Genomic DNA, 113,078 nt, shown 5'->3' with positions numbered 1-113,078 from the left:
CATCCGCATCGCCTGCTTCTTCCGCCTCGCCGTCCGCCTCGCCGTCGCCTTCGGCTACGCCGGCTCCGGCGACAGCCGCGGCCGGGCCGCAGCTGCGCGGCATCCAGCTTGGCGACAGCGAAGCGTCGCTGCTGCAAGCGCTCGGAGCTCCGGACCGCAAGGCCCCCGCGCTCGAAGGCTTCACCTGGTACGTCTACAACAAGGACTACAGCCGCTACATGCAGGCTGGCGTGGCCGGCGGCAAGGTCGTCGCCCTCTATTCCGGCTCCCCGGCGTCCTACGAGGACGGCGGCGTCCTACGAGGACGGCGGCGGCCTGTGGAAGACGCTTCGTCCGGGCATGAGCGCCGCCGCGCTCCAGCAGGCTTCCGGTCAGAAGATCGAAGGATCCGCCAAGACGCATAGCTTTGCTTCCGGAGGCATCCGCACGACGTTTTATCTCGATACGCTCGACGAAGGCAAGCTCGACGCCGTGCTCGTCGTTGCCGGCGCCCCTTCCGGTCCCGAGCCGGCCGCCGAGGCGCTCGCTTCCGGTTATGAGCGGCAGGTGTTCGATCTGACCAACGCCTTGCGCGCCAAGCGCGGCCTCCATGCCTTGGCCTGGGACGACACGGCGGCCCTTGCGGCCCGCAAGCATAGCGCCGACATGGCCAAGCGCGATTATTTCAGCCATACCGATCCGGACGGGATCAGCCCGTTCGACCGGATGAAGGCCGAAGGCATCCGCTACGTCGCGGCCGCCGAGAACATCGCCTACGGCTACCGTTCCGCCATCGAGGCGCATAACGGCTGGCTCAATTCCTCTGGCCACCGCAAAGCGATGCTAGCGGAAAGCTACACGAATCTCGGCGTAGGCGTCTACGACTATCGCTATACGCAGAATTTCTACAAGCCGTAAGCCTTCCCGGCCCTGCCACAGACCTTTGCCTCACGCCTTGCCGCAAGCCCTCCCAGGCATTCCGAAGACCCGCCGCCCCGATGGGCCGCGGGTCTTTCCGCTTTCTCCGCTCCTTCGTCCCTCCTTTTTCACTCCTTTTTCCCTCCTTTTTCACTCCTTCATCCCTCCTTCATCCCTCCCTCGTCCCTCCTTCATCCCTCCGTGTTCCCAGCAACGCGCTTCCGCCCGCTCCTCCCCTCCGTCCCGCAAGTCCGCCTCCTCATCCTCCTGCGCCCCGTCCGCCGCTGGCCTCCCCTCCCCCCGGCGAGGTACAATGAAGCATCGGCGGCGAAGCGCCCCGAACGACATACGCAAAGGAACCGCCTTCTATGAATCCGACCGAATCCCGTCCCGGCAAAGGCTCTGCGCCCATCGCCGGCGACTTTCTCTACGTCTATGCCTGCCACGAATCCGAGGCCGAGCTGTGCGCGCTCGAGCTCGCCTGCCTGTTCCCCGGCTTCCTCATGACGCCGGACAGCCGCGCCTTCCGCCATGCCCGCCGCCTCGATCCGAGCCGCAGCCCGTTCCTCAAGCAGCGCCTGGACATCCGCGCCGACGCCGCCTCCGAGCCGGAGCTGCTGGAGTTGGCCGGAGCCGTCCTTTCGCCGGGAGAGCGATTGTTTCGAGCCCGCTATGTGAAAACGGGGGCGCCGGACCAGCATCCCGACCGCCGCCGCCTTGAGCTGGAACGAGCCCTCGGCCTCGCCGTCACCGGCGAGCCGGAGCTCAAGCGGCCGGATGTCGTCTACGGACTCACCCGGCACGAAGGCCGCTGGCTGGCCGGCGAGCTGGCCGAGGCGGAGCCGCTCTGGCTGCGGCATCAGGACAAGCCGCGCCAATATTCCACCGCGCTGCCGACGCGCGCCGCGCGCGCCGCCGTCAACATCGCCGCTCCCGGCGAGCCGGCCGGCAGCTCGCTCGTCGATCCGTGCTGCGGCATCGGCACCGTGCTGCTGGAGGCGCTCTCGCTCGGCTTCTCCTGCCGCGGCAACGACCTCAACCCGCTCGCCGCCGTCGGAGCGCGGGAGAACCTGCGGCATTTCGGCCATGCCGAGGAGCTCGTCTCCATCGGCGACATGCGCGCGCTCGGCGGGGCCTTCGACGCCGCCGTGCTCGACCTGCCGTACAATCTCTGCTCCGTCTCCCCGCCGGAGGAGCAGCTCGGCATGCTGCGCGCGCTGCGCCGGCTGTCCGGTCGCGCCGTCGTCGTCACGACCGAGCCGATCGAGGCGATCGTCCGAGAGGCCGGCTTCCGCATCGAGGCGACCGCGAGGCTGACCAAAGGGCATTTCGTCCGGCTGTTCCATCTTTGCCTCGAAGACGGTTGACAGCCTCCGCCGGCCTTGGTATAGTGATTTCACGAACATACGTACGCTCCAAGCATGCGGAAGCACCGCAGCATTGGGCTCGACTCGAGCCTTTTTGCTGCGGTGCTTTTTGCGTTGACAGACAGGCTCAGCCGCTTGCCGAGCTTGTCTTTCTCGCCAGCGAAGCTGCATCGCCGTCAGAGGACGGCGAATGCCGATTCGCCTTGCAAGGGGCGATTCCAGAGGAGGTTCTTGCCCATGCCGTTGTTTTCTGCCGTCCGTCCGAGACGCGTCCCCGCCCGTCCGAAGCGCGTCCGCCGTCCCGTCCCGATTGCGCCCGAGCCGTCTCCGCTTCCGCTCCATGGCCCGCTTTTCTCTGCGCTTGCCGCCGGCTCTCCGCCGTCCTCTGTCGCCGCCTCGCCCGCTTCTCTTGCCGATGTCCCGGCGTCCCCGTCCGCCAAGCGCGACCCGGCCCGTACGGGCCGTCTTCGCCCGCTCCTTTCCGTTCCGCTCCTGCTGCTTCTGCTGCTCGTGCTCCCTGCCGCGCCGGCAGCCGCCTCCTCGATCGAGATCAGCCCAAGCGCGCAGGCCGCCTTCGAAAAGACCGCCGCCAAGGCTTCGCCGGAAGCGGCCAAGCGGATGAACGACCGCAGGCGGCAGTACGCCGCCCAGCTGCAGGAGCTTGACGCCGCTCGCAAGCAGGCGCAGGACGCGCATGCGGCTGCGGCCAAGCTGGCGACGGCGGTGCGCCAAGCCGCGACCGCCATCGACGACGAGGCGATCCGCGTCCAGCAGGCGCGCATCGCCAAGGCCAAGAGCGTCTATGAGCCGCTCTACGCCGGCTATACGGCGCTCGGCCAGCGCAGCCGCAGCGCCGGCAGCAAAGAGATGGCCAAGGCGCTGCGGCTGCAGGCCGATCTGATGAAAAGCGGCGTGCAGCTCGCCCGCCAGGCCGTGCGCCTGCAGGAGGATCAGCTCAAGGAGCTGCGCCGCGCCCGCTCGGCCAAAATCGCCGACGTCCGCAAGACGCTTGCCGGCCTGGAGCCGTTGAACGATACGCTGCGCGTCCGCAAGGCTTCCGCCCGCATTCCCGAGGCGGCGCTCCGGGACGCGATCAAGGACTTCTCCGCCGCCGCCCGCAAAGGCGACGCCGCGCTCGTCGAACGCGCGCTCGGCTCGATGCTCGGCAGCGGCTCGCAGCTGCTCGCTCAGTGGCGGGCGATTGTCGAGCTCGAGCGGCAGTATTCCGCCATCGCCGAGCAGGCCCGCCGCCAGCTGGCCGGCTACGGCGTCAAGGCCGGGTGAGCGGCTCGGCGGCCGCTCCGTTTGCCGCGTCCCTATCCGGCAGCCGCTTCGGCCTCGGCGGCGGCCTCCGCAGCGTCCGCTTCCCGGGCGGCAGCATCAATCCGATGCCGGAACAGCGCCGTTAGAATCGCGGTCGTCAGGTAGAACAGGCCGGCCATCGCATAGACGGCTCCGACTCCCCAGCGATCCGCCATCCAGGACAGCAGCACGACCGACAGGCCGAACAATGAATAGACAAGCGTGTTCTCGGCGCTCATGACCTTGGGCAGCTGCTCCGGCGGACAGACCTTTTGGAATACGGTCCGTCTCGTCACCTCGCGCAGCTGCTGCGGAGGCCCCATCAGCACGACGAGCGCCAGCGCCAGCAGCGGAGCCGTCGTCCAGGCGAAAGCAAGCGTGAACAGTCCCATCAAGCCCGCGCCCGCCGCGATCGACAGCGCCGGCTGGCGGGACAGCCGCCGCGTGAAGGCGACGACGAGCAGTCCGCCCGCGATGCAGCCGGCGAAGTAGCCGGCGTTGATGAAGCCGTACCATTGCGTGCCGGAGCCGAGCTGCTCCGTCGCATACACGAGCAGCAGCGCTCCGATCCACGTCGCGCTAACCGTGCCTTCGATCGTCTCGATGAAAAAGATGAGCCGCAGCACCGGATTGCGCCAGATGTTCCGCCAGCCCTCTTGGATCGAGGCCCATGCGCCGTTCTCCAGCTTCGTCCCAGAGCCGCCGCGGCGCTGAGCCTGCGCGCTCTCGCTCCATTCGGCTCCAGCATCGCTCCTCGCGTCTGCTTCCTTGCGAACGCCTGCGTCCGCTTTCGTGCCGCTAGCCGCCGCTCCGTCCACATCTGCTTTCATTCCGCTAGCCGCTGCTACGCCCGCTTCCGCTTTTGCGCCGCTAGCCACAGCTCCGTCCACGTCTGCTTTCGCGCCATTAGCCGCCGCTCCGTCCACGTCCGCTTTCGTGCCGCTAGCCGCCGCTACGCCTCCGTCCGCTTTCGCGCCCTCTCCCGTTCCTGCGCCTTCCGGTTCGCGCAGGCGCAGCGTCATGAACAGCGCGGCAGCATAGATGCCGAGCGTCGCGTTCAGGACCGGCGAGGCTCCGAGCCAAGCGACGATGATTCCCCCGGCCGCCCAGCCGGCCATCATGACGATCTGGTCGGTCGTCGACATGAGGCCGTTCGCGCGCAGCAGCTGCTTCTTGCCGGCATACCGGGGCACGAGCGCATTGCGCACCGGCGTCGTGATTCCGTCGGTGAAGCTCAGCAGCCCGATCAGGACGAGCACGTAGCCGATGCCGTCCTCGGTCAGCCCCCGCACGGCGAGCAGCAGCATGAGGAACAGCAGCACCTGCAGCAGCTGAGAGAGCTTGATGAGCCTCGTCAGCGGCCAGCGGTCCATCACGATCGGCGCGGCTGCGCCGCAGGCCAGCTGGCCTGCCACTCGCGCGAGCGGCACGAGCGAGGAGAACAGCGCCGAGCCGGTCAGCTTGTAGACGATCGTCACGATCGCCAGCAGGTAGAGCGCGTCGCCCAGATTGGAGATGCTCTGGCCCGCCCAAAGCCAGCGGAATTGTCGCGGTTGATTCATAGGTGACCTGCTCCTTTTCGGCTGAACCGACTGCTTGATCCACGCCTTAACTTTATAAATATTTTTCTTTATAAAGTCATCATACGGAAGGCAGGCTTTGCGTGTCAATGCCGTTTTGATTCGACACGCATGATCCCGAGCTTCTTCTTCCCGTGGATTCATGCCATCCGAGAACAAAAAAGCGCGCCCCGCGGGGGCGCGCCATGCGGCCATGCTCAATTCTTCGTCGACCGCGTTCGCATTCTCGGCACGGGCCGCCGCCTTTTCGTCTTCCTTCGCCGGCCCTTCCGCTCAAGCCTCCAGCCAGACGGTTCCGGTCCGGCTCACGTCGCAGCCCGTAATGGCGCCCAGCTCCTTGCGAAAAGCCGGCAGCTCCAGGACGCGGCGCAGCTCCGCGAGCAGCCGTTCGTTCGCTTTCGTCCGGAGGACGACGAGATCGTACCGCTCCTGGATGAGCGGCAGAAAATCAAGTCCGCCGACAAGCTCCGCCGCCTTCGCCATGCCGACTCCGGCATCCGCTTCCCCGGAAGCGACGGCCGCCGCAATCTCCAGATGGCTGTTCACGCATCGGTCATACCCGGCAATGCCGTCGGCCGCCAGGCCGTGCAGCCGCAGCTGCTCGTCCAGCAGCACCCGCGCTCCGGCGCCGCGCTCCCGATTGACGATGCGCAAGCCCTTCCGGCCGAGATCGCCCCAGCCCGTCAGGCCGAGCGGATTGCCTTGGGCGACGTACAGCCCGGCCGGCCGGACGAGCAGATTGACGACGATCAATGGCGCTCCGACAAGCAGCCTGCGGATATAAGGCAGATTGTACGTATCCGTATCTCCGTCCCACAGATGGGTGCTGACGACGTCGGAGGCTCCCTGGTACAGGTCGATCAGGCTGTCGAGGCTTCCCTTATGGGAACGGAGCGGCCGAAAGCCCGCCCGGGACAAATAAGCGGCAAGCAAGTCCATGCCGGGATCCTGTCCGGTCAGGACGACCGTATGCGCAGGCTCGAATGCCGCCAGCGGACGTGCGGCCTCGAAGCTGCCGATTTCTCCCCGGGGCGTCCCGATCGACGCGGCCGGATTTGTCGGGTCCAACGACGTGCCCAGCCCTGTCCGGTCCGGGTACGCCAATCCGGGCCTGTCCGAGTGCACGCCCGGACCTGTCCGGTCCGAGTAAACTCCCTGCCCGATCCTGTCCGAGTGCATGTCCAGCCCTGTCCGGTCCGGGTACGCCAATCCGGCCCTGTCCGAGTGCACGCCCGTCCCTGTCCGGTCCCGCTGCGCGCCTGGCCCAGGCTTGTCCGAACGCGCGCCATACGCCGATGCGCCGGCTTCCCGTTCCTTGGCTTTTTGCTTGTAGGCTTCCAGGTCGGAAGCGTCCACTCGCATCTGCTTGCCGACCCGGTAGGCGGACAGCGCCCCCTTTTTGATGAGATCATAGACGGTCAGCTTCGATATTTTCAGCAGGCGGGCGATGTCTTCGGTCGTATAGGATTCATCCGGCATGGCGGTATCTCCCCGGCTTTCAGCGATAGTGTCGATCTCCAGTTTACCATAGATCGAATCGGCTCATTTACAACGGCTCTCCCCCTCTATATAATCATACTAATTATATCTAGATATAACAAAACCATATGGATTAGAGGGAGTAAGAGAGATGAACCGATACCGCCGTTTTGCCTTCCCGTTCCAAAGCGCCTTCTTCCTGGCGCTCGCATTCGCGCTGCTGCTCGCCGGCTGCGGACAAGCCTCCGACTCGAACCGCACGGACAGCGGGGCTGCCGCCACCGCCTCCCCGGCTCCGTCCGCCGCCGCCAGCACGGAGCCGTCGCCGCAGGCTTCTCCGGCGGACGCCGAACCCGTCCAGCTGACCGTCTCCGCCGCCGCCAGCCTGACCGGGGCGCTCGGCCAGATCGAGACCGCGTTCGAAGCCGCGAACCCGAACATCGAGCTGAATTTCAATTTCGGCGCTTCCGGCACGCTGCAGAAGCAGATCGAGCAAGGCGCTCCCGCCGATCTTTTCCTGTCCGCCTCCACCAAGAACATGAAGGCTCTCTCCGACGCCGGGCTCGTGGACGCCGCCCATTCGGCCGATCTGCTGGCCAACAAGCTTGTGCTTGCCGTCTCCAAGGACAGCACGCTGGCGCCGAGCGGCCTGGATGCTCTCCAGGACGCGGCATACTCCCGCATCGCCGTCGGCATCCCGGAGAGCGTCCCGGCCGGCCAATACGCCAAGCAGGCGCTTGACAGCGCCGGACTGTGGGATGCCCTCAAGGACAAGCTCGTGCAGGCCAAGGACGTCAAGGCCGTGCTGCAGATGGTCGAGACGGGCAACGCCGATGCCGGCTTCGTTTATGAGACCGATGCGCTCGGCTCGGACAAGGCGAAAATCGCCCTTGAGGTCGATCCCGCCGCGTACTCGCCGATCCTGTACCCGGCGGCCGTGCTCGCCGAGAGCGAGCATCCCGAGCAAGCCGCGGCCTTCTTCGACTATCTCCGCTCTGCGGAGGCGCTGGACGTGTTCCGCAGCTTCGGCTTCTCCGAAGCGCCATGAGTTTATCTGCCATCGACTGGGAGGCCTTCTGGCCTCCCGTTCTGCTTTCGCTGCGAGTCGCGCTGCTCGCCTCGATCGCCGCCCTCTTCGCCGGCACGGCTGCCGCGCGCTGGATGTCCCGGACGCGGCTGCGCGGCAAGCTGCTCGTCGAGACGGCGTTCCTGCTGCCGCTCGTGCTGCCGCCGACCGTCGTCGGCTTCGTGCTGCTCGTCGGACTCGGCCGCCGTAGCTGGGCGGGGCGGCTGATCGAGGCCGTCTTCTCGTCGCCGCTCGTCTTCACCTGGTGGGCCGCGGTCATCGCCTCGGTCGTCGTATCGTTTCCGCTCGTCTACCAGACGATGAAAACCGGCTTCGCCTCCATCGATGCCGACCTGGAGCAGGCTGCCCGGTCCGCCGGGGCCAGCGAGCTCCAGGTGCTGCGCTACGTCGCCCTACCGCTCGCATACCGCTCGCTGCTCGCCGCCTTCGTGCTCGGCTTCGCCCGCAGCCTCGGGGAGTTCGGAGCGACGCTCATGATCGCCGGCAACATCCCGGGCGTGACGCAGACGGTGCCGACGGCCATCTATGTCGCCGTCGACAGCGGACAGACCGGCATGGCCTGGGCGTGGACTGCCGCCATCGTGGCCTTCTCCTTCGTCCTGCTGCTCTGCACAGGAGGCATCCGCCCCGGCTCGCCGTCCGACCGCCGCTCCCGCTGATCGGCGTCTCTGCCGACATGCCTTCCTCCGCAAGAAGCCAAAAAAGACGGGCCATGCAGAGAGCTTTCCGCTCTGCATGGCCCGTCCTATTGATCTTGGCTTCGCTTTACTTGCCGGTCGGCTGAGCCAGCTCAGCCTGTTTCTGCTTGTATACTTCCTGCCATTCTTCCTGGTAGCGGCGGTAAAACGCCGGGTAGCGGAAGCGCAGCTGCAGGATGCCGTGCATGAGCTTTTCCGGATCGGCATCCAGGCGGCTCAGCACTTCGGCCGGCAGCTGGGCGCGAAGGCCGGCGGCGGCTTCCTCGTTGAACTCGCCATAGTACCATTCCATGTTGCGGATGACGATGGCCGGGTGGACGGCCGTGTCCTTCTGAAGCTTTTCGAGCTCCTTGCTGAGCGCGTGCATCTCTTGCATCTGCTTGCGCAGCTCGCGGATCTCCTCGCTCTTGCTGTCCATGCCGTAGACGAGCTCTGCGAACAGCTCGGCCTCGCGGAAGCGTCCCGCCTGCATGTAGGACTGGCACTCGAGCAGCAGCACGATGCGGGCGCGGACGAGATCGTCGCCCTGCTCCAGCGACTTCAGGAAGCGGCGGACGCGCGGCTGGATTTTGGACCAGCGGTCCCATTTTTTAAGGTCGATGACGCGGTTGATCTGAGCGACGAGCAGCGGCAGATGCTCCGGCTTTTCCTCGCCCTCGGCCGGCAGCGCTTCTTCGACGACGCTCCAGGCATCCGCTTCGCGGCCCGTCCGGATGTACGCTGCGGACAGCAGGGCGGCAAAGCCCGACTTGCGCTCTGGATGCTCGGCGACGAGCGCCTCGAGGCGCTCCACGACGCGGCCGTAATGGCCGAGCTCTCCGAGCAGGTTGGCGACCATCGCCTGGATGTCCGCCTGCTCGTCGGCGTTGGAGGCCGTCTGCAGCAGCGCCTTCTCCCGCTCCTCGAACGCCTCCCACTTCTCTTGGGCAATGAGCGCGTACAGCACGGCCGCTTGGGCCGCGCCCAGCTCGGGCTCGCGCTCGACGATGCCGCCCAGATGCGTCTCGGCGGCGGCGTAGTCTTCGCCGGCGATCGCTTGGCGAGCTTCCTCGAGCAGGCCGTTCAGGGCATCGCCCTGTTCGCCGGCAAGCTCCGTCCGCTTCTCGATCTCGCCGGATATGATGGAGAATAAGTTCTCGATTCCTGGTTTCAATGTCCCTGCTTCTTGCGGGGAAGTTTGATTTTGCATGTCGAATTCCTTCCTCTCTGCTTCCCCAGTCGCAGCGCTCCATGCTGGCGCAAGCCAGGCTTCCGGGCCGCTGCCGGGACAATATCCCGTCTATTATACCATAGCCGGGGATGAATGCGGATACTGGGAGATTCCACTAAGTAGACGTACGGAAAATACCGTTTGTTGCAGCCGGCTCCGGCCCTCCGCCCCAGCAGCTGTTCCAGCCGCGTTTTGCGGAGCGAACGGCAAAAAGCCGGACCCGGATGATCCGGTCCGGCCGCAGCCGATGCAACGTTCCGCCGGCCTATGGCGGCGGCCGTCCGTTGCCATCCGCTCGCCTTCAGGCGAGCAGGTCGGCGTAGTCCTTGCGCCGCTTGAACTGAGCGGCCGCATACGAGCAGGCCGGCTCGATCTTGACGCCTTCGCGGCGCGCCTCGTCCACGACGGCCTGCAGCAGGCTCGCCGCCAGGCTCCGTCCCCGATGCGAGGGCGATACGTACGTGTGGTCGACGATCCATACTTTGCCGCTTGCAGCAGGGGCGTAGGTGATCTCTCCGATCGGCTCTCCGCCCTCGCGGATGACGTAGCCGTTGCCCGATTTTTCCGGCGCTGGTTCAGCCATGGACGATTCCTCCTTTGGGCGGCGCCGGTGCGGCTCCCGCCTTCCCTTATGTCATACCCCGAGAAGGCCGGTCTTAGTCAGGATCGCTCAGCCGAACCGATGGCCCGCCGCTTCCGGCAGCAGGTAGCGCTCGGCAAGCGCGCTGCGGGCAAGCATGCCCGCCGGGCGCTTTCCCGCCCGCCGCAGCTCCTTCGTGTATTCGCCGATCGTCATGCCGTAGCTTTCCTTGAAAAGGCGCATCAGGTGGCGGGGACTGATGCGGGACATCTCCGCCAGCCGTTTCACGGTAACTTCCTTTTCGTAATGCTGCTCGATGTAGGTCCGGACCGTCTCCAGCGCCGCGTCGAGCTGCTGCTCCGACCCGCTCAGCGCTTCCTTGAACAGCCGATGCAGCAGATCCTCGAAGACGGTCTGCCCGCGGAACCGCTCCAGCGGATCCAGGCTGCTCCTGCATGCGCAGACGGTCTTGCACAGCGACACGAGCGCCGTCGCCGGGTACGGAAGAGGCTCGCCCGACAGCGGAATCTCCGGAGCATGGCGCGGCAGCGGCACGGCTCCGCTGTCCGTCTCGTCCGGCGTCAGCGCCTGGAACCGGAACACGTACATCTCCAGCCGATAGGCGGAAGCGACATCCGCGCGGAGGTTCTCTCCGGGCGGACTGATGTAGACGACGCCGCTCCGCAGCGGCACGGCACGGTCTCCGGCCGCCAGCATGCCTTGGCCGCCCGTCACGGCGACGAGCCGAAAGTCCGACTGCCATTCCGGCCGTACCGGAGTCAGCCCCGCGGCCCCGAACGGCGCCGCATCCCGCAGCTTGAACCAGATCTCGTCCAGCCCTCGCGGCATCGGCAACTCCTGCGGTCCGGCCTGTTTCTCTCCTGCGCCCATTCGCATCCACCGTCCTTGTCTGAAGAATGTCCTGCATCGCGCGATCGACAACCTGTTGTTTCTCCATCTTAGTGAAAATGATTCTCATTGTCAATTAAAGGCGTTTTGCCGGCAGCATCCATCTCCCTCCCCGTCTCCTCCTTCGGCGCCGCCTCTCGCGATCCGGCAGGAATGGAAAAAGCCGCTGCTCCAAAGACGAGCAGCGGCACGAAAAAGCTTTGGACCGTCAGACTGCGGGACGGGAGCTGCGGGCAAGAGCGGGTCCGTAACACGGAACCTCGCCGTCCCTTTTGGACTCGCGCACGAGCCCCATCCGCTCGAAGACGCGGAGCTGGCTGTAGACGGCAGTCGCTCCCGCTCCGCGGCCATGCCCGGAGACATGGAGCTCGCGGACGAGCTGCTCGACGGTGGAAAGGCGGTCGGCGGTGTAGATATATTCAAGCAGCGCATAGCGCTGGGGATTGAGGCGGATGCCTCTCGCCTCGATCTGATCGACGGCATCCTGCAAGCGGCAGGCAGAGGACGGAGCGGCAGGAGACAAGGGCGACGGGGCAGCATTGCGTCCATTCGGCGCGATCGCCATAGCGAACCTACTCCCTTCACGAATTAATTCTATTTGATAATAATTATAATTAACTCAAGGGAGCTTTGCAACGTCTGTCTTCGGCGCTCCGCTCCATTTCAATCCGCCAGCGTCTCCTTCCCCTGCTCGGATCCTGCCGCTACTGGCTCACGCCTTCCCCGTAGGGACTGCGGATGACGGCCGATGCCGGGATGCCCTCCCAGGGCTTGATCATGGCATTGTAGTCCAAGACGGCCTTCTCGATGGAGGCGCGCAGCACCTCGGAGCCCGGTCGGATGCCGAGACGCTGCGCCTGCTCCTGCGCATACTTCATCGCCATGGCCAGCTTCTGCGGCCCGCCGCCGTTCGGATAGGCGGACTCGGCGAGCGCCGCGGCCTCTTCGGCGATGCGGTGCAGCAGCACCCGCTGCTGCTCGCCGACTCTCGCCGTCAAGTACGCGACGCCGCGCCGGCACAGAATCGGCACCATGACAATGACGGCAAGCGCCAGCAGCGCCGTCAGCACATCCTCCGCAAAAGACGCCCAGAGGGGCCAATCTTCGTTTTCCATCATGAACCGTTCTCCTTTGTTCCTCAAGGTGTCTGCCCACAGCAGGGCTCGCTTCTGCCTCTCCGGCTTTGGCCGGGTCGCGGCATCGCCTCCTCTCATCCGTCCGCGGCGCAGGGTAGATACCCTTGACATAACCGCGATCGGCATGTTCGGAAGCAGCCGCCTGCGGCTCGCCAGCCGCCAATCGTCTCGCGGACTCGTACCTAGAATTAGGCTTTCGCCTCGCGTTTCCCTTCTTTGTTCGCCATTTTAAAAGAGCGCTTCCCCTATTGCGATAAAACGGGACAAAAGGGAACAAATGTTCTTACCCCTACCATAAAGGATTCTTCCATCTGCCGTCAATCCTCGCCGCCGGAAGCGGTTCCGTCCGGTTTTGAAAAAAATTTTTTCCATGCGGAATCCGCTTTATTTCCGCTGCCGTGCTCCCGGCATGGAACGCTGTTCTCTCCGGTCTTCCGCAGCCCGTTGAAGGCGGTTTCGGCAAAGGCAATCCGGCAGCGCTTCCATTGCCGCAGCGGCCGGCATTCCATGCCGTTCGGCGGCTCGTCCCGGCCGGGACTGCGGGCTGCGGTCCGGCCGCTCCGATTCCGCCGTCCGCAGCAGCTCCCGGACAGCGCTTACACCCTGCGGGCGGACGCCATTCCTGGGCCGATGCCTCCCTTTACAATCTTTTTCAAGCCAGGTACGATTGTTCTGTGCTTAGTTCCCGGCAGCCATTTTCCGGGAAGCGGGGAAACCACTTTTCAGGGGCGAATCGTCCGCCGCGGCCACCGGGCCGCAGCGAGCGTAGGGTACCATCCACCCGAGTCCGTCAGCTAACCTCGTCAGCCTGAGATGGGTCACTCATCAGCGTATGCTTCCATGGCCCGCTTGCCTTGCAACGGGTCTGTTTGCGTTATCCTCATCTCCGGGCAGAGCTCCTTCCGAGCTTTGTTCCTGGCCCCCGCTTCTGCCGGACTGCCGCCCCCATCCTACCGACGAAAGGGAGCAGATCCATTTGAACCAAACGACTAAAGCCGTCATTTTCGATTTCGACGGGACGATCATCGACACCGAGACCGCTTGGTATACCGCTTTCCGCGACGCCTACAAGGAGCATGGAGTCGACCTGTCGCTCGACATGTACTCCGGCTGCATCGGCACGAGCCTCCACCGCTTCAATCCGTACGAATATCTCATGACCGATCTCGGCCTGCCAATCGACAAAGCCGAATTCCGCGACGCGGTCCATCTCCGCCACGCCCGCCTCATGGAGCGGGAGGCGATCCGCCCGGGCGTCCAGTCCTACCTCGACGAAGCGCGCCGCCAAGGCATGCGCATCGGACTCGCTTCGAGCTCCAAGCGCGAATGGGTCGTCAAGTTTCTCGCTCAGCTCGGCCTGCTGGATTATTTCGAGGTCATCCGCACCGCCGACGATGTGGAGCAGGTGAAGCCCCATCCCGCCTTGTACCTGCAGACGATGGAGGCGCTCGGCGTACAGCCGGAGGAGACGGTCGCGATCGAGGATTCGCCCAACGGCGCCAAAGCCGCCCATGCGGCCGGCATCCGCTGCGTCGTCGCGCCGAATGCGATTACGCGCGGCCTGGAGTTCGGCCCCTGCACCCATCTGGCCGACTCGCTGGAGCAGATCGACTTCAACCGCCATGTGCTGATTTGACCGAATATTCCGTAAAATCGACAGAGAGAAGCATCGACGATTCGAAAGGGGAGAGTCTATCTTGAGTGCAGCCATACCGAATCCGGCCATCCGGGAGACGGCAGCCGGACGGATCGGCGCCGAGCCGGCGGGCTTGTCGGCTTCGCGCCGCGAGGAAGCGGCCGCGCGGCCCAAGGCGGTCCATTTTGGAGCCGGCAACATCGGGCGCGGCTTCATCGGCGTGACGCTGGCGAAGTCCGGCTACGAGGTCGTATTCGTCGCCCGCAATCCGGAGCAGATCCGGCTGCTGCGGGAGCAGAAGGAATACGCCGTCGAGTACGCCAGCGAAAGCGGCGAGCGGGAGACGGTCGGCCCGGTGGACGCCGTGCCGATCGGCAGCGACAAGGAGCTGGCCCGCCAAATCGGCGAGGCCGAGCTGATCACGACCGCCGTCGGCCTCTCCGCCCTGCCCTCCATCGCCAAGGCGCTGGCCAAGGCGCTGGAGAAGCGGCTGGACAAAAGCGGCGGGCGGCCGCTGCCGATCATCGCCTGCGAGAACGGCATTCGCGCGAGCAGCCAGCTGAGACGGCTCGTCTTCCGGCATCTTCCGGAGGCGCTGCATGAGCAGGCCCAGCGGCAGCTGACGTTCCCCGACGCGATGATCGACCGCATCGTGCCGGCGCAAAAAAACCGCGATCCGCTGTTGATCCGCGTCGAGCCGTTCCACGAGTGGGTCGTGGAGACGGGCGGAGCCGAGCCGATGCAGCGCATCCGCGGCGTCAAGTACGTGCGCGATCTCGGCCCGTGGACGGAGCGCAAGCTGTTCACCGTCAACACCGGCCACTGCGCCGCCGCCTACTTCGGCTACCTGGCCGGCTTCCGCACCGTCCAGGAGGCGCTCGCCAGCGAGCCGGTGCGGGCCAAGGCGCGCGCCGTCCTTGAGGAGACGGGCGCGCTGCTGCTCGCCCGCCACGGCTTCGACGCGGCCGAGCATGATGCCTACGTCGACAAGACGCTGGAGCGCTTCGCCAATCCGGCGCTCTCCGACAAGATCAGCCGGATCGCCCGCTCGCCGCGCCGCAAGCTGGACCGCAGCGACCGGCTCGTCCGCCCCCTGCTGCTCGGCCACGAGCTCGGCCTGGAGATGCCGACGCTGCAGGAAGCGATCGCGGCCGCGCTCGCCTACCGCAATCCGCTCGACGAGGAGTCGGTCGAGCTGGAGCGCATCCTCCGCCGTGAAGGGCTGGACGGAGCGCTCAGCCGCAAGCTCGGCCTGCCGCGCTCGCATCGCCTCGTGCGGTCGGTCGCGGACGCCTACGACCGGCTCGGGCGGTGACCGCGCCAAGGCGACGTGAGCCGCCGCTATGCAAAGCTAATAATGGAATTTATAAATTCTGATGTTATTCCCACGATTACTCGATTTCTCGTCATTTTCGAATATCGTCCCGATCAATGTGCTTAGCCCGACATAAACTCTCTTTAGGTAATGGTTAAACCATTCAATAAGCAATTACGCGCTCGTTAAATTCGAGCCAGTTCCTTAGTACCGAAGGGCTACTCTAAGGAGCGGCCTTTTTTAAATTTATCAAAGAAATTTCAACATAAACGTATACAAAACCCTTGTCTTGTGTAAAATGAAGGTATGGGTGTTTACATTAGTAACACCCATTAAACCGGCCTCTTAAAGAACATACGTTCTATTGAGAGGTAGGAACTGGAGGATCTTCTCTATGAATACTACAGGGGCTCTTTTTGAAGTTGATACCGTCGCAAATTACCTTTATGGCAAAAAGCCTGATATTTCACCTTTAAAGCTTCAAAAAAGTCTATATTTCTTATTTGCTTATCATGGTGCGTATTATACTGAAGAAGCTGAGGAAGGCGTTTTAGAAGGCTCTATAGCTAGCCAAAATAAATATCTTTTTAATGCAGAGTTTCAGGCATGGAAATTTGGTCCAGTTATTCGTGAGGTTTATTTCCGGGATCGAGACGGTCTGTACGGATCACCAGAAGAAATTGCCGAGGCAAATATCGTTATTGGGCAAAACCCCGAAGCCAAAAAGTTTATTGATGAGCTTTTTGAACAAATAGATGCAGTCAGTGATTTTACTCTTGTTGATCGGAGTCACGAGGATTGGGTATGGAAAAAGGCATTCGCAAAGAATCAATCCACTCCAATGAATAGTGATGAGATTATAAAGGAATACTCCGACAGATATGTCACCCTCTAGAAGAAAGTCAAAGAATCTCTTTAGTAGCTCAATCAAGCCCAAAGAGAATATTAGCTTTCTCAAAAAAATGGGTGTAGATAAACTAAAAAGTAGCGGATTTACTGAATCTACTGCACATATACTTCATGTTTTTGAATTGCACAACGAAAACGTTAAACATTCTAAGCGAATTGATGAATTACAGTTTACAAATTACCTTAGCAATACAACAGAATCTGCAAAGCGCGATAAAATTGCCGAATTAGGATATGATTTAAGCTATATCGACAATGATAAAGGCGATCAAGTACGATTAAATGATCGTATAAAGAGTTGTCTCGCTCTCTATATTGACCAAATTGAAATTGACGAGAATATTTTTAAAATCGACCTATCCTCATTTTATAGTGGTCAAACTGGAGTCCGTATATTCGTTAAGTGTGAAGTAAGCAGAAATGACGAAGGACAATTCAAAGCAGCTTACAAGATAATTATGATTGATCCTTTTCATCTAGTCATTCCGAGCCAATTTAACGGCTTCACTAAAGAATATGTGATGAATAAAACTTTTCGAGAAAACATTGGTAATAATTTATGCATTAGCACTTATTTTGACAAATAGAAGTAAGACGTTTACTCGACTCTTAGTTTATTTCATTTACATCTACGATTTCCGAAATGGAGTTACCGTAGCAACAAATAATCATAAAAAAGCTTCTCCATGCAGCCTGAGCGGGCTGCATGGAGAAGCTTTTTGGCATGGGCCCTATTGCCCCCGGCTGCCCCGCGCTCACGGCGTAATGCGGTACACGCAGCGGCGGCCTCCGCTCAGCATATGCTCGGTCCGCTCCACCCCGACGCCGTCGCCAAGCACGCCGCGGATCATGCCGGTCTCATACCGGCACAGGCTCGCGCAGGCTTGCGCGGCGTCGCAGATCGGGCAATGCTTCTCGGTGAAGACATACGTGCCGTCCGGCTCGCGCTCGTACTCGGCCATATAGCCCTCCGCCGTGCGGAACTCCGCGAGCCGCCGCAGCTTCTCCTCCAGCAGCGAGCCGCCGTCCCGCGCCTGCTCCGCCTCGCCCTCCGACAAGGAATAGTGGGCGATCTGCTTGCCGTTGCGGACGGAGAGCAGCTTCTCCAGCCCCTCCTCGCCGAACGTCTCGCGCACCGAGTCCATGAGGCCGATCGTCAGCTCCGCATAGCCGGCCGGGAACAGCCGGTTGGCCTCGGACGTCAGTCCCCACAGCTTGGCCGGACGGCCCATCGCGCGCGGCTCCTCGCGGTGGTCGATCATCCCTTCCTTTTCGAGTCCGTACAGATGCTGCCGCACCGCCATGCCGGAGACGCCGAGGCGTCCGGCCAGCGCGGCGGCGTCGAGCGGGCCGTGCTGCTTCAGGAGATCCACGATCTGCCTGCGGGTCCGGGTCGCGCTGGCGCTGTCCGGCTGCTTGTCTTTCGTCGACATCCGTATCCTCCCCCTCGCTCTTCGCCGCCTGCGCGGCTCCTTTCCTAGATTGTAAAGATAAGCGTTGACAAAGTCAAAGGAAACCGGATACGATGCTCCTTGACTGTTCTCTTATCGATAAAGGATTCCGTAAAGGAAGTGCCCGAATGAAGCTCCGCCACTGGGATGCCAACCTCAAGCTGCGCCTCGGCGGGGAGTTTGTCACGAACGTCATCTTCTGGACATTCTTTCCTTTCCTCGCCATTTACTTCGCGCGCGCCTTCGGCAAAGGCACGGCAGGGCTGCTGCTCGTGCTGTCGCAGCTCGCCGCCGTATTCGTCAATCTGATCGGAGGCTACTTCACCGACCGCTACGGCCGCAAGCGCATCATGGTGCTCGCCGCCTGCGGCCAGTCGCTCGGCTACGGCCTGCTGGCGGCAGGCGGGTTGGCGGGCCTGCCGGCGCTCTCGTTCGCCGGCTTCGCGCTCGCGAGCGGCTCCATCAGCCTGTACCAGCCGGCCAGCCAGGCGATGGTCGCCGACGTCGTGCCGGTCAAGGACCGCGCCTCCGTCTTCGCCGTGTTCTACACGTCGGTGAACATCGCGGTCGTCGTCGGACCGCTGCTCGGCTCGCTGCTGTATGCCGCCCAGAGCACGATCCTGCCGGCGGCGGGCGCGATCGCTTGCGGCCTGCTGGCCGCGCTGCTCTCGCGGCGGCTGCGCGAGACGATGCCTGCCGCCGGCCCGCCCGCAGGCGGGCCGGCCTCCCTTCAGCCGGCATCCTGGAAGGAAGCGCTGGCCGCGCAGATCCGGGGCTACCGCATCATCGGCTCGGACCGGGTGTTCCTGCTGTTCATCCTGGCCGGCGTGCTGCTGTCGCAGACGTTCATGCAGCTCGACCTGCTGCTGCCGGTCTATTTGGAGGAGGCCTACCCGTCGACGCCGCTCTGGAGCGGCTCGGCCGTCGAGCTTGCCGGCGCGCAGACGTTCGGCCTGCTCGTCGCCGAAAACGGGCTGCTCGTCGCGCTGTTCACCGTCGCCGTAACCCGCTGGGCCTCGCGCAAGAAGGACCGCTGGATCTTCATCGGCGGCGCGGTCTGCTATGCGGCAGCGATGGCTCTGTTCAGCCAGCCGCTCGGCTTCGCGGGACTCGTCGCGATCGTCGCCTTGTTCTCGTTCGGCGAGCTGCTGTGCGCAGGTCCCCAGCAGCAGTTCGTCAGCCGGCTCGCGCCGGAGCGCATGCGCGGGCAATACTTCGCCGCCTCGAGCCTGCGCTTCACGATCGGGCGCGCCGTCGCGCCGCTGTCCATTCCGCTGAGCGGATGGATCGGCTTCCCCTGGACGTTCGGCGCGCTCGCCCTGCTGGCTCTGGCGGCCGCGGTCATCTACAAGATCATGTTCGATCTGCACGAGCATGACGGCCCCTCGCCTGCCCGGACGCTGCAGGAGGGCGAGGCGCTCTGAGCGGGTTCGCGCGCGGCGCCCGGACGGGCAGACAGGAGCCGCCGGCTGCCGCTTCGCTCTCGGCATGCGCCCCTCCCCTTCCCATTGCAAAGAGCCTTTCGATTCGACTCGAAAGGCTCTTTTTGCCGCTCCCGCCAGACTCGCCGGTCAGGCGGCTCCGTCCGTTCCGCCTTCGCCGCCGCCCGCTACCGCCTGTCCGGCGTCGACGCGGCCACAGCTCCAGCACAGTCCGCCGTCTCCGGACCGGTCGGCCGTCTCCAGCAGCCGGGCGCGGATCTGCTCGCCGGTGAGGCCGAGGCTCGCCAGCAGCGCGGCCGTGCCGGCCACATGCGGAGCGGCCATCGAGGTGCCGCTGAAGTACGTGTACCGGCCGCCGGCATACGTGGACGCGATCCGTTCGCCGGGCGCCGCAAGCTCCACCCAGGGCCCGTACGCGGAAAACGCCGACGGCAGATCCTGCGGATCGACCGAGCCGACGGCGATCACCTCGTCGTAGGCGCCGGGATAGACCGGATCGGACGAGCCCGTGTTGCCCGCCGCGGCGACGACGACGGCGCCCTTGGCGACCGCGTAGCGGATCGCCGCCCGCAGCGCCGACGATCTCGCCGGACCGCCGAGGCTCAGGTTGATGACATGCGCGCCTTGATCCGCGGCATAGCGGATGCCGGCGGCGATGCGCCGCAGCGTCCCGTTGCCGGCGGCGTCCAGCACGCGCACCGGCAGCAGCGAGACGCCCGGCGCGATGCCGGCGATGCCGATGCCGTTGTCCGCCTCCGCCGCGGCGATGCCGGCCACATGCGTGCCGTGGCCGTTGCCGTCCTCGCCCGTACCGGCCGGATCGACGAAGTCCTTTCCCGGCAGCACTTTATCCGCCAGATCCGGATGCGACGAGTCGATGCCGGTGTCGAGCACGGCGATGATGATCCTGCGGTCGCCCCGCGTCTTCTCCCAGGCCCGCTCCGCGCCGATCTGCTTCGGCCCGTGCTGCAGGCTGTAGTAGGGATCGCCAGGCACGAGGCATGTCCGGTACACGTAGTTCGGCTCCGCGAACTCCACGCCGGGATGCCGCTCGTACAGCGCCTTGAGCTTGCGCGCGCTCGCTCGGCCGCGGACGGAGCGGACGACATGCAAGCCTGTCCGTCCAAGCTCCTCGACCGCCTCGCAGCCGCAGCGGCGGTGGATGCGGTGCCTGCCCTCCGCAGCAAGCCCTTCGGCGAACTTCACCAGCATCTCGCCCGGCTCATGCTCCGGCATGCTCCGCTCCGCCAGCCAAGCCCCGGCCTGTCCGGCCATCCACCAGACGCCGGCCGCGGCAGGCAGCAGCAGCACGGCGGGCAGCCATTGCCAATCCATCATGCGAACCGCCCCCTTGTCGCTCGCAGCTTGTCGCTGCTCTACTACTCTATGGGGGGGTCTCGCAGATGGCTTGGACGGGCGAGGCGGACGATCGGAAAAGGGCGCCTTTTCTTACAGAGATAATATTTTTTCTATGCAGCCGTCGCAGATTTGAATTGATTTCGGCTTCTTCGCAACCACCTCAATGTATCCTTCTTGAACGAGGTAATCCACCGCCTGATTCACTTTATGCCTGGACTTGCCGGTGTAGCCCATCAACTCTTTCAACGATAAAACGGTGTTTTCGGCGATAAAGACATTGATCGTCAGCATGGAAGACAAAATCTGTCTTGCATCTCCGGCTTTTGACCATTTTTCTTTTTTCATATATTCATTGATTCTTTCGAGCTTGATCAGGCTAAGCTCCAAGTCTTCGATGATGCTTTTTTGACCCGTCGACAGCAGCTCCAGCATGTCGATCAGATAGAAGGTCAGGTCGCCTTGATTCAAAGGGAATGCGATTTCCTCCAGCGCTCGATAATACTTGGCTTTATTCTTGTTGATCGCATAGGAGAATGTAATCGCGGAGTACTTCTCCAGATAGCGCGACAAGTAACTGCCTACAAGCAGACGTCCCGTACGCCCGTTGCCGTCATAAAAGGGGTGGATATACTCGTAATAATAATGGGCCACCATATAACGATATAAGGGAGGATGGGCGTCATCCTTTAAATAATGAATTAGCGCCCCGAGCGACGCGATAATGTTTTTTTCCGTGCTCACGCCTATGTGAGTTGTGACCTGGCCATCGTTGACCTCGACATGGCCTTGCCGGAACAGATCGCCATCCGGTCTGTCCTCGGCTTTAATTTCATCGGCTACCAGCTCATCGTACAAGCTTCTAAAGTCTTGAACTTTTTCGAACGCGTCGATCTGATCGATATAAAGATAGGTCTTCATCAAACCTTTAAATCTTTTGTGTTTAGGCTCCACATTTTTGACTTCACGGAGAGCCTCCTGCAGTTCCTTCTTCGTACTGCGTACGCCTTCAATTTCATTATTGCTCTGCGCCTCGTTAACGATGAGCTTTTGGAAATAAGGCTCTACGATAAAATCAGGCAGCTTGCTGATGAGAGAAGAAATCTTCGAGCTGTTCAACAACACTTCGTTGTTAAGACTCATTAATTCATGCGTATTTACATAAAACAACTCGAATGAATCTGCCGTCGTTTGTCCTTTTCTAAATCCCTTAATGAATAATGAGCTCAAATAGCTGCCGTAACCGTTTTTTCTATGATCTAATTCCTTGGCCAACGTTTCCCGATCCACTTTATAAAAAAGCTTAGTTAACCTTTCGTATCTCAATCCACTCACCCCCCTATTTTCAAAAATGGGACTTTTTTTAAATTATAGTTCCAAATATACCCTCATTTCAAACCTATTATTCGCTTTTTCCCACAGGATGATCGCCGCGCAGAGAGTTGTCATCAATGGCCATCGCCAAAAAGGAGCCTGTCCTTCCATCTTCTTTTCCTCTTTTACCTGCGGGCCTAAAAAGAAAAAGCGCCGCATCAGCGGCGCATAGCCAGCAGCGAGGCGATCGCGGCAAGCGCTCGGCCGAGCCGGGAGCGTCCCGATCGGCCAGCCGGCGCTTCGTCCTTTTCCAGCTCCAGACGCCATCGTCCCTGCCGCTCCATCCTCCTGTACTTCTCCTGCCGGAACTGCTCCAGCTTCTCAGCCAAGTATTGCTCCTCCATCATGCTCCTCATCTCCCGTCCGATTGATCCGGCTCCATCGTCTGAACGCCCTCGCGCCGAGCTTGCCAAGCAGCGCTCCCTTGCCGCTGACGTTCCGGCACTCCTCCTGGCGGAACTGTTCCAGCTTCTCCGACACGTATTGATCCTCCAACATGCCCTCATCTCCCGTTCGTTTCGTTCTGAACCAAGTATGCGCTAGGCAAAAGGGGCTAAAAAGCGTATAATCGCTTCGACTCTTTTCCTCTTTTGCCATTTTCCAGCCAGAAGGAGGCCAACCCCAATGTATGCAGCCGAACGCTACTTGTCCCTGCTGGAGCGGTTTTCGGGCGTTGCGGCAGAAGGCTCGCCCGTCGAGGCGACGCTGGACGGCATCGCCGCCGCGCTGTTCTGCACGCCGCGCAACGCCAAGCTCATCCTCCGCCGGATGCAGGAGGAGGGACTGATCGAGTGGCTGCCGGGACGCGGACGCGGCCATCGCTCGCGGATCGTCTTTCTTCGCCCCAAGGAGCCGTACCTCATGGAGCTTCTCCAGGCGGAAGCCGAGGCGGGCAATTACCCGGCCGCCTTCGAGCTGATCGGCCGGCATGCCGGAGGCACCTCCGCGAAGGAGCGGTTTCTCGAATGGCTCGACGGGCGATTCGGCTACCGCAAGGAGCAGCAGCAAGGCCAGCCGTCTCGCGACACGCTGCGCTTCCCGCTGCTGTACGGCGTGCGCACCTTCGATCCTTCCCAGCTCAACTATGCGCTGGACGCGCATGTGATGCGCCAGCTGTACGACCGGCTGCTCCAGTACAGCGAGGAGAACGAGCGGATCGTCCCCGCCGCCGCGCATCATTGGAGCGTGAACGGCGAAGGCACCGTATGGACCTTCTTCCTGCGCAAGGGCGTGCTGTTCCACGACGGCGCCGATCTGACCTCGCGCGATGTCGCCTTCACCTTCGAGCGGCTGCGCCACGGTCCCAATCGCTGGCTCATGCGCAGCGTCCGGAGCGTAGAGGTGGTCGGCACCCATGTCGTACGCTTCCATCTGCATCAGCCGAACTTCATCTTCGACCGCTTCGTCTGCGCCGGCGCCGCCTCGCTGCTGCCGGAAGGGCTGCGCGGCCTGCCCGAGGAGGAATTCTGGCGCCGGCCGATCGGCACCGGTCCGTTCCGGCTGCTCAAGCACACCTCCTGCGGCCTGGAGCTCGGCGCCCATGAGCCGTATTATGGCGGCCGCCCCTATCTGGACGCCGTCGATATGGTCGTCCTGCCCGAGGGCTGCCAGCCGGTCCAGGTCACGCCGAGCGTTCCCGGACTGCTGCGCATCCGCGACGGCTTCTTCAACGAGCCCGAGACGGCTCCCCCGTCGGAGGGATGGTCGTCCATCCACAACGTCAACCATGGCTGCGCCATGCTCGGCTGGAACATGAACAAGCCCGGTCCGCATCAGTCCGAGGCGTTCCGGCGGGCCGTGCGCATGATCCTCGATCCGTCCGAGCTGCTCGACGAGCTCAAGGACAAGAGCGTCTTGCCCGCCTACGGCTTCCTGCCGGAGACGAGCGCGCTGCGTTCCCCCGAGCCGCCGCGGCCGGACCGGCTGCGCGCGGCGCTGCGCGAAGCGGAATACGACGGCACGCCGATCCGCTTGACGACCGTAGCCAAGTACAAGGACGAAGTCGACTGGGCCGCGCGCAAGCTCGCCGAGTGGGGCATCCGGGTTGAGACGAAGTTGGAGGCGATCGCATCCAAACACGGCTTTCGCGAGGCCGATCTGACGGTCTGGTGCATCGTCATCGCCGAGGACGAGGTATGCGAGATCGAGGCTTACGAGCATGGCGACTGCATCCTCGGGAACTATCTGACCGACGATACCCGAAGCTGGATCCGGGGACGGATCGATGCCGCCCTGGCGACGCCGGACGCGGTAGGCCGCCGCCAGATCATGAGGCAGGTCGAGGAGCAGCTGCGCGACGACGGCTCGCTCATTTTCCTCCACCATCAGCAGCTCAGCACCTACCTCCATCCGTCCGTGCATGGCGTCCGCCTCAACCGGCTCGGCTGGGTCGACTTCAAGAACGTCTGGCTGGAGAACGGCCTCGCCGCGCCCGAGCTGACCGCTTCGGAGCTGCGCCCTTAGAGCTGCCGACGCTCCGCCCTCGCCGTCCCGGCCACGACGCCGGAGCGGCTTTTTTTGCTGCGCCGGCGTCGTGGCCGGGGAAGATCGGCTTCAGCCGTTCTTGACCGCCTCCGGCCCGCCTTGGGCAGGTATACTTAGGGATGGACGAAATGACCGCCAAGGAGGATCTTTCCATGCTGCCCTATCCCGCCGCCACGACCCGCGAGCAGAAGCTCGCCTACGCCCATCGCGTCAAGGACCGGCTGCTCGCCGAGCATCCCGGCCGCATCCTCGCGATCGGCCTGTACGGCTCCGTCGCCCGCGGCACCGACCAGCCCTGCTCCGATCTCGAGCTGCATGTCGTCGCGCCGGACGGAGCGGAGCCGTTGCCTGGCGACGAATTCGTGGAGCTGCCGTTCAAGCTCGAGCTGAGCTGCCGGACCCGCGCCGGCTATCTGGCCCGCGCCGCGCGCGTCGACGACGGCTGGCCGATCTGGGCGGGCAGCTTCACGCATGTGATGCCGCTCCACGATCCGAAAGGGCTGTTCGCGCTCGGCGCGCAGGCGGCGCTGGACGGGAGCGAGGAGGCTTTTCGCGGCGTCATGCGCGAGTTCATGGTGTGGGAGCCGTACGAGACGATGGGCAAGATCCGCAACCTCCGGGCAAGCGGCGAGAACGGCCATCTGCCGCGGGCGGCGATGGACCTGACGTGGCAGGCGGCCAAGCTGATCGGGCTGGCGAACCGCCGGCCGTTCACGACGCGCGTCCGCACGCTGCGGGAAGCGGCCGCCCTGCCCTCGCAGCCGGACGGCTTCGCGGAGCTGGCGGCGCTGAGCGAGTCCGGCCGGCTGCAGCATGCGGACGAGCTGCACGCTGCGTGCGAGCGGCTGTGGTCCGGCCTGAACCGCTGGTTCGAGGAGCTGGGGCTGGAGTATAGGCGGGATGCGGCGGCAGAGATGGACGGGAGCGATGACGAGCAGGCGGGCGGGTGCGGCGGCGAGCAGGCTGACGAGAGCGACGGCGAGCGGGCTGACGAGAGCGGCGGCGACAAGCGCGAATCGAGTGCGGGCGAGTTTGCCGGTCCGATCGACGAGATGGACGGCGCCGGCTGGTCTTGGACTCCGGTCGGCACGTCGGCGGAGGAGCGCGAAGCGCTCGCCGCGCTGCTGACGGGCGAGCCCTGGCCTTATCACGGCATCGTGCGGCCGGAGGCCGAGACGATTCGCAAGGCTTTCGACGACGGGGCTTATCACGGGGATGAAACGAGGACGTTCTGGATCGAGGACGCCGCCGGCGCCAAAGCCGGCCTCCTCAAGATCATGGACACGCAGGACCCGACCCTGCTGTTCGACCTGCGCATCCGCCAGGCGTATCGCCGCCAGGGAGCGGCTCGCTCCACGCTGCGCTGGATGGCGGACTATGTGTTCCGGGAATTCCCGTCTGCGATCCGCATCGAAGGCCACACGCGGACCGACAATGCCGGGATGCAGGCGGCGTTTCGCGGCACGCTGTTCGTGCTGGAGAGCTGTCACCGCCAAAGCTGGCCGCAGGAGGGCCGGCTATACGATTCGTTCGGCTACGGCCTGCTGCGAGGCGACTGGGAGCGCGGCGCAGCGACGCCCGTTCCGGCGATGCCGCGCTGAACCGCAAAAAAACTTGCCTGACACGGACAGAGGGTCCGGTCAGGCAAGTTTTTTTAGAGTGGACTTGATTAACTGGGCGGGCGTTTCCCCGACTCCGGCGTGCATCAGTGGCATATTTACCACATATGCGGGCGTTACTCCGACTGCGGAGCGGATCGCACAGCGGCAGGCGATCCGCTCCCGCGCCCCGGCCGCCAGCTCAGCTGGCGCAGCAGCCGCTCCACCGCCGCGGCCGGGGCATGGCGCAGCTGGAACGAGCGGGCGCCCTTGCCGGTCGCGATGCTGACCGACAAGCTCGCTCGGCCTCGGCGCCTCTGCATAGGGGAAAGGCTCATCCGATGCCACTGGATGCGCCTGCCCGGCAGCAGCAGCTCGGAGCGGATGAGCGCGCCGCGGCGCAGCGACAGCTGGCCCGCCTCCAGCGCCCAAGCCGCGTGGCGGTGCTCCAGCAGGCCGTACGCGAGCACGGCAGCTGGAAGCAGCGCGGCCAGCCAGCGGTACGGCTCCGGGATCCAGATCCACCCGGCCGCTGCCGGCAGCAGGCTGGCGAGCGCCGGCCAGCCCGCGTAGGCCGTCCAGGCGGAGCGCTCGAGCCGGCTCCAGTCCGCCGGGAGGACGAACGCCGGAGCAAACTCCCGCAAGAACGCCTCCGCCTCCGCACGCTTCAGCAGCGGAAAGAGCAGCAGATGGCGCTCTTTCTCCTCGGCGTTGCCGGCGATGAAGGCACGCACCGCCACCCAGCCGAGCGGCCGATGCAGCAGCGGCTGGGCGAGCTCCAGCGCCTGGATGCGGGCGATGTCGATCGTCTGCCGCTTCTTCTCCAGCAGGCCGCGCTCGACATGCAGCTTGCGCCCGCGGCGCTCGAGCCGGAAGCCCCAGTTCGCATTAAGGAGCTGCAGCGCGGTCAGCAGCCAGGCGGCGAGCAGCAGCAGCAGGCTCGCGGCCGCGAGAACATAATCCCCGAACAGCTGCTCCAGCTCGGCCTGCATGTCCAGCCTCCGCAGCCAGCCGCTGTCCGCCGCACGCGAGAGCAGGCCGGCCAGCAACAGAAAGACGAGGCCGGTCCGGTACGAGGTGAGCGCGTAGCCGAGCAGGTCGCCCGGCCGGATCTTTCGCTGGCCGACCGCCAGCTCGGTCCGCCGGCCTGCCGCCGAAGCTGCCGCGTCCAACGTCGGCTCCGGTTGCCGCGCCGCGTCAGACGCAGCCAGGACAGCGCCGGCTTCGCGCTCGAGCCCATCGGGGCCTATGTCTCTCCCCGCTTCGGACGCGGCGGCCCGCCGCACGGCTTCAGCCCCCGCGCCCACGCCGGCGGCAGGCTCCTCCGGCTCGGCCGCTCCGGCCTCCGCGAAGCCGAGCAGCCGCTGCAGCCGTGCCGCCTCGGCGGCGGATAACGACGGCAGCACAGCTTCGGCCTTCTCGCCGCCCCCAGCCGTCTCGATGCGGAGCTGGACGAGGCCGAGCGCGCGCTCGGCGAGATTTTGCCTCGTGTCGACGGACTGGATGCGCTCGCGCTGGATCCAGATCGTACGGCGGCTCCATACGCCCTGCTCGATGCGGATCGCACCCGCCTCCGCGGCGTAGCCGAAGCCCCTCCAGCGCAGCCAGGCGGCGGCGAGCAGCGCGGACAGCCCGACGCCCCCGAGCAGCGCTCCCAGGCCGATCCGGCTCACATCCAGCCCCGTCGCTCTCGGCACCCACAGCACAAAAAGCGGCAGCAGCGGCAGCATGCCGTACATTTCCTTGACTCCCTTCGCCAGGAAAAACAGCATGGAGGCGGGATGCACGCGCCGCAGCTCTGCGGAGGCGGCCTCAGATCTCATCGTCGGCCCTCCTCGTCAGCTCCGCCAGCCGGCTCCGCATCGCCTCGGCCTGCTCCTCCGGCAAGCCGGGGATGGCGTGGCTGCCGGCCGCCGTCGCCATCGTCAGCGTCGCGATGCCGCAGCGCTTCTGGATCGGGCCTTGCTTCGTGTCGATATGCTGGATGCGCGCGACCGGGACAAGCGTGCGCTTGCGGACGATGAAGCCATGGGCCAGCTCGATCTCATGCTCTCGCACGAGGTAGCCCCAGCTGCGATGCAGCAGCCTCGGCAGCCACAGCAGCTCCAGCGCCGCCCCGGCCAGCGCGAGCGCTCCGGCGCCGGCCGCGATCCACCACGGCCAGCCGAACCGGGCGCTCAGGAGAGCCAGCGCCAGCACGACGGCGGCATACACGCCGCTCGTGACCGCCCCCTCCAGCCGGCGGGCGCGGATGACCCGCAGATCGAGCGGACGCAGCGGCTCGCTGGAGGACGGTTCCCCGTCCGTCGCGAATGGCCGCTCCACCTGCCGCCCTCCACCGGCTCCCGCCTCGCCGTCCGGGCGCTCTTGCGCTTGTCCGGCAGCGGCGCTCGTCAGCTCCGGCGCCGGTGCCGCTCCGCCCGTGACGATCGAGCGCTCCGGCTGTCGTTGATCCTGCTCCATGTCCGCACCCCTCCTGATTGATGTCCGTCCTCGCTTCACCCGCTTCATACGCGCCGGACAGCCGCAGCGTTGCCGCGATCGGGAGGAGCGTCCGCTATTTCGGCGAAGCGTCGTGAGGCTCGATCTTCTGAAGCACCGCATGGCGGAATCGGTTCCGGTCGACGACGATGCGATATTCCCGTCCGACCTCCAGCAGCGGCAGCAGCAGCTGCGGCGCTTCGGCTCGCAGGTCCTCGCCGTCCTCCGATGCGAACACCAGCTCTTCTCCTTCAATCGCCTTCAGGACCGTGACGGCTTCCTGGCGTCCATCCCGATGCACATGATCCATCCACAGCGCGGCAAGCGCAAGCCCGAGCAGCACCAGCACGACGGCCGATACGGCGTTGAGGCGGGACTTCTGCTTCCGTTCGATATCGCTCTCCCTCTTTCTGCTTGATTATTCTTGGCGCCCGAGGCGCGGCTCCCCCCAGCATACCACAGACGAAGGCGCTTTCGGCAGCCGCTCCGGCCGCAAGCGAAAAAGCCGGAGGAGCGGGGACCTCGCCCCTCCCATCCGGCTTGCCGCGGAGCGGCCGCGCCCGCTTCCTTCACGCTCCGCCTCCCTCCCGGCCCTGCGCGCCGCCTTCCGGCAGCGTCACACGGAACGCCGCTCCCTGGCCCGGCTCCGACAGCGCCTCGATGTCTCCGCCGTGCAGGCGGGCGATGCGCTGCGCGATCGACAAGCCGAGCCCGCTGCCCGCGCCCGACGGCGGCGATGCCTGCCCGCCTCCCGGAGACAGCGGCCGGGGATCTCGCCGAGGCGCGCCGCCGCCTTCCGCGAGGACGCCTGCGGACGAGTCCTCCGGCGCGAAGCCCTCCCGATGCGGGCCGGCGGATGAATGCTCCGTCATGCCGCCGGCCTGCCAGGTGCGCGCCCGGTCGGCCTTGTGGAACCGCTCGAAGATGTGCGGCAGCTCCTCCGGCGGGATGCCCGGCCCTTCGTCCGCGATGACGACCTCGAGCCAGCGGCCGGCGGACGCCTTCCGGTTGTCCCGGCGCTCCTGCGAGCGTCCTGCCGGCCGCCCCGTCCCCTCCGCGAGCGGATGATCCATGTCGGCGCTTCCGTCCCGCCCGTTCTCCAGGACGCGCATCGAGACGCCGATGACGCCGCCCTGCGGACTGAACTTGATCGCATTGCCGAGCAGGTTCAGCCAGATTTCGTAGAGCAGCCCTTCGTCCGCGAAAACTGTCCGCTCCGGCAGCTCCAAATCGAGCTCCAGCTCCTTGAAGGTCCACTGCCATTCGAGCAGCAGGATCGCCTGGCGCAGCTGCTCGTCCAGCCGGAACGAGCGCCTGTCGAGCGCCCGGTCCGGCCGGTCCACGTCGGCGAGCAGCAGCAGCTGGCGGCTCATCGAGCTGAGACGGCGGCTCTCCTCGTCGATGATCGTCAGATAGCGGCGCGCCTCCTCGTCCCGCGCGGCCGAACCGCCGTCCAGCAGCGTGCGGATGAAGCCGCGGATCGACGTCAGCGGCGACTGGAACTCATGCGAGACGTTGGCGACGAACTCCTGGCGCATCCGGTCGAGCTGGCGCACCGCGCCGGCCATCGCGGTGAACCGCCGTCCAAGCTCGCCGATCTCGTCGCGGCGGGCCGTATCGACGCGCACGTCATAATCGCCGGCCGCCATCCGCTGGACCGCGCGGGTGAGCCGCTTCACCGGCGCGACAATCAGTCGGCTCAGCGCCGCGATGAGCAGCAGGCTGAGGCCGAACGTGCTGGCGAGCAGCACGGCGAGGATGATCCGCACCTCGCCGATCTGGCTTTCCAGATCCGGACGGATGAAGACGGCATCGATGCCGCCGTCCGGGCGGGGCAGCGGGAAGCCGTATGTGTTCCGAGGGCTGTTTTCAAAATAGGCCAGCAGCTTGAACCGCCGGTCCTCCTCGGTCATGCCGGGGTAGATGCCGCCGGACCGCACCTCGCGCACAGCCTTCTCCGGGGGGAGGAAGCCGTGCCGAAAAGCCGCTCCGTACGTCTGCGCCGAGCCGTCAGGCCGCACGACGTAAAGCTGGTAGCTGAGGCCGGACACCGCCTGCAGCGTCTGCTCCCTGCGCTCCGCTCCGGCAAGCGCGTCGAGCTCGCGCACCTGCCGTGACGCCTCCTCCATCGCGTGCTCGCTGCCCGACTTGAGCTTCGCTTCATAATAGAAGCTCGTCACGGCGAGGCCGCCGAGGCCGCTCGCGAGCGCGATCAGCACGAAGATGAACACGATGCGGAAGTAGAGCGTCCTCATCCGCGGCGTCCTCCCGGCTCGAGCTTGTAGCCGAGCCCGCGGATCGTGACGATCGTAAAATCGTCGCGGTACGCCTCGAAGCGCTCCCGCAGCCGCTTGATATGGACGTCGACCGTGCGGCTGTCGCCTTCGTAGTCGGCGCCCCAGATGAGCGAAATCAGCTGCTCCCGCGTATGGATGCGCCCCGGCTGGCTCGCCAGCTGCGAGAGCAGCTGGAATTCGCGGAGCGGCAGCGTGAGCGTCTCGCGGCCCGCCGTCACCTCGTAGCTCTGGCGGTCGATGACGACCCGCCCGAGCGCGATCGTCTCGGAGCTGGCGATCCGGTAGCGGCGCAGCAGCGCCCGGATGCGGAACAGCAGCTCCTGCGGCTCGAACGGCTTGACGAGATAGTCGTCGGTGCCGGCCGAGTAGCCCTTTTCCTTGTCGGCCATCTCGCCCTTCGCCGTCAGCAGGATGACCGGCAGGTCGTAGTGCCGGCGGATCTCCTCCGTCAGCTGCAGCCCGTCCTTATGGGGCATCATGACGTCGACGACGGCCAGATGAACCTGCTCCCGCTCCAGCACGGCAGCCGCCTGCTCGCCGTCCGCCGCCTCGGCGACCGCGTAGCCCTCCCTCGTCAGCACGAGCCTCAGCAGCTCGCGGATATGGGGATCGTCGTCGGCTACGAGCACATGGATCCGCATGTTGTCCTCTCCTTCGTCCCCTGCCGCTGCGGGCCGGGCTTCTCTGTCCGTATCATGCCTCATGCCGGGGGGCGAAAGCAAACGGATCGGCAGGGATGAGGCCGCCGGCAGCGCCGATGGGGCCGCCGGCAGGATAAAAAGCCGGAGACGGGGTTCGTCTCCGGCAAGATGGCTTCCCGACTGCCGCAAGAACGGCAGCCGTGGACATCTATCTCGGGCCTTAGAAAACCCGGATAAGCGTAAGCGAAGCTCCCTGGCCGCCATCCAGATCGACCGAGCCCGCGATGGAGCCGAACAGCTGCAGGGAAACGACATCTCCGGCATTCAGCCGGATGAGCCCGGATGCTTGCCAGCGGCTCTGGCTCGACTGGTTCAGGTTCGAGAATTCCGGTATTTCCAATTGGTTGACAAGGATTCGAGAATTGGCGGCTCTCGTCTGATTGCTGCGAATGCTGTAAGACAGATAGTAATAGCCGCTGCTGTCGATGGTGAATCGGCCGCTCGATATATCCGCAGCAATGGAGCTGTTGGGCGTTGAGGTGAGCTGAGTGAAGCGAATGTTGTTTCCATTCGAATCGAGTATAATCCTGTCTTCGGGAATCGTATTGTACGCCGACATGCTCGGCAGGTAGCCCGTTCCGGCCGGCCCCGGATCGCCTTGCGCGCCCTGCGGGCCTACCGGTCCCATAGCTCCCTGCGGGCCTGCAGCTCCCTGTGGACCTGTGGCTCCCGCGGGACCTGTCGCGCCGATGTCGCCCTGGTCGCCTTTCGGGCCTGCCGGACCCGCTGGTCCTTGCGCGCCGGTGTCGCCCTTGTCCCCTTTGGCTCCTGCCGGACCTGCCGGGCCTTGCGCGCCGGTGTCGCCTTTGTCTCCTTTGGCTCCGACCGGACCCGCCGGGCCTTGCGCGCCGGTGTCGCCCTTGTCCCCCTTGGCTCCTGCCGGACCTGCCGGGCCTTGCGCGCCGGCGTCGCCTTTGTCGCCCTTCGACCCTTGAGCGCCGGTCGCGCCGCTCGATCCCGCAGCGCCGGAGTCGCCCTTATCGCCCTTATCGCCTTTGTCGCCTTTGTCGCCTTTGTCGCCCTTGTCGCCTTTGACAGGAACGACAGCGGTCGAGCCGGACTCGTCGCCGGCTTTTCCGAGCGTCAGCTGCTTCTCCTTGGCGTTCCAGGACGCCGTCAGGCCGAGCGCATCGGCCAGCGCCCGCATCGGCAGGAACAGCGTGTCCTGCTGGAACAGCGGCTGCACGGCTTTGCCGTCCGCATCGACGAGAGCGGTCAGCTTGCCGTCGAGGTAAAATGCGATGTCCAGCCGCTTGAGCTCCAGCTGCTGGGCCGGCGCGATCCGGTCCACCGCTTTCGCCGTCTGGCCGCTCGCCAGCGTATCCAGCCGCACCTCCTTCTTCGCGCTGTCCCACTCCGTCTTGTAGCCGGTCGCGGCCGCCACGGAGCGGATCGGCACGTACAGCACGCCGTCCGCGATGATCGCATCGGTCGTCGTTTTCGAGCCGGATACTTCCACCGATGTCTTGAGCGTCGTGCCGCTCTTCGCCTCGTTCGCGGCGAACGCCGTTCCGCCGAGCGCGGAAGCCAGCAGCATGGCTGCCAGGAATGCGCTTGCTTTTTTCATTTCACCTTACCTCCTGATAAAAAGTATCCTTCTATAAAAATGCACAGTGAGAGTATCGTCATTATGGGAATGAAAACGGATAGATCCATCCTAAAGCGGCCGGAACGATGGAACCGCCCAAAGCCGATCTCCGCGTGCAGCGGGCATGCTGGAGATCGCCCGCCCGTACGTCGCCGAGGGACTCGCGTTCTCCCGGCCGAAGGAAGCGGCGGTCCACGAAGACAAGCCGGAGAAAGGGCTCGTCTCCGGCTGAAAAGAAGCCTTCTGCAATGACGCCGGCTGGACGCGGCCCGGGCCGCATCCGGTCAGATCGTGCTGTCGAGGGCGATCCGGATCAGGGACAGGGATGCCCCTTGTCCGCCATCCAGTTGAACGCTTCCCATATAGTCGTACAGCTGCAGCGATACCACGTCGCCCGCTTGCAGATGAATGAGTCCGGCCGCCTGCCAGCGGGACTGGCTCAAGCCCAGGTTGTCGTTCGACAGCTCTGTTTTCTCCACGTCGTTGACCACAATGCGCGAGCTCGCCGGCGCGGCCGACGTGCTGCGGATGCTGTAGCTCAAGTAATACCAGCCGGACTGAAGGACGGTGAAGCGGGTGTGGTCGCCGCTCCTGGAAAATGCGCTGTCCGAGGCGACAAATGTCGGCAAGGGAATGCTCGTGCCTTGCAGCAGAGTCGAAACCACGCCGTTCGAAGTGTACGCCGACATGGCGGGCAGCGATCCCGTTCCTGCCGGTCCCGGATCGCCTTTTGGACCTTGCAGGCCTTGCGGACCTTGCGGACCAGGGATTCCTTCGGGACCGACGGCTCCTGCCGGGCCTACCGGACCTTGCGGGCCGGTGTCGCCCTTGTCGCCTTTCGGGCCCGCCGGACCCGTTGCGCCCGTGTCGCCCTTGTCGCCTTTAGCTCCTGCCGGACCCGCCGGGCCTTGCGCTCCGGTGTCGCCCTTGTCGCCTTTTTCGCCCTGCGGACCCGCCGGACCGGTGTCGCCTTTGTCCCCTTTGTCCCCTTTGTCGCCTTTCGGACCCGCCGGACCTTGCGCGCCGGCGTCGCCTTTTTCACCTTTGTCGCCTTGAGCGCCGGTCGCGCCAGGCGCTCCTGCAGGGCCGGGCGAGCCGGTGTCGCCTTTATCGCCCTTGTCCCCTTTGTCCCCTTTGTCGCCCTTGTCCCCTTTGACAGGAACGACAACGGTCGAGCCGGACTCGTCGGCTTTTCCGAGCGTCAGCTTCTTCTCCTTGGCGTTCCAGGACGCCGTCAGGCCGAGCGCATCGGCCAGCGCCCGCATCGGCAGGAACAGCGTGTCCTGCTGGAACAGCGGCTGCATGGCTTTGCCGTCCGCACCGACGAGAGCGGTCAGCTTGTCGTCGAGGTAAAAAGCGATATCCAGCCGCTTGAGCTCCACCTGCTGGGCGGGCGCGATCCGGTTCACCGCTTTCGCCGTCTGGCCGCTCGCCAGCGTGTACAGCCGCACCTCCTTCTTCGCGCTGTTCCACTCCGTCTTGTAGCCGGTCGCGGCCGCCACGGAGCGGATCGGCACGTACAGCACGCCGTCCGCGATGATCGCATCGGTCGTCGTTTTCGAGCCGGATACTTCCACCGATGTCTTGAGCGTCGTGCCGCTCTTCGCCTCATTCGCGGCGAACGCCGTTCCGCCGAGCGCGGAAGCCAGCAGCATGGCTGCCAGGAATGCGCTTGCTTTTTTCATTTCACCTTACCTCCTGATGAAAGATTTTTTGCTATAAAATAGAAAGATTTTCGGAACTTACTATAAGAAAAAAGGGAGGATTAATCAATAAGAACTTTGCGCTTCGGGAGCCGCGCGCTGCAGGCATCCGCAAAGGCTTCCTGAGCCGTTTTCCCGCCTTGGAGCCCTTCTGGCGCTTCCAGGCAGGTTGGAGCTTCCTCTTTTCTTTTCTGGCGGCTATACTAGCGGAACAAGGAGATGGACAGCGAAGAGGAGGCCGAAACGATGAAACCAGCCAAAGTCGATCCCCGCGTGCAGCGGACGCGCCGGCTGCTGCGGGAAGCGCTCGTGCAGCTGACCGAGGAGCGCGGCCTGGACGGCTTCTCCGTGCAGGAGCTGGCCGACCGGGCGACGGTCAAGCGGGCCACCTTCTACCTTCATTACGAGGACAAGCAGGCGCTGCTCGCCGACTACATCGCGGAGCTGCTGGAGGAGCTGCGCGTCGCCGTGTTCGATCCGGGCGGCCAGCCGCCGGACTACGACTATGCGAGCGGCGAGCCTCATCCGAGCTTCGTGCGGCTGTTCCGGCACCTGGCGGAGCGCTACGACGTCTATCACGCGCTGCTCGTCCGCAGGCGCGTGCCCGAGCTTGCCGCGGGCATGCTGGAAGTCGTCCGCCAGTTCGTGGCCGAGGGACTTGCCTTCGCCCAGCCGGACGACCGGCTGCTGACCGCCCGCCGCGACGTGACGCTCAAGTATACCGAAGCCGCCTATGTCGAGGTCATCATCTGGTGGATCGAGCAGCAGATGCCCTATGCCGAAAAGGAGATCGCCGCGCAGCTCATGGACCTGTCGATCTTCGGTCCGTATCGGGAGCTTCCTGCCTGGGCAGGCTCCGGGCGCGGAAAGACGAGCGGTTAAATCGGCCGGCTCGCACGGTGGACAGGTCATTTTCCGCTCAGAAGCGAGAAGGAACGAGAAAAAGCAGAGATGGAAGTTAAACGGTTATTTGGCATGTAATGAATGAGCAGATTACAGGATGAAAAGGAGACTTTGCTGATGCTTCAGAGAAGAGAAGAAACTGCAAGCCATCCTGGACCGGGCTGCCGATCAAGCGAGGACGGAAGCCAAACGAGCTGGGGCATCCATTTATTATATTAGAGAAAAGAAAAGAATCCGCGAGTCCGCGGACGGGAAGAAGTTTGAAATCATGATTGACGAATCGGGCAACCGAGTCGAACGGGTACTGCATGAGCCGTAAAGCTGTCATGACGGTCTTTGCCGGAACGGAGCGGGGGAAAGCACCTTGAGCCGGCTGATGAGCCAGATTGTCGCAAATGTCCAAGGATCAAGGATATCAGATTGTTCTCTATTACATCGGCTAATGGATGTGCACATGCATATTGACCGGGTGGCATCCAGAGTGGAGCAGGGAGGGCATTGGATTTCCGAAACGGATATTCGGTGGAGGTATGGGCAATCTCTTCAGAATCTTGGCCCCGCCCTCGGAATAGCGGACGAAGTCATTCTTATTGATAATTATTGCTGAGATCGCCTCGGATCAGCTATTAAGTTGTATTAAAGAACCTCCGGAATGGGCGATGAAGGTATTGGTCAGGTACGGCACTTCGACAAGTTAAACGGCCTCTGTGGAAGCTGCTGATCGTCACAAGCCTCCCGCTCGCAAGACGGACAGGTCCGCACCGCGCTGCGCGCAGAAAAAGCCGTTTCTTTCCGTCCACACGGAAAGAAACGGCTTTTTAGACCCGCACGGGGCGAATGAAGCGGGCGCGCCCCGCGTCTGGCTCGGGCCGTCTTTCCCGTCAAAAGCTTACAGAGCCGTCCAGCCCCCGTCGATGACGAGCTCGGAGCCGGTCATGAAGCGGGACTCGTCCGAAGCGAGGAACAGCACGCCGTACGCGACATCCTCCGGCTTGCCGAAGTACGGCAGCTGGGTGAACGTCTGGTAATACGGCATGGCGTCCTTCATCGACGGCTCGGTCATCGGCGTGACGATGATGCCGGGATGGACGGAGTTGACCCGGATGCTCTGCTTGGCGTATTCGACGGCAGCCGCTTTCGTGAGCGTGCGCAGGCCGCCCTTGGCCGCCGTATAGGCGCTCGAGCCGGCCATGCCGACGATGCCCCCGATCGAGGAGATGTTGATGATCGAGCCGGCGCCGGCCTTTTGCATTTCCGGAATGACCGCCTTCATGCCGACGACGCAGCCGGTCAGGTTAATGTCCAGCACGCGCTGCCACTCCGCCAGGTCGAGATTGCCGATCGTCGTGCGCGCCGCGATGCCGGCGTTGTTGACGAGGATGTCGACTTTGCCAAAGCGGGCGACCGTCTCCTCGACGACCTTCGTCCACTCCTCTACGGAAGCGACATTATGCCGGAGCGCCAGCGCCTCGCCGCCTGCCGCCTTGATCTCCTCCGCGACTTGATTCATCGCCTCGAGGTTCACATCGGTCAGCACGACCTGCGCTCCCTCGCGGGCGAACAGACGCGCCTCCTCCGCTCCCATGCCCGTAGCCGCTCCCGTAATGATCGCCGTCTTGCCTGTCAGACGTCCCATCGTTGTCGTTCCCCTTTCGATCTGGTTTAAGCGCCGCGCGAAGCGAGGCATCGGCCTGCGGCGAGCCGCAGCGCCTTCAGCTTGCCCCCAAGTCCTGCAAGCGCTTTAATCTCTGCCGCTTAAGTATACGCCATGACGTCCATTTTGTGAAGTTATGTACATAATGTATATTAAGTTTTCAGAGGAAACAACTGGAGGAGGAACGGAGATGAAATACATCGAAGCCGGCATCGGCAACCGGTGGTGGCTGCGGACGGAAATCGAGCATGCCGACGGCACGGAGGAGGAGCGGCGCGGCGCGGTCGGACCGATTCGGATCCGGTCGCTGTATGTCCGTCTGTGGATCGGGCGCCGCGTGTACATTTTGGATACGCGGGACGGCTGGAAGTCGGGCCGCAAGCGGCAGAAGCGCTTCAAGCTGGTGCTCGGCCTGTGCAGCTTCTAGGAGTAGATGCGCGGCTGCGCAAACGAAAAACAGGGATTGTCCAGCTGCCGCGGCCAGAGAATCCCTGTTGGAACAACGCGTTCAAATAAAAAAGCAGCCGCAAAATGCGGCTGCCTGCAGGACAGGACGATCCTGGCCGTTCGCAGCTCCAACGATACTCACACGCTATTTACGCCAAAAGAGGCTCGCAAAAAACGTAACGATACGGAGCGGGCTTATAGCTCCAGGATGAGCTTTTCCCCCGCCAAAAAGGCTGAATAGCGCTCGTCGGTATCGTTAGATCGCAAAAACCATCCGATTCGGGCTAGTCGCGGATTTCCGCGATCAGCTCGATCTCGACCGGCGTGTGGAACGGCAGATCGCTCGTGCCGATGGCAGAGCGGGCATGGCGGCCGTTTTCGCCGAACACCTCGATCAGCAGATCGGACGCCGCGTTCATGACGTAAGGCTGGTCGCCGAAGCCCGGCGCGCTGTTGACGAAGCCGAGCAGCTTGACGATTTTGACGACGCGGTCGAGATCGCCGAGGTACGCCTTCATGGCGGCGAGCAGGTTGACAACGACCTGGCGGGCCGCTTCCTGGCCCTGCTCGATCGTCAGGTCGGAGCCGACCTTGCCTTCGTACAGGAGCACGCCGTCGATGCGGCAGTCAAAGCCGGACGTGTAGATCAGATTGCCCGTCCGGTTGACCGGGATGTAGGAGAATTTCGGGGCCGGCAGCTCCGGCAGCGTGATGCCGAGCTCGGCGAGACGTTTTTCGATGATGGACATGAGTTCGTTCCTCTCTTCTTGGGAAATGGGGGCCGGCGAAATCCCGGCAAATCCGCCGGCGACAGCCTGGAGCCGCTTGCTCCGAGCCGACTTGGCCCAGAGGCGATGCCGCATCGGCCGGCCTCGGCCTCAGCGGCCGGCGCCGCCATGCGCGTACCCGTGGCCGCAAGCGCAAGACGAGGCGCGCAGGAAGCCGCCGCCGCGCGCGCCGGTATGCGCGCCGTCCTGCATGGCGATGCGGCCGGCGACGACGACGGTCGAGATGCCTTCCGGCTGCTGCTTCGGTTCGGAGTAGGTGGCCGTGTCGCGGATCGTATCCGGGTCGAAGACGACGAGGTCGGCCGCGTAGTCCGGCACGATCAGGCCGCGCTTGCCGAGGCGGAACCGCTGCACCGGGAAGCTCGTCAGCTTGCGCACGGCGTCCTCGAGCGTCAGCACGCGCTCCTCTCGCACATATTTTGCGAACACGCGCGGGAACGTGCCGTAGAGGCGCGGATGCGGCATGCCGGTCTCGCAGGTGAGGCTGTCGGAGGCGATGAGCGAGCGGCTGTAGCCGATGACCTGGCGCACGTCGTCGTCCGACATGTGGAAGTAGACGATCGGCACCTGGCCGTCCTCCTCCAGCAGCAGGTCCATCATGCAGTCGGCCGGGTGGACGCCGCGCGCCTCGGCGATCTCGGCGATGTGCTTGCCCTCGAGCCCGGCGTTCGCTCCGCTCGCGGAGGCGACGAAGACGCTCTGCCAGCCGGTCGAGCAGACGAGGTTGTCCCAGTCGTCCTGCTCGCGGCCGAGCTCCTCGCGGATGCGGCGGCGCAGCGCCGGGTCGCGGAACGCCTCGAGCGCCCCCGGGATGCCGCCCTCCAGCACCCACGGCGGCAGGATCGTCGTGAGCGACGTGGAGCCGGCGTTGTACGGATAGACGTCGACGGTCACGTCCATGCCGCGGGCGCGGGCGTCCTCGACGAGCTCCATCGCCTCGAGCGCCTTGCCCCAGTTGGCTTTGCCGGCGGCCTTGAGATGGCTCACATGCAGCGGGATGCCCGCCTGCTCGGCGATCCAGATGACCTCCCGCACGGACGGCAGCAGGTTGTTGCCCTCGCCGCGGATATGCGTGCTGAGCAGGCCGTCGTAGCGCGGCAGCACCGAGCACAGCTCGGCCAGCTCCTCCTTGGACGTGTAGCTGCCGGGCGAGTAGAGGAGGCCGATCGACAGGCCGATCGCGCCGGCTCGCAGTCCTTCCTCGAGCAGCTCCTTCATGCGCTGCAGCTCCGCCGGCGTCGCCGGACGGTTGTCGAAGCCCATGACGGCGATGCGCAGCGCGCCATGCGCGACATAGGTCGCCATATGCTCGGCTGGAGCGGAGCGGCCGACGTAGTTCATGTATTCCCCGACGGTATTCCACTGCCAGTCCTGCTTCGTGCTGCCGATGACCGGCGAGATGTAGCTGCGCAGCAGCTCCTCGCGGTCCGGGAACACCGGCGCCGGCGCGAGGCCGCAGTTGCCGACGACCTCGGCGGTGACGCCCTGGCTGAGCTTGATCTCGCTGAGCGGATGGTCGAGGATCATCAGGTCGGAGTGGCAATGGCCGTCGATGAAGCCCGGCGCGATGACCTGGCCTCGGACGTCGACCGTCGCGGCCGCCTCCTCGTCGATGCGGCCGACGGCGGCGATGCGTCCGTCCTTGACGCCGACGTCGCCCCGGTACCACGGATTGCCGCTGCCGTCGACGATGCGGCCGTTTTTGAGCACTAGATCCAGCATGGGTTGGTCATCTCCCTCATTGAATGCAGCCGCGCGCGGCGACCGGCACCCGGCGCAGGCCGGACTTGCCGCTCACGTACACGCTGCCGTGCAGGTTGACGGTGCTGCAGATATGGTTCGGCACGATGCGCAGCATGTCGCCGGGCTCGCAGGTGTCGTCCGGCGAGATGCGGATGACGCCGTGCTCCTCGTTCATGCGCTCGAACACCGCATGCGGCAGTCCGATGACGCGGCCGAAGCCCTGCAGATGAAGCGGCGGCTTATCCGGCTGCACGTCGGTGGCGAACGTCTTGCTGCCGCCGTCGATGACGATGCGGTCCGGGGCGGGACGGCTGACGACGGTCGCCCACACCTCGGCGGCGCAGTCCTCCGGACGGCAGACGCCGAACGCCGTCTGCATCCGATCCTGAAACACGTACGTGCCGGGCCGGATCTCCGTGACGCCGTCGATCTCGGCGGCGTAGATCGCCGTCGGCGTCGACCCGACGCTCACATCGCGGATCGCGATGCCGCCCCGGCGCAGCGTCTCGGCGACGCCGGCCATGAGGCGGCCTTCCTCGTGGCCGGCCGCCCGCAGGTCGAGCGTCGGCGCTCCGCCGAGCATCGCGCCGCGGTAGGTGAAGATGCCGGTCAGCGACAGCCCCGGCATCGCCGCGATCTCCCGCGCGAGCGCAAGCGCCGCCTCGGGCGGCACGCCCGTGCGCTGCAGGCCGCTCTCGATCTCGAGGCGGACCTCCAGCGCCAGCCCGGCGGCCTCGGCGGCCGCCGACAGCTGCCGCGCGCCGGCGAGGCTGTCCACGCCGACGAGCAGCCGGACGCGCCGCGCCAGCTCGGCGGCGCGCCGCGCCTTGACGGCGCCGACGACGGGATAGGCGACGAAGATGTCGCCGATCCCGCCGTCCGCCATCGCCTCCGCCTCCGACAGCTTGGCGGCGGTGATGCCGCAGGCGCCTGCGGCGACCTGCCGATGCGCCAGCTCCGGCAGCTTGTGCGTCTTGACATGCGGCCGCAGCCGCACGCCGCGCCGCGCCGCCTCCGCGGCCATCGCCGCGATGTTGGCGTCGACCGCCTCGCTGCGGATGACGACGCAGGGCGTGTCGATGCCGTCCGCGAGCCTTTCCCCCGCTCCAACCGCTGCTTCGTTACGCTCCATCTCCATCGCTCCCCTTCGCTTCCTCCAGATCGCTGTACAGCGTGTACTTCGAGATGCCGAGGTAGGCGCATACCTTCTCGCCCGCCTTCTTGATCAGAAACGCGCCCTTGCGGTCGAGCAGCGCGATGAACCGGATCCGGTCCTCGCGCCCCATGAGCGCCGGCGGGCAGCCGACGGCGTCCTCCGCCTCCTGGATGAGCGAGTCGAGCAGGTCGCTCACGTTGCTCGCGAACGACTCCCGGACCGGCGGCAGCTCCTGCAGGCCGATCAGCCCTTGAAGCGCTTTCTCCGCGGCCATCAGCTCGGAGATGTCCAGGTTGATGCAGAGCGCGCCGATGCCCTGGCCCTCGTCGTCCTTGAGGTAAATCGAGGTGGAGCGCAGCAGCCGCCCGTCCTTCGTGCGCGTGACGTAGTTTTGCCGGTGGCCGCCCTCGGACGTGCCGCGCATCACCTCGAGGCCGAGGTTCGTGCCGGGATCGCCGACCTTGCGGCCGGTCACCTGCCCGTTGGCGATGAACACGATCGTGCTGTCGTACGGCCGCGACCAGTCGTGGATGACGACCTCGCAGCGCTCGCCGAACTGCGCCGCGATGCCTTGCGCCAGCTCCGTCAGCATCGGCAGCATGGCGGATACGGTTTGCATCGGCTTGGCTCCTTTCGCTTCGAATTGACGAATTCCGTCATCCGAATGCGGCTTTCATTCATTTCGATTGGTTCTATCCTACACCCGCACAGGCAGAATCGGCAAACTTTTTTTCTGATTCCTGACGTTTCGTCATGGACGGAGAGGGAAAGCGATCGCAGGCCGGCAGGAGGGGACAACTTTTCCGCACCTTGCCGCGTTCAAGAATGAGAGCCGTAGACTTGCGGACACACAGACAAAGCTTGCGACGGGAAAGAGGAGAGTCGGCATGCAGAAAAAAACGACGAAGACGGACGGGCCGCAGAAGAGCTTGATCGAAGGGCTGTACGAAGCCCATCTGCCCGTATCGAATCTGGAGCGAAGCCGGGCGTTTTACGCGGGTCTCGGCCTTCGCCAGGCTTGGGAGGACGAGGACACCGTCTTTTTCTGGATCGAGGAGGGCAAAAGCTGGATCGGCCTGTGGCTCGCTCCGGAGCTGGCGGCTCTGCCCTATCATCCGGCCATCCGGCATGCGGCGTTCCGCGTCGATTGGGAAGGGCTGCTGCGCAGCGCGGCCTGGCTGAAGGCGCGGGGAATCGAGCCGGCGCCGTTCGGGCGGCAGCCGGACGCCGCCCCGTTCGTAAGGCCTCATCAGGCCAACGCGTCCATCTACTTCGACGACCCCGACGGCAACAGCCTCGAGCTCATGTGCTCCGTGGAGGTGCCGGCGGACTGGCGGGAGCACGCGGGCAAAATCCCGGCCGCCGACTGGCCGCCGGGCAACGGAGGGACAGCTTGAAGCGGGCGGCCGCCTGGCTGCTGCCGCTTCTGATCTTTGCCGCCGGATCCGCCGCCGCAGCCTGGCTGCTGATCGGGCCGCCCGCCTCCGGAGACGGCTGGGCGGCCATCGGCAAGGCCGCTCCGGACGAAGCCGCCTCGGCGCGGAAGAGGGTGGTGCTGGCCGCATATGCCGGCCTGACGCCGGAGGAGAGCCGGCTGCTGCCGGCCAGCCCGAAGGATTCCGCCGTCTCGGCAATGACGGCAGGCCCGGAGCTGGCGCAGCGGATCGGCGCGGAGCATGAAGGCCGGACCGTGCATGCGGTCCGCTTCCGCGTCATAGGGCCGGGCGATGCGGGCACGCTGACCGTGTACTTGTCGCAGGACGGCAAGACCGTACTCGGCAAAGAGCGGGCCCGCTAGCGGATTTTTTCCGGCTGCAGCTCCATCTGGCGCGTCCGGGCAGCCGGCAGCCCGACTTTTTCCGGCTGCAGCTCCGGCTGGCGCGTCCGCGCGGCCGGCAGCACGACTTTTTCCGGCTGCAGCTCCGTCTGGCGCGTCCGGGCGGCCGGCAGCACGACTTTTTCCGGCTGCAGCTCCGGCTGGCGCGTCCGCGCGGCCGGCAGCACGACTTTTTCCGGCTGCAGCTCCGGCTGGCGCGTCCGCGCGGCCGGCAGCACGACTTTTTCCGGCTGCAGCTCCGGCTGGCGCATCCGCGCAGCCTGCAGCACGACTTTTTCCGGCTGCAGCTCCGGCTGGCGCATCCGCGCAGCCTGCAGCACGACTTTTTCCGGCTGCAGCTCCGGCTGGCGCGTCCGCGCGGCCTGCAGCACGACTTTTTCCGGCTGCAGCTCCGGCTGGCGCGTCCGCGCGGCCTGCAGCACGACTTTTTCCGGCTGCAGCTCCGGCTGGCGCGTCCGCGCGGCCTGCAGCACGACTTTTTCCGGCTGCAGCCTCTACTCGCGTTGCTCCAGCCTTCCTCCCTGCTTGCCCGCGCGATCCAACCTCGAAAACGAAAGGAGCCTTCATCCACGGTGTGGATGAAGGCTCCTTGTCGACGCGCTGACGATTCTAAAGGGGGCTGAACCTGCCCTTCGCGAGCCGCCGGCCCTGGGCATCGGCGGCCCTGGCAGGCTTGACGCTCGCCTGCGCCTCGCCGGCGCTTAGGCGCGGGCCGCGCCGCCTACGCTCGCTCCGCGCCTACGCCCGCCCCTGCGTCCGCACGCTGCCGTCCCCCGCCTTACGCCCGCGCCGGAGCCGGGACATCCTGCGGATGCGGCTCCGTCACCAGCGCGACGGCATCGGCGTTGCTCTGCACCTGCTGCGGATTTTTGCAGCCGGGGATGACCGACGTCACCGCCGGATGGCGCAGGCACCAGGCGAGCGCCCATGCCGCCATGTCGACGCCCTCCGGCACTTCTTCCGCAGCGATGCGCTCCACTTCCTCGAGGCGGCGGCGCACCTGCTCCGCATCCTGGCGGTGGCGCACGTCGGTCGCGCCGAACTCCGTGCCCGGCTTGTACTTGCCGCTCAGGAAGCCGCTCGCTAGCGGCACCCGCGCCAGCACGCCGAGATCCTGCGCCTCGCAGGCCGGGAAGACGCGCTCCTCCGGCTTGCGGTCGAGCCGATTGTAGACGACCTGGATCGCCTGCGAGCCGACCCGCGTCGAGGCCTCGGTCTGGTGGAGGTTGTCGTTGCTGCCGATGGAGGTGCCCAGATGGCGGATCTTGCCTGCCTGCACCTGCTTGTCCAGCGCCGTCCACAGGTCGTCGTTGTCGAACGCCGCGTCCGGACCCGAGTGGAACTGGTACAGGTCCACGTAGTCGGTGCGCAGCGCTTTGAGCGAGGCGTCGAGCTGCCGCACGACATCCTCCGCGTCGTACACGTCGGTCCGCTTGAACCGCTCGTGGAAATGATGGCCGAACTTCGTGGCGACGATCCAGTCCTCGCGCCTGCGGCGGCTGAGGTACCCTCCGATGAGCTGCTCCGACAGATGGTCTCCGTAGCATTCCGCCGTGTCGATGAGGTTGATGCCGAGCTCCGCGCCCTTGTCGAGAATCGCGTCCGCCTCGTCCTGCGAGAAGTCCATGCCCCACTCCCCGCCGAATTGCCAGGTGCCGATGCCGACGACCGACACGTTCAGCTCCGTTTTGCCCAAGCGACGATATTTCATTGGCCAATCCCTCCTTTTCTTCCAGCTTACCCGCCTTTGAAAACGGATGCAACCGCCGACGCCCTCAACTCCGTCCGCAATGCCCGTCCTGCCGCCCGCCGGCACTCCCTATTGCCGAACCGGATTTTCCAAGGTATAGTAAGAGCACTTTCATAGCATGCATGGGGGCTCGATGAAGTCGGGCTGAGACTGCGGCCGCATGCCGCTGACCATTGATCTGATCTGGGTAATGCCAGCGTAGAGAGAATGCATCGCGCCAACTTGGGAAAGGCCCTGTCCGCTTAGGGACTTCCGTCCGCCGCTCCGTCCGGGCGGGCGGAGCCTTTCCTGTCCGGCCTGCCGCGTGCAGGCCGGCCGAGTCCTGCGTTCCGCCGCCATAGGGGGACGCGAGGCGCGCCTGTCCGATTCCATCTGCCCGCCGGCTGTCCGGCGGGCTTTTTTTCGCATCCGCCGACAGCAGCCGCTCCGGGATCATGCCGCTGTGAGAGACCGATTCCCCATCCGAAAGGAAGCTGATCCCATGTCCACCGCACCAGCCTCCGGCCGCGCGACGCGCGCCGGCAATCGCCTCACCCTCGCCGACATCCTCGTCACGATCGTCGTCTCGGTCGTCTTCGGCCTCGTCTACAAGATCTGGGGGCCGATGTACGACGTCCTCAAGCCGCTCGGCCTGCACGCCGAGCAGCTCAGCTACGGCATGTGGTTCATGGCCGGCACGTTCGCGTTCCTGCTCATCCGCAAGCCCGGCGTCGCCATCCTCGCGGAAGTCGCCGCCGCCGCGATCGAGGCGTTCCTCGGCGGATCGTGGGGCATCTCGACGCTCTGGTACGGCCTGTTCCAGGGCCTCGGCGCCGAGCTGTTCTTCGCGCTGTTCCTGTACCGCAAGGCCGGTCCGATCGTCGCCGTGCTCGCCTCCGTCGGCGCCGCCGTCGCCTCGATCTTCATCGACCGCTACTACGGCTACATCGACCAGCTCGCGTTCTGGAACTACGCGCTGTTCGTCTCCATGCGGCTGCTCGGCAGCGTCGTCATCGCCGGGCTGTTCGCCTGGGCGCTCGCCCGCGCGCTGGAGCGCACCGGCGTGACGAGCCTGCTGCGTCCGGCTTCGGCCAAGGACTACGACGCGCTGGATGGCTGAGCGGATGAGCGGCCTCAACCGGGGCGCGGCAGCGCCGGGTAACGAGGCGGAGTCGGGGAACGCGGAGGAGTCGGGAAAAGCGGCCAGTCAGGACGCGGAGCGCGCGGCTGCCGGCTCGCTGCGGACGGAAGCCGCCGGAGCGCCTGCCCGGAGCGGCGCTGCGGCCGTGCCGGTCGCGGCCGAGGCGATCGGCCTGCGGCTCAAGTACCCCGGCGAAGAAGCGCCGCTGCTGTTCCGCGACCTCGACGTGACGATCCGGCGCGGAGAGAAGGTGCTGCTGCTCGGACCGAGCGGCTGCGGCAAGTCGACGCTGCTGCAGGTGCTCGGCGGCCTCGTGCCGTCAGCGATCCCGATTCCGCTGAAGGCGGAGCGGCTCGTCGTGCCGGAGCGGCCCGGCTACGTGTTCCAGGATCCCGAAGCGCAGTTCTGCATGCCTTATGCGGACGAAGAGATCGCTTTTGCGCTGGAGAACCAAGCCGTCCCCCGCGAACAGATGCCGGAGCGGATCGCGGCCTGCCTCGAGCAGGCCGGGCTAGAGCTGCCCGACCCGCACACGGCCGTCTCGGAGCTGTCCCAAGGCATGAAGCAGCGGCTCGCCGTCGCCTCGATGCTGGCCGTCGATCCTGACGCGCTGCTGCTCGACGAGCCGACCGCGCTGCTCGACCCGGAAGGCACAGCTCAGGTATGGGACGCGCTGCGCCGCATCTGGGACGGCCGGACCGTGCTCATCGTCGAGCACAAGATCGACCTCATCGCCGGGGATATGGACCGCATCCTGCTGTTCTCGCCGGACGGACGGCTGGAGGCGGACGGCCCGCCGGAGGAGATCTTTCGCGACTGCCGCGCGCAGCTGCGTCGCTACGGCGTCTGGTACCCGGGCTTCTGGGACGATGAGGCAGCGGCAAAGGCAGGCCGCTTCGGCTCCACGGACGGCGGAGCGCATGCGGGAGCGGCGGCTCCGCTCGATGCGGCCGACGAGACTCATGTCTTGCCGCATGCGCCCGTTCCGGCCGGCGGCGGGACGCTTCTCGCAGCGGCAGCGGCAGCGCCAGGCGCGGACGCTTCTGCCGCGGCTGCACCCGCTGCAGGCACGCCGCCGCTTCCCGCCCCGCTGCTGGAGCTGGACGGCTTCGCCGGGATGCGGGGCCGCGAGGTCAAGGTGCGCGCCGACCGGCTGTCCGTCTGCGCCGGCGACTGGATCGCCGTCACCGGAGCCAACGGCGCCGGCAAAAGCACGCTGCTGCTCGCCATCATGCGGCTCGTCCGCAGCGAAGGGCGGATGCGCCTTTTGGGCGCGCCGGAGGCCCGGCTGCGCAAGCCCCGGCAGGCGGCGGAGCTGGCGGCGTACTGCTTTCAGAACCCCGAGTTCCAGCTCGTCACGGACAGCGTCGCCGAGGAGCTGGCGTTCTCGATGCCGGAGCGGCTGTCACCGCCCGAGCGGGACGGCCGGGTCCGGACGCTGCTGGAGCGGTTCGCGCTCGCCGGGCTGGAGCGGCGCCATCCGTACCAGCTGTCGATGGGGCAGAAGCGCCGGCTGAGCGTCGCCTCCGCGATGGCTTGCGGCCAGCGGCTGCTGCTGCTCGACGAGCCGACGTTCGGCCTCGACGCCGCCGGCACCGTTTCGATGATGGAGCAGCTCGAGGAGCTGCGCCGCAGCGGCTGCGCCATCCTCATGGTGACGCATGACGACGAGCTTGTCCGCCGCTTCGCCACCCGCCGCTGGCAGGTGGAGCAGGGCGTCGTGCGGGAGCTTCCCGCTCCGGCGCGGCCTGCTCCCTCCTCGCCGCCCGATGACGGAGCGAGTCGTCGACCGGGCCGCGGAGCGGCCCCCGCATCGGATCACAAACCGGATTACGAACCGGATTACGGAGCGGATCCCGCTGCAGAAGCCTCGCCGACAGGCTCTCCCGAGGCGGCCTTGGCCCGTTCCGTCTTGCCGAAAGGAGCGCCGACCCGATGAACCTTTCCTTTCCGTACCGCGAAACGTGGCTGCACCGTGTCAATCCGACGCATAAGCTGGCGGTGTCGGCGCTGCTGTTCCTGCTCGTGCTGCTGACGCATGACCCGAACGTCATGCTGCTGCTCGCCGTCGCCGCGCTGCTGCCGCTGGCGCTGTTCTCCGGGCATCCGCCGCTGCGGCTGCTGCTGTACGCCTCGCCGTTCCTGCTGCTGTTCGTCAGCTCCGCGTCCGGCATGATGATGTTCGGCAGCGGCGAGACCGTCTGGTTCCAGTACGGCCTGATCCGCATCACCGAGGAAAGCTTCTACCGCGGCCTGCATCTCGGCTTCCGCTCGCTGCAGGTGGCGGCCGTCGGCCTCGCGTTCGCGCTGACGACGCGGCCGGTCGCGCTGTTCTACTCGCTCATGCAGCAGCTGCAGCTGCCGGCGCGCTACGCCTACAGCTTCCTCGCGGCGTTCAACATGCTGCCGCTACTCGCGGAGGAGTTCGTCACGCTGCGTCAGGCGCTGCAGATCCGCGGCGGCCGCAGGCCGCGCGGCCTGCGCGGCTTGTACGAGCGGCTGCGCATGTACGCGATTCCGCTGCTGGCGCAGTGCATCCGGCGCGCCCATCGGACGGCAGCGGCGATGGGGGCCAAGCGCTTCGCCAGCGGCGCGGGCGCGCGCACCTTCTATTACCGCTATCGCCTGTCCGCCGCCGACGCCGGCTATGCGCTCTATGTGCTCGCCTCGACGCTGCTCGCCTGGCAGCTTGGCCAGCATTGGCCGCTGCTGCCGGTCAAGAGCGTTGTCTGACAGGGACGCTCGAGCGGAGTTTTTCCGCGCAACTCCGGCGTCAGGGCGTCTGCTCGAGCAGAGTTGCTCGGTTTTTCCGCGCAATTCCGGCCTCAGGGCGCCTGCTTGAGCAGAGTTGCTCGGTTTTTCCGCGCAACTCCGGCGTCAGGGCGACCGCCCGAGCAGAGTTGCTCGGTTTTTCCGCGCAACTCCCGTCAACATCGTTCCCTCCGCCTACCTCACTTCACCCGCCCGCTGACTCGATTTTAGAATCGCCTTCCTTCACGGTAAGCGGCACTACGAAACTCTGCACCCGCCCAACGCAAAAAAAGGCTGCCCGCTCATCTCGAGGATGAGCAGGCAGCCTTTTTGGCGCTTGCCGAATCGGAAGCTTACAGCTTCACGACGTTTTCGGCTTGCGGTCCGCGGCTTCCGTCAACAACGTTGAACTCGACCGCTTGGCCTTCGTCCAGCGTCTTGAAGCCTTCGCCCGTGATGGCGGAGTAGTGTACGAATACGTCGCTACCGCCTTCAACTTCGATAAAGCCGTAGCCTTTCTCAGCGTTGAACCATTTTACTGTACCTCTTTGCATGTGTTACACCTCCTGCCGTACTGAGATCTAACCTTTGTATCTGAGATGCAACATATTCAGGGTTATTAAGCAATAACGCAACCAATATGAAGATTCAGCCGAGTGGTTATTACGGTTATGGTAGCATATCCATGAAAGCAATTGCAACCGGACTTCCAGCAAAAAGGGAAAATTTTCTGACTTCGGCCGCCCTGTTCCTTCCTCTACGTCCAAGCCCAGAAAAAGCCGTCCCGGTCCCAGGCGATCCGCCCGCGATGGAGCTTGCGGAACGCCTTCTTGACCTCCTTCTCCAGCGAGACGTTGCCCGCCTCGTTGACGAACACGTACGCCTCGCCGTAGACGCCGCGCACATGCTCGATCGCTTCCTCCTGGCGCAGCATCCCCCTGTCGCGGATCGTCTCGACCATCCACTGCGCGATCTCGGCTTCCTTGCTCAGGCTTTTCTCAGCGGAGCCTTCCGTTCCTTCGCCCTGTCCCTCTGCAGTCGTGCCTTCCTCGACCTCAGCCGCAGCGCCGCCGCTGCCGGCGGCTTGCTCGTCCACAATCTCGCCTGCTTCAACCTTCTTGCTCTCGCTCATGCCGCATCCTCCCGCAGCGCGCTTGTCCGCTCCGCCTTTGCCGGGCAGCGGGACGCGCGCCGATTTCTTTCCTCCATCCTACACGAAATCGGCGCGGCTTGCTCGCATCGGAACCAAGCGCCGCCTACTCCAGCGTCACGTCGTCGATGTACACCGTGCCGCCGCCGGCCGCGTCGTACACCTGCAGGCCGATCGCCTGCAGGAACGACTTGTCGATCGGCTTGCCGTAGCTGTCCGGGCCGTCCAGGTCGATCTCGTACCACTGGTACTCGCTCGTCAGCGGCTTGCCGCCCGCCGCCGCCCACGACCAGCCGCCGCCATGCTTGAGGAACAGCTGCGCCGAAGCGCTGCCGCCCTCGATGCGGGCCCGCAGCCGCAGCTTGGACCCGCTGCTCAGATCGAGCGCGCCGACGCGGGCGATCTCGCCGTTTTTGCCGGCGGCCGGACTGGCGCCGATCGTCACGGCCAGCGCCTGGCCGCCGCCATCGGCAGCGAGCGCCGCCGCGCCGAGGCCGATGTCGTTGCCGCCGATGGCCCAGCCGCCGAGCGACTGCTCGAAGTCCTGCAGCACGCCTTTCGGCAGGCCGGCTCCGCCTTCGCCGCTCGGCACCGTGCCGGCAGCCGGATCGTTCAGCGCCCGGATGTCGTCGAAGTACATCGAGCTCGTCAGCCGGTTGCCGTCCGGCACCGCGTTCGTATAGATCGAGAAGGCGTTCACGCTCTTCAGGTTCAGCCTCGTCAGCGTGCCGGTCGCGCCGTTGGCCGGCTGAAAGTCGCGGAACGGAGCGACGATCAGCTGCGGCTCGGTGCCGGTCGTGTCCGGGTAGTACTCGTACGTCTTGCCGGAGGCGTTGATCTGCATGACGAGCTTCTGCCCCTTGCCGTCCGGCTCGTACCAGAACTGGAGCGCGTTGTAGTCGGACCAGTCGGCGCCGCCCATCGACTTGGTGATGCCCGCGTACCCGCTCGAGCCGAGCGTGTACGTGTACTTCAGGCCGTAGCCGCCGCCATGCTTGCGCGAGCTGTCCAGCGCCGCCGAGGCGCTGTCGCCGCCGGCATGGACGAACTTCGTCTGGAGCGCGGCATCCTGTCCCATGTAGCCCTCGAAGTCATCGACCGACGCCGGATCGAGCGAAGCGTCGACGAACGTGCTGTACAGCCCGATGCGGTCGATGTACACGCTGCCCGCGCCGGACAGGCCGCTGCCTGCCAGCGAGACGAACAGCTCCTGCGAGGCTTGCAGCTTGGCGAGATCGGTCAGGTCGAACTCCGGCGCGTAATGCGCGTAGACCTGCTGCCCGACCGTCACCGTCGGCAGCTCGCTCAAGCGGACCTGCGTCGTGCCCATGCCGTATTTCGCCTCGAAGTCGGGCGGCAGCATGCCGAACGCCTGGATCTTCGCCTCGTCGCCGCTCGCCGCCGCAAAATCCAGCGGGATGTACGCGTCCAGCTTGACGCGCCGCACCTGGCTCATGTCGGCCAAGCCGAGCTTGGCCGCGGCTCCGTTCAGCTGCAGCTTGATCTCCTGCCACGTCTCAGCCGGATCGAGCCCGCCGACGTCGAGCTTGAGCGCGCCTCCGCCGTTCCACTGCACCTGCTGCGCCTCGCCGACGTCGGCCTTCCAGCCGCCGCCGCTCGACGCTCCTTCCAGCCCTTCGTCGAACATGTACTCCCCGAGCGGCGCCTCCGGAATCTTGACGGCCACCGTCTTGGTCTCCTCCTGCAGCAATTCGCCGTCCGCGGCATACGCCCGCACCGTCACGGCCGCCGCCGTGCCGTTCAGCCGGCCGTCCAGCTGCCAGTCCGCCTCATAGAAGCCGGTCGCCGGATTGAGTACCAGCGGCTGCTCCTGCGTCATGCCGTCCGCCGTCATGACGACGCGGGCTCCCTCGGCGTTTTGCACGCGCACCCGCACCTTGAAGCTCGGCGTGCGGACGGACGCTTGGTTGGTCGGCGAAGCGACATGCACGAACGGCTTTTCCTCCGCCGCCTCGGTCTGACGCTCGTACGCCTGCCGCACCTCCCGCGCGAACAGCGTGTACGGCTCCTCGTAGAAGCGGATGAAGTCCGGCAGCATCTCGTTCGGCTCGCCCTCGGCGCGCGGATACGGGACGTAGGTCGACGTGTCGCCGAAGTTGGCCCAGGTGAGCATGTAGGCCATCCGCTTCGCATCGGGATCGGACTGCAGGGCGGCGGTCAGGCGGGTATAGAAGTCCGGCGTCGCGTTGCCCGAAGTCTTCATCTTCTGGTAGCCGAACTCGGTCAGCGCCGCGATCTTGCCCTTCGCGTCCGCGACGCGGGAGACGGTCGCCGCCTCGACGGCCACGCCGTCGAACCACGACTGGCCCTCGCCGTTGTAGTAGCTGTCGAAGCCGAGCAGATCGACGTAGTCGTCGCCCGGATACGTCTCCAGGTAGCGCGCCTCGTCCGTGCCGAAGCCGCCGCCCGGCGAGTAGGCGTACAGGAAGTTGCGCACGCCCTTGAGGTCGCGCAGGTACTCGACCGTGTAGCGGTAGATCTCCTTGTACTCCTCCTTGGTCGTGAACGCCGCGCCCCACCAGAACCAGCTGCCGCTCTGCTCGTGGAACGGACGGAAGACGACCGGAATCGGCTTGCCGCCGTCATCCTTCAGATGCAGCGCGAAGTCCGCGATGAGGTCGAGGAACTCGTTGTAGGCGCCATGGTTGCTGCCGCCCGGCAGGATCGTCGAGACGACGTTGCCGCGCAGGTCGTAGAAGTCGCCGCCGGTGACGAAGTTCGGCATATGCGAGCTCAGCGTCAGCACGCCTCCGCTTTCGTAGGCTTTTTTCATGACGGCAACGAGATTGTCGCGGCTCTGGATCGGATCGCCTTGGACGCCCGGCTTCTCATGGCCTTCCAGGCTGAGCGTGTCCCAGCCGAACACGGCCGGGTAGTCGCCGACGGCGTTTTTGGCGTCCGACTGCGTGCCGTCGCGCTCCGTGATGCTGAGGCCCTCGGTCGTCGCATGCTGCTGGCCGAACAGGATGCCCGTGCCGCGGATTTCGTTCAGATAGCTGAAAAGCGAGCGGGTCTCCGCCGTCGCCTGGCGGTCGACGAAGTCGATCGTCTGCGGCGATGCCGTCGGCGTCGCGGTCGGCGATGCCGTCGGGGTTGGCGTCGCGGTCTGCGCCGGCGTCGGCGTTGGCGTCGCGGTCGGCACGAAGGTCGGCGCGGCGGTCGGCCCCGGCGTCGCGCTCGGCGCCGCCGACGGCGCAGGCGAAGCGGCGCCGAGCGGCGCTAGCGCTCCGTCGGCCCAGCGGTACTCGCCGGCGGAGACGGCTTGGCCGTTCACCAGCGCTCCGCCCTGCGGCACGACGAGCCTGCCGATGCGGGCTTGGCCGCCGACAGTCAGCTCGGCTTGGCCGCTCAGCTCCAGCATCTCCACGCGCGCGTCGCCGGCCAGCTCGATGAGCGCCGAGCCCCGCACGGACAGCCGCTGGACCGTGCCGCCCGTCAGCACGAGCCGCACCTTGCCCTGCTTGCGCTCGACGACCGTCTCGCCCAGCGCCGAGTCCGTCACGCGGATGGAATGCTCGCCGCCGCCCGCGATTCGGGTCGTGCCCGCCACCTGCACGCGCTCGAGGCTGGCGTCGCCGTCCCCGATGCCCGGCGCGAGGTACAGGTTGCCGTCGATGGCCATATCCTTCAGCTTTACGCCGTCCGCGTTCACGATGGCATGGCCGTCCGCATCGGCGGCGCGCTCCGTGCCCGGCTTGCCCTCATAGGCCGCGACCAGACGGTCGAGCAGCTGAGCCGCTTCGGCCCGCGTCAGCGGCCCGGCAGGACGGAACGTGCCGTCCGGATAGCCGCCGAGCGCCGGCCGCAGCGCCTCGACCGCGTCCCGGGCATAGGCGCGGATGCTCGCGCTGTCCGAGAAGCCTGCCGTCCCGGCTCCGTCCGCCGCCTGCAGCCCGAAGGCGCGCGCCAGCAGCGCCGCCGCGTCCTGGCGACTGACGGCAGCTTCCGGCAGCGCCTTGTTCGCGCCGTCGCCCTGGTAATACCCGGCCTCACGCGCAGCGGCAAGCGCCTCGGCGTACCAGGCGGACGCCGACACGTCGCTGAAGGCGGCGGCGGAGCCATCCGCCGAATAGCCGAACAAGCGGTTGACGACCGCCGCGAGCTCGGCCCGGGTGATCGTCCTGGACGGCCGGAATTGTCCGTCCGGGTAGCCGCTCAGGATGCCCGCGTCCGCCCAGCGGGCGATCGCTTCCCGAGCCCAGTGTCCCTGCGTGTCCGCGGACGGGGCCGCTGCGGCTTGTCCGGCCGCCGTTGCCGCTGCGGACGGCGCGCCTCCCGCCGCTTCGGCAGCGGCGGCTCTTTCTCCCTGTCCGCCTGCGGCGGCAGCGGCGACAGGCGCGGCGGCCAGGGCAGCGGCTAGCGCTCCGGCAAGCCAAGTCGTCTTCTTTTTCATCTCATCCCTCCTGATTCTGACACCGCCCGAGAACAGACTGGAAGCGGTTACATATAAGAAAAGAATAAAGCACCGCTGCAGGAAGAAACAGGGCGCTCCTTGCGATTTATGGGATTGTATTGTCGCGTTTGTTAGCTTTCCGTTAGATCGCCGCCCGCTCAGACCGCAGCCCTCTTCGGCAGCCGCAAAGGAAGGCTCTCCCCCTCGGCCGATCCGGCGCGACGGCCGTCCCGGTCGAGCAGCGGGTAGTCGGAGAGCAGGCCCTCGTACACGACCTGCAGCTCGGGATGCTCCAGGAAATGATGCGGAGCGGTCAGCGCCGGCGGCTGGTCGAACAAGGCGATTCCGCTCCGCTCGAGCGCATCGGCGACGAACTGCGAGCAGAAGTAACGATCCTGCGGCTCGAAGCGCAGGTTCAGCACGAAGCCGAGCAGTCCGAGCAGGTTGTAGCCGTACCGGTCCACGGTCTGTTCGAAATAGCGGATGACGCCGCAGGCTCGCCGGAACTGCTCCTCCGTCGCTTCGAGCCGGAGCAGCACGCAAGCCGTCCTCGGGTACTCCAGGCACATGCCTGCCGCTTCCTCCCGGACGAATCCGGCCGCCAGAGGATGGGATTGATCCTTCCGTCCGAAGCTGTACATATGCCGCAGGCTCGGATCCAGCGCCAAGGAGGCGTGATTGCAGGGCGCTCCCGTATAGGCTTTGATCAGCCGCGTGAACAGCGTGCCGGTATCCGTGAGAAGGATGTACAGCCTTCTCCCTTGCTGCTCCTCGGGAATGCCCGTGCCCATGCCTCTTCGCCTCCTTGGCTCGATGGAAACAGATTACCATCGCGGACGGCGGCCCCGGAAGCGGCTGCAGCCGCAAGCCGGTCTGGACCCGAGACCAGTCTGCCATGCGGCCAGGGGCTTGGGCATTCGAAGGCGTCCCGCTCTGCAGGCAGAAGAAAGGAGGAACGAATCAAGTCGCTCCTCCTTTTTTCCCTCTTCGAGTAGAAGCTCGAAGCGGCCATGTATGTTGTTCTTCGTGAAATCGTATAAGATCCTTCTTGCTGATTTTCCGATACTGTTTATAACGCGAATGAGCGATTTTGAACGCCATATCGCGAGTGCGCCTTTCAATAGTCAGGATATACACGATTCGGAGCACATGCACGATCTCGTCCGTCACTCGATAGATGATTCGTATTCCAGCGTCGCGAAGCTTGATCTCTCTGCAGCCCGCAAGTTTCGTATGGGTAGAATTGCTCAGAACTTTGCCTACTTCATCGGCCCGACAAACAAGCTCGTCGATCGCAGCGTTGACAATAGCTAGAACAGAACCGTCCAGTCGGCCATATTCCTTTTCCGCATCCACATCCAGCCGAACATCGAAGCGATCTTCCAACGTCACGGAACGCTACCTCTCCCGCCTGACGTTTTTCCAGGACTTCGCGGACTCTGGATCCCGCTCTATGCGCTCCAGACGATGAAGGAGAGTACGCTCTTCCTCCTCCGCCTCCAACCGGCTCAAGCGATCATAAATATCCTCGAACAAAGAATAGCTGAGCAAGACCGTATCGACCGTTCCATTTTCCGTAATATACTGTGGAACTTGCTTCGCTTTCTTCCGCAGCTCACCGAATTTTTTGGAAGCTTCCGAAGAGGAGGTTAACTGATCCACCGTAAACGTCGGTTTCGCCAAAACCTTCACCACCATTCTCATCTTCTCCTTTGTCATAGTATTCCGTCAGATGCATCCAGTATACTATAAGTTCACCCAATAAGTTACGTAAAATCATACGGAGGCAAGCTTCATCTATCGGTGAAGCATGGCCTAGTCCCGCTCACCCCGCACCAAAAACGCCGGAATCCCGCTTGGTGCGGAATTCCGGCGCCTGCCGCCTTTTATTGATCCTTGAAGCGAACGATCGTCGTCTTGAACTCGATGCCCTGGCCGCCGTAGGAGGACGTCGTCATCATCAGCTGCTTGCCGGAAGGGCTCCAGCGGACGGCATCGCCCGCGAGGTCCCGCGTGCTGACGAGACTCGTCTGCTTGCCGGTCTCGGCCTCGGACATGAACAGCCCCTGATCCTCGACGCCCTCCGCGCTGAGCGAGTAGGCGAGCGTCTGGCCGTCCGGGGACCAGCTCGTGCCGAAGATCTGCGTGCCGGAGGCGAGCTCCTTCTGCTCGGCGCCGCCGGCATCGGACAGGACGAGCTTGACGCCGGCCTGTCCGGACCGCTTCACGAGGGCGAGGCGGCTGCCGTCCGGAGACGGAACGACCCAATCGATGCCCTCGGCCACGGCTTTTTTCTCCTTGGTCTCTTTGTCATAGGCAAACAGCGTCTGGTTCTCGCCCGCGATGTAATACCAGGTAGCACCCGATACGGCCAAGCCGCGGATGAACTTGTCCTTCTCCTTCACTACGACCGTCGCCTTGCCCTGGAGATCGACCTGCATGAGCTCTCCTTCGAGCGTCGGGAAAATCACGGTGCTGTCATCCGCCCATGCGCCTTCGGTGGCGGGGATGTGGATGTTGTCGAGCTCCGTCACCGCTCCCGTCTCGAGGTTCAGGATCCGGCCGAAGCCGGTCGCCTCCTCGGTCTTCTTGAAGAACAGATGCTTCTTGTCCGGCGACAGCGCGGCGAAGCCGGTATCCGACGGAGAAGCCTGCAGCGTCTCGAGCTCGCTTCCTTCCGCCACCGCGCGAATATACAGGTTGAAAGGCTGGCGCTGCTCGCCCTCCGTCGCGGTCGGCGGCTGCTCGGCGTTCGGAGCCATCGCGACGATGCGCTCCTCGTCCAGCCATTCCTGGCCGCGCACGCCCTCGAGCGTGCTGACCTTGTCGATCTCCAGTCCGGTGTCGTACACCGACTCCTGCTTGTTCTCGACGACGGTCACCTTGGAGCCCGGCTTCTCGACCGTCTCGCGGTCGGGAGCGTTGCCGGAGGCGCAGGCGACGGCGGACAGCAGAGCGGCGGTCGTCAGGACGGCGAGCGCCGAGCGGCGCATCTTGTTCGGGTTGGCTTTCATCATCATCGGTTCCCCCTTGCGGTTGTTGCTTTCAGCTTAACCGTAGGATGCGTCGGCGCGATGTCGAGGATGTTTCCGAGTTGTAAACAAATGCCTCACTCCCCGCTCCGCCCGTCCGCAAGCGGCAGCCGCAGCGTGAACCGCATGCCGCCGCCTGCGCGCCGGCCCGCCTCCACGGAGCCGCCCTCCTTGGCGGCCAGCTCGCGCACGAGCGGCAGGCCGAGGCCGGTGCCGCCCGTCTCGCGGCTGCGGTCGCGGCTCACCGTATAGAACGGCTCGAACACCCGCTCCAGCAGCTCCTCGGGGATGCCGATGCCTCCGTCTTCGACGTCGAGCACCGCCCAGCCGTCCTCGGCGCGGCTGCCGAGCCGGACGAAGCCGCCCGGCCGGTTGTACTTGATCGCGTTGTCGATCAGATTGACGAGCATATGCATGAGGCTCTCGCGGTCGCACCATGCCTGCGCGTCCCGCAGCTCAAGCTCCAGCCGCAGGCCGAACTTCTCCGCCTTGCCGCGCATGCGGCCGGCCACATCCTCCAGCAGCTCGCGGGCGTCGAGCCGCTCGGCCCGGGACTCGAACTCGTAGCGCTCGAGCGAGGACAGCTGGAGCGCCTTTTCGACCATGTCGTACAGACGGTCGGTCTCCTTGCCGATGTTGCGATGCGCCTCGCCCAGCAGCTCCGGGTCGTCCTTGTACATGCCGACGAGCTCGACATACGCCTTGATCGAGGTGAGCGGCGTCTTGAACTCATGGCTGATGCTGCCGATGAACTGCTTCTGCTGGCGCTCCAGCGCCTGCAGCTTGTCGACGGCGAGCTGCAGGTTGCGCCGCTCGCGCTCCATCGCGCCGATGCCGCTCTCGAGCTCCCGGCTCATGAAGGCGATGCCTTCGCCGAGCTCGCCCAGCTCGTCCCGCCGCCGCACCGGCGACGCTGCGATGAAATCCTGGCGGCGGATGCGGTCCGCCGCGCCCTTCAAGCGGACGACCGCGGACGCGATGCGGCTGAAGTACAGGTAGCCGAGCGCGAACGCCGCCGCCAGCACGCCGCCGCCGATGACGAGGAACAGCCGCCGGATCTCCTGGCGGAACTGCTCCGAGCCGCGCAGCGAATACTGCAGCTGCACCGCGCCGAGCTGTCCGTCCGGCCCTTCGAGCGGAGCGAGGTAGATCAGCGTCCCGTCCGATTCGGTGAAGGCGACTTTATTGTCCAGCGCGTAGCCGAGCAGCTCGCTCGCGGGCGAGCCGGCGGGCGGAGCGGCTCCCGTCCCGTCCTGCAGCGAGCTGCCTGCGACCGTGCCCCCCATGTCGTAAAGCGTCAGCGGCAAGCCGCCGTAAGCGTACAGCTCCTGCGCGAGCTGACGGCCGCTGCGCCGCAGGAATTCCTGCGGATCGCCTCCGGAGCCGGAGTAATACGCCTGGCGGATGCGCAGGTTCGCCATGCGGGTCTGCTGCGCCAGCTCCTGCTCCATGCGCGCCTGCTGGTTGTCCTGGATGCCGCGCTCGACGAGCAGGCTCAGCAGGCCGGCCGCGAGCAGCAGCAGCGCCGCGAGGAACAGCGTCAGCCGCAGCCTCAGGCCGAGCCGCATTAGTCCGAGCCTCCGGCCGCGGAGGGCGACGCCTTGTAGCCGATGCCGTAGACGGTCTGCAGCGCCGCCTGCCAGGGCTCGCCAAGCTTTTTGCGCAGCCGCTGGATATGGATGTCCACCGTGCGCGTGCCGCCGGCGTAATCCATGCCCCAGACGAGATCGAGCAGCTCCTCGCGCGTGTACACGCGCTCCGGATGATGCAGCAGCGCGGCGAGCAGATCGAACTCCTTGGGCGTCAGATCGAGCTGACGGCCGTCCGCATAGGCGGCGCGCCGCTCGGGCAGCACCCGCAGGCCGCCCTCCGCAGCGGCCTCCTGCGCCGCCTCGGGGATGCGCTCGAGCCGGCGCGCCAGCGCCTTGACGCGCGCGAGCAGCTCGCGGATCTCGAACGGCTTGGTCATGTAGTCGTCCGCGCCGAGCTCCAGGCCGACGACCTTGTCGACGATATCGTTCTTGACGGTCAGCAGGATGATGCCGATGTCCTCGCGTCCGTCCAGGCGGCGGCACACCTCGTAGCCGTTCAGCTTGGGCATCATCACGTCGAGCACGACGACGCGCGGACGGAAGCTCTCGACCTTGGCGAGCGCCTCTTCCCCGTCCTGCGCCGTCTGCACCTCGTAGCCCTCCCGCCCGAGGGCGTAGGCCACGGCGGAGGCGATGCTTTTCTCGTCGTCGACGACGAGCACGCGCGTCTGCATCGGGCATTCACGCTCCCTTCTGCTACAAGTATACCCGACTCGACCCGGTTGAAAAGGGACGCCCGGCGCCGAAAGGTGAAACCATCCGGCCCTGCGGGGAGTAAAGGAGAGGAACGACACCGCGAAAGGATGATGAACCGATGAAGCAAAACCACCGGCTCCGCCTTCCCGCGCGAGCCGTATCTCTCGGCCGCCGGCGGCTGCTGGCGCTGCTGCTCGCGCCCGCCCTGCTGGCCGGCTGCTCGCTGCCGGGCAGCGTCGACGAAGCGCTCGGCGGCGTGAACGATTCCCTGACGTATGTGAATGAAGCGACCACCTATATCAACGAAGCGAACCAGTTTTCCAACGAGCTGCCCGGCCTGGCCCAGCAGGCGCTGACCGATCCGGACGCGCTGGCGAGCCTGGAGACGGAGCTCGGCGCCATGAAGGCGGACATCGCCGCCTTCAACGGCTTGACCGCGCCGGAGTTCGCCTCGGCGATCGACGCCAAGCTCGAGCAGTACAACGGCGTGCTGAGCGGACAGATCGACGGCCTGCTGCAGGCGGTGAACAGCGGCCAGCTGACCGCGCAGGCGATCGAGCAGTCGCAGATCGGCCAGACGCTGTCGCAAATTACCGCCATCCTGGACCAGGTCCAGCGGCTGGGCGGCTGAATTCTGCTTAGATAAAAAACACCCTCTAGCAATTAAAAAATGCCAGAGGGTGTTTTTTTGAATTCTCAGGAGGGCGCGCTGCGCTTCCAGAACCGCCGCGCCGCCAGGCTTCAGGAATCGTTCGCATCGGATGAGGAGGGAGTCGGGCTCGTGGAACATTCGGAAACCGGCATCTGCAAGAGCAGTGAACCGATGCTTATGCCGGACCCATCCTCCGTTCCATCACGAATCGACCAGCTTCCGCATCAGCGTGGTTTCAGCCGCTCACATAATAAGGCGCCATGAACAGATACACGATGACGCCGGTGAAGCTGACGTACAGCCAGATCGGCATCGCCCAGCGCACGATGCGCTTATGCTTCTTTACCTGCATCGTCCAGCCCCAGACGAGCGAGAACAGCGCGAGCGGCACGATGACCGCAGCCAGGAAGCTGTGCGTGATGAGGATCGTGAAGTAGATCGGCCGCACGATGCCTTCGCCGCCGAACTTCGCCGTCTCGGGCGACAGGTAGTGGAACGTCAGGTACGTGACCAGGAACAGCAGCGTCGACGAGAACGCCGCCAGGATGAAGCCCTTGTGGAGCTTGATGTTCTTGCGCAGGATCGACACCAGCGCGGCCACGAGGAAGATGAACGTGAAGCTGTTCAGGATGGCGTTGATCCGCGGCAGGACGGTGATGTCCCAGCCGACGCTGCCTTTGTAGCCGATCGGCCCGAAGAACAGCGCCAGAATGATGACGTTCGCCACCAAGGAAATGCCGATGATCCAGGTCGTGAAATTGCGGCCGGATGTCGGCTGGATGGAATTCGGAGACTCGTTCAAGGCGGATGGTCCTCCTTCTCGCATTGCCTGTTGATACTCTTCATTATAGGCAACGGCATGTCCTTCATGTGTGACAACACGTTGAATCTTGCCTATCTCGGCCGCCGCGGCGTCTCGCCGAAGCCGTCCGAAGCTCAGCCGGCCGTCATCGCCCAGCTGTCCATCGATTCGAAGCTTGAGCCGGCGGAGGCGTATGCGGCGAGCAGGCCGAGCTGCGACTCCAGCAGCTGACGGCTCTTGCGGGGGAGGCCGTGCAGCCGCGGCAGCTCCTCGGCCAGCTCTCCCAGCGCCAGATCGACCTCCCACCCTCCGTCCTGAAGGCCGCTTGCCGGAAGCGTCGCCTCCTCGTCCACGCTCCAACCGGCGCTGTGCGCGATTCGCCGGATGTCCGCCGGCGCGAGCAGCGTGCGGACGTTGGCCTCGCTGTCCGTTTTGAAGCACTCGGCCTGCGCCTGCACGAGCACGGCGAGCAGATGCGGCAGCTGCCCGATCCGGCCGATGCGCGGGTCCCACTCGGCGAAGCAGAGCCGGCGGCCCCAGCGCCGCGCGCGGGCGAGCAGCCGCTCCAGCTGCTCCGGCGACTGCAGGTACCAGGAGCTGTGCGAGAAGACGATCTCGTCATAGGCATTTTCTCCGAAATCCACGTCGTCCTGCAGCACGTCGAGGCCGAACTCCATCCGCACCGGACCGCCGATCCGGGACTGCTGCAGCCTTGCCGCCGCTTCGCCGACGGTCATCGGCGCTCCGTATCCGGGCGGCGCGATGTCGACCCCGCGCACGAGGCCGGACGGACCGACCCGGCAAGCGAGCACCGCGGTCGTGTCTCCTTGCCCGCATCCGATCTCCAGCACGCGAGCGCCTTGCCGGATGCCCCAGAACTCCGCCAGCCTCATGCGATGCGCGGTCTGGACCCGCTGCACCTCGGCCATCCTGCCCTCCAGCCCAAGGCTGTCCAGGATCGTTTCCAGCATGTCGTCCATTCCTTGTCCTCCTCGTCTCCGTTGCTGCCGCTGCATTTCCCCCAGCTTATCCTTTCCCGGTCCCCGACGCAATTCCCCGCGATTTCACCCCCTATTTCGTTGATTTCTCACCGTTCAGCGCCGAGCCGCCATCCGGTACAATGAAGGACAGGATCGAGGAGTCCGCGCCGACGGGGACAGCCGCGCGGCAGCGGAAGGCATAGGGGGCAACGTCAATGAAGACGACATGGACATGGATCGGCGAGCTCGGCGAGGTGGAAGCCGGACTGCGCGAGCTGGCGGACGAGCTGAAGCTGAAGATCGAGCTCGGCGAGGAAGGCAAGGCGGGAGGAGCCGAGGCGATCGGACGCGGGGAAAACATGGCTGGAGGAGCCGAGGCGATCGGACGCAGCGAGGCCGCGGACGATCGAGCGGCACGGGAAGCCGGCGGCCACAGTCGCGGCGACGGAACGACGGAGGCCGAGCGGGCCGTGACGGTCCGCGTCGAGCGGGGCGGCGAAGGGCTGGCGGCCGGCTATGCGGACGGACGGGCGTGGATTCGTTATGAGCGCAAGCATCAGTTTTTCCGCGCGTTCTCGCTGCTGCTGGAAAAAGGCGTCGACGGCCCGGCCTGGGAGCTGGCCGAGCAGCAGCGGATCGGGACGGTCGGACCGATGTTCGACCTGTCGCGCAACGGCGTGCTTACGCTCGACGCCTGGCGCAGCCTGCTGCGCCGCATGGCGCTCATGGGGCTGAACAGCGTCATGCTGTATATGGAGGACACGTACGAGATTCCGGGCGAGCCGTACTTCGGCTACATGCGCGGGCGCTACAGCGCGGAGGAGCTGCGGGCGATCGACGATTACGCGGATCTGTTCGGCATCGAGGCGTTCCCGAGCATCCAGACGCTCGCCCATCTGGAGGAGTTCCTCAAGTGGGAGCCGGTCAAAGGCTACAAGGACACCAAGGGCGCGCTGCTCGCCCAGGACGATCGCGTCCTGGAGCTGGTCGAGCGGATGATCGAGCGGGCGACGGCGCCGTTCCGCAGCCGCAAGATCCACATCGGCATGGACGAGGCGGAGGAGGTCGGGCGCGGCAAGCATCTGGACCTGCACGGCTTCGACGGCCGCTTCCCGATCATCGCGGGGCATCTGCAGGCCGTGCTGGACATCGTGCGCCGCCGCGGCCTGTCGCCGATGATGTGGAGCGACATGTTCCTCAAGCTCGCTTCCGCGAACGGGGAGGAGCATTTCGACCGGAACACGGTCATTCCCGAGGAGATGGCCCGCCAGATCCCGTCCGACGTCGACATGGTGTACTGGGACTACAACCACTTCGAGCCCGAGCACTACGAGGCGCAGCTCGGCAAGCACCGTCCGCTCGGCTGCCGCGTCGTGTTCGCGGGCGGCGTCTGGGTGTTCAACACGTTCGGCGTCAACTACGGCCTGTCGCTGGCGGCGACGGAAGCGGCGCTGCTCGCCTGCAAGGCCGAGGGAGTCGACGAGGTGTATGCGACGATGTGGGGCGACGACGGCATGGAGAGCAACCCGTTCATCGCGCTGCTCGGCCTGCAATACTACGCGGAGCAGGCGTACTGCGACGGCAGGCCGGAGTGGAGCCGGGTCGAGGCCCGGACGCTGGCCTGCACGGGCACCGAGGCGGCGGCGTTCCTGCTGCTGAACGGCCTCGACGAGACGCCGGGCGCGGAGCCGGGCAACCGCAAGCAGACGAACCCGTCCAAGTTTCTGCTGTACCAGGACGTGCTGCTCGGCCTGTTCGACCGCCAGATCGCCGGCCTGGAGCTGGATGCGCATTATGCGGAGCTGGAAGCGGAGATCGCCGCGTCGCGGCGGCCGGGCGCGGCGCTCGATCCGCTGTTCGAGGTGCCGGAGCGGCTATGCGGGGTGCTGCGCTGGAAAAGCCAGGCCGGCCTCCGGCTCAAGGCCGCCTACGACGCGGACGACCGCGCGGAGCTGGAGCGGCTCGCGTCGGAGCTGCTGCCGCGCATCGCCGAGGCGGTGCGGGCGCTGCGCGAGGCGCATCGCCGCCAGTGGCTGTCGATGTTCAAGCCGTTCGGCTGGGAGGTGCTCGACATCCGCTACGGCGGCGTGCTGACGCGCCTCGACACGGCGGCGCTGCGCCTGCGCGACTACCTGGACGGCCGCGCGGCGCGGCTCGAGGAGCTGGAGCAGGAGCGGCTCCCGTACAGCACCGTGAACCTGGAGCAGGGCGGCAGCCTCGGCTGGTGCAGCTACTACTACCGCATGGCCAGCCCGAACGTGTTCTACCACGTGCAGAATCCTTTCTGACGCGCATGGCGGAGGCACGCTCGCCGCGCTGACGGCGGATGCCGCGCATGGCGGCGGACGCGTATGACGGCGGACGCTCACACGAATGTCGCGCATGGCGGCGGACGCGCGCACGAATGCCGCGCATGGCGAGACTTGCCCGCAGCGCGTTGGTCCGCCCTAACCGTTTGCGACGATGCAAAAGCCCGTTCCTGCCTCGACGGCGGGGAACGGGCTTTTGCATCGCACATCTCCTCGCTAACGACGGCTGAGATGCTTAGAAGCCCCTTTTCCACGCCTCCAGAAAGCTAACGACGCGTCAGACGCTTACAGCAGCCAACAGCCTCTTTTTTGTCGGCAGTTCCGTCCCTTTGGCACCGCTAAGCCCACCACGCGTCGTTAAAATTCCTGGCCGCCCGATTTCGGCCTTCTAACGATCTGATTCGTCGCCAGACCCTCGGCAAGGGAGCGTTCCGACAGTCCGTACAGCCGATAGCGCAGCTTTCCGCTGACGATGCTCAGATAGCCTCCGTCGACCATCTTCCCGAGCAGCTTCCGAGTATGGGATTCGGATGTCCTCAGATGGCTGGACAGCTCCATCGCAGAGAAAGGCACCATCTGCCGAAACGCGAACCTCAGAATCTCCGCTTCTTGCCAGTCCAGCTCCCGGGATACGCTCATCGCCACAAATCGGCCGACGAAGGCGAGCACCAGCTGCTGGCAGCGCTTCGGCTCCTCCAGAATCGACGGATAGGCGACCGGGAGGACCACCCAGCTGTCTATCGCGAGATAGCTATGTCTCCAGCTCAAGTCCTTGAAACGACGCACGTCCAGATCCCGGGCGTGAGGACCGTACCCCTGGATCTCGAACGCGCCTCTTCCGCCGGCCGGGGGCAAGTAAGCCAGATCGATGTAGCGGCAGCCTCCCCCCATGTCGCGGACTTCCCACTCCGGGTGCAGGTGCTGGAACCCTCCGATGGCCGGGAACCATGCTCTGCGCAGAAACTCTACCGTGCCGTGCCCCAGTCCTTCTGCCAGCCGCTCCCTGCGGCGGACATTCTCCTCCCGTTCCACCACCTCCTCCAGCCATGCCGTATACGCTTGCTTGAAGTCTGCCACGCTCGTCTCCTCCTCGCCAGGTGCCGTTAAAAAAAGCGAACGCCGCCCCGCGCGCTCCCGAAGACGGGAACGAGCAGAGGCGGCGTGTGCTTCACGGCCTGGTCTGTGCTATAGATTTATCATATAGCTAGATTATAACGGGGTGGCGCGCGGCTTGGCAAGCGGCTGCCGCATCATGCGGCAGCGTCCCCGCTTCGCTCGGCAACGTCCCCGCTTCGCTCGGCAGCGTCCCCGCTTCGCTCGGCAGCGTCCCCGCTTCGCTCGGCAGCGTCCCGCTTTGCTCGGCAGCGTCACCGCTTCGCTCGGCAGCGTCGGTTGGCGGCTTGGCGAGCCGTACGGCCAGCCCGATCACGCTCGCCATCCTTTTGAGCCCGCGGCCGGCCCGCTACCAGCGGATGCTGCGCACGGCGGCGGCGAGCTCGCGCCGGCGCTCCGGAGCTTCGCCGGTCCACCGCTCCAGCTCGTCCAGCAGCGCGGAGCGGTTGGCAAAGCCCTTGGCCAGCCCGTTCAGCCGGCAAGCCAGCCGGGAGCTTTCCGCCTCCGCTTCGGACGGGAACAGGCCGAGCAGCTTTGTCCAGGCATCGGGGTAGCGCTTGAGGGAATGCTTCTGATGGCGCTCCTCCGCGGGGAAGAACCGCCCCAGCTCCCTGACCTCCGTATCCGGCTCCGGCAGTCCCGCCAAGCGCCGCTCCTCCAGCCAGCCCTCGATCGCCGCGAGCTGCTCCGGCTCGCTCCAATGAACGATGGACTGGTACTGGCGGCCCTTGTAGCCGTTCGTATTGGCCGGATCGTGATGCTCCCGGAACAGCCGCAGCAGCTCCTCGTACGAAACGGCCGCCGCGTCATAACGGACGAGCACCGTCTCCGAATGGTCTCCCATCTCGCGGTACGTCGGCGCCTCCGAGGAGCCGCCGGCATAGCCGGTCTGCGTGGCGAGCACGCCTTCCTGCGCGCCGAACAGCGCCTCGGGACTCCAGAAGCATCCCATCGAGAACGCCGCCGTTCTTTCCTTTCGCCCTGCCGCTGCCTTCGCCTCGGTTCCATTCATGCGCCTATCCGCTCCTTCCGCGCGCCGCGTCGCTTCTTCTTCATTATGCCCCGCCCGGCGGCCGCCTCCAAACGGCGGCGGCGGCGCTACGCAAACGGATTATAAAAGCGCGAGCCGTCCTCGAACGTCAGCCAGAACGACGCCGCCGCGAGCAGGACGACGAAGGCGATCGCCGCGATATCGGCGGCGCGCAGCGGCCGCGCGCTGTACCAGGTGCGCTTCGGCCCTTGGCCGAAGCCGCGCAGCTCCATCGCGGCGCTGACCGTCTCGATCCGCTGCACGCTCGTCAGGATGAGCGGCAGCAGGATGCCGACCATATGGCGCACTCGTTTGACCAGCTTCTCCTTGCGGGAGATGTCGAGGCCGCGCGCCTGCGCCGCGAAGCGGATGTTCTGGAAATCGCGCTGGATGTCGGGGATGTAGCGCATCGCGATCGACACCGAGCAGGCGATCCGGTAGCTGACGCCGACCCGGTTCAGCGACGAGGCGAACTCGCCGGGATCGGTCGTCAGGATGAACAGCAGCGCCATCGGGATGACGGCCAGGTACTTGAGCGCCACGTTGAGCTGGTAGAACAGCTGCTCCTCCGTCACCCACCAGCGGCCGACCAGGTGCAGCAGGTCGTGCCGGGTCCCGTAGATGCGGACGCCCTCCAGCGGCGAGAACAGGAAGATCGCGACATGGTTCATCAGGAAGAAGACGAGGATGAGCGCAAGCACGAACGAGAAGTCCCGGAAGCGGACGCGCGAGACGCGGAAGGCGATCAGGCCGAGCGCGAGCAGCACGAGCAGCACCCGGGTGTCGTAGGTGATCATGGCGGTGACGGACCAGACGGCGAAAACGACCAGCTTGGCCGCGCCCGTCAGCCGGTGGATCGGCGAGTCTTGTCCCGTATAGGCGATCAGCTTGGCCTTCATCGTCCTCTCCCCTCCCGGTCGCGGCGGATGAACCGCCCGACGAATTCCGCCGGCGCCCCGATGCCCGCGCGCTCGGCGAGCCGCTGCAGCGACGTCTCGCGCAGGCTCGCCCGGCGCACGAGCTCCGCATCAGTCAGGATCGTCGCGGGAGGCGCGTCCGCCAGCACCCGGCCGTCTCCGATGACGACGGTGCGCTCGGCGTACTCCATCATCAGATGCATGTCATGCGTGATGACGAGGATGCTTTTCCCCCGTTCCTTGAGCTGCAGCACGAACTCCATCATCTCGTTGTAATGGCGGTAGTCCTGCCCGGCCGTCGGCTCGTCCAGCAGCAGGATGTCGGGATCCAGCACGAGGATGGAGGCGATCGTCACCCGCTTCTTCTGGCCGTAGCTGAGCGCCGAGACCGGCCAGCTGCGGAAGGGATGGAGGCCGCAGATGCGCAGCGTCTCCAGCACCCGCTCCCGCGCCTCGTCCTCGGGCACGCCGCGCAGCCGCAGGCCGAGCGCGACCTCGTCGTAGAGCAGCGTCTTGGACAGCATGTGGTTCGGGTTCTGCATGACGAATCCGATCCGCTCCGAGCGTTCCTTGATCGTGTCGCCCGCCAGGTCGCGCCCCCGGTGGAGGATGCGCCCGGACGTCGGCCGGTAAAAGCCGCAGATGAGCCGCGCCAGCGTCGACTTGCCCGCTCCGTTATGCCCCGCGACGGCCAGCAGCTCGCCCTCGCCGAGCTGCAGCGACAGCCCGCTCAGCACCGCCGGTCCCTCGTCGTCATAGGCGAACTGCACGTCCTCCAGCTCCAGCACGGGCGAGCGGCGAGGCGGAGGCGGGTCGGACGGCGCCGCCTCATGCCAGTCGCGCAGCGGCTCGCGGATGCTGGCGAGCTCCAGCCGCTCGAGGCTCTCCGGATGCAGCTCCGGCGAGATCGCGCAGCCCGCATGCCGCAGCGCGGTCACATACAGCGGCTCGCGCAAGCCCGTCTCGGCCAGCAGCGGCGAGCTGAGCAGCTCCGCCGGCGGCAGGTCGGCCACGATCCGGCCGTCGGCGAAAACGACGATGCGGTCGACCGGGCGATGGAGCACCTCCTCCAGCCGATGCTCGACGATGACGATCGTCTTGCCCGTCTCGCGGTGGATGGCGTCGATCCGCTCCACCGCCTGCCGTCCGGCCTCGGGATCGAGGCTGGCCAGCGGCTCGTCGAACAGCAGCACCGGCGTGTCGCTGACGAGCACGCCCGCCATCGAGACGCGCTGCTTCTGGCCGCCCGACAGCGTCTGCGGCGAAGCGCCCAGATGCGCCTCCATGCCGACGGCGCGCGCGGCCCGCTCCACGCGCTCCCGCATCTCCGTCTGCGGCACGGCGCGGTTTTCCAGCTCGAAGGCGATGTCCTCGCCGACCGTCATGCCGACGAACTGCCCGTCGGAATCCTGCAGCACCGTGCCGATCAGCCTCGACAGCTCGAGGATGCCGAGTCCGGCCAGCTCCCGGCCGCAGACGCGCGCCCGGCCCGTCATCTCGCCGGAATGCACATGCGGCGCGAGGCCGTTCAGGCAGTGGGCGAGCGTGCTTTTGCCCGAGCCGGACGGACCGACGATGAGCACCTTCTCGCCGGCGGCGATCGTCAGGGTGATGTCATGCAGCGTCGGCTCCTGCTGGCTGCGGTACTGGAAGCCGAAGCCGTCCAGCTCGATGACCGGCGGCCCGTTGTCGGCGCGGGCTCCGGCAGCGCGGCCCGCCGCTGCCGGCGGCGCGGCCAGGCCGATGCCGCCCGCATGCGGAGCCGTCTCGTCCATGCGTTCGTTCATGATGATGTCCTCCTCTGAAAAAGCAGCGGAGCCGGCGCAGCGCGCCGGCCCCAAGCTTGTCTCGATTGATCTCGTGCCTGCAGGGCAATTACAGCTCGCGCGTCAGGCTGCCTTTTTTGGTGCGGGTCTTGGCGTAGGCCGCCAGCAGCAGCGAGCCGAGGACCGCGACCGTCACGATGTTGGACAGGCCGGCGACGAGCCCTTGCGTGAACACCTTGTTCACCGGTTCGGCGTAGATGACGATGTCCAGCACCGGCGCTACGACGAACCAGGCGGCCGCGTTCGCGATGATCTGGTACAGGTTGAAGCGGATCAGGTCTTTTTTGCCGAACTCCCCGTCCCGCACGTCGATCTTGCGCGCCGCCAGGCCGATGATCAGGCCGACCACCGCCGAGGCGATGATCCAGCTGAACCACGGGCCGAATGAAATCGCGTCCTTGATCGTGTGGCCGATGAGGCCGATCAGCAGGCCCGCGAGCGGTCCGTACAGCACCGCGAACAGCGCCAGCAGGGCGTAGGTCGTCTCGATGTTCGTGTCCGGTATGCCGGACGGAATCGAGCCGAACCTTCCCAGCACGACGAACAGCGCCGCGCCGATGCCGATGGCGACGACCTGCTCCACCGGCGAAGCTTTTCTTGCCATGATTGAATTCCTCCCCCGAATGATCCCCATGTAGCGTTGATGTAAGCAGATTATATATCGGAATAGTCGGGTATACAACGGGCAGTTGAAAATATCGCTTTATTTCGTCACCGCCACCGCTTGAACCGCGCTTCCGTCCGCCGGTACGACGATGGAAGCGACCTTTCTCTCGTTCCCGCTGTAGGGACCGGCCGAGCCGGAGACGACGAGATCATAGCGGCCCGGCGGAAGATGCAGCCGGCACTTCCCGTAGTGGACGGACAGCGAGAGCAGCAGGCTGCCCTGCGCGTCATAGAGCCCGCCGTAGCCGGACCAGAGGTCGGCGCGCTCTGCTTCCACGGAGACCGACACGTTGAACGCAGGCAGCCGCAGCTGGGATGGCACGGCCTTGCCCGCTGAAAGAGCGATCGTCTGATCGCTCAGCAGCCACGCTGCCGGACCGCTCGTGACGTTGCGCAGCCGATAAGCCCCGTCCGCCCGATCCACATATGCAGCAGGGCCGTTCCAATACAGCGGGAACTCCGGCTGCGCGTCCAGGCCGAGCAGATAGCTTCCATAAATCAGCGCGTTTCCTTGGTCGTCCAGGAAGGACAGCTCGGGAATCGCTGGCTTGGCTTGACTTGGGCGGAGCCACTTCGACAGGCCCTGCATGCGAGCCGTGCCTGCGGCGCTTCCCCGGTTCCCGACGGAGCGCTCGGGATCGGCTCCGCTCGCCAGCAGCAGCTGCGTCGCTTCGAAGCTTCCGCCAAACACCGCTTGGGCAAGCGGCGAGCCTACGTTCGGGTCGGCGCCATGCTGCAGCAGCAGCCGGACGAGCTCCGGGTCGATCTCGAAGAAGACGTCCTTGCCGTCGACGGTATAAGCGCCGCCCGAGCTCGCGATTTCCAGGAGGGAGCGTCCTGACACCGGCTCGATCGTGTTCGGATCCAGGCCATGCTCCAGCAGCAGCCGCAGCAGGCCGCTCTTGCCCGCTCTCTGAGACGGCTCGAGGAAGTCGGCGGCAAGCTGCGGATCGAACGTCGACCCGGCGGCGAGCAGAGCTTCGACCGCATCCATCCGAGCGAGGCGGATCGCCACATCCAGAGCCGTCGAGTCGCCGTAGCCATGTCCGCGCGCCAGCGGATCGGCTCCGCGCCGCAGCATCTCCTTGACCGTGGCCGCCTCTCCATCTCTGGCCGCATGAAACATCCGTTCCTCGAATTCCATCGCCTGGTAAGGGCTGTAGGAAAACGTCAGCTTTCCTGTCGCTTTCTCATAGGCGCTTTGATCCATTCCCAGCGTCTTCGCGGCCATGAGGACCGGAATATAGAGCGCGCCTTGGATCAGCTTCGGCGAATAGGGCAGTCGGACCGACTGGCCGTTCGCGACCGCTTTAGGCGATCCGACCGCTCCGTTTACCTGGATCGCCCCTTTTTTCAGCGTGATGGCGCCTTTCGAGAAGACCAGGCTGGCGCCGGCTCCTTTGGCGAACGCTTTGGCGGGCAGCATCATCTGGCCCGACAGCCAGATCGGCTCGATCTTGAGCTCGAAGCCGAGGGACGGCTTCGAACCATCGGCATGAGCCTGGGCTGCGGAAGCGGCCGGCAGCGAAGGATGGAGCGGGCATGCGGCTGCCAGCAGCAGCGCCGCGGCGCCCGCAAGCAGCAGCTTGCGGGCAGGAGGCAAGCAAAGGCGGGGCATCTTAGGCATGGACGGGACTCCTCGTCTGGTTCGATCTACCCATGGTTGTATCATGGCTGTCCGGCGTCTGTCTACGGCGGAATCGACTTTCGCGAATACGCGAAAAAGAAGCGGGGCTTGGCCCCGCTCCAGTCTGCCGCTCGGCGCAGGCGCATCCGCCCGCCGATCGTCGCTGCCGCCTCCGCAGACCTGCTTCCTCAGCCCTGCTTCCTCAGCCCTGCGCCTGATCCGGCCGCTTTCGCAGCCTATGCCTCCGCCGGCGTCCTCGCATCCACCGCTGCCCCCGCATTCGTCCGCACTTCCGCACGTCGGGCGGCGGCGTAACGGGTTTCCGGAACCGGCAAGCCGAGGTTGCCGCGAAGCGTATCCGCCTCATACTCGTGGCGGAACAGGCCGCGCGCCTGCAGGATCGGCACGACATGGTCGATGAAGTCCTCCAACGCCCGCGGCACGCTCGCGCCGATCATGAAGCCATCCGCCGCGTCCGCCTCAAACCACGCCTGTACGCGGTCCGCGACCTGCTCCGGCGTGCCGATGAACGGCGTCCGCGGCGTCGCCACCTGCAGCGCCGCCTCGCGCAGCGTCAGTCCCTGCTCGCGGGCCGTCGCCTTGATGCGGTCGGTCGTGCTGCGGAAGCTGTTCTGCCCGAGCTCCCCGAGATCCGGGAACGGAGCGTCAAGCTCGTACTGCGAGAAGTCATGATGCTCGAAGAAGCGGCCCAGATAAAGCAGCGCGTCCTCGGCCGAGACGAGCTCCGCCGTCTCGCGGTACTTGCGCTCGGCCTCCTCCTCCGTAGAGCCGACGATCGGCCCGATGCCCGGAAAGACGAGCAGGTCGTCCGGATTCCGGCCGAACGAGGCCGCGCGCCTTTTGACGTCCGCATAAAAAGCAGCCGCCTCCTCCAACGTATCGTGGCCGGCGAAAATCGCATCCGCCTCCCGAGCCGCGTAGTCCCGCCCGACCTCCGAGGCTCCCGCCTGGAACAGCACGGGATGCCCCTGCGGCGAGCGCGAGATGTTCAGCGGCCCCTTGACGGAGAAGAACTCGCCCTCGTGGTTCAGCTCATGCAGCCGGCTGCGGTCGAAGTAGATGCCCCGCTCCTTGTCTCGCGGAAACGCATCGTCCTCCCACGAGTCCCACAACCCGCGCACGACGTCCAGATGCTCCTTGGCGATGCGGTACCGCTCGTCATGCTGCGGATGCCGCTTCGGCCCGAAGTTGAGCGCCGAGCCCTCGAGCGGCGAGGTGACGATGTTCCAGCCGGCGCGGCCGCCGCTGATCTTGTCGAGCGAGCCGAACTGCCGGGCGACCGTGAACGGCTCGCTGTACGACGTCGAGAGCGTGCCGACGAGGCCGATCCGCTCGCTGGCGGCGGCGAGCGCGCTCAAAATCGTGATCGGCTCGAAGCGGTCGAGGAAGTGCGGAATCGACTTTTCGTTGATGTACAGACCGTCGGCGACGAACACGAGGTCGAACCGGCCCTCCTCCGCCTTGCGCGTCCACTCCCGGTACAGCTTGAAGTTCGTGCTCGCATCCGCCTGGATATCAGGATGCCTCCATAGCGACGTGCTGCTGCCGACGCCGTGGAGCATCGCTCCCAGGCGCAGCTGTTTGCGCTTGCCCATCTCGAATTCCCCCTTGTTTTCCGCGTTCAGCGCACGGCTTCCACGGCCCGCCTTATGCGGGCGATCTGCGCCAGATGCGTGCCGACATGCCGGACGAAGCCGTCCACGATGCCTCGCAGGTCGATCGGGTCGCCTTTGAACGTAATGCCCCGCTTGGCCAGCTCCCCCGCATCCAGCCGCTCCAGCAGCCGGGCGTTCGCCCGCAGCAGCGCCGCGAACGCCGCCAGATGCTCCGCTGCCTCCTCCTCGTTGCCATGCTGGCCCGACACCCAGCGGTCCTGATCGAAGCGCGGCAGCCCGGCCTCCGTATCGGCGAGGATGTCGCGGATGCGGAACGACACGACGATGCTGTGGTCGGCCAGATGGGCCAGAACCTCCGTCACGCTCCACTTGCCGGGAGCCTCCTTTTCCTTCAGCTGCCGCTCGTCCAGTCCCTCGATGGCCTGCGCCAGCTGCTCATGCGTCTGGCGAAAGGCTTGCAGATCGATCGCGCTCATGCGCTTCTCCTCCTCCATGCTTCGACTCTCCGCTTTCTTCGGTCCCCGTCCCATCCCCCTCTGCCGCGAACCGCCGCAGCGCCCGCTCGGCCAGCTCGGCCAGCAGCCGCGCCGCCGGCAGCAGCGCCCGCTCGTCGACGTCGAAGCGGGGATGATGCCACTCCTGCGGCCCGTTCGTCCCCAGGAACACGAACAGGCCCGGGACCTCGCGCTGGTAGAACGCGAAGTCCTCGCCCGCCAGCGATGGCGAGGGCTCGACCGGCTCCAGGCCGGCCGCCGCGGCCGCCTCGCGTCCCAGCTCCGCCAGCGACGGATCGTTCAGCACCGGCGGCGGACCTTGCACCCAGCGCAGCGTCGCCTCCGTTCCGAGCGCCGAGGCGACGCCGACGACGATCGCCTCGAAGCGCTCCAGCACGCGCCGGCGCACCGCCTCGTCGAACGTGCGGATCGTGCCCTCCAGCACCGCCAGGTCGGGAATGATGTTCCATGACGTGCCGCTATGGAGCTTCGTCACGCTGACGACGACGCTGTCCAGCGGACCGACGCTGCGGCTCGCGATCGTCTGCAGCGCCGTCACGACATGCGCCGCCGCCGCGATCGGATCGAGGCCCGCTTCCGGCACGGCCGCATGCGCGGCGCGGCCCCTCACCTCGACGACGAAGCCGTCGGCGGCGGCCATGAGCGGGCCGGCCTTGATGCCGGCAGCGCCGACCGGCAAGTCGGGCTTGTTGTGCAGCCCGAACACGGCGCGCGCGCCGTCGAGAGCGCCGGCGGCGATCAGCTCGCGGGCGCCGCTCGCCTTTTCCTCCGCCGGCTGGAACAGCAGCCGCACCGTGCCGGGAAGCTCGCCCGCCCGGCGCTGCAACAGAAGCGCGGCTCCGACGAGGGCCGCCGCGTGGAAGTCATGCCCGCATGCATGCATGACGCCCGGCGCCAGCGAGGCGAACGGCAGCCCTGTCTCCTCCTGGATCGGCAGCGCGTCGATATCCGCGCGCAGCGCCACGACCGGACCCGGCCCGCCGATCTCGGCGATCAGGCCAGTGCGGAGCCCGTAGCGGCCGAGCGGGCGAATGCCCGCCTCCTCCAGCCAGGCCTGCAGGCGGCGCGTCGTCTCCCGCTCCTCGCGGGACAGCTCCGGATGGCGGTGCAGCTCCCGCCGGACGGCGACGAGCCGCGCCTCCAGCTCCTGGTCCGTCCCGCTCACGCCGGCTCTCCGGCGGCCGCCCCGGCTTCCAGCCCCGCTGCCGCTTCGACCCCCAATCCTGCATCCGCCCCGGCTTCCAGCCCCGCCGCCGGCTCCGCAACCAGCTCCGCCAGCAGCTCGAACGAGCGCAGCCGCGCGGAGAAGTCCGGCACGTTCGTGACCACGATGAACTCCGCCGCCCCGGTCGCTGCCTGCAGCGACCGCAGCTTGCGTCCCACCGTCTCCTTGGAGCCGGCGTAGACGATCGCTTCCTTCTCCTCGATCCGGTACTCGAGGCCGGACTGGCGGCCGAACTCCTCGGCCTGCTCCCGCGTCCCGAGCGTCACCGTGCGCCCGTCCTGCAGATGCGTCTTGACGACCTTCTGCGGCGTCAGCTGCGCCTCGGCCGCCGCGTCCGTATCGGCAGCGACCGCCGCGACGGCGACGATCAGCTCCGGCTGCCGCCCGGAGGAGGCGTCGAAGCTTTCGCGGTACGCCTGCGCCGCTCGTATTGCCAATTCCTCGTCTGCGCCGATGAACAGCGAGAATACATAAGGCAAGCCGAGCTTCCCGGCCGAGCGGGCGCTTTCCTCGCTCGCCCCGAGCACATGCAGCAGCGGCGGCTGCGCCGGTGCCGGCGCGGCGCGCAGGCCCGCCAGCGGATGCGGCTCGGCGAGCGGACGGCCGCCGAGGTAGCCGCTCAGCTCCTCAAGCTTGCCTTCGAGCGGCCCGCCCGCGCTGCCCGCTCCCTGCCGCAGCGCCTGCGTGCTGCGGGGCAGCCCGCCGGGCGCGCGGCCGACGCCGAGATCGACGCGGCCCGGCGCCAGCGCCGCCAGCACGTGGAACGTCTCCGCTACCTTGTACGGACTGTAATGCTGCAGCATGACGCCGCCCGAGCCGATGCGGATGCGCTCCGTGCGGGCCAGCAGGTAGCCGATGAGCGCTTCCGGCGACGAGCCGGCGAGCTGCTCGCTGTCATGATGCTCGGCGACCCAGAAGCGCCGCAGCCCGAGCTCCTCGGCGCGGCGCGCCAGCCGCACGGTATGGGCCAGCGCCTGCTCCGGCGTCTCGCCGGGATGGATCGGACTCTGGTCAAGCACGCTGATGGACAACGAAGACATGGCGGAACCTCCCTATTTCAGATTGAATACGTCGCCTCCGGCGTGATGCGCCGCAGGAACTGCCGCGTGCGCTCCTCCTTGGGCCTGCGGAACAGCTCCTCCGGCGGCCCCTCCTCGACGACGGCCCCGTCGTCCATGAACACGACGCGGCTCGCGACATCCTGCGCGAAGCCCATCTCGTGGGTGACGACGATCATCGTGATGCCCTCGCGGGCGATGCGGCGGAGCACCGCCAGCACCTCGCCGACGAGCTCGGGATCGAGCGCCGACGTCGGCTCGTCGAACAGGATGACCTCCGGCTCGAGCGCCAGCGCCCGGGCGATGCCGACCCGCTGCTGCTGCCCGCCCGACAGCTGGCTCGGATAGGCGTCCAGCCGCTCGCCGAGCCCGACCTTCTCCAGCAGCTCGACGCTGCGCCGGCGCGCTTCCTCCCGGGGCATCCGGCGGGCGACGACCAGCCCCTCCATCACGTTCTCGAGCGCCGTCTTGTGGCGGAACAGGTTGTACTGCTGGAACACCATCGCCGTGCGGCGGCGCAGCTCGTGGATGTCCCGGCGGCGGATCGAGCGGCAGTCGGCGGAGAAGCCGCCGATATGGATGCTGCCCTCCGACGGCCGCTCCAAAAAGTTCAGGCAGCGCAGCAGCGTTGTCTTGCCCGAACCGCTCGGGCCGAGGATCGCGAGCACCTCTCCTTTTTCCACGCTCAGGTCAATGCCCTTGAGCACCTCCGTCCGTCCGAACGACTTGCGGATTCCCTTCAGCCGAATCATGCGACTCCCCCCCGATGGTAACGACTGACGCGCTTCTCCAATACCGCCCCGATCCGCTCCAGCACGAGCGTCATCGCCCAGAACAGCACCGCCGCGGCCAGGAACGCCTCAAAGTACTTCCAGTTCGTCGAAGCGACGATCTCGGCCTGCGCGTTGATGTCGACGACCGACACGACAAAGGCGAGCGTCGAGGCGTGCAGCATGCCGATGACGAAGTTCGTCAGGTTCGGCACGCTCGCCGCCAGCGCCTGCGGAAAGACGATGCGCCGCAGCGCCTGCGGCACGGTCATGCCGACCGAAAGCGCCGCCTCCATCTGCCCGCGGCTGACGGCGAGCAGGCCGGAGCGGATCACCTCCGAGCCGTACGCGGATGCCGTGATCGAGAACGACAGCATCGCGAACGCGATCATCGGAATGCGCGCCGACGTCCACGACGAGCCGAGCTGACCGGCCACGCTGTCGATCAGCAGCGGCAGCCCGACGTAGAGCAGCAGCAGATGCGTCAGCATCGGCGTGCCCCGGATGACCGTCACCCAGCCGGCGGCGAGCCGGCCCAGCACCGGCACCGAGAAAAATCGCAGCAGCGCCAGCACGCTGCCTGCCGCAAGGCCGCAGAAGGCCGACACCGCCGTCAGCAGCAGCGTCGTCGGCACGGCGGGCAGCAGCTTCAGCAGCGCCTCCGCGATGAACGCCAGGTCCAGATTCATGGCGCGTTCCCTCCTTTCAGCTCCTGGATCGGAGATGGCCGCACGGACGGCCTCAGGCCCGCGAAGCGGCGGGGGCTCCCCGGCTCATCTCCGCTCCGCTCATGCCGCAGCAGCCGGCGCTCGCCGAGCTTCATCAGCTTTTCCAGCACGAACGCGACGACGAAGTACACGAGCGCCAGCGCCAAATACGCTTCGGCGAAATGCTGCGTGAGCGAGGCCAGCGTCTGCGACTTGCCGGTCATCTCCATGACGCCGAGCGTGAAGGCGAGCGAGGTGTCCTTGAGCAGCGCCAGCGTCAGGTTGGACAGCACCGGCACCGCGATCGCCAGCGCCTGCGGCGCGACGATGCGGCGGAATGCCTGCACGCCGGTCATGCCGACCGTGTAGGCGGCCTCCACCTGCCCGCGGTCGACCGCCTGGATCGACGCGCGGATCGTCTCGGAAACGTACGCCCCGGTATGAAGCCCGTACGTCAGGATGACAAAAACGAGCACCGGCGTCTTGCTCACGTCCACATGCGCCAGCTTCAGCAGCTCCGGCAGCCCGTAGTAGAACAGGAACAGCTGGATGAGGATCGGCGTCCCCCGGAAAAACGACGCGTACAGCTGCGAAAGCTGCGCCAGCACGGGGATCCGGTACAGCCGCGGCAACGCCGCCAGCAGGCCGGCCAGCAGGCCGAGCAGCAAGGAGCCGGCGACGATCCGCAGCGTCAGCCCGAGCGTGCCGAGCAGCTTGGGGATGAAGTCGATCACATAGGCAAAGTCAAACGGCAATCCGCCCATCGGCAGGTCCTCCTCGTTCCCGAAGCCGGCTCGGGCTGTTAGTCCTCTTCGGAGGTGAAGTCCGCTCCGAGCCACTGCTCGCTCAGCTTCGCCAGCGTGCCGTCAGCCTTCACTTCCTTGAGCGCGGCGTCAATGTCGTCAGCGAGCTTTTGCGACTCGGGCTCGTTCTTACGGAAGACAAACAAGATGTCCGCCTCCGACAACGCCTTGCCGACCCGCTTCAGCTTGCCCTGGGGATCGATCAGCGACAGCGAGAAGTCGGCTGCGAGCGCCGCGTCCACGCGGCCGCTCGTGATCTGATTCACCGTATCGTTGGCCACTCCGCTGGAGTAGACGATTTTCAGCGGATCGCCGTGCTCCTTGTTGTAGTTTTCCAGAATCTGCGCCTGCGCGCTCGTCGGCGAGGTCAGGAACTTCTTGCCGTGCAGGTCGGCCAGCGACTCGATCGGATCGTTATTGTCCTTGGCGACGACGATCTTGTTGCGCCAATGGGCGTAAGGCTCCTTGTTGAACAGGTACTTCTCCGTCCGCTCCGGATTTTTCTCGAACTCATGCGCGGCGAAGTCGATCTTGCCCGTCTCGAGGCTGAGCAGCAGGCTCTTGAACTCCAGCGTCTGAAACTCGAACTCGTAGGCGGGCAAACGCTTGTCGAGCTCCCGCACCAGCTCCACGTCGAACCCGGTCAGCTTGCCGTTGGCGTCGATGAAGCACACCTGAGGGAACTGCGTGCCCGTGCCGACGATGATCTTTTTCGCCGGCTGCGCCGAGCCTTCCGCTCCGGGCGCCGCACTGGCCTTCGAAGCGCCGGTATCGGCGATTCCGCCATTGGCATCGGCATTGGTTCCGGCTCCGCAGCCGGCCAGCGCCAGCCCCGCGAGCAGCGCGGCGGACAGCAGCAGCGGCCGTGCCGAATAAGTCCAGGATGGTGAAAGTCGTCTGTTCATCGGAATCTCCCCTTTTTCAATCGTTCGCTTAGTCTTGCAGCTGCGGCTGCAGCCGTTTGCGCAGCAGATGCATCGTCCCGTCGCCGTTGCCGAAGTCGATCGCTCGATACCGCTCGTAGCCTTTGCGCTCGTACATCGAGAGCAGCCACGGATGCCGCTCCGCAGTCGCCAGCGTGACCGCCTCTGCGCCCAAGCGGCGCGCCAGCACCTCCTGCTCGACCCAAGACAGCAGCTTGGAGCCGACGCCGCGGCTCTGCAGCTCCGGGGCGACCGCGAACCATTTCAGGAAGGGCAGGTCGGTAATCGCCTTCGCCTCCTCGCCCTTCGACAGCGTGATCGTCGCGGCCAACTCCCCGTCCAGCTCCAGCACGTAGCATTCATGTTCGCGGATGTTGCTTCGGATCAATTCCTCATCCGCATGGGCGGCAGGCCAGCTCAGTTTCAGCTCGCGGATCTGCTCGTAGGCGCCGTAGACGATCTGCTGCAGGCGCGGCGCATCCTTTTCGACGGCGATCCGGTACAGCTCCCCCATCCTGATTCCTCCTCAGCCATTAATTTCATAACAATTCCTATGCAATTAGTAAGAATTAAGCCCTGTGTCTACTGTAGCACCGTCTGCCGCCGCCCGGCCAATAGACTTGTTCTATTCGATCATAGAAAAGGCTTGGAAGCTCCGGATCGCTTCCACCAGCTCGGCATATTCGCCGCTGCGCACGCTGAGGCTCGTCTGCAGGGAGATGCCGGCCGTCTCCGCGATCTCGACGGGCACGAGCCGTCCTTTCGCCGCTTCCTCCCGAATGCAGACGCCAGGCAGGAAAGCGATGCCCGCGCGGCCAAGCACGAGCTTTTTGGCCGTCTCGGATTGATCGGCATGGCAGACGATATCCGGCGGCTGCTCCAAGCTCTCGAACACCCGATGCAGCCGCAGCCAGTCAAGCGACCCGCATTCGAAGAACACCAGCTTCTCCCCCGCAAGCTCGGACAGCTCGATCCGGCCGCGAGCGGCAAACGGATGGCTGTCGTAGACATAGAGCCGGATCGGATCGTCGTAGAGCGGATAGGAGCGGAGGGAGGGATGAGTCAGCTTGCGCACGAACGCGATGTCGATCTCCTGCTCGAGCAGCCGCGCGCCCAGCTCGTCGGTCGTAGCCGTCGTCAGCTTGAACGTCAGCTCGGGGAAGAGGCCCTTGAGGAAGGGCAGAAGCTCCGGAATGATGTAGGTGGAGACGGAGACGGTGCTTCCGATGCGCAGCTCCTGAGGTACGGACGGCTTCTTCTGCAGATGAAGCTTGCCCTTGCGATACGTCTGGAGGATCTGCTGCGCGTAGGAAAGGAACGTCTTGCCCGTGTCCGTCAGCTGCACCCCCTTTGCCTGGCGCTCGAACAGCTTGGCGTCCAGGTCCCGTTCCAGCGTTTGGATGCGTGAGGTAACGGACGGCTGGGAAAGGTATAGCGCATCGGCCGCCTTGTTGAAGCTGCCGTAATGGTTGACGTAGACGAATGCCTCGATATTGTCGATGTTCATGGGCCGCCCCCCAAAGTATATTTATCACATCTACATAGTGGGTTTAATTTGTATGACTATAGCTTACCCCTCCCGGGCTGTCAACGGGCCGTTTGCAGCAGCAGGACGGCCAATCGAAAAAAGCGCCTCGGCCCGCATGGAATGCGGATCCGGGCGCTTCTTGCCGCTTTAGAGCACTTGGCGGCGGCGCTTCGGCCCGTCGCTGCCGCCAGATGGTCGCGGAGCGCTCCCTCCGAGCCGCACCGGGCTGATGAACCAGTAGGACGCGCCGATGAACAGGCCGCCGCCGACGATGTTGCCGAGCGTGACGGGAATCAGGTTATGCAGCCATCCGGCGAGCGTGACCGTGCCGGGATGCGGCAGCAGCAGCGACAGGCTGAGCAGCGTCATGTTGGCGACGCTGTGCTCGTAGCCGCTTGCGATGAAGGCCAGCAGCATCCACCAGATGAGGATGAGCTTCGCCGTCTCCGACTTGGCGCGGGCTCCGCACCAGAGCGCCAGGCAGACGAGCATGTTGCAGAGGATGCCGCGGAAGAACAGCTCGGCATAGCCCAGATGCATCTTTTTCGCCGCGATCGCGAACAGGATATGATCCGGACCGATGCCGTGGAAGACGCCGGCGCCGACGACGAGTCCGCACAGCACGAGCGCGCCGAGCAGGTTGCCGGCGAACACGAACGCCCAGTTGCGAAGCGCATCCCCCCAGGTGACCGTTCCCGAGAGGCGGCCGACCGTGAAATACATGTTGTTGCCGGTGAACAGCTCCGCTCCGGCGAATACGACAAGCGTGAGCGCGATGCCGAAAAACGCGCCCATGACGAGCGAGACGACCGGCGAGTGCGCCGCCAGCAGCGGCGCGCCGATCAGGAAGATCAGCACGATTCCCAGGCCGACATACGCTCCGGCCAGCATGCAGTGCACGAGATAGCGCAGCGGCCGCTCGCGCTGCATCCGGCTTTTGTCCGCAGCCAGCCTCGCCAGCTTCTCCAGCGGTTGTTCGTACATGAGGGCTCCTCCTTCGGTGGCGCGCTAGCCTTTGCCTCCATTGTAGAGGCGCGAGGCAGGAGAGACTGTGATCGTCCTCACGTTTCCGCCTGGAAAAACATGCACGAATGCGGCATAAAAAAAGACAGCCCGCTCGGGGCTGTCTTCGGGTCTGGCCTATTCGTCGCCGGAAGCCTGCTTTTTCAGCGCGGAAGCGCTGTTGTCATGCAGCACCGGCAGCTCGCGGGTCGCGTGCTCCATCGGAGACTGGCATAAGAAGCATGTCGGCACTTCGTCCAGAGCGAAATTTTTGCGCATCCATCCATTGCAGTCCTCGCTTACGCAGGACCAGATCTCGGTGATCTCGGTCGGCAGCTCCGCCTGAGGTTTCTTGCGGGAGTAATACATTCGAGCTTCGCCTCCTGTTCAAAGTAGCCCGCCTCCTGGCGCCGGCAATTCGAGAAAAAAAGCCCTGCTGATGCAGGGCGCGGCAATTAGTAGATTTTAACGACGTTCTCGGCTTGCGGGCCGCGGTTGCCGGCAACGACGTTGAACTCAACGCGTTGGCCTTCATCCAGCGTGCGGAAGCCTTCGGATTGGATGGCGCTGAAGTGTACGAATACGTCTTCGCCGCCCTCTACCTCGATGAAGCCGTAGCCTTTTTCTGCGTTGAACCATTTTACAGTACCTTGTTGCATGGAACATTCCTCCTTGATGGGATTTACGTAAACAAAAGAAAAAGCCGCCGTTCGGAAAAGGGCAGCATCGCCGGCCCTCTTCGCCTAGGCGACTGGTGTCTCCTATACGATTCCCCTATTGTAGCACGTTCCGGTACCCAAAAGCAAAGAATCCGCTGGAAAAAGTTCCACTTTTCACCGGAACTCGCTCGCCGACAAGATGCCGAGCCGCTTGGCCTCGACGATCGCCTCGGAACGGGAGCGCACGCCGAGCTTCTCGAAGATGCGCGTCAAATTGTATTCCACCGTGCGCTGGCTCATGAGCAGCTTGCTCGCGATATCGCGATTGCTGCTGCCGCTGGCGACCTCCTGCAGGATCTCGGTCTCGCGCTCGTTGATGCTGACCTCCTCCAGCACGCGCTCGCCATGCTCCTGCGGCAGCCGGATGTCGCGGCGCCGCAGCTGGCGCAGCAGCTGCACGGGCACGATCGCTTCGCCCCGCAGGACGCAGCGGATCGAGGTGAGCAGCTGCTCGCGCGAGGCGGTCTTGCTCACGAAGCCGCTGACGCCGGACTCGATCAGCAGATTGAAGTTGGGACTGATCTCGTAGCCGGTGTAGATCAGGATCCGGTGCTCCGGATTGGACGCCATCAGGCGCTTGGTCAGCTCCAGGCCGCTGATGACCGGCATGTTGAGATCGAACAGCATGACGTCGAAGGCCTCCGCCTTGACGATCTCCAGCGCTTCCATGGCGGAATGCAGAACCGTAACCTTCATGTCCGGGTCTTGTTCGATCATCGTCTTGGTTCCTTCGCCTACGGAAGGGTGATCGTCAACCAGCAAGATTCGAATCGCGCTCATCTATCCCATCTTCTCCTTCATGAGCCGCCGAATCGATCGGCAGCCAAAGATCGACTTCCAGTCCTTCGCCCGGCTCCGACAGGAACCGGATCCGCCCTGCATGGCTCCGCACCCTTTCCTTGATGCCGGAGAGGCCCATATGCTGATACGAATCCTGCAGCTTCTCGAGCGCCAGCCCGACGCCGTCGTCCCGGTAGCGCAGCCGCACGCCGCCCTCGTCCTCGCGCAGCTCGATGCGGATGAGCGTCGCGCGGGCATGCTTGCTCGCGTTGACGAGCAGCTCCTGCACGATGCGGAACAGCGTCAGCGTCTCCTCGTCGCCGAGCGACTCCGGCGGCTCGCCGGCGTTGAACTCGATCGCGTAGTTCGCGCGGATCTGCTGCTGCTCGAACAGGCTGCGCAGCGATTCGACGAGCCCCATCTCCTTGAGCAGCGGCGGCCGCAGCTCGTTGCACGTCTCGCGGATCTGATGGATGACGTCCAGCAGCCCCTCGCGGATGTCCGTCAGCTGGCCGCGCATCTCCGGCGGCATGTCGTGGTCGAGCATCGCCGCCTCCAGCTTGCGGTACCAGACGAGCTGGTCCTGGAGCGCCGTGTCGTGCAGATCCGAAGCCAGCTTGCGCCGCTCGCTCTCGGCCAGCTGGAAAATCATGCGCAGCACCCACGAGGGCGTTCCTTGGCGCTTGGACATCTCGGCCTCCAGATCTCCGATCAGATTCTCGATCAGATGCAGGTTTTCGAATACGATGGCGCTGTAGTTGGCCAGCGTCTTGAGCCACCCGAGCTCGTCAGGATTGAACTTAGTGCGGTTCGTCTTGTCTCCGATCCAGAGGATCTGGTAGGAGGAGCGCTTCTGCCCGATGACGACGGCCAGCCCCGTCGACAGGACAACGGCGGCGCCGACGCCAAGCCGGCGGCCGCTCGCGGCGAGCTCGCGGGCGGCGATCGCCTGGGGCGTCTCGGCCGCGTCTTGCGCCTGCGGCGCCGATTCCGGCTCATACCGGAAAAAAGCGACCTCGCGCACAGGCAGGATGGACCGCACCTCCTGCTCGAGCACCCGCTCGAGATCGGCCTGCTTCATGACGCGCGAGATGCGCGAGGAGAAGCGGTCGAGGCTGCCCTGGAAGTTGTTCAGGTCCTTGTTCCATTTCGGCCGCAGCCGGTAGTCGAGGAACTCCTTGCCGAACAGGAAGGCCGTGATGAGCAGGTACACGACGAGGAACAGCTGCACCCAGCCGACCCAGGCGAGCTGGCGGTGGTTCGTGAGCACGACCGCCAGTCCCGTGATGAGCAGCGTCGGGAAGAAGGCGATGATCGTGTAGTACGAGAACCGGCTCAGGAAAAAGTCGATGTCGAACAGCCGCTGCGTCGTGAACATGTACAGGTAGACGATCGGCAGTCCAAGCAGGAACGCCGCCGCCACCTGCCCCGGGATGATCGGCACGCCGAACAGCAGCGGCACGCCGAACAGCAGCAGAAACGGCAGAAACCCGACCAGATGGCCGAGCAGCGTCAGCTTGAACAGCGACTTCAAGTCATCCTGCCGATGAGCGAGGTACGAGCGGACCAGCTTGTAGATGATGTATGCGTTGCCGAGCACGAAGTAGGCCATCAGGAAGATCGACTTGAATGGTACCGCCCCAGTCATCTCGATCGCCTGAACGGCAAGCTGCGCGATGAAGCCCGCTTGCATCAGGAGCAGAGCCGCCTTCGAGGCGAACCGCTTGCCGAAGCGCTGCAAGTAGCGGTCCAGGAAGAGCAGGAAGGTCAGCGGCACTCCGGCAAAGGAAGCCGTAAGCACGACTCTGCCGACCAGATCCCCTCTCCCGGAAACCATGGCGCTGAGGTAAGCGAACCCGATGCACAGGAAAAATAAAATCAGGCGGAGGGCAGCAGGGTCTTCTTTTTTTCGCTTGTAGACAAAGGATGAAAAAGAGATAAAGATGAGCAAAGCAATCGAAGGCAGAATGAGATAAAAGATCAACTGATTTCCTACAAGCCTTTGAGGTACGACAAAGGTCAGGTTTTCCTCTCCAGCGTCTGTCTGTCTGACTAAATTTATTGTAGATACCATTTCCAAATAGCCAAAGGTCCGAAGATTGAATAAATGGTCCGGATCTTGCCCGTCTGTCGAAACAAGCCGGTCTCCAACCTGAATTTTTCCATGACCCCAGAACTCCGGCTCGATGCTTTCGACGGTGTATGTGCCGTCTTCGCTTCGTTGTACGTTTACTCCGAGGAGTGGATGAATGGCGATGGTCTGTACGAGATAAAAGGCGAGCAGTAAGACTGTCAGGATGAATCCGACTGGCTTGAGCTTGAAAGACAGCTTAACTCACCTACCCTTGGATGGTTTAAGTCCAGATACCCGATTGCAGCAAGCTGGTTCCCTTGCCTTGCTCCCGGCGCTCCACTACGTCTACGAACGCTCTTTGCTCCGCATCGCTGAGGCCTGCCAGTTGAAGCTGTCCCATTTGAATTCGCATCACAGAGCCGGATTCCTTCACGATAGATTGGATCATTTCTTTCAACATGGTACATCCCTCCGAATTGGGTTTTAAGAGCGTCGCATCTCTTAACTCCACTATAGCAAGGCGCCAGGATGTCGGAAACGAAAAGCAGCTAGGGGAAAGCCGCAAACGTTGTTGCGCGCCCCGCATGCGGCTGCTTGCGGAGATGGCGGGCTGCGGGATGGCGGAGCCGCTGATATGCCGGATGGCGGGATTCAGCCCCTCGGCCGGCGGCGTTGCCCTCTCTTGCACCGAAGAGTCCGCCCGACTCGGTCTGGCTCGCCCCCGCGCCGAAGCATTCGCCCGCACTTGGCCGAGCCGGCTCCCGCACGGAAAGTCCGCCCTTTACTCCGCCAGAGCGAGCATCTGGTCGCGCCAGCCTTCCTCCAGCTCCAGCTGCTCCAGCAGCTCCAGGAAACGGTAGTAATGCGTGCGCATGCGGACCGACGAGTAGAGCATCGTGCCGGTCTTCTCCAGAATCGCCTCCAGCTCCTCGCGCCGGTGGCGGACCTCCTCCATCGAGAGCCGGCCCTCGTAGTAGTCGATTACCCAGCGGTCCTCGTCCGTGACGGCCTGCAGCAGGAACAGCGTCGGCAGCGTAAGCTTGCGGTTCAAAAAGTCGTTCTTGTCCGTCCAGTTGGCCAGATCGCGGATGTCGTTCTTGATCTGGGCGGCGATGCCGAGCTGCTCGGCGTAGCCGCGCACCTGCTCCTTCCACTCGCCGGTGGCGAGCACGGTGCCGATCATGCAGCCGCAGACGAGCAGCGCCGCCGATTTCTGGCTGACCATCGCCAGATAGGCGTCCTCGTCGGGGATGTCGTTGAGCAGGTCGAGCGTCTGCCCGTGCACGGCGGTCAGCACCTGCATGCTGAGCAGCCGCGCGGCCTGCTGCGCCCGCTCCGGCTCGAAGCCGCTCTCGAGCAGCAGCCGCTGCGCGATCATCAGCATGCCGAGCGCCAGGTTCAGCGCAATCTCCGGCCGGTACGCGCTCCACGGGACCGCCGGATTGTCCTGGTCCTGCACGTCGTCAATCATGTCGAGGCTCAGGATCATCAGCTCCACCGCCGCCGCGGCCCGGTAGATCCGCTCGTCGTCCTCGCCCTTGTACATGCGGTAATGCAGCATCGTCATCTTGCCGAACAGCATCGATTCGCTCAGCTTCTGCTCCAGGCAGGCGAGCGCCATCTCGCGCAGCTGCGGCAGCACGAAGTGCGCCTCGACGCTTTCCTTCATCGCCTGCTCCATCCGTCTGATCGTCTGCTCCATCAAATCCCCCCCGATCTGATCCCTATGCCCCAGGTGTGAGCGACTACGGCGTGTGCATGAGGTCCCATGACTTATTCCACAGAAAATTATCCATATCCTTCAATCCCTGGGAGCGGACAGCCGAAAAAAGCCGTTTCCTTGCCTGCAGGCAAGGAAACGGCTGGATAGGACCGCAAGGCCATTCCACGCGGCCTCCGAAAAGTCCCGCCTGCGCCGGCGCGGGAACCGCTTTCTGCATCCGGGACGCTTACGGACCGCCGCTCGGCTCGCCGTCGCGGGGACGCGGGCCGAGCGGGCGCTCGTCACGCGGCTGGCCTCCGCCCGAGCCGCCCGCAGGTCCCGGATCCGGCGCAGGTCCCGAGGCGCATCTCTCGAGCTGCTCCTCGAGCAGCAGCCGCATCTCGTCCGGCTTCAGGCCATACTTCGAGCCGGTCGCGACCGCGCTGCGGAACGACTCCTGCACGAGCGCCCGCGACCATGACCGCCGCGCGGAGCGCTCCGAGCCGCTGCGGCAGACGAAGGTGCCGATGCCTTTGGAGATCGTCAGCAGCCCTTCCCGCTCCAGATCCAGGTAGACGCGGCGAACAGTGATGAGGCTGCAGCCCAATTTCGAGGCGAGATCCCGCAAGCTGGGCAGCTGCATATCCTCCGGCAGCGCCCCGCTGTGGATCAGCTCGCGCAGCTGAGCCTCCAGCTGGGCGTATAGCGGCTGCGCGCTATCCGGCGAGACGCGCAGCGGCAGCTCCCCCGGGAGAAGGGGGAGCGGCTCGGTGCGGTCTGTCATCGGGAAGCCTCCGGCTCGGCCTGCAGCAGCAGGCAGCTCAGCGCGACCTCGTACTGGCCGTCAAGCCCGAGCAGCTGATGCACGCGGCTGTCGTAAAAGCCGAGCACCGGCTGCAGCCTGAGCCCGCTGCCGGCCGAGCAGGCGGCCAGCCTTTCCGTGATGCGGCCCCCTTCGAGCAGGCTCAGCCGGTAGCCGCGCTCGCCGAACAGCTGCAGCGACCGATGCAGGTTGGCGGCGACGAAAATCGCGCCCTGCAGCGGACCGGCATTCACCGCCGGATCGAACAGCGCGGAGCAGCGCTCCTCGTCCGGAGCGCCGAGCTCCTGCAGGCAGTCGCCGTGCGGATGAAAGTAGAACAGCTCCAGCCGCTTCGTCGCCAAGCTGCGCGAGAGGATGTACAGCTCCGGCGAGTCGAGCGCCGCCCCGCCGAGCTCCTCGAGCGGACCGAAGTCCGCGAACGGAGCCGTCTGCGGCTGCTGGCGGCGCAGGCGGACCAGCAGCCGGCGCAGCGCGGGATGGTCGTTCAGGCCGCCCTCTGCCTCCGCCTCCGGATCGTCCGCCAGCCGGGAATGCGGCGCGGAGAAATACCGCTTGGCGGGCGTGGCGGGAGCGTTCATCTGCGCGAACAGCTTGCGCAGCATTTTCATCCGGGAGCGGGTGAGCACCTCGAGCTGGGGATAATGGCTGGAGTTGAGGTGATACGTCAGGGACAGAGAATCTTCGCCGGCGAGCGCGTCGGCGCGCCAGTCGATGAACTTGGATTGCATGGAATCACGCCCTTATGGGTTGATGGTGCGGCCGAGGCGCGGGAGGCGCGAGGCCGCCGGTCGAGGCCAATCAAGGAAAAGGATGCGGGCTGACGTTCAGCTCGGAAGGAGCGATCGGCGAGCTGCGCCAGCCGAGCTCCACCGGCACGTCGTAGATGCGGCGGCTGGCGATCAGCCGCTCGCGCTCGCTGCGCGGCAGCTGGATCGTGCCGGGCACGATCATCTTGACGACATGCAGCCCGAGCTCGCGCACGTCGTCGGTCGTGACGTCGACGCAGAGCGGCTCCAGGCCGCGCGCCTGCAGGGCTTCGACGAGATAGGCGAGCCGCTCCGCCTCGGAGGCGGAAGCGACGGCCGGAGCCGGCGGCACCGGACGCAGCAGCGGCGAGGCCGCCGTGAAGGCCAGCTCCTCATGGGCGAACGGCTGCTCGTAATACGGAAGCCGCAGGCCGTAGTCGGTAATTTGATGCGGCAGCAGCGACGGCAGTCCCTCGGCGTAGATCTGCGCCTTGTTGCCGATGAACAGCTGGCTGATCTCCATCAGCGTCTTGACGACTGCCTCCTCCATGGACAGACGCGCCGAGCCGCCGAAGCTGACGCGGCCGTCGTTCGTCCGGAGCAGGCCGAACGACGACGGAATGCCGGTGTCGCCGGTCGTGTCCACGATCGACAGCTCGAAGCGGCTCTCGTCGAGCAGCTCGCGGAACGGCCGCGCCAGCGGATGATCCCGGATGTCGAGCCGCGGCAGCGAGGCCATGTTGTACCACATCATCATGAACGCGTCGCGCTCGACGATTTCCAGCAGCCCGCCGATCATCGCCTGCTCGAGCGTCGAGCCGGCGGCCGATCCGGTCATCAGGCCGAAGCAGATCGCCGCTTCGTCGTCGCTCTGCGGCACATAGGAGTCCCACGCGATCGCGGCGGGCACAAGCTTCTCGCGGCCGGTCGCGAGCGATACGGCCGGCACCCAGCGGATGCGCGCCTGTTCCGTGAACGGCTGGTAGGGGAACTGCCAGGCCGCGTGCTGCTCCGGCGTGTACAGCGGCAGCTCGCGCGGATGCAGCGCCTCCGCCCGCAGCTCGCTCCACGAGGCGAACACGGTGCGGTCCGGCATGACGTAAGCGGCGCAGTAGCGCTCGACCGCTTCGGCGACCGCCGAGACGTTCGCTTCCTGCAGCGTGAAGCCCATGCCGCTGGCGAACCGGTCGATCAGCCCGTGCTGGCGGCCGCCGAACGCCTTCGGATCGGCCGGAGCGGCGAGGCTGAGGAACAGCGCCGGATCGCCGGGATCGGTGCTGAGGCTCATCAGCCTGCGCACCATGCCGCCCTGCGGGCTGATCGCCCGCGCCAGCGGCTCCGTCAGGCCGAGGGCAAGGCCGAGCGGCCGGCTGGCGACGCTTGGGGACGCCGCCGCCGCGCCGCTCCAGCGGCGGATCAGCTGGCGGCTCATGGCCGATGCACCAGCCCGGCCTCGGTCCACGGCTGGGCCGCGAGCCGCGCCTGATGGCGCAGCCCGCAGGACGGGCAGGTGGGCAGCCGGTACACCGGGTTCACCTCGCCCTGCAGGTGAAAGGCGTCGAACTCGACCTGATGGCCGAGCGACAGCGGCGCGAAGCTGTTCGTGGAGCGGGACAGCCATTTGACCGTCTCCATGACGGCCAGCGACGCCACCATCGACCAGCTCGGATCGAACCGGCTCGGCTTCGGCGCAAGCGGCGGCACGCCGTTCGCGCGTCCGCGCAGCTCCAGGCATTCGTAGCAGGCCGTCTCGCCGGGGACGACGATCGGTCCGAGCCGGCCGACCGTATGCGAGAACGCGACCGGCAGCCACGTCAGCCCATGCTCCAGGGCGTAGGCGTTGAACGCGGCGCCCTGGCGCTCCGCCTGGAGCACGAGCACGAGGTCGCTGCCGGGATCGATCTCGCCGAACGCCGACGCGGCGCGCGCTTCGACGCCGAGGCCGCGCAGGGCGGCGGCGATCGGCTCGGCCTCGCCGCTCTCTCCCCAGCCGCCCAGAAGGGTGACGAAGGCGTTCATCGGGCGCCCTCCTTCTCCAGAATCAGGCAGCGCACATTGCCGTCGCCCTCGACGCTGTACGTGCGGGTGTCCACGATGCGCAGGCCGGAAGCGGCGATGCTGGCGTAGATGTCCGGCTCGGGAAAGAATTTTTTGAACGTGGAGCCGAAATAGCGCTTCGTCTGGCCCCCCTGGATGACCTCGGCGTAAAAATTCATGACCGCGCTCTGATCGTCCAGATTCTCCTCCTCGCCCATGAGCACGAACTGCTTGTGGTCGGGACCGAGATCGAGCGTGACGCCGTTGACGCGGCCGCCGCGCAGCTGGCTGTTGTGGATGTCGTTGGACAGCACGTAGTCGAAGACGAAACGTCCGCCGTCCGCCAGATGGCGCTCCACCGTCTGCAGCATGCGCTCCAGGTCGGCCTGCTGGCGCAGCAGGCTGATGCTCGTCGCCGACAGGATGATGAGCGGGAACTTCTCGCCGAGCTCGAAGCTCGTCATGTCGCCTTGGCGCACTTCGATGCGGTTCTTCAGGCGCGGCGGCAGCTGCTCGCTCTTGCGGCGGCACAGCTTGAGCATATCCTCCGACAGGTCGAGGCCGACCGTCTGGAAGCCGCGATTGGCCAGATGCATCAGAACGCGGCCCGAGCCGCAGGCCAGCTCCAGCACCTTGCCGTCGCCCGCAAGGGCCGCCGCCTGCTCCAGCAGCAGCGGGATGTCGTAGTCCGTGCGGCCCGCCACCGCCTCGTAGAACTCGGAATAGTACCCTTCATACAGGTCGAAATCCTGGCTGCCGGGCAGCCCCAAATTCCTCAGGTCCTTGAATACGCCGAAATACATCGCAACCGCCTCCTCGCGTCGAATGGATAGGGATAAGTGCCGCTTTGAAGCGCCGTCCGCCCTCGCGGAAGCCGCCGGGCGCCAAGGCCCGGGAACCGGCTCCGCTGCGGACGATGCTTGATCGGGCCGGGTATCCGGCCGGGCGCTGCGCCGCCGTCTGGCCGCCGGGTATCCGGCTCTCGGCGCTGCTTATGGATGCTCTTCGCCGGGTATCCGGCTCGGGTGCTGCTTATGGATGCGCTTCGCCGGGTATCCGGCTTGCGGTGCTGCTTATGCGTGGCGGACCCTCGAAACGGAGCTCCCGGTCGGGCAGCCGCCTCAGGCGCTGCCGCCGTCAGATGGCGGTCCAGCCGCCGTCGACGACGAGATTGTGCCCGGTGATCATGCCGGCCGCGTCCGTCGCCAGGAACAGCGCCGAGCGGGCGATGTCCTCCGGCGTCGCGAACTTGCGCAGCGGCAGCTTGGGCAGGTTGGCCCGCAGGAACTGCGGGTCGGTCAGATGCGGCTCGCTCGCCTCGGTCAGCACGAACGTCGGCGACACCGTGTTGACGCGGATGCCGTATTTGGCCCATTCGACCGCGAGCGCCTTGGACAGATGGATGAGTCCGGCCTTGCTGGCGCAGTAGGGAGCGCGGTTCTCGTTGGCGACGACGCCGTGCTGCGAGGCGATCATGACGATCGAGCCGCGCTTCTTGCGGACCATCGCCTTGGCCACCTCGCGGGTCAGGAAAAACGTGCCCTTGAGGTTGATGTCCACGACAAAGTCCCATTCCTCCTGCGTGAGCGACAGCGCCGGCTGCAGCAGGTTGACGCCGGCGTTGTTGACGAGGTAGTCCACGCCCGCTTCAACCTCGCCGCCGATGCGCGCCGCCGCCGCCTCGATCTGCTCGAATCGGCGCAGGTCGAGCGGCAGGCAGCTCGCCTGCACGCCATGCTCCCGCCGCAGCGCGGCGGCGCTCTCCTCCAGCAGCGGCAAGCGATCCGGCAGCTCGGTCAGGACGAGCGACGCGCCGGAGGCGGCGAACTGCCGCGCGATCTCCTCGCCGATGCCGCGCCCGGCTCCGGTCACCATCGCCCACTGGCCGAGCAGCGGCCGGGCCGCCGCCTCCTCCCCCCGGACGGCCGGGGGCGGAATCGGGACGGGGCGGACGGACGGCGTCTCCTTGGTGATGTCTATCGCCATGTGCGCCCCTCCTTACATCGTCGACCGAAGCGCTTTGTAGATCAGCTTCGGCGTCGGCTTTTGCCCGTAGAGCAGCACGCCGACCTGATAGACCTTGGCGGAAATCCAGCAGGCGAGGACGGAGGAGGCAAGCAGGATGAGCGTCGGCACGAGAATCTCCGTCCAGGACGGGTCGGACATGCCGATCCGGACGAACATCGCGAACGGCGTCGCGAACGGGATGTAGGAGCTGACGACGGCGAGGCTGCCTTCCGGGGAGCCGAGCGAGAGCAGCGCGACCACGAAGCCGCCCATCATGAGGAGCGAGACCGGCAAGGTCACGGCGTTGACCTCCTCGCTGCGGCTGACGAGCGAGCCGCAGGCGGCGAACAGCGCCGCGTAGAAGAAGTAGCCGAGGATGAAGAACATCACGAGCAGGACCATCGTCTTGGCATCCAGCATCGAGAAGTCGACCGTGAAGCCGAACAGGCTGAGCCCGCTGCCCGAGCCGGAGGCGAGGATCATGCCGTAGCCGATGCCGAGGATCAGGACGAACTGCAGCAGGCCGGCGAGGCCGACGCCGAGCACCTTGCCGAACAGCAGCTGCTCCGGCTTCACCTTGGTGATGAGGATCTCTTTGACGCGCGAGCTCTTCTCGACCGAGACGGAGGTAGCCACGCTGCCTCCGCACATGTAGAGCAGCAGATAGAGCATGAAGCTGATCAAGTAAATCGGCATGTACATGGAGAACATGGACTTGCTGCCCGCCTTCAGCTCCTGCACGTCGAGCTGCAGGGCCGCGGTCACGCGCTCCTTCTGCGCCGGGTCCAGCGTCAGCTTGGCGAGCTCGCTCGCCGTGTACGCCCCTTGCAGGTAGGTGCCGAGCGCTTCGGCGTAAGGCGCGTCGTCGAGCTTGTTGACCGTAAGCGAGAGCACCGGCTTGCCGTTCTTCTCCTCGATCGCCGCCAGGCCGAGCAGGCTGTCGTCGTCCTTGGCCAGCTGCGCCAGGGCTTCGGCTTCTCCGGACGGCTCGATCAGCTTCCAGGCGTAGGAGGGCGATACGCCCTGCTGGAGGCTTTCCGACGTGACCGCCAGGTCCGTCTTGTTGACGACGGCGATCGTGCCGTCCACCGATTCGCTGTCCGATTGCAGCAGCTTGGGGAGGAAGATGAGCGCCGCCAGCAGCACCGCTGCGATGTAGATCGTCAGCGTGAACGCTTTGGAGCGGAGACGCTCCCGGAACGAGTACTGGAATACGAGGCCGAACTGCTTCATGCTCCTTCGCCTACCTTTTCAATGAAGATTTCATGGAGCGTCGGCTCCTTGATCTCGAACTTGAGCAGCTTCACGCCCGCGCCCGCCATCGACTGCATGAGGCCGTGGGCCTGCTCCTCGCTGTCGACCTTGACCTGCCACTCGTGGAGCGACTCCTCGACCGGCCGCACGCCGAACGTCGCCAGATGCGGGGTCAGGTCCTGCTCGCTGCGCAGCAGCAGGCTCGTGCGCCCGTAGGAGCGCTTGATGTCGGCGAGCTTGCCGGAGACCGTCATCTCGCCGCGCTTCAGGATGCACACCTGGTCGCAGAACCGCTCGACCTGGCCCATCTGGTGGCTGGAGAAGATCATCGTCTTGCCGAGCTTCAGCTGGTCCTGCACGACGGCGGCCAGCATGTCGGAGTTGACCGGGTCGAGGCCGCTGAACGGCTCGTCGAGGATGACCAGCTCGGGATCGTGGATGAGCGACGAGATGATCTGCACCTTTTGCTGATTGCCCTTGGACAGCTGCTCGACGCGCTTGCCCTCATGCTCGGCGATGCCGAGCCGCTCCAGCCAGCCGCGCATCGCCTTGACCGCCGCCGGCCGGGACAGCCCTTCCAGCATGGCGAAGTAGACGAGCTGCTCGCTGACCTTCTCCTTCGGATACAGGCCGCGCTCCTCCGGCAAATAGCCGATGCTCGGGCGGTTGTCCTTGATCGGCTTGCCGTCCCACGTGATGGAGCCGGACTCGTACTCGACCAGGCCGAGGACGGAGCGGATCGTCGTCGTCTTGCCCGCCCCGTTGCCGCCGAGCAGGCCGAACGCCTGGCCGGTGCGAGCCTCGAGCGAGATGCCGTGCAGCACCGTCTTCCCTCCGTAGCGCTTGATCAGATGATTGATTTCCAGTCCCATCTCATATCCCACCTTGTCTTGGTTTGGAGCCGGTCAGGCCGGCTGTCTCATCGTCCGGAAAAACTTGCCCATATGATAGAGCATGACGACCGCGATGCAGGCGGTCACGAGGAAGCTGAAGGCGCCGATCCAGGCTTGCAGCCGCTGCTGCACCTGCAGGATGCCCCACAGCCAGAAGCAAGGAGTGAACGCCGTCGCCGCCGCGCCGTAGGCGAGCAGGATCGCGCGCTCCCGGCGGCTGGCGCCGCTTTGGGCAGCCTCCCCGCGGAATTTCGTCAGCCGCAGCAGGCTCCACAGGGAGCGGAACGCCTTGGCGCGCAGGTTGGCGATGCCGAGGCCGTGGCTCAGCATCCAGTAGCCGTCGAGCTTGACGAGCGGCAGCAGGTTGAGCACGCTCATGCCGAGGTTGGCGAAGGCGTAGTACAGCAGCAGCTCCGACGGCTGCGCTCCGGCCGCTTGGAGCGCGCCGTAGGCGAGGATGGCGAGCGAGGAGAGCAGCCACTGGCTGAACACGCCCGCCGCCAGCACGGCCAGCTTATGCCGCCGGCGCCGGAACGTATACGTGTCGCTCACGTCGCAGAACATCGCCGGGCTGAAGTAGAACAGCATCGCGCCCATCTGCTTCACGCGCCCGCCGTAATATTTGCACGTCATGCCGTGGCCGAGCTCGTGGATGACCGTCGTCAGGACGATCATCGCGTAGATCGCCGCGTACTGGCCCCAGCCGAGGCCGTACGGGTCGAGGCCGACGGTCAGCTGCGGCTGCGACAGCAGCAGCGCGAACGCGCCGAGCATGACGAGCCCGTAGGCGGCGATTGCCGCCGGGTGGAGCAGCAGGCGGATGAGCGGCAGCCGCCGGTCCAGCCAGGCGTCGGGATCGACGGAGAAAAACTTGATCGTCGTCAGGTCGTCGATGCGCCAGTTGAAGCGCCACTTGCGGGCTCCGGCCGCCTCCTCCTCCGGCAAGGCCGGGTCGAGGAAGCCCCATTCGCCGAATTTGGCGGCGAGATAGGCCCGCTCCTCCTCCGTCAGGCTGCCGGCGTAGGCCGGGGCGGCTTGGGCGGCCGCTTCGCCCTGCGGCGGGTCCGCGGCGGCGGCGGGGACGGCGGCGAGGAACTGCAGGTACTCCGTCTCGCGCGGCCCCATGCGGATGAACTTGCGGCTCGATTTATGTTGAACCAGGAATAGGTTGTTTTCGATCTCATGGATATCGAAGGCTGATGATGCGGTCGACATCTCGTTCACCTCGAATCGTGGATAATGTCCGGGTCAGGCTTCATCGTTAATCCAGGAAAAAAATAATGCGGCGATGCTCGTCATGGGGAGGACTCCCCCGCCCGGCTCCATCGTCCGGGCGGGGAGAGAGTCTCCCATCTGAAGCGGCTGAGAGGCTCAGCCGGGTCTTGCGGGCGATTGTTCGTCCGAAGCGGTTCTTAGGTGAAGGCGATGATGGCCGTGACGGCTGCGACGGCGCCCAGGCCGACCGCTACGCCTTCGACGAAATCTTTGCCGCTGCCCGGAGCGGATACGTCCTCCAGCAGCTCCATGTGCAGGTTCAGCGATTGGTTCATGGATGATTCCTCCTTGGATAGGGTTAAGTAAAGCTTCGATTACGTGAAGGCGATGATGCCGATGCCGATCGCGACGCCTACCGCTACGCCGGCGATGTACGCGCCGTCGCCCGGTGCTGCGATGCTTTCCATTTCCTCCAGTTGGAGGGACAGAGCTTGGTTCATGGTTTTGGCCTCCTTTCCGAAAAGGTACGGGGTCGCTCTTACGTGAAGGCGATGATCGCCGTGACAGCCGCGACGGCGCCCAGGCCGACCGCTACGCCTTCGACAAAGTCCTTGCCGCTGCCCGGAGCGGATACGTCCTCGAGCAGTTCCATATGCAGGTTCAGGGATGGATTCATGGATCATTCCTCCTTGGATGAAAGTGGATGGGATAAATGGATTACGTGAAGGCGATCGCGCCGATGCCGATGCCGATACCGATGCCGACGGCAACGTCTTTCCAGTCCGGAGCGGAAACAGCTTCCAGCTCCTCGAGCTGCAGGGACAGGTTTTTCATGGATTTCACCTCCTTGGCGTAATGTCGGATGCAGGGAAACGCGGATTACGTGAAGGCGATGGCGCCGATGCCGATGCCGATGCCGATGCCGATCGCGACATCGCCCCAATCGACCGGAGCGGCGACCGCCTCGAGCTCTTCGAGCTGCAGGGACAGGTTTTTCATGGATTTCACCTCCTCTCAAGGAATATCGCTATGCGGGAATCGGAACTAGGTGAGGGCCGCGATGCCGAGTCCGATGGCGATGATGACGACAGTATCTTGCCAGCCTGGAGCCGCGACGGCTTCCAGCTCTTCGAGCTGCAGGGAGATTTCGTTCATGGATCTCACCTCCTGAAAGGGAATGGGCGGAGCGGGAGCGATTAGAACAGGATGATCGGGTCGATCGGGAACGGAAGCGGGATCGGAAGCTTCGGGAACGGAAGCGGCCAGATTGCCATCACGGTCATCACCTCCTGAGCGGAATGTCGCCGTTGCGAAAAGGGTCAGCGGAAGGAAAGGAAGCTGCCGATGCGGTGCAGGCAGGCCCGCAGCCGGGAGATGACGGCGGCCTCCGGCTCCGGCTCGGCCGGAGTCAGCTCCAGCGGCGAGGCCAGGTCATGCTTGGCCGGACTCATGCTCGCTCTCACCTCCCTCCCAGCGAGCGGGCGACGATCTGGACGATCTTGCGGATCTCGCCGTCCTCGATGATCAGCGGAGGGAACAGGTGGAAGCCGGTCGTCACGCCGGGCGTGTGGATCGGGTAGACGAGCAGGCCGCGCTGCCTCAGCCGGGCGACGACCTCCCGCAAGCGGTCCGGATCGAGCAGCGCCCGGGCCGAGCGGTCCGAGGTCAGGGCGACGCCGATCATGAGCCCTTTGCCCCGCGTCTCGAGGAACATCGGATTCGCAGCCAGCGCTTCCTCCAGCAGGCGGCGGAGCAGCTCGCCCTTGCGGGTCACCTCCGCCAGCAGGCCGGGCCGCTCCAGCGCCTCAACAGTCGCGAGGCCGGCGGCGCAGGCGATCGGATTGCCGTTCTGCGTCGACAGATGCTCGATATGCGATCCGGCCCGGGCGAACGCCTGGTAGATCGCGTCGCTGAACAGCGTCGCGCCGAGCGGCAGATAGCCGCTGTTGATGCCCTTCGACAGGCAGAGGATGTCCGGCGCCGCGCCGCTGTGCTCGAAGGCGAACATGCGTCCCGTGCGTCCCATGCCCGTCGCCACCTCGTCGAAGGCGAGCAGCGCGCCGGAGCGGTCGCACAGCTCGCGGACCCGCCGCAGGTAGCGGTCCGGCAGCGGCAGGATGCCGCCCGAGCCGATGATCGGCTCGAGGATGATGCCGCCGAGGCGGCCCTCCTCTTCCTCGAACAGCCGCTCCAGCTCCGCCAGCCGGCGCTCCAGCAGCTCGCCCTCCAGCACGGCGGGCTTGCCGTCGTCGCCGAGCGGCACCGGATGGAACCGGAAGCCGGGCACTCGGGGGCCGTAGCTCTCCGAGATCTCCTGGTCGATGCCGCTCGCGCTCATCGAGCCGTAGTACGTGCCGTGATAGGACTTGTCGAGCACCGCGATGAGCGTGCGTTCCGGACGGCCCGACAGCTGATGGAACTTGCGGATGAGCTTGATTGCCAGCTCCACCGACTCCGAGCCGGTGCAGGTGTACGCGACCTTGGCCAGCGCCGGCGGCGTCAGGCGCAGCAGCGTCTCGGCAAAGGCGAGCGTCGTCGGGTTCGCTCCGTCGACAGGGTTGACATAAGGCAGCCGGTCGAGCTGGTCGACGATCGCCTGGCGGATGCCGGGATGCCGATAGCCGAGCGAGACGTTCCAGAGCCCGCTGATGCCGTCGATGTACGTCTTGCCGTTCGTGTCCTGGACGTAGATGCCCTCGCCGGCCGCGAAGGAGGGGAAGGCTTCGCCCAGACGGACATCCTTGAGCGGATGGACGATCGGGTAGCCGGGCGGCGGCAGCGGAGCCACCGGAGCGGCGGCGCTTCCCGGCGCAGGGACGGATGCAGGCGCCGGCGCAGACTCGGGCGCAGATGCAGGTGCAGGTGCAGGTGTCAGCATAGCGGATCTCCTTTCGTTCACGATGCCCGTGCGGGCAGATTGAGGCAGCCTTGGCGGCTGAACAGCTCGATCGCCTGGCTGACGGCGGCCGCCGCGTAGGACGGCTCCGTGCCGTACGCCGCTTGCAGCGCGCCGGCCAGCTCGGCTTCGGTCGCGCCGACCATGAGCCCTTCGAGCAGCAGCGCCATCGGCTCGCTCAGCTTGAGCACCTTTTGGCTGACAGCCTGGTAGAGCACCGGCGTGCCGTCCGTCGTCAGGAGAAAGACCGCCTCGCTGACGAGCGAGGGACGCTCGGCGCCTCCGGCCAGCGGGTAGTAATGCGTGCAGGTCGGCAGCGAGACGAGCAGCGTCTCGGCGTCCAGCGCGGACAGCGCCTGCGTATGGCGGCGGAGTCCCTTGACGAGCTGGACCACCTGCATGTAGCGATGCAGCATGACATGCTTGCGGCGGATGGAGCAGTACTGCGCCGCCGTCATGTAGGACGGCAGGAACGCGCACTGGGAGCAGGTCGATCGAATCTCGCAGGAAGCGCATCCGCGCAGCAGCTGCTCCTGATCGGACAGCACCGCGGCCTGCATGAGCAGCTGGTCGGGCGTATCGTCCAGATGGCCGATCGGCGCGCAGCCCCGGCAGGCGGCGACATCGCCCTCCCCGTCCGCGAACAGCCTCGGCAGCTTGCGGGCCGAGCAGGCGCCCGCCGCCGACCAGCGGCAGCTGTCCGTTACGTACGACTGGACCTCGTAGCCATGCGCGAAGCGTCCCGTGCGGCTGAACGCGTCGACGTCCTCCAGGAACCGGTCGAGGTCGCGCTCGCTGCGGATGTCCAGCAGCCGGAAGTCCGCAGAAGCATCGGCGCCTTCCTCGGCTGCGGCTTCCTCGTAGCGCTGGCGCAGCAGCGAGATCGGCTCGGCCAGCAGGAAGTCGTTCAGCTGAAGCTGCCAGCGGCCGCCGCCCAAGCGTTCCAGCCGGTTGGCGTTGGAGAGATAGGTTCCCTCGCGCTCCGCCTCGCTGCTCGCCTGATCGAAGCGGCGGTCGAGCCGCTTCCACTTGCCGTCCTGGTCATAGAAGATCGGGGGCTCGACAGAATTCGAGTTTTCTTCCCCGCATGCTTGGTTTTGTTCGAAGAAGACGGCGCTGTTGAGGGCGGAGTGCTCGCCTATGCGTCGAATCGTCTCGGGCCTCCAGCCGTCCTCGCCGACGCCGATATGCTTCGCGCCGCCCCCGAGGACATGGGCCGGATAGTGCCCGGTCATGAAGGCGAGAAAGCCGTTCACAAGCGCCGTCTCCGGGCTGGAGCCGAATCGCTCGCGCGCCAGCTCCTCCAGCGGAGACGGCAGCAGCGTGCGGGCTTGCGCGCCGGCGGCAGCCGGGACGGCAGCAGCGATCGCATCCCGGGCGAGCAGTCCTTCGTCCAGGCACTGTCTGAGCTGCCCGGCGACCCGCCGCGCCCCCGACTCCGTGCTGCCAGGCGCTGTCTCCAGCACGATGCGCAGCCGCAGGTCCGGGTAGGCGATCCTCAGCTCCCGCAGCATGTCGGCCAGAAAAGGCTCCGCCTCGGCCAAGCTGTCCGGCAGCCGCAGCGTCAGCGTGCTGGCGCCCAGCTCCGCGAGGCGGGCGGCGCCGCCTCTCCGCCAGCGCTCCAGCGTCAGCTCCGCCGACCAGGTCGCGCTTGCTCGGCACGCCTCCAGCGCTTCGGCGACAGCGGCCTCCCGCGCCTCGTCGGCAGTCGCCGCCTCGTAGCCGAGCAGCTGCAGCTCCGGCCGCATCTGGCGGGAAGCGGCGGCCGCGAGCCGAATGTCGCGGAGCAGCCGCTCCGGCGAATGCAGCCGGATGCCGCCCGGGGCCGCATCGCCTCCGAGGCGATCCGCCGCCTTGACCGCCAGCAGCGGAGCCTGCCGCATGGACGCCGCATCCTCCCATACCCCGGCGATGGCATCGAGCGCGTCGGCCTCGTCCGCTTCCTCGCTCGGCGCGTCCGGCTCCAGCAGCCGGTGCAGGACGCGTTCGGGCTCCGAGCGGACGAGCCGCTCCACCGCGTCCGGCAGCGAGCCGTCCGGCAGCTCGGCCGCCCATTCGCCGAACCAGAAGATCCGGAGCGAGCCGTCCAGGGCTCCGAGCGTCCCGCTCAGCTCCCGGCAGAGACGGTAGGAGGCCGGAGTGACGTGGAAGGCGACGGCATCGTTGCCGAGCGAGAGCAGATCCTCGGCCGTCTCGTACAATCCGGCCAGGCTGGCCTGGATGTACTGCGCCGTCGGCGTGCCCTGCTGCCTGAAGTAGGCCCTCACGTACCGGCAGTCCAGCTGGTCCGTCGCTGCGAACAGCCTCGGCGAGCTCGCCTCCAGATGGACCAGCGTCAATCCGCTTCCGAATGAAAATCCCTGCATGCCGTCTCCTCCTCGCCCTCGTCGTCTCTTCGTTCCGTTGCCCGCTTCCGGTTCGTGCTGTCGTTGTTTCCCTTGATTTCACTATAAGCGATCTTTTTCCATTTCACACCGAAAACGAGGCTTCGTCATTCCACAAACGGCTTGCGGAAAAGAACCGAAAAAAAGCCGCAAACCCGCGCCATGGCGCGGGTTTGCGGCTTTGCGGAGGCGGCGCTGCCGCCGCTGCGGGAATTGCGGCGGCGCGAGCCTGGATCAGCGGCTGCCCTGCAGCCGCTCGTACAGCTCCCGCGTCCGCGCGGGATCCTCTTCATTGTAGTACACATAGCGGCCATCCAGCCGGAAGCGGATGTACGGCGGGCGGTCGCGATAGACGAACAGCTGCGCCTTGCCGAGCTCCCTCAGCCGGAAGCTGCCTCTCAGCACCTTGCCCGTCGCTTCCCCGCTGAGCTTGGCTCCTCGCGGAATCTCGTCCGTCAGGCTCAGCTCGGCGACCTCGCCGAGGTCAAAGGAGGCGGAGTGCAGCGGATAGTCGATGCGCACCTGCTTCTCCGCCAGCTCCAGCTTCGGCGAGACGAGCTCGGACACGAGCAGCAGGGCGCAGGCGAGGCCGAGCACCGCCGCTGCGAGCCCCAGCGTCACGCCGAGGAACCACTTGCCGCCGCGCGACGCCGAGTTCACCGTCATCCCGATGCCGACCCGCTTGGCGACGAATACGGCCGAATCATGCGGATTATGATAGGTGAACCCGTTCGCCCACCATTCGTCCTCTTCCTCCGGCTTGCCGGGCCTTGCCGTCGGAGCGGACCAGCCTTCGCGGCGCTTGAGCGCCAGCGTCGTCCGGAACGCGCGGCGGAACGGCCGGACGAGCAGCAGGACGAAGGCGAGCAGCCAAGCCACGAAGTAGAGGGACTGGAAGGCAATCCAGTCATAGAGCGCGTAGAGCGGGATCAGCGCCAGCGCCATGCCGAGCGCGGCGGTCTTCATCTCGCGCCGGAAGCGGGCGCTCGCCGCCTCCAGCTCGGGATGCGACGCCGCTTCCGGAGGAAGCGCCACCGCGAACCGCATGCCATGGCGATAGGCGGCCTGCGGGAGATAGGTGCCCAGCATCGAGGCGTACACGATGACGACAACGACCGACAGGATGATCAGAAAGGCGACGATAGACCCTCTCTCCTTTCATTGTCATGCATTCGGGTTGAATGCCTCCATCCAATCCGAGACGAGCAGATCGAGCAGCTCTTCCTGAAACAGCTTCCTCTTCGATTGCAGCAGCCTGGCGGTCAGATCCGGCTGCCACTCTGCCCGCAATTTGGAAAGCTGCCGGCACTCTTCCGGCGAAAAATGGAGGCCGCGGGCAGCCAGCTTCCCTTGCGCAAGCGAATCCGCATACGTCTCGCGATCGAAACGCCAGGGCCGGAAGCGCTCCCGATACCGTCGGCAGAGCACATTGGCCATGACGATTCCTTTCCCATCATAATCGCCGGAGTAGCGGATCATGCCGCTCAGCCTGCCGGACTCCACGAGCCGGTCCATCAGCCGCAGCGCGGCAGCGCTTGCCGGCCCGCTCGTACAGAGCAGCAGCGGACTGCCGCTCCTCGCCCCTGCGTTCCCGATGACGGCTCCGTTCCTACGCTCATCGATCAAGGCGGCATAAACGGCCGGATTCTCCACCACGAACAGCTCCGAGACGAGCGGAAGGATTCTCGCTTCTTCTACATGAGCCAGCGTCCAAACGGCATGATGGCCCGACTGGGCTGACGGATCTGATCCTTGCCTATACAGATGGACGTAGGACGAGAAGTCGTCGTCGAGCACTCCCCAGCTTCGGTAGACTTCGCGCGCGGCCAGCGTATCCAACCCTTTGGCGGCCTCGCGAACCATCCGCTCGAGCGGGGGTTCTTCCTGCCTATCCGCAGCTTCCAGAGTCGAGTCCTCCGCCCCTTCCCTAACGACAAGTGAAGCCTGATCCGCCTCGCGAGCTGCCCTCTCTGAATGGCCGCTTGGAGCCGGCATCGACAGCAGGGCCTGGAAAAACAGGCGGCCGGCCGGCTGATCCCGATCGAGCGCATGCGGGTTGCCCGACACTTCCGCCGCCAGCACGGGCTTTCGGATCGGCCGCCTCGCCCCTCGCTCCTCCTCGCCGCTTAATCGGCACCATGCCAGCGTGGCGTGCAGCAGCGCTTCCGAAGCCTCCGCTTCTCCCCGGTCCCACAGTTCTTTCAACGTTCGATAGCCCATCCCTTTCCCGCTTCTCAGCATGAGCCACCATTCCTCGACGAAAGGCGGGGGCAGCAAGCCTTCTGCATGCAGCCGGCGCTCAGCCGCGGTGAACAGAGCCTGCCAATTTTGCTGGCTCATCCGTTTCCTATCTGAACGGCTAAGCAAAGGCTCTCCGTAAAGACGCTGATAAAGCTCTTCCAGGCCGCATTCAAACACGGAGCGGCGAAGCTCGAGCTCCATCTCACTCAGGCTGATTTCGGCTTTTTCCCCCGGCCTGTAATACGTTCCGAAGAATCCATTCAGCGCTTCGCACTCTTCCGGCCTCAGCTTCGGCACGACCGCCTTGCCGCCGATCCGCCCCAGGCCCTCGTACCGCTTCCAGATCGCCTGCAGCAATCGATTCATGCCGGGCCGCAGGAAATACGCCCTCGCCTCTTGTTCGGCCTGTCCTTGCGTCACGACGGCTCATCCGCCTCGACATACGTCCTGCGCTTGCCGTTCCATCGATAGTGGAACAACGTGACGAAGTCGACATCCTTCGGACGGGAAATCTCATAGATCGCCAGCTGCGGAACCGTATCGTAGCAGCCCCACAGCACCTGCGAGGTCATCATGAAGTCGAAGCCCATATCCGTCAGCAGCTTGAACATGTCGCGCATGTTCTCCTCGTCGACGCCGGCGAAAGCCTCGTCCAGTGAAATGAGCCTCGGCGCATCCTCACGGGCATCCGAATAGCGCGACCAGGCTGCCGCAAACAGCGGGATGTACATCGCCATCGCTTTTTCTCCGCCGCTCAGGACGTTGAATCGGGCATCGGTCAGCGGGCGATAGGCGGCTTGGGTTCCTTTTTTGGACTTCAGTCCGAACTCGAACCAGTTCCGGTAATCGAGGATGCGGTAAAGATGCAGCCGCAGCGATTCCTGCTCGTTCTGAGCCGTTTCCTTGGCCAGGCGGATCTGCTCCCGGAAGTGGCGGATCATCGCTTCGATCTCATCCTCCCGCAGCCGCTGCGAATCGCGCTTGAGCAGCTCGACCAGATCATGGACGTCGAGCTGCTCCTCCGTAGCGGCGCTTTTCGGCCCCCATTCCAGGCGCAGCCTGAGGCCGCTGGAAGTCTCGCGCGCTTCCATGAGGCGGTTCATCTCGCGCACCCATTGCTCGGCCCGATGGATGCGCTGGCGGATCGCCTTGCCGACGCTGGACAGGATGATGTCCTCGAACAGCACGCGATCCTTCTCGCTGAGCAGCGCGTCCTGCTCCGCCTCCAGCTCCTCCAGCTCCTGCAGCAGACGCTGCGGAGCGAGCGGCTGCTGCGGGTTGCGCATCGACCAGACCATGAATCGGCCGCTTCGCTCGTCGACAGCCAGCTCCAGCACATAATCGGTCAGCTGCGTCCGCGCCGCCGACATCTCTTCCAGCAGGCGATTCGTAATGTTGTCGACGTTGCGGTTCTCGAACAGCCCGGCGTACTCGCTCCTCACCTCCGCCGCCAGCCGTCCGAGCGCAGGCTTGCCGGCAGCGCGCGCCTGATGCAGCTGCGATTTCCAGTCTCCGGCGAGCCCGAGCTCCATCTCCTGCTCCAGCTGCCCGCTCGTCTGCCTAGCCGCATGCTCGCGCTCCTGCTGCTGCTCCCGCAGCAGGACCAGCCGGGCATCCGCGCGCGCCGCTTCGCCCTTGGCCCGATCCACGGCCGCCTCCTCGTCGCGTACGGACCGGAACAGCGCTTGCAGCTGCTGGCGCAGCTCCTCCAGCCGCCTGGACACATCGGCCAGCCCCAGCTCCTCGATCAGCCTCTTCAGCGCATCGGTCTGCGCCTGCTGGTCGCGGCGGCGGAGATCGAGCTCGTCTTCGAGCTGCAGCAGATCCTCCCGTTCCTGTCCAGCGGAGGCGATCTCCTCGGACAGGCGTTCCAACGCGCGCGCCGTTCCCTCATGCTCTTTCCAGAGCGAGGCAAGCTCGGACAGCTGCGCCTCGTAGTCCGCTGCCGAGCGCAGCGCCGCGGCTAGCTCGGGCTCCCGCTTCAGCCGGCTCCAGTCTGCCGTCGCTTCGGCGAGCTCCCGCTGCAGCCGATGCCACTCCTCCGCCTTGGCCTTGAACCGCTCGAGCGCCCGCTGCTCCTGATGCAGCGCTGCCGCCAGCCGATGCCCCGCTGCCTCCAGCTCCTTGCGCGCCGCTTCCATCATGGATGGAGACGGGTAGGCGTCGCGCTCCTGCGCCAGCCTGCTCTCGGCCTCCGCCGCGGCTGCCAGCCTTGCCGCCGCAGCCGCAAGCTGTCCGTCCAGCTCCGAGATCTCCTGCTGGAGGCGGGCGATCTCCAGCAGCCTCGTCCGCTTGCGCGTCTCCCGGCCGATATATTCGGCCCGCTCCTTCACGGCGGACCGCCCGGACAACGGACCGAGACGATACGAGCCGTCGGCTCCGATCGCGCCTCCCCAATCGCCGTCGCCCGCCGCGCCGCTCTCGTCCCACAGGAAGCTGCGCAGCACCTGCCGAATCCGCTCGGCGCTCAGACCGCTGCCCTCCGGCGGATCCGCGACCAGCACATCGGCCAGCGTATAGCCGAACTCGTACGGAACCGGAGCCAGCCAGCTCTCTTCCTCGCCGGCAGCCGCCGCTTCGATCCGCCCGTCCGGCGCGATCCAGGCATCGAGCAGCCCGCTTTTTTCCAGCGCTTCCTCGATGCGTGCCCGCGCCTCTTCCGTCAGGCCCGAGGCAAAGTCGCAAGCTGCATAAAGCGGAGCTCCGGCGATCTCGCCCGCCAGCCGGGACCTAAAGCGGCTGCGCGCTTCGCTGCGAGGCGGCTCCGGCTCCCGGCTCTGCTCCCAGCGCCGCTTCTCCATGACCAGCTGCTCGCGATCTGCGGCCAGCTGGCGGCTTTCCCTCTCCAGCTCCAGCCGCGCCGAGACGAGACGCTCGCGCTCCCCGTCATAGGCGGCGGCCAGCGGCGCGCGCAGCGGCTCCAGCGAGCTGCTTTCCTCGCTGTACTCGCTGACGGCTTCCAGCGCCGCCCGCAGCGACGCCTCGTCGAACGGGAGAACCTGCAGCCGGCCGGCCCAGATCGCCAGCTCGTTTCTCAGCTCTTCCCTGGCCTCGTCGAGCTTCCGTCCGCGATCTCCCCGAATCCGCTCCGCTTCGTCACGGCTGCGGCTCGCTTCGCCCAGCTCGATCTCCCGATCCCTGGCGGCCGCTCCGGCTTCCCGCTCCTGGACCGCCCGGGCAAGCGCCTGCTCGATGCGCTGACGATGCTGCCTCAGATCCCGGCGCCAAGGCTCGCGCCATGCATCCCCGGCCGGAACATCCGGCATCCAATAGCGGTGATAGACCGCATGCTCCTGGAACTCCAACTCGCCGGCCAGCGCCTCGAGCTCATCCAGCAGCTCTAGCTGCCCTCCGCCGAGCCGCTGCAGATCCGCTTGCCGCGCCTCCTGCTCGCGCCGCAGCTGGTCCTCCCGGGCTCCTGCCTTGCGCAGCGACTCCCTGGCCCGAGCCAGCTGGCGCTCCAGATCCTCCAGCATCTCCTGCGCCTTCTCGTACTCCTGCTGCTTGCCGATCGCTTCATGCCGGCCCAGCAGCTCGCGCTCCGCGTTCAGCGTGCGGACCTGATCCTGCAGCGCGGCCAGCCTCGACTCCGCCGCCTCCCGATCCTGCCCGGCGGCGTCCAGCTCCTGCTGACATGTCCGCACCTTGGCCAGCGCCTGCTCCAGCTCCGCCGCCGCGGCGCGATAGCGGTCCGACCGCTCCAGCAGCTGATGCTTGTTGTAGAAATCATACCGCTGCTGCAGCTTGTCCACGCTCGCCCGGTGCCGGCGCAGCTCGTCCAGCCGATCCGTGATCTGGTCCATGTCCTCCAGCACTTCGGACAGCGGGCGCAGATCGTCCTCGAGCAGAGGCGGCAGCGCCTGATGCAGGATCTGGTAGATGGCGGACGGCTTGAAGTCCTTGGACAGCTTCGGACTGCGCAGCTGGATCATCAGCTGCAGCAAATCCTGGAACGCGTCGCTGTCCGGAAAGCCGAACAGCTGCTTGTTGACGAGATCCTGATAGGCTTTCTGGTCGTGGACGACCTGCCCGCCTGCGCCGATGAGCTTCTCCAGCTCCTTGCGGTCGAGCGGCGTCTTGATCTTGTCCTGCAGCCAGGCCGGACGGTCATACAGCCAGAGATCGCGTCCGATCCGCCTGCCGTCGGTGATCGCGAACCCCCAGAACTGCACCTGCGCTCCGCCGCGCCGCGCTCTCAGCCCGATGCCGATCGTGCGATGCAAGCCGGTCTCGCCGTGCTTGAACTCCATCCACAAGTATCCGGTCGAGTCGGTCTTGACCGACCCGCTCTCTTCTTCGCCGAGCAAATAATACTCGATCCGGCGGTCCCTCGATCCGAACGGATCGAGCCGATGAGCCCGCTTGTCGCCGTCCAGCACGAGCGGCAGGAAGCTTTGCATCGTGACCGACTTGCCGGAGCCGTTCGCTCCGCGCAGGATGATGCGGCCATTTTCCAGCTGGAACTCTTCCTCGTCGTAATACCAGAAGTTCAGGATGCCGACCCGGTTCATCTGCCAGCGGGCCGAGGACGGCGCCGCCGCGGCCTCCGCCGCTCGAAAACTGCTTTCTCTTCCGTCGTCCTCCTGCTCTTCCACCCGTTCTTCCCGACGCGCTTCGATGCTCATTCCCGCTCCTCCTCCCCATATTCGGCCTGCCATCGCCCAAGGATAGCCGATATTCGGACCTCTCCTGCCGCCGTGCGCTCCGCCAGCCCCCAAGACTTCAGATGGTCCAGGCACAGGGCGGCCAGCTCGCTGCTGGACAGATCCTCCCTCCATTCCTTGCTCCAGTACTTTCCATGCTGCTTGCGCAGGCGAAGCAGCATCGTCTCCAGCTCGGACATCGTCAAGCGGATCGCCCCATCCGGCTGCGGCTCGAGGCTTCCTTCGTCCTTCAGGCGCCGCAGCTCTCCGGACACGAGCAGCGCGAGATCGGAGACGGCGGCTTGCGTCGGGAACAGCTCGCTTTCCGAGGTGAGGCCAGGGTGGAAAAAGGCCATGCCTTCGCGATAGCGCCGTCCGTTCCAGCCGAGCGTCTTCTCAAGCTGGTCCAAAATCGCGCGTCGCTGACCTTGCACGTACTTCAGCTCCTCCTCGCTCCAGTCCCGATCCTCGACCAGCGGCTCCATCAGCAGCCGGCGGAACACCCGGTGCCGGATGCGTCCGTTCTGCCCATCGGCCGTATCCGCGTACGTGACCGGATCCTCGAGCTGCCGCAGCTCCCGGGCATCCGTCAGGTCCCAAGGGAACCGGCGCAGCACATACCGGGCGGCAGGGGAGCATTCGTACAGCACGTTGCGCTCCTCGTTCTGCGCCCATAGCGATTCGTCGCCGTCTACGCCGAGCAGCACGCCGAGCACGCGCAGCTTTTTGAGCGCGCGCGCCATCGAGAGCCGATGCGAGTAGACTCGCCAGTCCGCATCCATGCCTCCGGCGATCATCTGCTCGCGGATCTGCTCCACCATCTCGGACAGCAGGAACTGGTCGAGCTCCGTCTTGGACTCCAGGTACCAGAGGCCGTAGGTGAAAAAGACATAGTCCTGCGGCTCGCGGAACTCCTCGAATCCCATCCAGGGCTGCGCGCCGACCGGAGCCTTATCCAGCTTGGCCATCGTCCGCGTCAGCAGCAGCGGCAAGCCCGCCTTGTCCATGAACCAGCCTCTCAGCTCCTCGTAATGATCCTTGACCGCATAATAAAGCTCGGCGTCCTCTTCCTTGGACACCCACGGCCGGTTGAGCAGAGCCTGCGCGCATTCCTGCTTGCGCTCGGCCAGCTGCTCCGCGCTGCGCTCTCGCTTGGCTGCGCGGCGTGCCGCTCCGCGATTCATCGCCTCGCCTCCTCTTCTTCTCTCTCGGCCAGCTCCAGCTCACTTGAAGCGGCCTCGGTCAGCTGGAAGCTCAGCCGATAATCCGCCATTTCGAGCTCTCCATCCTCCGCCTGCAGCAGCGCCCGCTCACCATGCTCCGGCTTCTGGAGCGTGATGCGCACCCCTTCCGCCGTGACGAAGCTGCGCCTCGTTCCTGCCGTCATGCAGCGGCCGATCCATTGCAGCAAGCGGATCCGCTCCTGGGCCGTCACCGGCCCCAGCTCGGAGATCGACAGCTCTTTCAGCCGCAGCATCCGTTCGATGCCGCGCCTCTCTTCCGCCTGCCTCGCCTGATAAGCTTCCCGCTCCCGCTGCTTGCGCGCCCCATGATCCGTTACCGAATCCGACACGGAGCGCTCGGAGCGCTTGCGGCTGCGGGAACGCAGCCGGCGCAGCATCGGCTGCTCCTCCCAGGAAGATTGATCGGAGCGGTCCGTCGTGCGGAGATCCTCGCCCTGCAGATGGCGCGTGCGGAACAAGCCGAACGCATGCGCGCCGAGCCGATGGGCGTCCTCGATGGACTCCAGGCGGGCGAACCAGCTCGCGAGATGCTCCAGCTCCTTTTTGCGGCTCATCCCGGAGCGCTTGCGCTCCTGGATGCGGATGGCGCTGCGCACGATGCGGGCGATGGCATCCTTCGTCGCCCGTTCCAGCATCGTCAGCTCGCTCGCCGCGGAGCCGCTGCCAAGGAACCAGCGCCGGATATTGCCCCAGCCCTGGCGCAGCTCCTCCAGCAGCTCCTCCTTGTCTGGCCCGTCCTCCAGCCGGGGACGGTTCAGCTCGCCTGCGGCGACACGCTCCAGGAACAGCTCCATGACCGGCTCGCGGATCTGGAGCAGATGTCCTTCAATCGAGTAGGAGCTGCGCTGCAGCGCCTGTACGAAATGCTGGAGATAGTCGGTCAGCTTCTCCTTGAACAGCAGGAAGGCGTCCGTCACCATCATTTCCTCGGCTTTTGCGGTGTGCAGGCTGGCCATGTAGTCGGCGGCATTTTCATGCAGCTTGACGAACGATTCGTACAGCGACTTCCATAGCTGCAAAGCGGCCTCCGGCTCCAGCTCGACCGCATCGAGGCGGATCGCGAACAGCTTTTCGGCAATCGTGTCGAACAGGCTCGCCTCCAGCGATCCGCCGTAGCCGGTCACCTTCTCCAGCGATTCGAGCATGCGCTCGATCTCGATGGAGTACGGCCGCAAGCAATACTGCAGCTTTTTCTTCAAGTATTCCTCCAACGTCGACGAACGGCCGCCTTCATGCCGCGACGTCAGGTTCTGCCACTGCGCCAGCTGCTCCAGATCCTGCTGGCACATCTCCAGCGTATAGCCAGGCCAAAGGCTCGCGGCGGACATGGCGTCGAAAATCTCTTCCGGCCTCAGCCAGTAGCGCAGCCGCTTGTATTCCAAATAAAAAAAGCGCATGATCGCGCGATAACGCACGACATTGTCGGCGTTCACGTACTTCAGCTCCGGTATGCCCCGCAGCGTTTGCGCGCTTAGCGAACCCTCTTTCACGGACATTTCCTCCGTTCTTCCATGCTTCTTCAATCATAGGAGATAGATGGAAGCTCTGACAAGCCGGAAACGTTGGAGAAGAAAGGAAAGAGGCCATCTGAGCGTCTTGTGTCGGTTGGATATCCTAGCAAAAACAGCACTCGGCTCCTCCCAGAGCCGAGTGCTGCAATACAATCCATTTCGCCGTAGCCTACTCCGCCTTCAACTCGCTCTCCGTCACCCACCTATGGTTCTTGACGGGCTCGCCGCCGTCCACAGGGACATAGTCCACGGCGTACACCGTTGTCTGCTCCGCCGTATCGATCGTCGCCACGGCGCCGTCCATGCCGGCCATATGCTCGGCATCCAGCACGACCTCGTCGCCGGGCTTGTACGGCTCGGAACCGGCGCCGTCGATTTCCTCATGCACGACCCACTCGTGGTTCGTCACCCGTTCCCCGCCGGTCGTCGGCGTGTAGGACACGGAATAAACCGTCGTCGCATAGGCGCCTGCGATCGTCGCCTCCGCGCCTTCCATGCCCGGCATATGGCCGGCCTGCAGCTTGGCTCGGCTGCCGACCGGGAATGCCGGGTTTTGCGCCGCCACCATGTCGTCCGGGAGCTCGTCCGAGCCATGGTGCATGCCTTCATGGGCGGAATTCGCCGCTTCCCCGCCCGGCGCCGCCGTGTTTCCCTCCGCATTGCTCGCCGCTCCGTGGTTTTCCACGTTCATGGCCTCATGTCCTCCGTTCTTGGCTCCGCAGCCGGCCAATACGACCGCCAGCACTGCGGCCGCAGCCAGTCCTTTTCCGATCCGTCTCATGCTTCTGCCGCCTCCTTCGCTTCTTGTCTAGGCTCTTCTAGAGGCAAGTATCTCCTTTTCCTTGCCGTTCCAGTACTCGATCCGCTCTAGTCTCGATACGGACGACTGCCCCGCCGGCCATCCAAGGCACATTTGTGCCTTGGATGGCCAATTCCGTCGCTGCCCAACCCCATCCAAGGCACATTTGTGCCTTGGATGGCCAATTCCGTCGCTGCCCAACCCCATCCAAGGCACATTTGTGCCTTGGTTGGCCAAATCCATCGCTGCCCAACCCCATCCAAGGCACATTTGTGCCTTGGTTGGCCAACTCCGTCGCTGCCCAACCCCGTCCAAGACACATTTGTGCCTTGGATGGCCATTTTCGCCGACGCCTCGCCCTGCCTCTACTGTACCGAGAGGTTGTGAAGATGCCGTGTAGATTTCCATTTATCCATTTTTAACTATTTCTGAAACTTCACTCCTGCTCGTTGCGTCTCACCTAGAAGCAATCATCCCAAAGGAGGCGCTGCAGATGGAAATGAGCTTTGGCCCCGAGTTCGGACCGGACTCCCGCATCAGCTTCGAGCCCGACAGCGGCTTCTCGCCGGAGATCGACTTCGGCTCCCCAGCCAGCTTCGGTTCGCATGGAGGCTTCGGCCCCGTCGCCGGTCCCGGCTCCGGCTTCAACTTCATGTTCACGCTCGTGCCGGTGCTGATCGGCATCGTGTTCGTCATCGTCATCGTCACGATGATCGCGCGCGGCGTCCGCTACGCGCAGAACGCCAGCTCGCCGCGCGAATCCGTCCACGCCCGCATCGTCTCCAAGCGGATGGAAGTACATCATAGCTCCGGCCATTCCCACGGCCCGGACAATCAGTTCCATACGTCGGGCTCCTCGCGCACGGACTACTACATCACGTTGGAGTTCGAGAACGGCGAGCGCAAGGAATTCCTCGAAGTCAAAAAGCTGTACGGCCTTGTCGCCGAGGGCGATGTCGGCTACGCGCAGACGCAAGGCGAATGGATCGTCGCCTTCGAGCGCAGCTGACCAGGCAGACCCCTTGCGATCGGCCATTCCAACGCAAAAAGACAGCCTGCCCCTCTCATCGGGGTAGGCTGTCTTTCTCTTTCTTCCGATCGGCTTCGTTCGCGTCAGCTTGCCGCCCGCTCCTCGATGGCGGCCGCCGTCGCTGCGGTCAGCTGCTCGACCGCGCGCGGCACGAACTCCTTCATGACGCTGTTCATCATCATCGCCATGAGCCCCTTGCCGCTGATGTCGAGGCTGCCGACGAGGCTCGCCGCCGCGCCTGCGGCCGCAGCCTCGAAGCTGCCGCTGCCCTCGACGGGATCGGAGAGGCCGGTCAGGCGGAAGGCGACCCGGCTCGGGTCCGCTTCCTCCTCCAGCTCGAGCTTCAGCTCGACGGCTTTTTTCGTGAAGCCCAGATC

At 65.4% G+C, this 113,078-nt stretch carries 109 protein-coding genes and 2 riboswitches (2 of these 111 only partly in view); of the genes, 23 read left to right on the top strand and 86 right to left on the bottom strand.

Annotation, left to right across the window (positions count from 1 at the left end; genetic code table 11):
- From H582_RS0116475 to H582_RS0116455, 4 genes are all read left to right on the top strand, one after another.
- On the top strand, positions 1-404 hold the end of the coding sequence (locus H582_RS0116475) for a CAP-associated domain-containing protein (protein WP_028599393.1). It extends 712 nt beyond the left edge of the window; 404 of the gene's 1,116 nt are visible here — the last part of the coding sequence; its start codon lies off the left edge, out of view; the stop codon is at positions 402-404.
- A complete protein-coding gene (locus H582_RS0116470) occupies positions 340-897 on the top strand; it encodes a CAP domain-containing protein (protein ID WP_028599392.1) in 558 nt (185 codons plus the stop codon). The genes H582_RS0116475 and H582_RS0116470 overlap by 65 nt, the downstream gene beginning before the upstream one ends.
- Before the next feature lie 368 nt (positions 898-1,265).
- Positions 1,266-2,264, top strand: coding sequence for a TRM11 family SAM-dependent methyltransferase (locus H582_RS0116460; RefSeq protein ID WP_028599390.1), 999 nt, complete (start codon positions 1,266-1,268; stop codon positions 2,262-2,264).
- Positions 2,265-2,501: 237 nt separating this feature from the next.
- Positions 2,502-3,548: a hypothetical protein gene (locus H582_RS0116455; RefSeq protein ID WP_028599389.1), complete on the top strand. Its 1,047-nt coding sequence runs from the start codon at positions 2,502-2,504 to the stop codon at positions 3,546-3,548.
- 32 nt (positions 3,549-3,580) lie between these two features.
- Here the strand turns inward: H582_RS0116455 and H582_RS30245 are convergent, their stop codons facing one another.
- Positions 3,581-5,128, bottom strand: a complete 1,548-nt coding sequence (locus H582_RS30245) for an MFS transporter (RefSeq protein ID WP_052333353.1) — start codon at positions 5,126-5,128, stop codon at positions 3,581-3,583.
- Between the two features lie 291 nt (positions 5,129-5,419).
- Positions 5,420-6,625 (bottom strand): substrate-binding domain-containing protein, encoded by a 1,206-nt coding sequence (locus H582_RS0116445; protein WP_028599388.1) that lies wholly within the window; start codon positions 6,623-6,625, stop codon positions 5,420-5,422.
- Positions 6,626-6,776: 151 nt separating this feature from the next.
- On the opposite strand from H582_RS0116445, the gene modA reads away from it, so the two are divergent.
- On the top strand, positions 6,777-7,673 hold the full coding sequence (gene modA, locus H582_RS0116440; RefSeq protein WP_028599387.1) for a molybdate ABC transporter substrate-binding protein: 897 nt from the start codon (positions 6,777-6,779) through the stop codon (positions 7,671-7,673).
- Positions 7,670-8,371, top strand: coding sequence for a molybdate ABC transporter permease subunit (gene modB, locus H582_RS0116435; protein WP_028599386.1), 702 nt, complete (start codon positions 7,670-7,672; stop codon positions 8,369-8,371). The genes modA and modB overlap by 4 nt, the downstream gene beginning before the upstream one ends.
- 106 nt (positions 8,372-8,477) lie before the next feature.
- Here modB and H582_RS0116430 read toward each other — a convergent pair whose 3' ends face one another.
- The 5 genes from H582_RS0116430 to H582_RS0116410 form a co-directional block, all read right to left on the bottom strand.
- On the bottom strand, positions 8,478-9,563 hold the full coding sequence (locus H582_RS0116430) for a tetratricopeptide repeat protein (RefSeq protein ID WP_028599385.1): 1,086 nt from the start codon (positions 9,561-9,563) through the stop codon (positions 8,478-8,480).
- A gap of 358 nt (positions 9,564-9,921) precedes the next feature.
- Positions 9,922-10,203 carry a GNAT family N-acetyltransferase gene (locus H582_RS0116425; protein ID WP_028599384.1) on the bottom strand — a complete coding sequence of 94 codons (282 nt, stop codon included), beginning with the start codon at positions 10,201-10,203 and terminating at the stop codon, positions 9,922-9,924.
- Positions 10,204-10,290: 87 nt separating this feature from the next.
- Positions 10,291-11,049: an AraC family transcriptional regulator gene (locus tag H582_RS0116420; RefSeq protein ID WP_164820117.1), complete on the bottom strand. Its 759-nt coding sequence runs from the start codon at positions 11,047-11,049 to the stop codon at positions 10,291-10,293.
- A gap of 268 nt (positions 11,050-11,317) precedes the next feature.
- Positions 11,318-11,674 carry a transcriptional repressor gene (locus H582_RS0116415; protein ID WP_028599382.1) on the bottom strand — a complete coding sequence of 119 codons (357 nt, stop codon included), beginning with the start codon at positions 11,672-11,674 and terminating at the stop codon, positions 11,318-11,320.
- Positions 11,675-11,813: 139 nt separating this feature from the next.
- A complete protein-coding gene (locus tag H582_RS0116410) occupies positions 11,814-12,227 on the bottom strand; it encodes a phage holin, LLH family (protein ID WP_028599381.1) in 414 nt (137 codons plus the stop codon).
- Between the two features lie 683 nt (positions 12,228-12,910).
- A riboswitch (cyclic di-AMP (ydaO/yuaA leader) is annotated at positions 12,911-13,067 on the top strand.
- A 154-nt stretch (positions 13,068-13,221) separates the two neighbouring features.
- On the opposite strand from H582_RS0116410, the gene H582_RS0116400 reads away from it, so the two are divergent.
- The 4 genes from H582_RS0116400 (at position 13,222) to H582_RS32040 (ending at position 16,692) form a co-directional block, all read left to right on the top strand.
- Positions 13,222-13,881: an HAD family hydrolase gene (locus H582_RS0116400; protein ID WP_043111467.1), complete on the top strand. Its 660-nt coding sequence runs from the start codon at positions 13,222-13,224 to the stop codon at positions 13,879-13,881.
- 61 nt (positions 13,882-13,942) lie between these two features.
- Complete coding sequence (locus H582_RS0116395; RefSeq protein WP_164820116.1) at positions 13,943-15,196, top strand: mannitol-1-phosphate 5-dehydrogenase; 1,254 nt, start codon at positions 13,943-13,945, stop codon at positions 15,194-15,196.
- A 394-nt stretch (positions 15,197-15,590) separates the two neighbouring features.
- Positions 15,591-16,091 carry a Panacea domain-containing protein gene (locus tag H582_RS32045; RefSeq protein ID WP_028599377.1) on the top strand — a complete coding sequence of 167 codons (501 nt, stop codon included), beginning with the start codon at positions 15,591-15,593 and terminating at the stop codon, positions 16,089-16,091.
- The gene (locus H582_RS32040; RefSeq protein ID WP_127464385.1) at positions 16,078-16,692 is read left to right on the top strand and encodes a hypothetical protein; all 615 of its coding nucleotides are present in this window, start codon (positions 16,078-16,080) and stop codon (positions 16,690-16,692) included. Before H582_RS32045 ends, H582_RS32040 begins: the two co-directional genes overlap by 14 nt.
- A 168-nt stretch (positions 16,693-16,860) precedes the next feature.
- Here the strand turns inward: H582_RS32040 and H582_RS0116385 are convergent, their stop codons facing one another.
- Entirely contained in the window at positions 16,861-17,538 is a 678-nt protein-coding gene (locus H582_RS0116385) for a helix-turn-helix transcriptional regulator (RefSeq protein WP_028599376.1), read from the bottom strand.
- Between the two features lie 146 nt (positions 17,539-17,684).
- On the opposite strand from H582_RS0116385, the gene H582_RS0116380 reads away from it, so the two are divergent.
- Positions 17,685-18,980, top strand: coding sequence for an MDR family MFS transporter (locus H582_RS0116380; RefSeq protein ID WP_028599375.1), 1,296 nt, complete (start codon positions 17,685-17,687; stop codon positions 18,978-18,980).
- Positions 18,981-19,127: 147 nt separating this feature from the next.
- Here H582_RS0116380 and H582_RS28075 read toward each other — a convergent pair whose 3' ends face one another.
- The 4 genes from H582_RS28075 to H582_RS32030 all read right to left on the bottom strand — a co-directional run bounded on the left by H582_RS28075 (position 19,128) and on the right by H582_RS32030 (position 22,226).
- Positions 19,128-20,336, bottom strand: coding sequence for a S8 family peptidase (locus H582_RS28075; RefSeq protein WP_052333351.1), 1,209 nt, complete (start codon positions 20,334-20,336; stop codon positions 19,128-19,130).
- Positions 20,337-20,447: 111 nt separating this feature from the next.
- Complete coding sequence (locus tag H582_RS0116370; protein WP_028599374.1) at positions 20,448-21,680, bottom strand: Fic family protein; 1,233 nt, start codon at positions 21,678-21,680, stop codon at positions 20,448-20,450.
- Positions 21,681-21,886: 206 nt separating this feature from the next.
- Positions 21,887-22,075, bottom strand: coding sequence for a hypothetical protein (locus H582_RS32035; protein ID WP_127464384.1), 189 nt, complete (start codon positions 22,073-22,075; stop codon positions 21,887-21,889).
- A complete protein-coding gene (locus H582_RS32030) occupies positions 22,050-22,226 on the bottom strand; it encodes a hypothetical protein (protein ID WP_156876712.1) in 177 nt (58 codons plus the stop codon). The genes H582_RS32035 and H582_RS32030 overlap by 26 nt, the downstream gene beginning before the upstream one ends.
- A gap of 126 nt (positions 22,227-22,352) precedes the next feature.
- On the opposite strand from H582_RS32030, the gene H582_RS28070 reads away from it, so the two are divergent.
- Complete coding sequence (locus H582_RS28070) at positions 22,353-24,191, top strand: ABC transporter substrate-binding protein (RefSeq protein WP_052333350.1); 1,839 nt, start codon at positions 22,353-22,355, stop codon at positions 24,189-24,191.
- A gap of 173 nt (positions 24,192-24,364) precedes the next feature.
- Entirely contained in the window at positions 24,365-25,813 is a 1,449-nt protein-coding gene (locus H582_RS32025) for a kanamycin nucleotidyltransferase C-terminal domain-containing protein (RefSeq protein ID WP_127464383.1), read from the top strand.
- 134 nt (positions 25,814-25,947) lie between these two features.
- Here H582_RS32025 and H582_RS0116340 read toward each other — a convergent pair whose 3' ends face one another.
- The 7 genes from H582_RS0116340 to H582_RS33170 all read right to left on the bottom strand — a co-directional run bounded on the left by H582_RS0116340 (position 25,948) and on the right by H582_RS33170 (position 34,562).
- Entirely contained in the window at positions 25,948-27,633 is a 1,686-nt protein-coding gene (locus H582_RS0116340; RefSeq protein WP_028599373.1) for a PH domain-containing protein, read from the bottom strand.
- Positions 27,623-28,273 carry a PH domain-containing protein gene (locus tag H582_RS0116335; RefSeq protein ID WP_052333349.1) on the bottom strand — a complete coding sequence of 217 codons (651 nt, stop codon included), beginning with the start codon at positions 28,271-28,273 and terminating at the stop codon, positions 27,623-27,625. Before H582_RS0116335 ends, H582_RS0116340 begins: the two co-directional genes overlap by 11 nt.
- A gap of 94 nt (positions 28,274-28,367) precedes the next feature.
- Entirely contained in the window at positions 28,368-28,640 is a 273-nt protein-coding gene (locus H582_RS0116330; RefSeq protein WP_028599371.1) for a hypothetical protein, read from the bottom strand.
- A gap of 220 nt (positions 28,641-28,860) precedes the next feature.
- Positions 28,861-30,546 carry a sensor histidine kinase gene (locus tag H582_RS0116325; protein WP_028599370.1) on the bottom strand — a complete coding sequence of 562 codons (1,686 nt, stop codon included), beginning with the start codon at positions 30,544-30,546 and terminating at the stop codon, positions 28,861-28,863.
- Entirely contained in the window at positions 30,543-31,229 is a 687-nt protein-coding gene (locus H582_RS0116320; protein WP_028599369.1) for a response regulator transcription factor, read from the bottom strand. The genes H582_RS0116325 and H582_RS0116320 overlap by 4 nt, the downstream gene beginning before the upstream one ends.
- Before the next feature lie 220 nt (positions 31,230-31,449).
- Complete coding sequence (locus tag H582_RS28055; protein ID WP_052333348.1) at positions 31,450-32,856, bottom strand: BclA C-terminal domain-containing protein; 1,407 nt, start codon at positions 32,854-32,856, stop codon at positions 31,450-31,452.
- Between the two features lie 305 nt (positions 32,857-33,161).
- Positions 33,162-34,562, bottom strand: a complete 1,401-nt coding sequence (locus H582_RS33170; RefSeq protein WP_052333347.1) for a BclA C-terminal domain-containing protein — start codon at positions 34,560-34,562, stop codon at positions 33,162-33,164.
- 264 nt (positions 34,563-34,826) lie between these two features.
- On the opposite strand from H582_RS33170, the gene H582_RS0116300 reads away from it, so the two are divergent.
- Positions 34,827-35,462 carry a TetR/AcrR family transcriptional regulator gene (locus H582_RS0116300; protein ID WP_028599368.1) on the top strand — a complete coding sequence of 212 codons (636 nt, stop codon included), beginning with the start codon at positions 34,827-34,829 and terminating at the stop codon, positions 35,460-35,462.
- Positions 35,463-36,372: 910 nt separating this feature from the next.
- Here H582_RS0116300 and H582_RS0116295 read toward each other — a convergent pair.
- Positions 36,373-37,119: an SDR family NAD(P)-dependent oxidoreductase gene (locus H582_RS0116295; protein WP_028599367.1), complete on the bottom strand. Its 747-nt coding sequence runs from the start codon at positions 37,117-37,119 to the stop codon at positions 36,373-36,375.
- A gap of 208 nt (positions 37,120-37,327) precedes the next feature.
- Between H582_RS0116295 and H582_RS0116290 the strand changes: the two genes are divergently transcribed.
- Positions 37,328-37,564, top strand: a complete 237-nt coding sequence (locus H582_RS0116290; protein WP_028599366.1) for a DUF3977 family protein — start codon at positions 37,328-37,330, stop codon at positions 37,562-37,564.
- Between the two features lie 304 nt (positions 37,565-37,868).
- On the opposite strand, the gene H582_RS0116285 is transcribed toward H582_RS0116290, so the two are convergent.
- From H582_RS0116285 to H582_RS32020, 4 genes are all read right to left on the bottom strand, one after another.
- Positions 37,869-38,333, bottom strand: coding sequence for a RidA family protein (locus H582_RS0116285; RefSeq protein ID WP_028599365.1), 465 nt, complete (start codon positions 38,331-38,333; stop codon positions 37,869-37,871).
- A gap of 129 nt (positions 38,334-38,462) precedes the next feature.
- Positions 38,463-40,094 (bottom strand): N-acyl-D-amino-acid deacylase family protein, encoded by a 1,632-nt coding sequence (locus H582_RS0116280; RefSeq protein WP_028599364.1) that lies wholly within the window; start codon positions 40,092-40,094, stop codon positions 38,463-38,465.
- A 16-nt stretch (positions 40,095-40,110) separates the two neighbouring features.
- Positions 40,111-41,247 (bottom strand): alanine racemase, encoded by a 1,137-nt coding sequence (locus H582_RS0116275; protein WP_028599363.1) that lies wholly within the window; start codon positions 41,245-41,247, stop codon positions 40,111-40,113.
- Complete coding sequence (locus tag H582_RS32020; protein WP_028599362.1) at positions 41,237-41,890, bottom strand: helix-turn-helix transcriptional regulator; 654 nt, start codon at positions 41,888-41,890, stop codon at positions 41,237-41,239. Before H582_RS32020 ends, H582_RS0116275 begins: the two co-directional genes overlap by 11 nt.
- A 310-nt stretch (positions 41,891-42,200) precedes the next feature.
- On the opposite strand from H582_RS32020, the gene H582_RS0116265 reads away from it, so the two are divergent.
- Positions 42,201-42,668: a VOC family protein gene (locus H582_RS0116265; protein WP_028599361.1), complete on the top strand. Its 468-nt coding sequence runs from the start codon at positions 42,201-42,203 to the stop codon at positions 42,666-42,668.
- Positions 42,665-43,069, top strand: a complete 405-nt coding sequence (locus H582_RS0116260) for a hypothetical protein (RefSeq protein WP_028599360.1) — start codon at positions 42,665-42,667, stop codon at positions 43,067-43,069. Before H582_RS0116265 ends, H582_RS0116260 begins: the two co-directional genes overlap by 4 nt.
- On the opposite strand, the gene H582_RS0116255 is transcribed toward H582_RS0116260, so the two are convergent.
- Together H582_RS0116255 and H582_RS0116250 are read right to left on the bottom strand one after the other, a co-directional pair.
- Complete coding sequence (locus H582_RS0116255) at positions 43,066-43,581, bottom strand: hypothetical protein (protein ID WP_028599359.1); 516 nt, start codon at positions 43,579-43,581, stop codon at positions 43,066-43,068. The genes H582_RS0116260 and H582_RS0116255 overlap by 4 nt on opposite strands.
- Before the next feature lie 305 nt (positions 43,582-43,886).
- Positions 43,887-44,819 (bottom strand): aldo/keto reductase, encoded by a 933-nt coding sequence (locus H582_RS0116250; protein ID WP_028599358.1) that lies wholly within the window; start codon positions 44,817-44,819, stop codon positions 43,887-43,889.
- 151 nt (positions 44,820-44,970) lie between these two features.
- Positions 44,971-45,080: riboswitch (TPP riboswitch) on the top strand.
- Positions 45,081-45,339: 259 nt separating this feature from the next.
- Here H582_RS0116250 and H582_RS0116245 point away from each other — a divergent pair.
- The 3 genes from H582_RS0116245 to H582_RS0116235 are packed head-to-tail and all read left to right on the top strand — an operon-like array spanning position 45,340 to position 48,711.
- On the top strand, positions 45,340-45,957 hold the full coding sequence (locus tag H582_RS0116245) for an ECF transporter S component (RefSeq protein ID WP_028599357.1): 618 nt from the start codon (positions 45,340-45,342) through the stop codon (positions 45,955-45,957).
- Positions 45,958-45,961: 4 nt separating this feature from the next.
- On the top strand, positions 45,962-47,917 hold the full coding sequence (locus H582_RS28045) for an ABC transporter ATP-binding protein (protein WP_084137388.1): 1,956 nt from the start codon (positions 45,962-45,964) through the stop codon (positions 47,915-47,917).
- Positions 47,914-48,711 (top strand): energy-coupling factor transporter transmembrane component T family protein, encoded by a 798-nt coding sequence (locus H582_RS0116235; RefSeq protein WP_028599356.1) that lies wholly within the window; start codon positions 47,914-47,916, stop codon positions 48,709-48,711. Before H582_RS28045 ends, H582_RS0116235 begins: the two co-directional genes overlap by 4 nt.
- A gap of 371 nt (positions 48,712-49,082) precedes the next feature.
- Here H582_RS0116235 and H582_RS0116230 read toward each other — a convergent pair whose 3' ends face one another.
- The 9 genes from H582_RS0116230 to H582_RS0116190 form a co-directional block, all read right to left on the bottom strand.
- Complete coding sequence (locus tag H582_RS0116230) at positions 49,083-49,283, bottom strand: cold-shock protein (RefSeq protein WP_028599355.1); 201 nt, start codon at positions 49,281-49,283, stop codon at positions 49,083-49,085.
- A gap of 203 nt (positions 49,284-49,486) precedes the next feature.
- On the bottom strand, positions 49,487-49,720 hold the full coding sequence (locus tag H582_RS0116225) for a DUF6953 family protein (RefSeq protein WP_028599354.1): 234 nt from the start codon (positions 49,718-49,720) through the stop codon (positions 49,487-49,489).
- Positions 49,721-49,985: 265 nt separating this feature from the next.
- Positions 49,986-54,293 (bottom strand): glycosyl hydrolase, encoded by a 4,308-nt coding sequence (locus tag H582_RS28040; RefSeq protein WP_052333343.1) that lies wholly within the window; start codon positions 54,291-54,293, stop codon positions 49,986-49,988.
- 158 nt (positions 54,294-54,451) lie between these two features.
- The gene (locus H582_RS28035; protein WP_174817674.1) at positions 54,452-55,084 is read right to left on the bottom strand and encodes a hypothetical protein; all 633 of its coding nucleotides are present in this window, start codon (positions 55,082-55,084) and stop codon (positions 54,452-54,454) included.
- Between the two features lie 169 nt (positions 55,085-55,253).
- Entirely contained in the window at positions 55,254-55,685 is a 432-nt protein-coding gene (locus H582_RS31110) for a type II toxin-antitoxin system RelE family toxin (RefSeq protein WP_084137371.1), read from the bottom strand.
- Between the two features lie 6 nt (positions 55,686-55,691).
- Positions 55,692-55,991, bottom strand: a complete 300-nt coding sequence (locus tag H582_RS0116205; protein WP_028599352.1) for a type II toxin-antitoxin system Phd/YefM family antitoxin — start codon at positions 55,989-55,991, stop codon at positions 55,692-55,694.
- A 188-nt stretch (positions 55,992-56,179) separates the two neighbouring features.
- Positions 56,180-57,313: a TolB-like translocation protein gene (locus H582_RS28030; RefSeq protein WP_127464379.1), complete on the bottom strand. Its 1,134-nt coding sequence runs from the start codon at positions 57,311-57,313 to the stop codon at positions 56,180-56,182.
- 89 nt (positions 57,314-57,402) lie between these two features.
- Positions 57,403-58,893: a sensor histidine kinase gene (locus tag H582_RS28025; RefSeq protein ID WP_043111466.1), complete on the bottom strand. Its 1,491-nt coding sequence runs from the start codon at positions 58,891-58,893 to the stop codon at positions 57,403-57,405.
- Complete coding sequence (locus tag H582_RS0116190) at positions 58,893-59,591, bottom strand: response regulator transcription factor (RefSeq protein ID WP_028599351.1); 699 nt, start codon at positions 59,589-59,591, stop codon at positions 58,893-58,895. The genes H582_RS28025 and H582_RS0116190 overlap by 1 nt, the downstream gene beginning before the upstream one ends.
- Positions 59,592-59,731: 140 nt before the next feature.
- Here H582_RS0116190 and H582_RS0116185 point away from each other — a divergent pair, with 140 nt between their 5' ends.
- Positions 59,732-60,244: a DUF6376 family protein gene (locus H582_RS0116185; RefSeq protein ID WP_052333341.1), complete on the top strand. Its 513-nt coding sequence runs from the start codon at positions 59,732-59,734 to the stop codon at positions 60,242-60,244.
- 256 nt (positions 60,245-60,500) lie between these two features.
- On the opposite strand, the gene H582_RS0116180 is transcribed toward H582_RS0116185, so the two are convergent.
- Positions 60,501-61,067: a DUF420 domain-containing protein gene (locus tag H582_RS0116180; protein ID WP_028599349.1), complete on the bottom strand. Its 567-nt coding sequence runs from the start codon at positions 61,065-61,067 to the stop codon at positions 60,501-60,503.
- A 134-nt stretch (positions 61,068-61,201) separates the two neighbouring features.
- Complete coding sequence (locus H582_RS0116175) at positions 61,202-62,047, bottom strand: class I SAM-dependent methyltransferase (protein WP_028599348.1); 846 nt, start codon at positions 62,045-62,047, stop codon at positions 61,202-61,204.
- A gap of 215 nt (positions 62,048-62,262) precedes the next feature.
- Here H582_RS0116175 and H582_RS28020 point away from each other — a divergent pair, with 215 nt between their 5' ends.
- Entirely contained in the window at positions 62,263-64,335 is a 2,073-nt protein-coding gene (locus H582_RS28020; RefSeq protein ID WP_052333340.1) for a beta-N-acetylhexosaminidase, read from the top strand.
- 378 nt (positions 64,336-64,713) lie between these two features.
- Here the strand turns inward: H582_RS28020 and H582_RS28015 are convergent, their stop codons facing one another.
- The 48 genes from H582_RS28015 to H582_RS0115920 all read right to left on the bottom strand — a co-directional run bounded on the left by H582_RS28015 (position 64,714) and on the right by H582_RS0115920 (position 111,653).
- Positions 64,714-65,433, bottom strand: a complete 720-nt coding sequence (locus H582_RS28015) for a transcriptional regulator (RefSeq protein ID WP_240479036.1) — start codon at positions 65,431-65,433, stop codon at positions 64,714-64,716.
- A 127-nt stretch (positions 65,434-65,560) separates the two neighbouring features.
- Positions 65,561-65,785 (bottom strand): hypothetical protein, encoded by a 225-nt coding sequence (locus tag H582_RS0116160; RefSeq protein WP_028599347.1) that lies wholly within the window; start codon positions 65,783-65,785, stop codon positions 65,561-65,563.
- Between the two features lie 33 nt (positions 65,786-65,818).
- Positions 65,819-66,481: a peptide-methionine (S)-S-oxide reductase MsrA gene (locus H582_RS0116155; RefSeq protein ID WP_028599346.1), complete on the bottom strand. Its 663-nt coding sequence runs from the start codon at positions 66,479-66,481 to the stop codon at positions 65,819-65,821.
- Between the two features lie 86 nt (positions 66,482-66,567).
- Positions 66,568-67,398, bottom strand: coding sequence for an energy-coupling factor transporter transmembrane component T family protein (locus H582_RS0116150; RefSeq protein WP_028599345.1), 831 nt, complete (start codon positions 67,396-67,398; stop codon positions 66,568-66,570).
- A complete protein-coding gene (locus H582_RS0116145; RefSeq protein ID WP_240479035.1) occupies positions 67,395-69,203 on the bottom strand; it encodes an ABC transporter ATP-binding protein in 1,809 nt (602 codons plus the stop codon). The genes H582_RS0116150 and H582_RS0116145 overlap by 4 nt, the downstream gene beginning before the upstream one ends.
- Positions 69,204-69,291: 88 nt before the next feature.
- Positions 69,292-69,846, bottom strand: a complete 555-nt coding sequence (locus H582_RS0116140; protein WP_028599343.1) for an ECF-type riboflavin transporter substrate-binding protein — start codon at positions 69,844-69,846, stop codon at positions 69,292-69,294.
- A 99-nt stretch (positions 69,847-69,945) separates the two neighbouring features.
- Complete coding sequence (locus tag H582_RS0116135; RefSeq protein WP_164820115.1) at positions 69,946-71,535, bottom strand: stalk domain-containing protein; 1,590 nt, start codon at positions 71,533-71,535, stop codon at positions 69,946-69,948.
- A gap of 236 nt (positions 71,536-71,771) precedes the next feature.
- Positions 71,772-73,151 (bottom strand): LLM class flavin-dependent oxidoreductase, encoded by a 1,380-nt coding sequence (locus H582_RS0116130; protein WP_028599341.1) that lies wholly within the window; start codon positions 73,149-73,151, stop codon positions 71,772-71,774.
- Between the two features lie 26 nt (positions 73,152-73,177).
- Positions 73,178-73,648 carry a DinB family protein gene (locus tag H582_RS0116125; RefSeq protein ID WP_028599340.1) on the bottom strand — a complete coding sequence of 157 codons (471 nt, stop codon included), beginning with the start codon at positions 73,646-73,648 and terminating at the stop codon, positions 73,178-73,180.
- Entirely contained in the window at positions 73,608-74,852 is a 1,245-nt protein-coding gene (locus H582_RS28010) for an amidohydrolase (RefSeq protein ID WP_101808385.1), read from the bottom strand. The genes H582_RS0116125 and H582_RS28010 overlap by 41 nt, the downstream gene beginning before the upstream one ends.
- The gene (locus H582_RS28005; RefSeq protein ID WP_052333339.1) at positions 74,849-75,952 is read right to left on the bottom strand and encodes an MsnO8 family LLM class oxidoreductase; all 1,104 of its coding nucleotides are present in this window, start codon (positions 75,950-75,952) and stop codon (positions 74,849-74,851) included. The genes H582_RS28010 and H582_RS28005 overlap by 4 nt, the downstream gene beginning before the upstream one ends.
- A 17-nt stretch (positions 75,953-75,969) precedes the next feature.
- Positions 75,970-76,722, bottom strand: a complete 753-nt coding sequence (locus tag H582_RS0116110) for an amino acid ABC transporter ATP-binding protein (RefSeq protein ID WP_028599339.1) — start codon at positions 76,720-76,722, stop codon at positions 75,970-75,972.
- Positions 76,719-77,429 carry an amino acid ABC transporter permease gene (locus tag H582_RS0116105; RefSeq protein WP_028599338.1) on the bottom strand — a complete coding sequence of 237 codons (711 nt, stop codon included), beginning with the start codon at positions 77,427-77,429 and terminating at the stop codon, positions 76,719-76,721. The genes H582_RS0116110 and H582_RS0116105 overlap by 4 nt, the downstream gene beginning before the upstream one ends.
- Complete coding sequence (locus tag H582_RS28000; RefSeq protein ID WP_052333338.1) at positions 77,426-78,211, bottom strand: amino acid ABC transporter permease; 786 nt, start codon at positions 78,209-78,211, stop codon at positions 77,426-77,428. The genes H582_RS0116105 and H582_RS28000 overlap by 4 nt, the downstream gene beginning before the upstream one ends.
- A 38-nt stretch (positions 78,212-78,249) precedes the next feature.
- On the bottom strand, positions 78,250-79,155 hold the full coding sequence (locus H582_RS0116095) for a transporter substrate-binding domain-containing protein (protein WP_052333337.1): 906 nt from the start codon (positions 79,153-79,155) through the stop codon (positions 78,250-78,252).
- 28 nt (positions 79,156-79,183) lie between these two features.
- On the bottom strand, positions 79,184-79,687 hold the full coding sequence (locus H582_RS0116090; protein ID WP_028599336.1) for a GNAT family N-acetyltransferase: 504 nt from the start codon (positions 79,685-79,687) through the stop codon (positions 79,184-79,186).
- Positions 79,688-79,798: 111 nt separating this feature from the next.
- Entirely contained in the window at positions 79,799-80,680 is an 882-nt protein-coding gene (locus H582_RS0116085) for a LysR family transcriptional regulator (protein WP_028599335.1), read from the bottom strand.
- A gap of 168 nt (positions 80,681-80,848) precedes the next feature.
- On the bottom strand, positions 80,849-81,685 hold the full coding sequence (locus H582_RS27995) for a formate/nitrite transporter family protein (protein WP_052333336.1): 837 nt from the start codon (positions 81,683-81,685) through the stop codon (positions 80,849-80,851).
- A 156-nt stretch (positions 81,686-81,841) separates the two neighbouring features.
- Complete coding sequence (locus tag H582_RS0116075; protein ID WP_028599334.1) at positions 81,842-82,072, bottom strand: cold-shock protein; 231 nt, start codon at positions 82,070-82,072, stop codon at positions 81,842-81,844.
- 86 nt (positions 82,073-82,158) lie between these two features.
- Positions 82,159-82,362: a cold-shock protein gene (locus H582_RS0116070; protein WP_028599333.1), complete on the bottom strand. Its 204-nt coding sequence runs from the start codon at positions 82,360-82,362 to the stop codon at positions 82,159-82,161.
- 174 nt (positions 82,363-82,536) lie between these two features.
- Complete coding sequence (locus H582_RS0116065; RefSeq protein ID WP_028599332.1) at positions 82,537-83,202, bottom strand: response regulator transcription factor; 666 nt, start codon at positions 83,200-83,202, stop codon at positions 82,537-82,539.
- Positions 83,174-85,003: a sensor histidine kinase gene (locus H582_RS0116060; protein WP_164820114.1), complete on the bottom strand. Its 1,830-nt coding sequence runs from the start codon at positions 85,001-85,003 to the stop codon at positions 83,174-83,176. The genes H582_RS0116065 and H582_RS0116060 overlap by 29 nt, the downstream gene beginning before the upstream one ends.
- 553 nt (positions 85,004-85,556) lie before the next feature.
- The gene (comX, locus tag H582_RS32015; protein WP_127464377.1) at positions 85,557-85,736 is read right to left on the bottom strand and encodes a competence pheromone ComX; all 180 of its coding nucleotides are present in this window, start codon (positions 85,734-85,736) and stop codon (positions 85,557-85,559) included.
- A gap of 321 nt (positions 85,737-86,057) precedes the next feature.
- Entirely contained in the window at positions 86,058-86,978 is a 921-nt protein-coding gene (locus tag H582_RS27990) for a polyprenyl synthetase family protein (protein WP_084137366.1), read from the bottom strand.
- A gap of 247 nt (positions 86,979-87,225) precedes the next feature.
- Positions 87,226-87,762 carry a GntR family transcriptional regulator gene (locus H582_RS27985; protein WP_052333334.1) on the bottom strand — a complete coding sequence of 179 codons (537 nt, stop codon included), beginning with the start codon at positions 87,760-87,762 and terminating at the stop codon, positions 87,226-87,228.
- On the bottom strand, positions 87,759-88,529 hold the full coding sequence (locus H582_RS27980) for a nitroreductase family protein (RefSeq protein ID WP_043111465.1): 771 nt from the start codon (positions 88,527-88,529) through the stop codon (positions 87,759-87,761). Before H582_RS27980 ends, H582_RS27985 begins: the two co-directional genes overlap by 4 nt.
- 70 nt (positions 88,530-88,599) lie before the next feature.
- Positions 88,600-89,979 carry a YcaO-like family protein gene (locus H582_RS0116030; protein WP_028599329.1) on the bottom strand — a complete coding sequence of 460 codons (1,380 nt, stop codon included), beginning with the start codon at positions 89,977-89,979 and terminating at the stop codon, positions 88,600-88,602.
- Positions 89,976-90,566 carry a TOMM precursor leader peptide-binding protein gene (locus H582_RS0116025; RefSeq protein WP_028599328.1) on the bottom strand — a complete coding sequence of 197 codons (591 nt, stop codon included), beginning with the start codon at positions 90,564-90,566 and terminating at the stop codon, positions 89,976-89,978. Before H582_RS0116025 ends, H582_RS0116030 begins: the two co-directional genes overlap by 4 nt.
- Complete coding sequence (gene mpaM / locus H582_RS30230; RefSeq protein ID WP_052333333.1) at positions 90,563-91,387, bottom strand: daptide-type RiPP biosynthesis methyltransferase; 825 nt, start codon at positions 91,385-91,387, stop codon at positions 90,563-90,565. Before mpaM ends, H582_RS0116025 begins: the two co-directional genes overlap by 4 nt.
- Positions 91,388-91,721: 334 nt before the next feature.
- On the bottom strand, positions 91,722-92,570 hold the full coding sequence (locus H582_RS0116015; RefSeq protein ID WP_052333332.1) for an SDR family NAD(P)-dependent oxidoreductase: 849 nt from the start codon (positions 92,568-92,570) through the stop codon (positions 91,722-91,724).
- Between the two features lie 12 nt (positions 92,571-92,582).
- A complete protein-coding gene (locus tag H582_RS30225; protein WP_052333331.1) occupies positions 92,583-93,824 on the bottom strand; it encodes an ABC transporter permease in 1,242 nt (413 codons plus the stop codon).
- Positions 93,821-94,717, bottom strand: coding sequence for an ABC transporter ATP-binding protein (locus H582_RS0116005; protein ID WP_028599326.1), 897 nt, complete (start codon positions 94,715-94,717; stop codon positions 93,821-93,823). Before H582_RS0116005 ends, H582_RS30225 begins: the two co-directional genes overlap by 4 nt.
- 33 nt (positions 94,718-94,750) lie before the next feature.
- Entirely contained in the window at positions 94,751-95,953 is a 1,203-nt protein-coding gene (gene mpaP, locus H582_RS0116000) for a daptide biosynthesis intramembrane metalloprotease (RefSeq protein WP_028599325.1), read from the bottom strand.
- A gap of 197 nt (positions 95,954-96,150) precedes the next feature.
- Entirely contained in the window at positions 96,151-96,288 is a 138-nt protein-coding gene (locus H582_RS32440; RefSeq protein WP_164820113.1) for a daptide-type RiPP, read from the bottom strand.
- 39 nt (positions 96,289-96,327) lie between these two features.
- Positions 96,328-96,453, bottom strand: coding sequence for a daptide-type RiPP (locus tag H582_RS33165; RefSeq protein WP_255309619.1), 126 nt, complete (start codon positions 96,451-96,453; stop codon positions 96,328-96,330).
- A gap of 38 nt (positions 96,454-96,491) precedes the next feature.
- Entirely contained in the window at positions 96,492-96,629 is a 138-nt protein-coding gene (locus H582_RS32435) for a daptide-type RiPP (RefSeq protein WP_164820112.1), read from the bottom strand.
- A gap of 41 nt (positions 96,630-96,670) precedes the next feature.
- Positions 96,671-96,787 (bottom strand): daptide-type RiPP, encoded by a 117-nt coding sequence (locus H582_RS33250; RefSeq protein WP_304363383.1) that lies wholly within the window; start codon positions 96,785-96,787, stop codon positions 96,671-96,673.
- A gap of 45 nt (positions 96,788-96,832) precedes the next feature.
- The gene (locus tag H582_RS33245; RefSeq protein WP_304363382.1) at positions 96,833-96,952 is read right to left on the bottom strand and encodes a daptide-type RiPP; all 120 of its coding nucleotides are present in this window, start codon (positions 96,950-96,952) and stop codon (positions 96,833-96,835) included.
- A gap of 45 nt (positions 96,953-96,997) precedes the next feature.
- Entirely contained in the window at positions 96,998-97,108 is a 111-nt protein-coding gene (locus H582_RS33240; protein WP_304363381.1) for a daptide-type RiPP, read from the bottom strand.
- A 164-nt stretch (positions 97,109-97,272) separates the two neighbouring features.
- Positions 97,273-97,404 carry a hypothetical protein gene (locus tag H582_RS33160; protein ID WP_255309618.1) on the bottom strand — a complete coding sequence of 44 codons (132 nt, stop codon included), beginning with the start codon at positions 97,402-97,404 and terminating at the stop codon, positions 97,273-97,275.
- Positions 97,405-97,412: 8 nt separating this feature from the next.
- Positions 97,413-98,831 (bottom strand): daptide-type RiPP biosynthesis aminotransferase, encoded by a 1,419-nt coding sequence (mpaD, locus tag H582_RS27965; protein WP_127464376.1) that lies wholly within the window; start codon positions 98,829-98,831, stop codon positions 97,413-97,415.
- Between the two features lie 17 nt (positions 98,832-98,848).
- A complete protein-coding gene (locus H582_RS32010; protein ID WP_028599324.1) occupies positions 98,849-101,215 on the bottom strand; it encodes a hypothetical protein in 2,367 nt (788 codons plus the stop codon).
- 252 nt (positions 101,216-101,467) lie between these two features.
- Positions 101,468-102,334, bottom strand: coding sequence for a DUF5808 domain-containing protein (locus H582_RS0115945; RefSeq protein ID WP_240479034.1), 867 nt, complete (start codon positions 102,332-102,334; stop codon positions 101,468-101,470).
- Between the two features lie 63 nt (positions 102,335-102,397).
- Positions 102,398-103,894 (bottom strand): TIGR02679 domain-containing protein, encoded by a 1,497-nt coding sequence (locus tag H582_RS0115940; RefSeq protein ID WP_028599322.1) that lies wholly within the window; start codon positions 103,892-103,894, stop codon positions 102,398-102,400.
- Positions 103,891-108,099, bottom strand: a complete 4,209-nt coding sequence (locus tag H582_RS0115935; RefSeq protein WP_084137365.1) for a TIGR02680 family protein — start codon at positions 108,097-108,099, stop codon at positions 103,891-103,893. Before H582_RS0115935 ends, H582_RS0115940 begins: the two co-directional genes overlap by 4 nt.
- Complete coding sequence (locus tag H582_RS0115930; RefSeq protein ID WP_028599320.1) at positions 108,096-109,301, bottom strand: TIGR02678 family protein; 1,206 nt, start codon at positions 109,299-109,301, stop codon at positions 108,096-108,098. Before H582_RS0115930 ends, H582_RS0115935 begins: the two co-directional genes overlap by 4 nt.
- Positions 109,298-110,851, bottom strand: a complete 1,554-nt coding sequence (locus H582_RS0115925; RefSeq protein WP_028599319.1) for a TIGR02677 family protein — start codon at positions 110,849-110,851, stop codon at positions 109,298-109,300. The genes H582_RS0115930 and H582_RS0115925 overlap by 4 nt, the downstream gene beginning before the upstream one ends.
- A gap of 190 nt (positions 110,852-111,041) precedes the next feature.
- Positions 111,042-111,653, bottom strand: a complete 612-nt coding sequence (locus H582_RS0115920) for a YdhK family protein (protein WP_028599318.1) — start codon at positions 111,651-111,653, stop codon at positions 111,042-111,044.
- Between the two features lie 670 nt (positions 111,654-112,323).
- On the opposite strand from H582_RS0115920, the gene H582_RS0115915 reads away from it, so the two are divergent.
- Positions 112,324-112,680: a DUF2500 domain-containing protein gene (locus H582_RS0115915; protein WP_028599317.1), complete on the top strand. Its 357-nt coding sequence runs from the start codon at positions 112,324-112,326 to the stop codon at positions 112,678-112,680.
- Positions 112,681-112,784: 104 nt separating this feature from the next.
- Here H582_RS0115915 and H582_RS0115910 read toward each other — a convergent pair whose 3' ends face one another.
- A protein-coding gene (locus tag H582_RS0115910; protein ID WP_028599316.1) for an SRPBCC family protein crosses the window boundary here: on the bottom strand, positions 112,785-113,078 show its 3' portion. The gene runs 153 nt beyond the window's last position; 294 of the gene's 447 nt are visible here — the last part of the coding sequence; its start codon lies beyond the right edge, outside the window; its stop codon occupies positions 112,785-112,787.

Source organism: Paenibacillus pasadenensis DSM 19293, assembly GCF_000422485.1.
Lineage (GTDB): Bacteria > Bacillota > Bacilli > Paenibacillales > Paenibacillaceae > Paenibacillus_O > Paenibacillus_O pasadenensis.
This window is presented reverse-complemented; position numbering and strand designations above follow the sequence as displayed.

Bases quoted from the DNA above. Each gene is read 5' to 3' on its own strand.
- H582_RS0116145 (WP_240479035.1), bottom strand. From the start codon at position 69,203: ATGAACGAACGCATGGACGAGACGGCTCCGCATGCGGGCGGCATCGGC.
- H582_RS0116235 (WP_028599356.1), top strand. From the start codon at position 47,914: ATGAACCTTTCCTTTCCGTACCGCGAAACGTGGCTGCACCGTGTCAAT.
- H582_RS0116185 (WP_052333341.1), top strand. From the start codon at position 59,732: ATGAAGCAAAACCACCGGCTCCGCCTTCCCGCGCGAGCCGTATCTCTC.
- H582_RS0116015 (WP_052333332.1), bottom strand. From the start codon at position 92,570: ATGGCGATAGACATCACCAAGGAGACGCCGTCCGTCCGCCCCGTCCCG.
- H582_RS0116230 (WP_028599355.1), bottom strand. From the start codon at position 49,283: ATGCAAAGAGGTACAGTAAAATGGTTCAACGCTGAGAAAGGCTACGGC.
- H582_RS0116110 (WP_028599339.1), bottom strand. From the start codon at position 76,722: ATGATTCGGCTGAAGGGAATCCGCAAGTCGTTCGGACGGACGGAGGTG.
- H582_RS0116385 (WP_028599376.1), bottom strand. From the start codon at position 17,538: ATGTCGACGAAAGACAAGCAGCCGGACAGCGCCAGCGCGACCCGGACC.
- H582_RS28045 (WP_084137388.1), top strand. From the start codon at position 45,962: ATGAGCGGCCTCAACCGGGGCGCGGCAGCGCCGGGTAACGAGGCGGAG.
- H582_RS0116090 (WP_028599336.1), bottom strand. From the start codon at position 79,687: ATGGGGGAGCTGTACCGGATCGCCGTCGAAAAGGATGCGCCGCGCCTG.
- H582_RS0116065 (WP_028599332.1), bottom strand. From the start codon at position 83,202: ATGAGCGCGATTCGAATCTTGCTGGTTGACGATCACCCTTCCGTAGGC.
- H582_RS0115920 (WP_028599318.1), bottom strand. From the start codon at position 111,653: ATGAGACGGATCGGAAAAGGACTGGCTGCGGCCGCAGTGCTGGCGGTC.
- H582_RS33165 (WP_255309619.1), bottom strand. From the start codon at position 96,453: ATGAACCAAGCTCTGTCCCTCCAACTGGAGGAAATGGAAAGCATCGCA.
- H582_RS0116245 (WP_028599357.1), top strand. From the start codon at position 45,340: ATGTCCACCGCACCAGCCTCCGGCCGCGCGACGCGCGCCGGCAATCGC.
- H582_RS0116340 (WP_028599373.1), bottom strand. From the start codon at position 27,633: ATGAGATCTGAGGCCGCCTCCGCAGAGCTGCGGCGCGTGCATCCCGCC.
- H582_RS28000 (WP_052333338.1), bottom strand. From the start codon at position 78,211: ATGGGCGGATTGCCGTTTGACTTTGCCTATGTGATCGACTTCATCCCC.
- H582_RS0115930 (WP_028599320.1), bottom strand. From the start codon at position 109,301: ATGAATCGCGGAGCGGCACGCCGCGCAGCCAAGCGAGAGCGCAGCGCG.
- H582_RS28025 (WP_043111466.1), bottom strand. From the start codon at position 58,893: ATGCGGCTCGGCCTGAGGCTGCGGCTGACGCTGTTCCTCGCGGCGCTG.
- H582_RS32025 (WP_127464383.1), top strand. From the start codon at position 24,365: ATGCTGCCCTATCCCGCCGCCACGACCCGCGAGCAGAAGCTCGCCTAC.
- H582_RS0116125 (WP_028599340.1), bottom strand. From the start codon at position 73,648: ATGAGCGCGATCGATCTGCAAGCCTTTCGCCAGACGCATGAGCAGCTG.
- comX (WP_127464377.1), bottom strand. From the start codon at position 85,736: ATGTTGAAAGAAATGATCCAATCTATCGTGAAGGAATCCGGCTCTGTG.
- H582_RS27995 (WP_052333336.1), bottom strand. From the start codon at position 81,685: ATGTACGAACAACCGCTGGAGAAGCTGGCGAGGCTGGCTGCGGACAAA.
- H582_RS28035 (WP_174817674.1), bottom strand. From the start codon at position 55,084: ATGGGCACGGGCATTCCCGAGGAGCAGCAAGGGAGAAGGCTGTACATC.
- mpaD (WP_127464376.1), bottom strand. From the start codon at position 98,831: ATGCTGACACCTGCACCTGCACCTGCATCTGCGCCCGAGTCTGCGCCG.
- H582_RS33250 (WP_304363383.1), bottom strand. From the start codon at position 96,787: ATGAAAAACCTGTCCCTGCAGCTCGAGGAGCTGGAAGCTGTTTCCGCT.
- modA (WP_028599387.1), top strand. From the start codon at position 6,777: ATGAACCGATACCGCCGTTTTGCCTTCCCGTTCCAAAGCGCCTTCTTC.
- H582_RS0116445 (WP_028599388.1), bottom strand. From the start codon at position 6,625: ATGCCGGATGAATCCTATACGACCGAAGACATCGCCCGCCTGCTGAAA.
- H582_RS0116325 (WP_028599370.1), bottom strand. From the start codon at position 30,546: ATGAGGACGCTCTACTTCCGCATCGTGTTCATCTTCGTGCTGATCGCG.
- H582_RS0116425 (WP_028599384.1), bottom strand. From the start codon at position 10,203: ATGGCTGAACCAGCGCCGGAAAAATCGGGCAACGGCTACGTCATCCGC.
- modB (WP_028599386.1), top strand. From the start codon at position 7,670: ATGAGTTTATCTGCCATCGACTGGGAGGCCTTCTGGCCTCCCGTTCTG.
- H582_RS0116075 (WP_028599334.1), bottom strand. From the start codon at position 82,072: ATGTATTACTCCCGCAAGAAACCTCAGGCGGAGCTGCCGACCGAGATC.
- H582_RS0116155 (WP_028599346.1), bottom strand. From the start codon at position 66,481: ATGAATGGAACCGAGGCGAAGGCAGCGGCAGGGCGAAAGGAAAGAACG.
- H582_RS32440 (WP_164820113.1), bottom strand. From the start codon at position 96,288: ATGAACCAATCGCTGAACCTGCACATGGAGCTGCTGGAGGACGTATCC.
- H582_RS0116190 (WP_028599351.1), bottom strand. From the start codon at position 59,591: ATGCAGACGCGCGTGCTCGTCGTCGACGACGAGAAAAGCATCGCCTCC.
- H582_RS0116410 (WP_028599381.1), bottom strand. From the start codon at position 12,227: ATGATGGAAAACGAAGATTGGCCCCTCTGGGCGTCTTTTGCGGAGGAT.
- H582_RS30245 (WP_052333353.1), bottom strand. From the start codon at position 5,128: ATGAATCAACCGCGACAATTCCGCTGGCTTTGGGCGGGCCAGAGCATC.
- H582_RS0116295 (WP_028599367.1), bottom strand. From the start codon at position 37,119: ATGGGACGTCTGACAGGCAAGACGGCGATCATTACGGGAGCGGCTACG.
- H582_RS28075 (WP_052333351.1), bottom strand. From the start codon at position 20,336: ATGATGGATTGGCAATGGCTGCCCGCCGTGCTGCTGCTGCCTGCCGCG.
- H582_RS27980 (WP_043111465.1), bottom strand. From the start codon at position 88,529: ATGCAATCCAAGTTCATCGACTGGCGCGCCGACGCGCTCGCCGGCGAA.
- H582_RS30225 (WP_052333331.1), bottom strand. From the start codon at position 93,824: ATGAAGCAGTTCGGCCTCGTATTCCAGTACTCGTTCCGGGAGCGTCTC.
- H582_RS0116460 (WP_028599390.1), top strand. From the start codon at position 1,266: ATGAATCCGACCGAATCCCGTCCCGGCAAAGGCTCTGCGCCCATCGCC.
- H582_RS32035 (WP_127464384.1), bottom strand. From the start codon at position 22,075: ATGATGGAGGAGCAATACTTGGCTGAGAAGCTGGAGCAGTTCCGGCAG.
- H582_RS28030 (WP_127464379.1), bottom strand. From the start codon at position 57,313: ATGATGATGAAAGCCAACCCGAACAAGATGCGCCGCTCGGCGCTCGCC.
- H582_RS0116005 (WP_028599326.1), bottom strand. From the start codon at position 94,717: ATGGGACTGGAAATCAATCATCTGATCAAGCGCTACGGAGGGAAGACG.
- H582_RS28005 (WP_052333339.1), bottom strand. From the start codon at position 75,952: ATGTCTTCGTTGTCCATCAGCGTGCTTGACCAGAGTCCGATCCATCCC.
- H582_RS27985 (WP_052333334.1), bottom strand. From the start codon at position 87,762: ATGACAGACCGCACCGAGCCGCTCCCCCTTCTCCCGGGGGAGCTGCCG.
- H582_RS0116085 (WP_028599335.1), bottom strand. From the start codon at position 80,680: ATGAACATCGACAATATCGAGGCATTCGTCTACGTCAACCATTACGGC.
- H582_RS27990 (WP_084137366.1), bottom strand. From the start codon at position 86,978: ATGGAGCAGACGATCAGACGGATGGAGCAGGCGATGAAGGAAAGCGTC.
- H582_RS0116320 (WP_028599369.1), bottom strand. From the start codon at position 31,229: ATGCGGATCCATGTGCTCGTAGCCGACGACGATCCCCATATCCGCGAG.
- H582_RS33245 (WP_304363382.1), bottom strand. From the start codon at position 96,952: ATGAAAAACCTGTCCCTGCAGCTCGAAGAGCTCGAGGCGGTCGCCGCT.
- H582_RS0116030 (WP_028599329.1), bottom strand. From the start codon at position 89,979: ATGAGCCGCCAGCTGATCCGCCGCTGGAGCGGCGCGGCGGCGGCGTCC.
- H582_RS0116025 (WP_028599328.1), bottom strand. From the start codon at position 90,566: ATGAACGCCTTCGTCACCCTTCTGGGCGGCTGGGGAGAGAGCGGCGAG.
- mpaP (WP_028599325.1), bottom strand. From the start codon at position 95,953: ATGTCGACCGCATCATCAGCCTTCGATATCCATGAGATCGAAAACAAC.
- H582_RS28020 (WP_052333340.1), top strand. From the start codon at position 62,263: ATGAAGACGACATGGACATGGATCGGCGAGCTCGGCGAGGTGGAAGCC.
- H582_RS0116135 (WP_164820115.1), bottom strand. From the start codon at position 71,535: ATGCCTAAGATGCCCCGCCTTTGCTTGCCTCCTGCCCGCAAGCTGCTG.
- H582_RS0116455 (WP_028599389.1), top strand. From the start codon at position 2,502: ATGCCGTTGTTTTCTGCCGTCCGTCCGAGACGCGTCCCCGCCCGTCCG.
- H582_RS32435 (WP_164820112.1), bottom strand. From the start codon at position 96,629: ATGAATCCATCCCTGAACCTGCATATGGAACTGCTCGAGGACGTATCC.
- H582_RS0116175 (WP_028599348.1), bottom strand. From the start codon at position 62,047: ATGGACGACATGCTGGAAACGATCCTGGACAGCCTTGGGCTGGAGGGC.
- H582_RS0116420 (WP_164820117.1), bottom strand. From the start codon at position 11,049: ATGCCGCGAGGGCTGGACGAGATCTGGTTCAAGCTGCGGGATGCGGCG.
- H582_RS0116095 (WP_052333337.1), bottom strand. From the start codon at position 79,155: ATGAACAGACGACTTTCACCATCCTGGACTTATTCGGCACGGCCGCTG.
- H582_RS0116280 (WP_028599364.1), bottom strand. From the start codon at position 40,094: ATGCTGGATCTAGTGCTCAAAAACGGCCGCATCGTCGACGGCAGCGGC.
- H582_RS0116300 (WP_028599368.1), top strand. From the start codon at position 34,827: ATGAAACCAGCCAAAGTCGATCCCCGCGTGCAGCGGACGCGCCGGCTG.
- H582_RS0116130 (WP_028599341.1), bottom strand. From the start codon at position 73,151: ATGGGCAAGCGCAAACAGCTGCGCCTGGGAGCGATGCTCCACGGCGTC.
- H582_RS28055 (WP_052333348.1), bottom strand. From the start codon at position 32,856: ATGAAAAAAGCAAGCGCATTCCTGGCAGCCATGCTGCTGGCTTCCGCG.
- H582_RS0116290 (WP_028599366.1), top strand. From the start codon at position 37,328: ATGAAATACATCGAAGCCGGCATCGGCAACCGGTGGTGGCTGCGGACG.
- H582_RS32020 (WP_028599362.1), bottom strand. From the start codon at position 41,890: ATGCAAACCGTATCCGCCATGCTGCCGATGCTGACGGAGCTGGCGCAA.
- mpaM (WP_052333333.1), bottom strand. From the start codon at position 91,387: ATGTATTTCGGCGTATTCAAGGACCTGAGGAATTTGGGGCTGCCCGGC.
- H582_RS0116275 (WP_028599363.1), bottom strand. From the start codon at position 41,247: ATGGAGCGTAACGAAGCAGCGGTTGGAGCGGGGGAAAGGCTCGCGGAC.
- H582_RS0116285 (WP_028599365.1), bottom strand. From the start codon at position 38,333: ATGTCCATCATCGAAAAACGTCTCGCCGAGCTCGGCATCACGCTGCCG.
- H582_RS28040 (WP_052333343.1), bottom strand. From the start codon at position 54,293: ATGAAAAAGAAGACGACTTGGCTTGCCGGAGCGCTAGCCGCTGCCCTG.
- H582_RS0116335 (WP_052333349.1), bottom strand. From the start codon at position 28,273: ATGGAGCAGGATCAACGACAGCCGGAGCGCTCGATCGTCACGGGCGGA.
- H582_RS32030 (WP_156876712.1), bottom strand. From the start codon at position 22,226: ATGTTGGAGGATCAATACGTGTCGGAGAAGCTGGAACAGTTCCGCCAG.
- H582_RS0115935 (WP_084137365.1), bottom strand. From the start codon at position 108,099: ATGAGCATCGAAGCGCGTCGGGAAGAACGGGTGGAAGAGCAGGAGGAC.
- H582_RS0116070 (WP_028599333.1), bottom strand. From the start codon at position 82,362: ATGCAACAAGGTACTGTAAAATGGTTCAACGCAGAAAAAGGCTACGGC.
- H582_RS0116150 (WP_028599345.1), bottom strand. From the start codon at position 67,398: ATGAAGGCCAAGCTGATCGCCTATACGGGACAAGACTCGCCGATCCAC.
- H582_RS33160 (WP_255309618.1), bottom strand. From the start codon at position 97,404: ATGAGTCCGGCCAAGCATGACCTGGCCTCGCCGCTGGAGCTGACTCCG.
- H582_RS0116415 (WP_028599382.1), bottom strand. From the start codon at position 11,674: ATGGCGATCGCGCCGAATGGACGCAATGCTGCCCCGTCGCCCTTGTCT.
- H582_RS32010 (WP_028599324.1), bottom strand. From the start codon at position 101,215: ATGCAGGGATTTTCATTCGGAAGCGGATTGACGCTGGTCCATCTGGAG.
- H582_RS32045 (WP_028599377.1), top strand. From the start codon at position 15,591: ATGAATACTACAGGGGCTCTTTTTGAAGTTGATACCGTCGCAAATTAC.
- H582_RS33170 (WP_052333347.1), bottom strand. From the start codon at position 34,562: ATGAAAAAAGCAAGCGCATTCCTGGCAGCCATGCTGCTGGCTTCCGCG.
- H582_RS32040 (WP_127464385.1), top strand. From the start codon at position 16,078: ATGTCACCCTCTAGAAGAAAGTCAAAGAATCTCTTTAGTAGCTCAATC.
- H582_RS0116380 (WP_028599375.1), top strand. From the start codon at position 17,685: ATGAAGCTCCGCCACTGGGATGCCAACCTCAAGCTGCGCCTCGGCGGG.
- H582_RS0116105 (WP_028599338.1), bottom strand. From the start codon at position 77,429: ATGAATCTGGACCTGGCGTTCATCGCGGAGGCGCTGCTGAAGCTGCTG.
- H582_RS0116250 (WP_028599358.1), bottom strand. From the start codon at position 44,819: ATGAAATATCGTCGCTTGGGCAAAACGGAGCTGAACGTGTCGGTCGTC.
- H582_RS0115915 (WP_028599317.1), top strand. From the start codon at position 112,324: ATGTTCACGCTCGTGCCGGTGCTGATCGGCATCGTGTTCGTCATCGTC.
- H582_RS33240 (WP_304363381.1), bottom strand. From the start codon at position 97,108: ATGAACGAAATCTCCCTGCAGCTCGAAGAGCTGGAAGCCGTCGCGGCT.
- H582_RS0116470 (WP_028599392.1), top strand. From the start codon at position 340: ATGAGCGCCGCCGCGCTCCAGCAGGCTTCCGGTCAGAAGATCGAAGGA.
- H582_RS0116205 (WP_028599352.1), bottom strand. From the start codon at position 55,991: ATGGTGGTGAAGGTTTTGGCGAAACCGACGTTTACGGTGGATCAGTTA.
- H582_RS28070 (WP_052333350.1), top strand. From the start codon at position 22,353: ATGTATGCAGCCGAACGCTACTTGTCCCTGCTGGAGCGGTTTTCGGGC.
- H582_RS0116140 (WP_028599343.1), bottom strand. From the start codon at position 69,846: ATGGCAAGAAAAGCTTCGCCGGTGGAGCAGGTCGTCGCCATCGGCATC.